The organism is Clostridium sp. B9 (assembly GCF_050509515.1).
Classification (GTDB): domain Bacteria; phylum Bacillota; class Clostridia; order Clostridiales; family Clostridiaceae; genus Sarcina.
This window is the reverse complement of sequence record NZ_JBNWKA010000003.1, coordinates 2,529,701-2,645,043: the sequence shown is the minus strand read 5'-3', so window position 1 is coordinate 2,645,043 and position 115,343 is coordinate 2,529,701. Positions and strand designations below refer to the sequence as shown.

The following is a 115,343-nucleotide window of genomic DNA, read 5'->3' as shown; positions in this document are numbered from 1 at the left end:
TATAACCTTTGTCCTATATTAGGTATAGGTTTATTAAGTTTTTTACTTTTTATATTTAAGAAATAATCTATTAATATAGGAACATCTCCAATTCTATCCTTTAAAGGTGGAAGATGAAGTGGAATTACATTAAGTCTATAATATAAGTCTTCTCTGAATGTTCCTTTCTTTATTTCTTCTTTTAAGTTTTTATTAGTAGCAGCTATAACTCTAACATTTACAGGAATTTGAGTTTTTCCACCTATTCTTGTTATAACCCCTTCTTGTAAAACTCTAAGAAGAGTTACTTGCATTTCAATAGGCATTTCGCCTATTTCATCTAAAAAGATTGTACCGCCATCAGCTAATTCAAATTTACCAGGCTTTCCACCTTTCTTAGATCCTGTAAATGAGCCTTCTTCATATCCAAAAAGTTCACTTTCAATTAGATTTTTAGGTAATGCACCGCAGTTTAAGGCCACAAAAGGACCTTCTGATACATCACTAGCATTATGTATTGATTGCGCTAAAAGCTCTTTACCACAACCGCTTTCACCTGTTATTAAAACTGTGGATGGGCTTTTGGAGATAAGCTCAGCTTCTTTTAATACTTTTTTTAGTTGAGAACTTTCACCAATAATATCATTGAAGGTACATACTGCATCTGTGTTAGAATATTTATTTACCACATTTATTATTTCTCTTATATCTTTGATTAGTATAATCCATCCCTCAAATATACCATCTCTATCTAGTGGGTAAATGTCTATGTTAAATTTATTTTCATCTTTTGAAATAATTAATTTATCTTTCTGTTCTTTTTTTTCTGATGAATAATCATCAATATAATCTTCTAATTTGGGAAATAATGAAAATATATTAATTTCTTCATTATATAAATTTTTAGGTGAGATTAAATTTTTTGCTTTTTCATTTATAAAAGAAAGCTTTTTTTTAGAAGATATAAAAAGAATTCCAACGGGGATTCTATTAGTTATATCTTCAATTAACGATAATTGTTTGATATTTTTATCCATTTTCTCCTCCTCATCAAATTGTTATTAATAAGTATGCTCAAAATTAAATATATATAAAATAAAATTCGACAAAATCAAATTAAAATTTACAAAAACCTATTGAATTAATTTTAACATAATTAATTAGTAATATAAAATTAAATATTAATTGATAAAAATATGGCAATTAATATAGTAAATGGAATATGGATAGGTGTTAAAAAAAATTACAGTGCTCAAAAAGATTACACAAAAATGATAATAAAAGTGACTTATGTGTACAGTAAGTTGATTTTTAATAAATAAAAATTTAACAAACTCAATGTTTAGAAGAAAAATGTTGATTTTGGCATGAAAATTGCTATAATAAATACTGCGGTTAAAAATTTAAAAAGATTTTGAAAATTTAAAAAAATGAAATTTCTATCAGATAAGAAAGGAATGTAATTATGGAAGTAAACAAAGGAAAATTTCAAAAAGGTCTTATGTTTGGTATTTTAGTTGGTCTTGCTTGGGGACTTGACGGAGTATTAATGGGAAGAGTAGGAATGGATAAAATATTCACAGATAAAACTTTTGCTTTAGCACAAGGTGTTTCAGCTACAAGTTTTGAATTCTCACCATTAGTAACTGCATTCTTCCACGAAAGTTTCTGTTTCGTGTGGGTTGCATTAGTATTATTATTTAGTAAACAACTTAAGCATGTTTTCTATTTATTATTTAAAACTAAAAAAGGTAAAGCAGCAGCTATTGCAGCTTTAGTTGGTTCACCTATCGGTATGAGTGCTTACTTATTAGGAATTAAATATGCTACAGCACCATATGCATCAAGTATTTCAGTTATCTACCCTGGAGTAGGAGCAATATTATCATATTTCATACTTAAAGAAAAATTATCAATAAGAGCAGTAGTTGGTATAGCAATCAGTTTATTAGGTTCATTCATGTTAGGATTCAATCCATCAGGTAATGTTCCACCAACATTCTTTAAAGGTATATTATTTGCAGTAGTAGCTGTATTTGGATGGGCTTTAGAAGGTGTTATAATAGGATTCGCTATGAAGCATATAAAAGGTGAAGATCATATACAAGCATCACCTCAACAGTTCTTATGTTTAAGATACTTTATATCAATGGTTTCATATTCAGTAATAGTTTTACCATTAATCGGTGGATATCCACTAGCTGGTCAAATTGTTTCAAGAGGATTAGTATTCCAATATGCTGGAATCGCTATATTAGGAGCTATAACATACCTTTCATGGTATAAAGCTGTTGATTTAATAGGAGCAGCAATGGGTACTGCATTAAATAGTACAGCTGCATTATGGACAATAATCTTCAGTGCAGTATTATTTGGAGATAAAATAACTCCATCATTAGCAATATGGGGAATAGTAATAGTTTTAGGTGTATTCATATTCGCAATAGACCCAAAATCATTTAAGAAGAAAGCTTAATTTAAAAAGCGCAAATAAACACAATAATTAATTTGCAATCAAAAAGGTGTAGAAGTTTAGTTTATATTAAAATTCTACACCTTTGATTAATATAGAGAGATTGAAAAAAATTTAACAATGCATCATAGGATGAAAGTTAGTACGATATTAGGAGGAATGGCAATGTTAAAAAAAGAAATCGTAGCTAATATGGAAAAGATAGTTGAGAATTGTATGGGTGAAGAGACTGCAGCTTGTGTTGCAACTTGTCCTATGCATACTGACGTTAAAGAATACGTTAGATTGATAAAAGAAGAAAAAGGCGAAGATGCCATAAAAGTTATAAGAGAAAAATTATTTATACCAGGTACATTAGGAAGAATATGTGCACATCCATGTGAAAAACAATGTAAATGGAATGAAGGAAAAAGTCCAATGGCAATAGCTTCATTAAAAAGATATGCAGCTGATAATTTCGATAAAGAAGAAGATTGGGATCTTTCAGTAAAAGAAAGCAATGGTAAAAAAGTAGCTGTTATAGGTGCTGGTCCTTCAGGATTACAAGCAGCTCTAGATTTAAGAAGAGAAGGATGCGAAGTTACTGTGTTCGAAAAACTACCAGTTAGAGGTGGTATGATGGCAGTAGGTATCCCAGCTTACAGATTACCAAGAAAAGGCTTAGAAAAAGAAATAAGCTACTTAGATAAATTAGGTGTTAATTTTGAGTTAAACTGTGAAATTGGAAAAGATAAAGCATTCAATGATATAGTTAATGATTTTGATAGCGTAGTTGTTGCTGTAGGTAAGCATCAAGGAAGAGTAGATAGAAGTTTAGAAAATTCAGATGCTGAGGGAGTATTCAGTGCAGCTGGTTACTTAAAAGAAGCAGCTTTAACAGGAAATGTTGAGAAAGCTGGTAAAGTAGTATTGGTTGTAGGTGGCGGAGACGTTGCTATGGACTGTGCTAGAACTTCATTAAGAGTAGATGGTGTTGAGAAAGTTTACTCAATATGCTTAGAAGATAGCTTTGACAACATGGCATCATCAAATCATGAAATAGAGGGAGCTATAGCAGAGGGAATCAAATTCAATCATGCACAAGCTATAAAGAAAATACATGTAGATGAAAATGGTAGAGTTTCAGGAGTAACATTAAAGCAATGTCTTTCAATGTTTGATGAAAATGGAAGATTTGCTCCAAAATTTGATGATGAAGCTACAAGTGAAATAGAAGTAGATACAATAGTATTTGCTATAGGTCAAGGTGTTGAAGGAGAATTTGCTAAAGATATCTTAACTCAAAGACCAAATACTACTTTTGAGTGTGATAAAGAAACTTTACAGTCAGCTTCAAACGAAAAAGTATTCTTAGCAGGAGATGCTTCAGGAGAATCAGTTATAGTTATACAAGCTATGGCAACTGGTAGAAGAGCAGCTCAATCTGTTATAAGATTCCTAAATGGAGAAAGCTTAACAGAAGGAAGAGAGTTAAAGGATACTTGGACTTATGAAACTAAGTTACAAATGCCAACTGACTGGTCAACAATAACTGGTAAAAGAGAAGATATGGAAGAATTAGATCCAGCTGAAAGAATCAAGTCATTTGATGAGGTAGCTTTAGGATATACTAAAGAAGAAGCTGAAAGAGAAGCAGATAGATGTAGACAATGTCAATGTAAGCTTTGTATGAAAGAATGTATAATGCTTAATGACTATACTGACTGTCCAAAAGCTTTATTTAGAGAATACTTAGAAAAAGGATATGAAAATATGGATGATATGATAGCATATTCATGCAATGAATGTAATCAGTGTACATTAAAATGTCCTAAAGAATTAGATTTAAAAGTTAACTTTAGAGCTATGAAAGAAGCATTTGCTGAGGAGAATGGTGGAATAATTCCTTTAGAATCATTAAAAGCAAGTGATGCTACTCAAGAAAAAGAATGTTCAGAAGAATTCTGTACAACAGTTGAGGCAACTCCAGTTGAGGAAGTGAAAGAAGAGAAAAAAGCTAAGAAGAAGACTAAATATGTATTTGTACCAGGATGTACAGTACCAGCTTACACTCCAGGTGGAGTAGAAAGTGTATTAAGACACTTAAAAGATTCTCTAGGAGAAGAAAATGTTGGTGCATTACTTCAATGTTGTGGTAAGGTAACTTACTTAATCGGAGAAGAAGAAAGATATGAAGAAAGAAATAAAAAAGCTGTAGACATATTAGATGAAATGGGAGCAGAAGTTATAATAACTGTTTGTCCATCATGTTACAAAGTATTTAATGAAACAGCTAAAAACCAAAGAGTTATAGCTTATTGGGATTTAATGAAAGATTTAATAGGAATTCCGGCAGAAGCTAAGGGAATTGGAGAAGGATCAGATGTTATATTCAACATTCATGATTCATGTGTAACTAGAGATGTAACTTCACATCATGAAAGTGTAAGATGGATCTTAGATCAATTAGGATACAACTGGGAAGAAGTTGAAAGAAATGGTAAAAACACTAGATGTTGTGGTGTTGGTGGAATGGTATGTAGCTCAAATCCAGAGTTATACGAAAGAGTATACACTAGAAGAGCTAATGATTTTAACCAAGATAATATAGTAACTTACTGTGGTTCATGTAGAGGAACTATGCAAGCTGCTGGTAAAGATGCAGTTCACATATTAGATCTTATGTTTGGACCAAAATATACTAAGGATCAAGCAAAGCCAAGAGGATACAAATCAGAAGAAGAAATGTGGGCTAACAGATTAGAAACTAAAGAAAGATTAAACAAATTCAAAAAATAGTTTTTAATTAGTATTAAATATAAAAAATGACCTATGGATTTATCTGTAGGTCATTTTTTATTATAGAATATTAAATAGTTAACATTAGATAAAAATAAAATCTTGTTTATTAATAAATTATAAATAATATTAAAAGTCCTACTTACTTTATTCAAGGGAAGATATAAAGGTGTTATAGTATTATGTAAAAGAAAATTAAATAGTAGTATCTTATGAAAGAAGGGAAATATATAATATGGAGAAAATTGCTTTAATAACTGATACAGGTGGGGATTTAAGCATAAGGGAGCTTGAAGAAAATAATATATTTCTAACACCGTTTATAATTAGATATGGGGAAAAAGAGTTTAAGGATGTTTTAGAAATATCGCCTAAAGAGATATATGATAGGTTACATGAAGAAGTACCAACTAGTTCATTACCAGACTTAGGAGAAGTAACAGATCTATTTAATAGCTTAGTTAAGAAGGGATATACACATGCTATAATAGTTACTATTTCAAGTGGTCTTTCAGGAACTTTTAATTCTTTAAGATTATTATGTGAAGATTTTGAGGGGTTGGAATGTTTTGTATATGATAGTAGAGGGTTAACTGTTATAGAGGGACAACTTGTTCTTAAAATATCTGAGATGATTAGAATTGGACAATCATTCAGTGAAATAGTTAATGAAATACCTAAAATAAGAGAAAGTATGCACGGTTATTTTACAATTGATACATTAGAATATCTTCAAAGAGGTGGAAGAATAGGGAAAATAGCAGGATCATTAGGTAGCATATTACAGATAAAACCTATAGCATCTGTAAATGATGAAGGTGTTTTATATACTCATTCAAAGGTAAGAGGTAAGAAAAAGGCTATTAATAAAATGACTAAATATCTAGAAGAAGTTTTATCAGAATATAGATGTAATGTTTGGGTTTTAGAAGGTGGAGCAGAAAATGAGGCTTTAGAATACCTTGAAACTTTAAAGAGGAATAATTACGATAATGTTGAAAAATTTAGTTTTGGTCATTTGGGACCTATATTTGGAATGCATACTGGTCCAGGATTAGTAGCAGTTGTATATGAAAAAATAGAAAAAATAAAATAGAATTTGTTGATAGAGAGAATGTTTTAATAAATAGACATTCTCTTATTTTACGTTTACAAAGATTTTATATTATAATATTGATTAAAATATTAATAATTTTTGAATAAACCATTGAAATTGTTAATATTTATAGGTATAGTGATAAGGAGTACCTTTAGGAATATTCAAAATTAAGGAGAGCATAAATGTATGAATGTAAGAAAGAAGAAAATAAACTAAAAAAAGAGCTTTTTATAGAATTTATAAAATATAATTTTCTAAAAGATAGAAATATAGATTATAAAGAGTTTAAATATGGAGATGATAAACGAGCTTTTTATAGAGTTTATAAAGGGTATGATAAGAGAAAACCAACCATATTCTTCATACATAGTAGTGGATTTTGGAAAGGTAGCCCAAAAGGATGTGCAGCTATAGGTAAATTCTTTTATAAATATGGATTTAATATAGTTATTCCTTCTTATGAACTAGCACCAGAACATAAATATCCAGTACAAATTGAAAATATATTTTCAGCATTTAAGCACTATGTAGATAGTAATAAACCACAAAAGATAGTTGTTATGGCTTATTCTGCAGGAGCAGAGTTAGCAGCAAATTTAGTTTATAATGAAGAAATGAGAAGTAAGTTTAATATAGATAATAATATTATTTGTTCACTGATAACTTTAGCTGGAACCTTAGATTTTAGTCTTTGTGAGTCTAAAGAATATGATAGCTATATTAATAGGTATCTTTATGGAAAAGAACAAATATTTGATGTAAACCCTATAAACTTAGTAAAAGAGGATTCTCCTAAAATTCCTGTTTTATGTATACATGGAAATAAGGATTGTATTGTTAATATTGAAAATTCAAAAAGATTTATTGAAAAAATAAATAGATTAGAAGGTGAGGGAAAACTTTTAGAAATAGAAGGAGTTCATCATTCAGATATACAAAGGTTATTTATTGGATTAGGTACTGAAAAAACAGGTGAAGTAATGAGATTTATAAATGGATATTAATTAGATTAGAAATCACAGCAATTAATTGTTGTGATTTTTTTGTTTTAAAATAAAATTTAATGTTAAATGATAAAAATAATTTTAGGGAAAAAGGAATATTAAATAAGAAAAATAAGTATACATTACTGTATAGAAAATAAGTTTGAATTTAAGAGAAACACATGTATAATCATGTGTTTTGTTTATGAAGTCTAATAATATGAAAGCGCTTTCTCGTCGCAAAAAACAATAATGAACAAGTTAAAAATAAATAATGTATAAAAAATTAACTAAATTATATCGATAAAAGAAAATAACGATGAAAATATAATAAAAAGTATGAAATACATAAATTGTAATTAGAAAATGATTTTCTGTATTCTAAATATAGTCGAATTTTTAGAAAAAGTGAGAATAAAATATTAAAATGTTGAAAACATATAGAAGGGCATCGCTTTCACAGTTTAATATAATCATTGTAAAGTCGAACGACGAACGATGAGTTTAAAATAGCTTATGAATATTAGCTTATTTTACAATTTATTATTAACTTAAATAGAGAAGTTAATATGTAGGCTTTTAAATAAGAATTATTTTAAAGTATTAAGGAGGATTATTAAATGAAAAAGAAATTTCTTTCTGCTGTTTTAGCAGTACTTACAACAGCTACTTTACTTGCAGGTTGCGGTGGTTCAGGAGAGGGACAAACAACTGGTGGTGGATCAGATTCTAAACCAGGAATGAAGATTGGAATGGTTACTGATGCAGGAACTATAGATGACAAATCATTCAATCAAGGAACTTGGACAGGTATTGAAAAGGCTAAAGAAGATTTAGGAATTGAAAATAAGTATTTAAAACCAAATGGAACAACTGAGGCAGATTACTTAAAAGAAATAGGAAATCTTTACGATGCAGGATTTAAATTTATCGTAACTCCAGGATTTAAGTTTGAAACTGCTATATATAAAGGACAAACTAAATATGAAGATGCTAAATTTGTATTATTAGATGGTGCTCCACACTCAGGACAAGAAGGAGCTAAACCAGAGGTTGCAGATAATACTGTATCAATATTCTTCGCTGAAGAGCAAGCAGGATTTATGGCTGGTGTAGCTACTGCACTTGAATTAAAAGAAGGAGCTTTAGGATTTATCGGCGGTATGAAAATACCACCAGTTCAAAAGTTTAACTGGGGATTCCAACAGGGTGTTGCTTATGCTAATGAGAAATTAGGAACTAAGATGACATTAGAAGCTGATAATGTTATATATCAAGGAACATTCGATGATTCAGCAGCTGGTGGACAAATAGCAGCTCAAATGTATGACAATGGAGTAAAAGCTATATTCTGTGCAGCTGGTGGAGTTGGAGTTGGAGCTATTCAAGAAGCTAAAAACAGAACTTCTTCAGGAGAGCAAGCTTGGATAATTGGGGTTGACGTTGACCAATATGAAGATGGTATCTACGAAGGCGATAAGTCAGTAATACTTACTTCAGCTATAAAGAGAATTGACCATGCTTCATATGACATGATTAAGAAAGAGCTAGATGGTGAATTCCCAGGTGGACAAACATTAACTTACGATGCATCAAACAATGGTGTTGGTTTACCAGATGAAAATCCAAACTTAAGTGAAGAGACTATGACTGAAGTAAATAAAGTTTTCGAGCAATTAAAAAATGGAGAAATTAAGGTTTCTGCTGAGCAAGGTGAATTAATAGAGTAATTTAAAATTCAAGGAAGTTTTTATTAAGGAGATGGGGCTTCCCTCTCCTTTTAATTATATAAAAATTAGTTTGTAAGCAATAAAAAGTGGGTTGTTATATAGAAAAAAAGTATTTTGTTTTGCAAAAAGCAATGTGATAAAGTATAGAATTTTATAAAGTATTAAGGAGGTAACTTATGGAATATGTAGTAGAGATGCTTAATATTCGCAAAGAGTTTCCTGGGATAGTAGCAAATGATAATATAACTTTGCAACTAAGAAAAGGAGAAATACATGCTCTTCTAGGGGAAAATGGAGCAGGTAAATCAACTTTAATGGGAATTCTTTTTGGAATGAATCAGCCAGATAAAGGAAGCATAAGAGTTAAGGGGAAAGAGGTTAAGATAAATAATCCAAACGTAGCAAATGATTTAGGAATAGGTATGGTTCACCAACATTTTAAACTTGTAGAAAACTTTACAGTTACACAAAACATAGTATTAGGATGTGAGCCTAAAATTCTTTTTGGACTAGGGATGGACTTGAAAAAAGCGGCTAAGAAGATAGAAAATCTTTCTAAACAGTATGGATTAAATGTTGATCCTTATGCAAAGATTGAGGATATATCTGTAGGTATGCAGCAGAGAGTTGAGATATTAAAAATGCTTTATAGGGATGCAGATGTTTTAATATTAGATGAACCTACAGCTGTATTGACTCCTCAAGAGATTGAAGAGCTTATAAAAATAATGAAAAACCTTATAAATGAAGGAAAATCAATAATTATAATTACTCATAAATTAAAAGAAATAAAGGCTGCAGCTGATAGATGTACTGTTATAAGAAGAGGAAGATATATTGGTACAGTAGATGTTAAGAATACAAGCGAATCAGAAATGGCTAAAATGATGGTTGGTAGAGAAGTTTCATTTAAAGTTGATAAAAAGCCTGCGAATCCAGGAAATGTAGTTTTAGATGTAAAAAATTTATCAGTTAAAAATAATAAAAAGGTTCTAGGACTAAAGAATTTTTCAGTTCAAGTTAGAGCAGGAGAAATTCTAGGGATTGCTGGAGTAGAAGGTAATGGACAAAGTGAATTGATTGAAGCTATTACTGGATTAAGAAAAGCAGAAAGTGGAACAGTTTTATTTAAAAATAATGATATAACAGGAAATTCTATAAGAAGTAGAATTGATTCTGGTATTGCTCACATACCAGAGGACAGACACAAAAGGGGATTAGTTTTAGACTATTCTTTAGAGGATAACATGGTTTTAGAGGTTTATAATAAGAAACCATTCTCAAATAATGGATTACTAAATAGAAAAGCAATAAGAGAATATGCTGAAAAGATCATTGATGAGTTTGATGTTAGATCAGGGGAGGGAGCATCATCAATATCTAGATCACTATCTGGAGGTAACCAACAAAAAGCTATAATAGGCCGTGAAATAGAGCTTAATCCTGAACTTTTAATAGCTGCTCAGCCTACTAGAGGATTAGATGTTGGTTCAATAGAATATATTCACAAAAGACTTGTAGAACAAAGAGATAGTGGAAAAGGTGTACTTTTAATATCTTTGGAATTAGATGAAATATTAAATGTTTCAGATAGGATTGCAATTATAAATAATGGAGAGCTTATAGGTATTGTTAATGCAGATGAAACTAATGAAAATGAAGTAGGTCTTATGATGGCTGGTGTAAAAGGAGGAATAAAGCATGAAGTTTAAGCAGTGTATTATATCTCTAATGGCTATTATTTTGGGACTTATTGCAGGAGCAATTTTAATGGCTATTATGGGGCATAACCCGGTTGAAGGATATTCTTATCTATTCAGGGGTGGATTAATGAATATGGAGAGAATAGGTAATACCTTAGCTACTGCAACTCCTCTTATATTAACAGGTCTTTCATTAGCCTTTGCTTTTAAGACTGGATTATTCAACATAGGAGCACCAGGTCAATTATTAATGGGTGGATTTTGTGCTGTTGCAATTGGGTTAACTATAGAATTACCAACATTTATATTATTACCTTTAATGATTATTGCAGGTATATTAGGTGGAGCTTTATGGGCACTAATCCCTGGAGCATTAAAAGCTAAGTTTAACGTTCATGAAGTTGTTTCTACAATAATGATGAACTGGATAGCTTATTGGATGATTTATTATTTAGTTCCTATGTATTTCAAAGGAGAATTCTTAGAAACAGAATCAGCACAGTTACCAGCAGGAGCAACTTTAAGAGTACAAGCTCTTACTGATTTATTCCAAGGTTCATTTATAAATATGGGGATAATAATAGCTATAATTTCAGTAATAGCTGTTTGGTTTGTATTAAATAAGACTGTTTTAGGATATGAGCTAAAGGCGGTTGGATTCAATAGAGATGCAGCAGAATATGCTGGTATTTCTGTAAATAGAAATATTATTCTATCAATGATGATAGCTGGTGGATTAGCTGGACTTGCAGGAGTTGTTCAATATACTGGAAATGCTATTAGTATGCAGATAGGGGTTATGCCAACTCAAGGTTTTGATGGAATAGCTGTTGCTTTATTAGGAGCAAGTAATCCAATAGGAGTCTTATTCTCAGCTTTATTCTTTGGTTTATTATACACAGGAAAAGGATTTATGAATGCTATGACAAGTATTCCACCAGAAATAGCGGATACAATAATGGCTACAATAATATACTTTGCTGCTACAAGTGTAATTATGGAAAGAGTTTTCAACAAGATAAAGAAGAGAGAAAAGAAAGTTAAGAAAGATTATGAAGAAAATAAAAAAGATGAAAGGGTGGTGAGCAAATAATGTGGGATATCATTCAACAAATATTTCCGTATGCTATAGGCTTTACTATACCTCTTTTAATCACTGCATTAGGTGCTTTATTTTCTGAAAGAAGTGGAGTTGTAAATATTGGACTTGATGGTCTTATGATAGTAGGATCATTCTCAGGAGCCTTCACTATAGTAAAACTTCAAGAAGCAATGCCAGGAAGCTCACTTCCTTTGTGGATTGGATTAGCAGTTGCTATGTTAGTTGGAGTTTTATTTTCTCTACTACATGCCTTTGCAAGTATAAATTTAAATGCTGATCAGGTTATAAGTGGTACTGCTATCAATATGATAGCTGGAGCTTTAACAGTATTTTTAGCTAGAAACATGACTGGAAGTGGTAATATTAGAATAACTCAAGGGTTCATACCACAAGATATTCCTGTGTTATCATCAATACCTGTTATAGGAGACTTATTCTTTACAAAAACATATGCAACTACTTGGTTAGTAATAGGAATTCTTGTAGTCAGTACTTTCCTTTTATATAAAACAAGTTTTGGATTAAGACTAAGAGCATGTGGAGAACATCCACAAGCAGCCGATGCAGCTGGAATAAATGTTTATAAGATGAGATATATAGGTGTTATGATATCAGGAGCATTTTCATCATTAGGTGGAGCTGTAATTCTTGTAACTTATGGTGGAGAGTTTACAGGAGGCGTTGCTGGATTAGGATTCTTAGCCTTAGCTGCTTTAATTTTTGGACAGTGGAAGCCATGGGGAGTTTTAGGAGCTACATTATTCTTTGGATTTGCTACAACTATAGCAAATGTATCAGGAATAGTACCTTCATTAGCAACTATACCGCCAGTATTACTTAAGATATTCCCATATGTAGTAACTTTACTAGCCTTAATAGTGTTCTCTAAGACATCACAGGCACCGAAGGCTGCAGGTCAACCTTATCAAAAGGACAAGAGATAAGTTTATATATACAGACATTTTTAAAACCAATAGAGCAAATTATAATACTAATTTGCTCCATTGGTTTTTTATTTTAATTAAGATTAAGGAGAGGAATATATTAGCTAAAATTTTTTAGTTATAAACATAAATGTGTTAGCGGTTACTTGTAAAATGAATAAAATTAAAACGAAATTAGATGAATTTTATATAAGCAATTATATTGAAGTAAAAACAATGAGTAATAAATTTGAATAAAATGAAAAATAAGTAAAAAATAAAAAGTGTAAAATTATTGTGAATAACAAATGAAGTAAAAAAGTAAAAAATTATAAAAAATGTATTTAATTTTAAAATATGTATAGTAAGATAGCGATTACAGAGATTAATATAATATTAAACGAACAATTAGCTAAAAAAAGTTTTGGAATATTAGTTTGTAGAACTTTACTTAATTTTAACTAAGTAGTTCGCACGCTAATATTTAGAGACTTAATAAAATTTAAGGTGTTAGGGAGGAAGATCAAATGAAAAAGAAAGTTCTTTCTGCTATATTAGCAGTAATTACAACAGCAACTTTAATTGTTGGATGTGGAGGAAGTACTAGTGAGGGACAAGCATCGAGTGATTCAGGCACTAAGGAAAAATTAAAAGTTGGTATGGTTACTGATTCAGGTACTATCGATGATAAATCTTTTAACCAAGGAACTTGGGAAGGAATTAAAAAGGCTGAGAAAGAGTTGGGCGTAGAAGCTAAATATGTAAAACCAACTGGAGAAACAGAATCAGATTACTTAAAAGAAATTGGAAATCTTTATGATGCAGGATTTAAGTTTATTGTAACTCCAGGATTTAAATTTGAGACCGCTATATATAAAGCACAAACAAAATATCCAGAAGGAAAATTTGTATTATTAGATGGTTCGCCTCATTCAGGAGAAAAAGGTGCTAAAGCAGATGTTGCTAAGAATACGGTTTCAATACATTTCGCAGAGCAACAAGCAGGATTCATGGCGGGAGTTGCAACAGCACTTCAACTTAAAGAAGGAGCTTTAGGATTTATAGGTGGTATGCAAATTCCACCAGTTCAGAAATTTAACTGGGGATTCCAACAAGGAGTAGATTATGCAAACAAAAATTTAGGAACTAAGATGACTATAGATGCTAAAGATGTAGTATATCAAGGATCATTTAATGATTCAGCTGCTGGTGGACAAATAGCAGCTCATATGTTTGATAGCGGAGTAAAAGCTATATTCTGTGCAGCTGGTGGAGTTGGTGTTGGTGCTATTCAAGAGGCAAAAAATAGAACAGCTTCAGGAAAGCAAGCATGGATAATCGGAGTAGATGTTGACCAATATAATGATGGTATTTATGAAGGAGATAAATCTGTAATACTTACTTCAGCTGTTAAGAGAATTGGTAATGCTTCATATGATATGATAAAAGATGATTTAGATGGAAAATTCCCGGGTGGACAAACTCTAATGTATGATGCATCAAATAATGGTGTAGGATTACCTGAAAAAAATCCTAACTTAAGTGAAGAAACTATAAAAAAAGCAAATGAAGTTTATGAAAAATTAAAAAATGGTGATATAAAAGTTTCTGCTGAACAAGGAGATTTAATAAAGTAGTTAAAATAGATATTTTTTATTAAAGGAGGTGGGGCTACCCCCTCCTTTTATTTATCTAAGATAACATACTATTATTAGAAAAATATGGGTTTTTGAATTGTTAAACATAGAGAATTAAAAAGAATTTATATGTATTAAGGAGGGTAACATATGGAGTATGTAGTAGAAATGCTTAATATTCGTAAAGAGTTCCCGGGTATAGTGGCCAATGATAATATAACTTTGCAGCTAAGAAAAGGAGAGATACATGCTCTTCTTGGAGAAAATGGAGCTGGTAAATCAACTTTAATGGGAGTTCTTTTTGGTATGAACCAACCAGATAAGGGAGTTATAAAAGTAAAAGGAAAAGAAGTGAAAATAACTGATCCTAATGTAGCAAATGATTTAGGAATTGGAATGGTTCATCAGCACTTTAAATTAGTAGAAAATTTTACTGTAACTCAAAATATAGTTTTAGGGTGTGAGCCTAAAACTTTTGGTGGTTTAGGAATGGATTTAAAAGGAGCAGCAAAGAAGATTGAAAATTTATCTAAGCAATATGGCTTAAATGTTGACCCTTATGCCAAGATAGAGGATATTTCTGTTGGTATGCAACAAAGAGTAGAAATTTTAAAAATGTTATATAGAGATGCTGAAGTTTTGATATTTGATGAACCAACAGCTGTTTTAACGCCTAAAGAAATAGATGAATTAATAAGAATAATGAAGAACCTTGTAAATGAAGGAAAGTCAATAATAATTATTACTCATAAATTAAAAGAGATAAAAGCTGCAGCTGATAGATGTACTGTTATAAGAAGAGGAAGGTATATTGGTATTGTAGATGTTGATACTACTAGTGAAGCTGAAATGGCTAAAATGATGGTTGGTAGAGAGGTTTCATTTAAAGTTGATAAAAAGCCTGCGAATCCAGGAAATGTAGTTTTAGATGTACAAAACTTATCAGTTAAAAATAATAAAAAAGTTCTAGGATTAAAAGATTTTTCTCTTCAGGTTAGAAAGGGAGAGATTGTTGGAATAGCTGGAGTTGAAGGGAATGGACAAAGTGAATTGATTGAAGCTATTACAGGGCTTAGAAAGGTTGAGTCTGGAAAGATTATATTTAAAAATAATGATATAACAGGGGATTCTATTAGAAGTAGAATTAATTCAGGGATAGCACATATACCAGAAGATAGACATAAAAGAGGGCTAGTTTTAGATTATTCTATAGAAGATAATATGGTTTTAGAAGTTTATAATAAGGATCCATTTTCTAAAAATGGCTTATTAAATAGAAGTGAAATAAAAGCATATGCTGAGAAGATAATAGAAGAATTTGATGTGAGATCAGGAGAAGGTGCGAATTCTATTGCAAGAAGTTTATCAGGTGGAAATCAACAAAAAGCTATTATAGGTCGTGAGGTAGAATTAAATCCAGAGCTGCTTATAGCAGCACAACCAACAAGAGGATTAGATGTTGGATCTATAGAATATATTCATAAGAGATTGGTAGAACAAAGAGATAATGGGAAAGGTGTGCTTTTAATATCTTTAGAATTAGATGAAATATTAAATGTTTCAGATAGGATTGCAATTATAAACAATGGAGAACTTATAGGGATTGTCAATGCAGATGAAACTGATGAAAATGAAGTTGGTCTTATGATGGCTGGTATAAAAGGAGGGGTAAAGCATGAAGTTTAAACAATTTATCATATCTCTAATGGCTATTATTTTAGGACTAATTGCTGGGGCCGTATTAATGCTTATTATGGGACATAATCCTATAGAAGGATATAGTTTCTTATTTAGAGGTAGTTTTATGAGCATTGAGAGAGTAGGAAATATGCTAGCTACTGCAACTCCGCTTATATTAACAGGTCTTTCATTAGCCTTTGCTTTTAAGACTGGATTATTCAACATAGGAGCACCAGGACAATTATTAATGGGTGGTTTCTTTGCCACTGTAGTTGGATTATCTTTAAAATTACCTGCTCCCATATTGATACCATTAGTTATTTTAGCTGGATTAATTGGAGGAGCCATTTGGGCATGGATTCCAGGAGTTTTAAAAGCGAAATTTAATGTTCATGAAGTTGTTTCTACAATAATGATGAACTGGATAGCTTATTGGATAGTTTATTATATGATACCTATGTATTTTAAAGGAGAATTCTTAGAAACAGAATCAGCACAGTTACCAGCAGGAGCAACTTTAAGAGTACAAGCTCTTACTGATTTATTCCAAGGTTCATTTATAAATATGGGAATAATAATAGCTATAATTTCTGTAATAGCTGTTTGGTTTGTATTAAATAAGACTGTTTTAGGATATGAGCTAAAGGCGGTTGGATTTAATAAAGATGCGGCAGAATATGCTGGTATTTCTGTAAATAGAAACATTATTCTATCAATGATGATATCAGGAGCATTATCAGGTCTTGCAGGAGTTACTCAATATGCAGGAAATGCAATTAGTATGCAAATTGGTGTTATGCCATCTCAAGGTTTTGATGGAATAGCTGTTGCTTTATTAGGAGCAAGTAATCCAATAGGAGTCTTATTCTCAGCTTTATTCTTTGGTTTATTATACACAGGAAAAGGGTTTATGAATGCTATGACAAGTATTCCACCAGAAATAGCGGATACAATAATGGCTACAATAATATACTTTGCTGCTACAAGTGTAATTATGGAAAGAGTTTTCAATAAGATAAAGAAGAGAGAAAAGAAAATTAAGAAAGAACATGAAGAGAATAAAAAAGATGAAAGAGTGGTGAACAAATAATGTGGGGAACAATTCAACAAATATTTCCATATGCGATAGCGTTTACTATACCACTTTTAATAACTTCATTGGGAGCTTTATTTTCTGAGAGAAGTGGTATTGTAAATATTGGACTTGATGGTCTTATGATTGTTGGGTCATTTTCTGGGGCTTTTACAATAGTAAAACTTCAAGAAGCAATGCCAGGAAGTTCTCTTCCTTTATGGATTGGTTTAGGAGTAGCAATGCTAGTAGGAATATTATTTTCTTTGCTACATGCCTTTGCAAGTATAAATTTAAATGCTGATCAGGTTATAAGTGGTACTGCTATCAATATGATAGCTGGAGCTTTAACAGTATTTTTAGCTAGAAATATGACTGGAAGTGGTAATATTAGAATAACTCAAGGGTTCATACCACAAGATATTCCTGTGTTATCATCAATACCTATTATAGGGGATCTGTTCTTTAAAAAGACTTATATAACTACTTGGTTAGTAATTGCAATATTATTAATAAGCACATATTTATTATATAAGACAAGTTTTGGACTAAGACTAAGAGCATGTGGAGAACATCCACAGGCAGCCGATGCAGCTGGAATAAATGTTTATAAGATGAGATATATAGGTGTTATGCTATCAGGAGCATTTTCATCTTTAGGAGGAGCTATAATTCTTGTAACTTATGGTGGAGAATTTACAGGAAGTGTAGCTGGTCTTGGATTCCTAGCTTTAGCTGCTTTGATCTTTGGACAGTGGAAGCCATGGGGAATATTAGGAGCCACATTATTCTTTGGATTTGCAACAACAATTGCTAATGTATCTCAAATAATACCTTCTCTTGCTTCAATACCACCAGTTTTACTTAAGATATTCCCTTATGCAGTAACTTTACTTGCATTAATAGTATTCTCTAAGACATCACAAGCACCAAAGGCAGAGGGTCAACCTTATCAAAAGGATAAAAGATAATTTTTTAGGGTCATATACAAAATGTATATGACCCTTTTTATGTTATAAATATAAATTAATTTAGAGATAATATATTTATTATCATTTAAAGGAGGAAGCGATATGATTGCAAAGGAGTTATTAGAATTTAAGAATTGGTGTGTAGTTGGTGATGTTGGAAATAGCACAAAGTATGCAAATAGAATATTTAAAAAGCTAGAAAGTAAGGAATTTAATATATCTGGTGTTCATCCAAAAGGTGGTGAGCAGATTTATGAGACATTAAAAGAAGTACCGTACAAAATAGAGGTTATAGATTTGTGTATAAACTCTTTTTCTGGATTAAAGTATATAAAAGAGGCTAATGAGCTTGGAATAGATAAAGTCTTAATTCAGCCTGGAGCAGAAAGTGATGAAATAGTAGCTTTCTGTAAAGAAAATGGAATAACTGCTATTGAGGGATGTGCATTAGTTGAACTAGGAAGAATGTAAATAAATTTATTACTCTAAGTTAAAGTTCGTATTAAATGAAAGTATAAATTTATTAAGAAATATAAAAAAGGAATAATATGTTTAAATGCGTATTATTGATTGGTAAAATTGATTTAAAATACGTGAAATCTTAAAAAATAATACAAAAAAACTAATTAATTTCTCTTTTTCGACAAAAATATTCGTAAAACTCTTGAATAATAAAAAAAATCTGATAATATATTAAAGGTGCTTTAAAAAAACAATATTAAAGAAAGAGTGAGATTATGGAAAAATTCTTCAAGCTTAGGGAAAATAATACAGATGTAAAAACAGAATTTATTGCTGGATTAACTACATTCATGACAATGGCTTATATACTTATAGTAAATCCATCAATATTAGCAGCAGCTGGAATGGATCAGGGAGCAGTATTTACAGCTACAGCATTATCAGCAATAATTGCTACTTTAATAATGGGACTATATGCTAAGTTACCATTTGCACAAGCGCCTGGAATGGGATTAAACGCATTCTTTGCTTATACAATCGTTCTTCAAATGGGATATTCATTTGAATTTGCTTTAACAGCAGTTTTATTAGAGGGAATAATATTTATACTTTTAACTATATTTAACGTACGTGAAGCTATAGTTGACTCAATACCTGTAGGAATAAAAAATGCCATTTCAGTTGGTATAGGTTTATTCATTGCCTTAATAGGATTAGAGGGAGCTGGAATAGTAGTACATACAGATGGTGGAACAATAGTTTCTTTAGGAAACATAGTGTCAGGCCCAGGTCTTTTAGCGATAATTGGACTTTTAATAACAAGTGTTTTAATAGCTAGAAATGTTAAAGGAGCATTATTCATAGGGATGTTAGTTACAGCTATAATAGGAATTCCTATGGGAATAACACCTATACCAAGCAGTATAGTTAGTATGCCTCCTTCAATAGCTCCAACAATGTTTAAATTTGAATTCCACAATATATTCTCAATAGATATGTTAATTGCATTATTTACATTATTATTTATGGATATGTTTGATACTATAGGAACTTTAGTTGGTGTTGCGACTAAAGCTAAAATGTTAGATAAAGATGGAAAAGTTCCAAACATAAAGAAAGCTTTATTTGCAGATGCAGTAGGTACAACTATAGGAGCTTGTTTAGGTACAAGTACAGTTAGTACTTTCGTTGAAAGTGCATCAGGTGTTGCAGAAGGTGGTAGAACAGGTTTAACAGCTGTTTCAACAGCATTTATGTTCTTCTTAGCATTATTCTTTGCACCTATATTTACAGTAATTACACCAGCTGTTACAGCATCAGCTTTAATACTAGTTGGATTATTTATGATAGAGCCAATAAAAGAAATTAATTTACATGATTTTACAGAAGCTATACCAGCATTCTTAACAATTATAATGATGCCTTTTGCATATTCAATATCAGATGGTATCGTATTTGGTGTTATATCATACATCGTATTAAAAGTATTCACAGGAAAATGGAAAGATATAAGCATAACTACTGTAATATTAGGATTAATATTCCTACTTAAGTTTGCTATATAATTAAGAGATAGATTATTTGGGTCATATGAAATTTTTCATATGACCCATTTTTTGTAGAATGATTTTATTATCAATTTATTAAAAAATATAGTAAAATAATATAATAAATATCTTATCGCTACTAACTTATTAGATTAGTAATGAATGGGGGAAATATTATGAAACTTGGATTAGTACTGTCTGGTGGAGGCGGAAAGGGTGCATACGAACTAGGAGTTTGGAAGGCACTGGTCGAGATGAAACTAGATAAGCATATAGAAGTTATATCAGGAACATCTATAGGAGCCTTTAATGCAGCTTTATTTGCTCAAGGTGATATGGAAAATGCTCAAGCGTTATGGGATGAGGTTACTATGGAAAAATTGGTTCCTATGAGTAAAATGGATTTACTTAAGAAGGGAGTTGCTTTGGCATTAGGTGTTAAAAGCATTAACTTTGTAAAAAAGCATATGTCAGACAAACTGGAAGTAGGAGACTTTCCTAAGGATGGAGCTTATGATGTTGTAAATAAATTTATTGATGTGAGAAAAGTTAAAGAGTCAGGAAAGATATGTTATGCAGCTTGCACTGAACTTCCAGAATGTAAAGTTAAATATTTTAAAATTAATGATTATGATGATGAAGTTGGTAAGGAAATTATAATGGCTTCAGCATCACTACCACTAATATATGATAGTTCAGAGGTTGACGGTAAGAAATATTTAGATGGAGGGATGGTTGACAACACACCTATTCAGCCTGTATATGGTGAAGGCTGTGATTTAATAATAGTAGTACATCTTTCAAAGGAAGGAACTGTGGATAGAAGTCTTTATCCAAATGCTCAAATAATAGAAATAGTTCCTAAGAGTTTGGACGATGGAATGATAAATGGAACTTTGAATTTAGATGGTGGAGCTAAGAGATTAAGAGCTCAACAAGGATATGATGATACAATGAATCTTTTAGGGCCTATAATGACTTTAGCTAAGAACAGTTATGAAAGTGAAATGAATGAGAGGAATCCATTCCTATATAGAATATATAGTGGGTTTAGAGATTTTAAAGAGAAATTATCATCAAAAGATGTAGTAAACAAATAAGTTAAAAAAATAACAAGGGTTGTTTTGGGAAAGATCACTCTGTTGTTTTAAATTTAATCTAAATATAGAAAAAATATACATTTATTAAAAAAATACCTATATAAGTATCAGTTTTAAATTTTCTTTGTTGATAATGCTGTTAAAAACTTGACAATGATATAGCTCTAAAATAAAATTAAGTAAAATATATATGAAATGAGGGCTATTAATGAAAAATTCTTTAGTAAAATCATTAAATGGTATGGGGATTGGATTATTTGCGACTCTAGTTGTAGGAACGATAATAGTTCAACTCGGTACCTTAATGGATTTTCAATTGTTTATAACTCTAGGAAATTTTGCTAAGGTGTTTATGGGAGGGGCTATTGGTGCAGCTGTTGCTTATTTTTTAGGTGCATCGCCTTTGGTGATTTTTTCTTGTATAGTTACAGGAAGTATAGGTGCAGGAGCAATTAAATTAGTAGATGGAGTTATGGTGATTGGGGTAGGTGATCCAGCAGGAGCATATATAGCAGCATTTTTAACTGTATTATTAGGGAATTTAATTGCAGGTAAAACTAAGGTGGACATTCTATTAACCCCAATGGTATGTATATTATTTGGAGGACTAATAGGAATAATGATTTCTCCGACTATATCAGAATTTGTTGGATTTATAGGAGATATAATCAATAGAGCTACAGAGATGCAACCAATTTATATGGGAGCTATAGTATCTACCATTATGGGATTAGTTTTAGTATCACCAATAAGTTCTGCTGCTTTAGCAACTAGTTTGGGATTAGAAGGATTAGCAGCAGGGGCGGCAGTTGTGGGATGTTCATGTCAAATGATTGGATTTGCAGTAATATCTTATAAAGAGAATGGTGTAGAAGGTCTTATAGCTCAAGGGATAGGGACAGCAAAAATACAATTTGGAAACATAGTTAAAAATCCATACATAGTTATACCAACAGTAGTTTCTAGTTTTTCAATTGGAATATTATCTACAACTATATTTAAGATATCATCTAACAGCATAGGTGCAGGAATGGGAACAAGTGGGCTTGTTGGTCAAATACAAACAATAGCTGTAATGGGAAGTGAAGGCATTCCAGCAATACTTATAACACAGGTGATACTACCAGCTATAATATCTTTATTTGTTGTTAAATTTCTTAGAATTAGGAATCTAATAAAAAGTGGAGATATGTTAATAGAAAAGATTTAATATTTAAGCAGAGTAAAGAGATTTACTCTGCTTTTTTAGTATTGAATAAGAAATATTAACCTAAGATTATTAAGGTTAGAATTAGTTAGCCATTTAAACCTTAGCTAAAAATAAGTATTTATCTAAAGTTAACAATATTTATAAAAATATTTCCTTGGGACATTATAGTATAGGTAAGAAAAATATATTTTTATTAATTATTTACTAATAAAAATTATTGAGATATAAAGAATTTAGATATAAAATGAAGAAAATGTTAGTTTAATAGAGTATGTTAAAGAAAAAATATTTTGACTATATAAGGAAAATCTTATATAGTTAATGTTATGAAAAAAATAATACGGAACTCTAGTTCATAAATAATACACAAATGAATGTTTTATTATAATTAAAAAATGCATATTATGTTTAAGTAAAGTAGAAATAGACGCATGAGATTCTAGGAGGATAAGCATGGCAGATTTAGATAGAAATTTATTGAAGACTATAAAAGAAGAAAAGCTTGAAAATTATTTTGTTAAGGCTAATTTTGGACTTGAAAAAGAGAACGTAAGAGTAAATGCAAATGGAGAATTAGCACTTACACCACATCCAAAGGCTTTTGGTAAGAAGGAGAATAATCCATATATAAAAACTGATTTTTCTGAGAGTCAATTAGAAATGGTTACTCCAGTTTGTGATACTATTGATGAAGTTTATAGTTTCATATCAAATTTAAATAAGGTTGTATCTTTAGAACTTATAAAAGAAGGAGAATATCTATGGCCACAGAGCAATCCTCCTATATTACCAGATGAGAAAGATATACCCATAGCTAAGCTTGAAAATGAAGAGGATGAAATATATAGAGAAAATCTTAGTAGGAAATATGGTAAGAAAAAACAGGTTATAAGTGGAATACATTATAACTTTTCATTTAAAGAAGAATTTCTTAGATTATTATATAAAGAATTAAACGTAGAAGGTGATTTTAGAACATTTAAGGATAGAACATACCTTAGAATGACTAGAAACTTTTTAAAGTATCACTGGATATTAATATATTTAACAGGAGCTAGTCCAGTATTCCATGAAAGTTATATAGAAGAGTGTAGAGAAAAGGGAGAAAAAGTAGGAGATGATGCTTACTACTTTAAGGGAATAAACTCTCTAAGAAATAGTTGCTGTGGATACAAGAATAAAGAGGATTTATATGTATCATATAATAGTATAACTGATTATTATAAGGATTTAGGAAATTTAATAAAGGACGGTCAAATACAAAGTGCTAAGGAATATTATAATCCTATTAGATTAAAGTCTTTAGGTAAAGGTGATATTCTAGAGAATCTTTTGAATAATGGAATTGATTATTTAGAAGTAAGGCTTTTGGACTTGAATCCACTATGTAAGCAAGGAATATGTAAGAAAACATTATATCTTGTACATATTTTTATGCTATATACATTCTTAAAAGAAGATACTGGCTTTTCATATGAAGACCAAGAAGAATTCTTTAAAAATCATAATATAGTTACAATAAGAGGAAGATATGATGATGTAGAAATATATGAAAAGGGAGAGCGAATTCTTTTAAAAGATAAAGGAAGAGAAATACTTTCTGAGATGAGAGCTGTAGTTGAGGAGTTATTCCCTAACTGCAATGATTTTAAAGAGATAATAGATGATTCTTTAGAGAAGATAAATGATTCTAAAAAGACTATTTCTAAAAGACTTCTTGAAAGTATAAAAAAAGAAGGTTATATTCAATTTCATATGAGAATGGCTAAAGAATATTTAGAATATTATAAGAGCAAGGAATTTAATTTGATAGGATATGAAGATTTAGAATTATCAACTCAAATTCTAATTTTAGATGCTATAAAAAGAGGAATAGAATTTAAGGTTATGGACAGATTAGAGAACTTTATTTCTTTAAGTGATGGTAAAAAAGTTGAGTATGTTAAACAGGCAACTAAAACTTCTAAGGACTCATATATAACAGCATTAGTAATGGAAAATAAGTTGGTTACTAAAGATATATTAAAAGATAACCATATAAGAGTTCCAAAAGGAAAGAATTATGATGATATAGAAGAAGCTAAAAGAGATTTTAGACTGTTTAAGGATAATAAGATAGTTATAAAGCCTAAATCAACAAATTTTGGACTTGGAATAAGTATATTTACAGGAAGCTATTCTAAAGAAGATTATGATAGAGCCATAGAGATTGCATTCTCAGAAGATAAATCAATATTAATAGAAGAGTTTATGACTGGAAAAGAGTATAGATTTTTGGTTATTAATAATGAAGTTGTGGGAATATTACACAGAGAACCTGCCAATGTACTTGGAGATGGCGAAAGAAGTATAAGAGAGCTTGTTGAACAAAAAAATTTAGATCCATTAAGAGGTAAAGGGTATAAAACTCCATTAGAAAAGATAAAGCTTGGAGAAATTGAGGAGATGTTCTTGAAGAATCAAGGATTAAATTTTGATTATGTGCCTAATAAGGGAGAAAAAGTTTATTTAAGAGAAAACTCAAATATAAGCACAGGTGGAGATAGTTTGGATTTTACAGATGAAATAGATGTAAGTTATAAAGCGGTTGCTATAAAGTCAGCCAAAGCGGTTAGAGCAGTTATAACTGGTGTTGATATGGTTATTGATGACATAAAAGAAGAGGCTAATGAAAAGAATCATGGGATAATCGAGTTAAACTTTAATCCAGCTATACACATTCATTGCTTCCCTTATGAAGGAATAAATAGAAAAGCAGGCGAAAAAATACTTAATCTATTATTTGATTAAAATGGTTTATTAGTCTATTATACTTGTGATGAAGGAGTAAAATAGTTCTATGAAAAATAATAAAAAGATGGATATATTAAAAGCTTTAGCAAATCCAATTAGAATGAAGATAATAGAAAAATTATATGATGGTCCAGTTTGTGTATGCAAATTAAATGAAGTTGTAGATTTTTCTCAAGCTAATTTATCACAACATCTAAAGGTTCTAAAGGATTCTGGAATAGTTCTTTCGGAAAAAAGAGGACTATATCAATATTACAGTTTAAGAGACGGAAAAATTAAAGAAGTTTTAAAATTAGTAGAGAGTATGTGTGAAAATTAATAAAAATGGGTGTATGAAATCTTTGTTTCATACACCCATTGATTTATTTAAAGATAGGATTTAATTTTAGAATTTATTGTTTTCATATATTTCTATGATTTCATTGAATAAATCTACATCATCAATTGAATTATATAAATCACCATCTTTTATATCATAAGTATAATCTAAAACATATTGCTGACCACTTATTACTTCTTTTATTATTCTAAAACGCTTATCTATATCTAGCATTTCAACTTCGCAAAGTATTTCAAGTGGTTCATTTTCTTTAGTATCACTATTGTACTGTTGCTTTATGAAGTTTTTGAATACAATAATATTAGTATTCTTTTTATCACAATAATTAACTTTACCAGTTTTATTACAAGATACACATGGATTGAATTCACAAGCTCTTATGCATTTGACACAGACACATTCAGAACAGATAAAGGTTTTGGCTAAAGCATCTTTATATGTTTTTTTAAAGTCTTCGCATTCTTTTATTATTTCATTATCTTTAGATTTACTTAAAAATGAGAAAAAAGATTTTTTCTCGGGAAGTTTCCTACTTTCTTCATCTAATAAATCATTATACTTCTTTAAAATTTTAATATTTTTATAGTAAGCTCTTTCTCTTAAGGTTGAGTCTTCGCTTAAAGCTTCAATATCATCTAAAACGAAAACTAATTGACTATATAAATTACCGTAGGTAGTTTTTTCTTTATCTAAAAATTCATTGGCATTCATTATTTACAGACCTCCTCCATATTATAAATAAGATACATCTTTAAAGTATAATTTTATGATATCATAAATTTATCAAAGAATTATGAAATTATAGATTAAAAAATATACAAACAATATTAATTATTTTATAATATGATTAAGATTCAATAATTATAGGAGGATGAGAGGGTGAATAAGAAGAAAAAATATAATCAGTTGATGTTATTTTTTATATCATTTTTCTTTTTAGTTGGATGTTTTAATTTTATTCCTATGGAAAAAGTTGAAGCAAGAACTATACATATAGGAAGTTCTTTGGAACATTCAATGGAGGAATCAGAAGTCAAAACTATTGAGAACTCAGCAGATAGTATTTTTGAGCATGCTCTAGTAGCAAAAAGAAGTTCTGGTTCAAGTTCAAGAAGCAGTAGCTCATCAAGAAGTTCAAGTAAAAGTGGTTCTTATAATTCAACTAAGAAGTACTCTAAACCAAGTAGTGGTAATTCTTCTAGTAGTTTTTTTAATAATGAAAAGAAAAGCCAAGGGAATAGCAATTATTCAACTACTGACAAATTTAACAACAAATCATCAACAGATAGTAATTCTAATAAAATAGAAAGTGGAAGTGATAATAAAAATTCAAGTAGTGGAAGCACTCAGGGAAATAGTAATTATTCAACAACTGATAAGTTTAATAGTAAAGCGCCAGCTGGTTCTTCAAGTGGATCAAATAGTAATAACAAAGAAGAAAGTAATAGTGGGTCAGGTAGTTATAATGGCTCAGGAAGTTCAAGTGGAAGTTATAGAAATAATGGTTCGGGGAAATCAGATTTCTTTGAAATGTTTATGTTAAGTAATATGTTACGTTCAGTTAGTAATATGTTTAGCTTTATGTTTATAAGAAATCCTTTTATTGGAATAGGAGCAATTGTATTAATTGTTTTACTTATAATATTAATAACTAGAAAAAGAAGATAATTATTAAATTTAATAATTATGACATGAAATTGTAAAGAAGAGAGAGTATAATAAATTCTAATATAAGTCGGTAAAGGTGGTAAATAATATGGGAATATTTAATAGAATATCAAATATGATAAAGGCTAAAACAAATTCAGCTTTAGATGATATGGAGAATCCAGTAGAGTTATTAGATCAAAAGATAAGAGATATGGAGAAAGCTTTTAATGAAGCTAAAAGATCTTCAGCTCAAATATTTGGTAATTTAAAAGATACTGAAAAGAAAATGAATCAAGCTAAGGAAGATTCAGCTCAATATGATGAAAAAGTAAGATTAGCAATGAGTAAAGGAAATGAAGAGTTAGCTAAAAAAGCCTTAAAACTAAAGTTAGAGAGCGATAAGAAATATGATTCTTTAAAAGAAAGTTATGAAGGTCAAAAAGCTAAGGCAGAAGTTCTAAAAACTAAGCTAAGTGAGTTAGAAAAAGAATTAGAGAAAACTAGAAGTTATAGAGATGAAGCAGTTGCTAGACTAAATAATGCAGAAGCTTCAAAACAAATAAATGAAGTTGTAGCTAATGTACAAAGTAAGAGCAATTCAATAAATATTGATGACATAGAAAGAAGTATTTCAAGAAAAGAAAGTTATGCTGCTGGATTAGAAGAATTAAAAGGTGAAAGCTTAGATGACGAGTTTGCTAAGTTAGAAGAATTAAGCTTAGATGATGAGTTAAACAAATATAGATCACAAAGTGAAGAAACTCCAAAGAAGGAAGAAAAAGAATCTAAGGATGATTTAGATTTAGAACTAGAAAAGTATAAAAAATAGTATATTTAATATAAGGCTGTATCTTAAGATACAGTCTTTTTTTATAAGAACTTGTAAATGATTACTTAAATTGATATTATTATAGGGACTTTAATTATTATCTTTATTAAAAGATTAATAAGACTTAACTTAAGAGGGGAGAATTAAATATGAATTACAAATTAGTGTGCATAGATATGGATGGAACACTTTTAAATTCAAAGCATGAGGTTAGTGAGGAGAATAAGAAAGCCTTAAAGGCTGCTATTGATAAAGGCGTACATATTGCTATAGCAACAGGAAGAGTATTTCCATCAGCAAGAATATATGGGAATATAATAGGGGTTAATGCACCTCTTATATGCTCAAATGGTTCATATATAAAAGATAAAAATAGCGAGGAAATAATATTTAAGTCAATCTTAGATAAGGAAACTTATAATAAGGTTTGTGATATTATAAAAAAACATGGTTTTTTAGCTTATGTTGACTCAACAGATGGATTAATATCAGATATTGAGGTGCCAGCAGATGATAGTCATAGACTAATGAATAGCTGGGTAGATGAAAAAGAACAGATAAAGTTTTATAAATATGATGATTTAAAAGATGCATATGATGAGCATAGTGATAAGATTCTTAAATTTATAATAATAAGACAGGAAAATGGAGATAGTATAGAAGCAGCTAAAGAAGAATTTGAAGCTTTAGAAGGTGTTGATTTAGTTTATGCTTCTTGGGGTGGATGTATAGAAATTATGAAAAAAGGGACTTCTAAAGCAAGTGCTGTAAAGGCCTTAGCTGATAAATTAGGTATAAAAAAAGAGGAAGTAATTTGTATTGGAGATAGTGGAAATGATATCTCTATGTTAGAAGAAGCTGGATTAGCAGTTGTAATGGGAAATGCACCAGATTTTATAAAGGAATATGGTGATTATATAACGGACACAAATGAAAATAATGGAGTAGCTAAAGCTATAGAGAAGTTTATTTTAAAAAAGTAATGTAAATTTATTTAATATGGTATAATTAGATAAAATTGTATATAAGAAAGGGTGTTAATATGTTTAAGAAAATAGCATCAGATGCTTTAGGATTAAGTGATATAGGAAAGGTAATAAGTCCAAAGGATTATGACAAGGTAGATGCAGATGATTATATAATGCATGAAGATGGAGAAGAAATTTACTTTTTAATAAAATCAAAGTCAGATGAGTATTGCTTTACAAATAGAGCACTTATACACGTGGATGGAGCTAATGCTGTTAGCAAAAAAAGAAATTTATATAGATATGAATATTACTCAAATAATATAAATAATGTATCTTTAGAAACTGCTGGAACTGTAGATTTAGATGTTGAAATAAAATTTTCAATAGGAGATAAATATTTTTCAATAGATGTAGATAAAAATCAGTTAGAGCAACTAAAGGATCTATATAAAGCATTAATAAAAATATCTCAAATAAAAGCTGAGAATGCCATAAAATTAGAACATAGCGTACAAACTCTTCAAATGGCTACACAGGTTATGGGAAGCAATAGAGTTGAGAGCAATAACATAGGTTTAGGATTTAAAGAAGTTAATGAATATGCTTTTGATTGGTTAACAAAGGCTAGAGAAGCTTTTATAGTTAAGGATTTTGGAGAGGTATTCCAAAAGTATATAAACAATTAGTAACAATTAATATGTCTAAAGGAGTTAGAAATAAAATTAAAGTTTTATTTCCAGTTTCTTTGGGCATTTTTTAGTATGAAAAATAATTGGTTTGACATATTGTGATTTAAGTTATTAAATAGGATTAGAGGAAATATTAAATATATCTTAAGTTGAATTTAGTATTAAAATATAAAGCTTTGGATATATTTAAAAATACACTAATAACCTACTAGAAAGGGTGGAAATATGTTTAAGTTTACTTTTGATGAAAAAGAATATGATTTATCTCAAGATAAATTACTTTATTTTTTTAATGAGGATGTAGAAGGCTTTGATATGGATAAGCTTTATGAAATATTAAATAATAGTGATAAGGTTCAGTTTGGAAAAGCATACTATGATGGGCCTTGTGAAGAATGTAAGTTTGAATTGGGTGAAAAGAAGAAAAGTTTTCCTTTCTTAGAATTTAATATGTTTATATACACAAAAAAAGGGGAATTTGTCATAAGCAACATAGAGAAGGAGTATGAAGGACTTACATATAATAAACTTTTAAAAGCAAAAAAAGTTGATAAAAGCTATTTAGTTAACATAAATGTTTGTAAGAATTGTGGAAACTTTGGTGTTGAAGTAGAAGAGTTTGATATATAAATATCATAAAAGGTTAGTAAATTAGTTTAAAATAAATCTAGTTTACTAATCTTTTTTTATTTGAATTATTTATTGTTTTGAATAATATTATTTACTTGTTTTGGAAAAATTAATTATATAGAAACAATTTGAATTGAGAATTGACATAAAATAAATTGGTTTAGATGTTATAATTTATTACATATTACTTAAAAAGAGAGGGGAATAAACAAAGATGAGTTTATTAAAAAAGATTAGTAAGATAGCCATAGGAATTACAATGACATCTTTATTATTAGTTGGATGTGGAGGAAAAACTGAAGGTAAAGAAGGAAGTGTACCAGAAGGTGAAAATCCAATTGCAACTATAGAGGTTAAGGATTTTGGAACTATTGAAGCAGAATTATATCCAAATGTAGCACCTAATACAGTTAATAACTTTATAAGTTTATCTAATAGTGGATTTTATGATGGTCTAACTTTCCACAGAATTGTTAAAGGATTTGTTCTTCAGGGAGGAGATCCGGAAGGAACTGGAGTAGGTGGTCCTGGATATTCAATAAAAGGTGAATTTTCAGCTAATGGAGTTGAAAATAATATAGCTCATGAGGAGGGCGTACTTTCAATGGCTAGGTCACAAGCAAAAGATAGTGCTGGAAGCCAATTTTTTATAGTAACTAAAGCAGCACCACATTTAGATGGTCAATATGCTGGATTTGGTAAGGTAACTAAGGGACTAGATGTTGTTCATAAAATTGAAGAGACATCTGTTGGACCAAACGATAAACCTGTTAAGGACATAGTTATTGAATCAATAAAAGTTGATACAAAGGGAATAGAGTATGATGAGCCAACAAAGGTTAAATAGTATTTAAGTAATTAAAGAGGTATTAGAGTTTCTGATACCTTTTATTTTAATTTAAATTATCGCGTTAACTAAGTATTCCTTTATGGATTTATATAATGTTTTAGTATAAAATTGTATATGAACATATGTTTGCATGGAGGGATTATGATAGATAATAGAAAGATAATTCATATAGATATGGATGCTTTTTATGCATCAATAGAACAAAGGGATAATCCTAAATATAAAGGAAAACCACTTATAGTAGGAGGAGATCCAAATAGAAGAGGGGTTGTTGCTACTTGCTCTTATGAGGCTAGAAAGTATGGAATACATTCTGCTATGCCTTCTTTAACAGCATATAATTTATGTCCTAAAGCTATTTTTGTTAGGCCTAGAATGGATGTATATAAAAATGTTTCTAGAAAAGTAATGGACATATTACATGACTATTCAGATCTTGTGGAGCCATTATCTTTAGATGAGGCATTTATAGATGTTACTAATACTAAAATGTGTAATGGGTCTGCCACTCTAATAGCACTTGAAATAAAGGATAGGATATGGAATGAATTGGGATTGACAGCATCAGCAGGGGTATCTTTTAATAAATTTTTAGCCAAAATGGCATCAGACTATAAAAAACCTAATGGAATAACAATTATAACTAGAGATAAGTCAGAGGAGTTTATAAAAAAAATTTCAATAGGCAAGTTCTTTGGTGTAGGTAGAGTAACAAAGAATAAGCTAAATAATATTGGCGTTTTTACTGGGGAAGATTTGTTGAAATTATCAGAAGAGGAGCTTATTAATATTTTTAGTGATAGGGGAAAAAGTTTATATGAGTTTGCACGAGGAATAGATAATAGAGCTGTAAACCCATATAGAATCAGGAAATCTATTGGGAAAGAGAGAACACTTAGAGAAGATATTGAAGAATATGATGATATGCTAGAAATATTAGAGGGATTAGCAGAGATGGTTTTTAATACAATGTCATTATTAAATAAAAAAGGAAGAACAGTTACCTTAAAAGTAAAATTTAGTAATTTTAAACATATAACAAGAAGCAATACTTTGGAATCCTCTATAAAAAATAAAGATGAAATTATGGAAGCTATAAAGGAACTGCTTGGTTTGGTTGATTTTACTGGTAAAAAGGTTAGACTTTTAGGAATAACAATATCATCTTTAGAAGATGATTTAATAGTTGAGGAAAAAAGTCAACAGTTAAGCTTTGATGTTTAATTTATTAACTAGATGAAAACAAAAAATTATAATATAGAAATTTAAAAAATAAATAGTATAATTATATTTATAATTTGTGATTTAAATTTTATAAACTAATAGAATGGAGAGAAAATAATGAATTATATACTTTTGATAGTAGGATTTATATTGCTTATAAAAGGCGCAGACCTTTTTGTAGACGGGGCCTCTGGAATAGCTAAAAAGCTAGGTGTACCAGCTGTTATCATTGGTTTAACGATCGTGTCTTTAGGAACAAGTGCTCCTGAGTTAGCTGTAAGTATATCTGCATCTTTAACAGGTAGCAATGATATTACTATGGGAAATGTCTTAGGGTCAAACTTATTTAATCTTTTAGCGGCATTAGGTGCTACAGCTGTGGTAGCTCCCTTAGTAATAAAAAAAGCTACTATAAGAAATGATTTTATAGTAAACATAATTGCAACATTTGTTTTATATGTTTTCGCCTTTACTGGCATAATGGGAAGTAAGGAAGTACTAACAAGAACTGATGGTGCTATATTAGTATTAATGTGTGTGGCTTATGTAGGATATCTTATTTACACTGTTAAAAGAAACAACAATAAATCAAGTGAAGCAGCTATAACTGCTGAATTTGAAGAGTTTGAGGGAGAAGTTTTAAAAACTTCTAATAGTACAGCTAAGAATATTTTAATATCAATAATTGGTGTTGCTGGAATAGTATTTGGTGGAAAGATAGTTGTTGATTCGGCATCATCTATTGCTTTAGGTTTAGGATTAAGCCAAAAGCTTGTAGGATTAACTATTGTAGCAATTGGAACATCATTACCTGAATTAGTAACATCTTTAGTTGCAGCTAGAAAAGGTGAAAATGATATAGCATTAGGGAATATATTAGGTTCTAATACATTCAATATATTATTAATCCTTGGATTATCATCAGTAATAAGTCCGATAACTATTGCAGGAAGCCTAGTTGTAGATTTGTTATTCCTTATAGCTGTTACATTATTTATAGGTGTTATAATATTCTTTAATAAAAATAAAGAGAAGTTATTAACAAAGTATGAGGGATTATTACTTATTGCACTATATGTAGGATATACTATATATATAATAATGAGAAATTAGGTGTTTTAAATAGCTGTCTTAGTTTTAAGGCAGTTATTTTTATATTATTTAAGTGAGGTGTTAAGTGTGAAATTTATTTTTAAAGATATAGATAAGAATAATTGGAGAGCTGTAGTTGAACTTAAAGTAAAGAGTGAACAATTAAGTTTTATAGAAAGTAATGCTTTATCAATTGCTGAATCAAAATATATAAAAAATTGGGTTGTTAAAGCGATTTATTTAGGGGAAGAACTTATAGGATTTACTATGTACGGGCTTTTTGAGGATGAGGGAGGAAGAGTATGGCTTGATAGATTTATGATTGATGAAAAATTCCAAGGAAAAGGATATGCTAAAAAAATATTATTACAATTAATAAAGCATATAAGCAAGGAGTTTAATAATGATAAAATATATTTAAGTATATTTGAGGAGAATAAGCATGCATTAAGACTTTATGAAGATATTGGATTTAAGTTCAATGGTGAACTTGATTATGGTGGAGAAAAAGTAATGGAATTAAATCTTTTATAATTAGGAGGAGAGAATAATAGAGAATTTAGTAAATGTATTTAATAATTATCAGGAGTTTGCATTTTTAATAAGTCTATTTGTGAGTATTATAGTTGCCTTATTAGGACTTATACCTTCTGTATTTGTTACAGGAGCAAATATAATATTTTTTGGTCCTTTTTATGGGTTTTGCATATCTTTATTAGGTGAGGTAGTTGGAGGCTGGATAAGTTTTAAGGTATATAGAAAAGGAACTAAAAAATTAGTCAGCAGTATAGAGGGGAAATATAGATTAGTTGATAATATTTTGAATAGTGATGGAAAAAAACTAGGCTTTTTGATTTTTGAAGGAAGATTATTACCTTTTGTTCCATCTGGAATTATAACTTTAGCTGCATCTATGAGTTCTGTTAATGATTTAACGTTTATAGTAGCTACATTTTTAGGAAAAATACCTTCAATTTTGTTAGAAGTTTTGATTAGTTATGGTGTTATAGTAGCTTCTCAAGGAAATGTTAAGATAATTATAGGAATTATAGGGATATTATTAATATATTTTACATTTAAAAAGATAAAATAATAACAATGTAAGAAAAATGAAAAAATTAGTACAAAAAAAGAGAAAAATGGTAGTTTTTTTGTAAAATACTAGATTGTGATTATTGATTTAATATGAATAATATGATTTAATTTACATGAGAAGAGTTTTTAAGATTGAATTAAAAGCTTTACATTAGTGGCGAAGGGGTATAGTAATGATCGAAGCAGTAGTTATAGCGTTAATATTTGCGAAAATAAAAGGATATAATTTGAAACCGTTCTTTAAAAGTTGGACAATATATCCGATTCTTATATTCGAACTAATGTATATATTCTTCCAAATTAATATTTTTATGGGGAACTATGAATATATTAATTGTGCTATATGGTTTAAAGAGATATATATGTACTTATTCTTAATACCTATATTTAGATATAGAGAGTATATAAGTGCATTAATAGGTTCTGTATTTATATTTGCAGGAACTTTTTTGAATCATTTAGTAATAGCTGCTAATGGTGGGCAAATGCCAGTATTCCCATCATTATCATATTTAACTGGCTACGTTAAACCAGATACATTTTCAAAAATACAAGATATACATATGGTTGGAGATGGAAGCGTAAAGCTTAAATTTTTAAGTGACATAATAGATGTTGGGTATAGCGTATTGAGTATAGGAGATATTCTTATAAGAGTTTTTGTAGTAATTATAATTTATGTAACAGTTAAAAGGGTCAATGAAGAGTCTGAGAAAAAGACACGAATATTTAGTTAGCAGTATGGAGGAACAGATGTTGAAATTGAGCTTTTTAGAAATATTAGTTAGAGGCTTACCAGAGGCTTTTATAATGATATTAGCCACATATGCTTTTGCTAATAAAAAGTTGGACAAGAAAGAATATTTAACTTCAAGTTTGGTAATGGCATTAGTTGTTTATTTAGTTAGATTATTACCAATAAATTATGGAGTACATACAATACTAAATGTATTTGTATTAATATTTTTGACGTTTAATATTAATAAAATAGACTTAATAGTTGGTATAAAATCATCAATATTAGTATTAATGCTTTTATTTGTTTGTGAAGGCTTTAATATATGGTTTATACAGAATATATTGCACAGAGATTTGTCAGTATTATATACTTCTTCAGCAGATAGAATTATATTAGGAATACCTTCAACAATTTTATTTGCTGTAATAGTAATAGTATATTATCTAATCTTATCAAAAAAAAGGAAGTTGAGATAGTATGATAGTAGAAGTTTCTAAAAGAATAGCTGAAAAGGTTTCAGAGGAACTTAATTATGATAATGAGAAAAAAGAGGTTATACAATATGGAACATATGCATTGATACAAACATTACTATCAATCATTTCAGTTCTTATTTTGGGATTAATATTTGGAGTAGCTGTGGATGCATTAGTATTTTTATTTACAGCTAGTATATTAAGAAAGTATTCAGGTGGAGCACATTCAGAGTCACCTAATACATGTACTGCCTTAGGTATAATAATGTCTTTAGGAGTAGGGTTAATATTAAAGGCTAAATTTTTCTTGAATTTAGATTTTCTTATTATTGTTATTAGTACAATAATAGTATTTGTTTTTGCATATTTTGTGATTTACAAATATGCACCAGTAGATTCACCTAATAAACCTATAAAGACTGAAAAGAAAAAAAAGCGTATGAGAAAAGGATCTTTTAAGATTTTAACAATATATTTATCAATAATAATTATAGGGTCAATATTATTCTATAATTTCAATTTAATAACAGTTAAACCAGTAATAATAAGTATATTATTAGGAACATTATGGCAATGTATTACTCTTTTAAAAGTTGGACATGTATTGTTAAAAACAATAGATTCTTTTGCAAATAAATTATAAATTGAGGGGATGAATTTAATGAAAAGATTTAACAAAAATTTATTAACAGTATTCGCTGCTTTAACAACAGTAATCGCAACTACAGTTGCAACTTCAGCTTGTTTATGGTATACTCATCAACCTGAAGAACCAAAATCTTTAAGAGATGAATAGAATTTGTTAAAATAAGGTCGGGTTTTCCGACCTTATTTTATAATTACAGTGAGGACAGTATGATTAGAGATGCAAGTGACAACAAGAAGAAAAAAATAGATGAAATATTATCAATAGTAAAGATCTCATCATTATTATTTTCAGCTATAGCTTTCTTACAATATATTTTAAATGTTTTGAAATATAGAAATGGATTTTTAGCTTATTATGGAATTTTATCGATTTTAATAAGTATATTTATGTTATCAGGTATTTATATGCTTTGGAGTTTTGCAGCTTTAAATAAATATCAAAGTCATGCGAATAAAATACAATTGATAGAAATTGGTGTATTTATTTCAGTTTTTGTTCTTGCAATATTAGCTTCTGGGGCAAATACAAGTAATAATAAATTTTTATTTTTATTCATTATAATAACCTCTACAATACAGGGTGGAATAAGAAGAGGAATAATAGTTTCAATGATTTCATCTGTAATTATTTTACTTATTGACTTAGCTTTCTGTGGCAATAATACGGTTAATATATATTTTCAAAATGATTTAATACTAGCATGTGTGTTTCTTTTAACTGCTTGGACCTTAGGGTTTTATGTAAAAGCAGAAAATGAACATATAAATGAGCTTCAGAAATTAGTTAATGAAGATGGATTAACGGGGGTTTATAATCATAGGTATTTCTATGATAAACTGAGGGAGAAAATGCACATTAGTGAAGTTGAAAATAAGAAACTATCACTAATTTTTATGGATATAGATTATTTTAAACATTATAATGACTTATATGGGCATCAAAGAGGAGATGAGGCTTTAAGAAAAATAGGAAATATTCTTAAAGACTTAGCAAGAGAAGATGATATAGTGGCTAGATATGGAGGAGAAGAATTTGCAATAATACTATTAGATACTTCAGAAAAAGAAGCTACTATAATTGCTGAAAATATAAGACAAACTATAGAAAAGACATATTTTGAAGGACAAGAGAATCAACCTAATTCCAATTTAACAATATCAGTTGGAGTTTCAGTTTTTCCAGATAAAGCAGAAAATGAATTAGATCTTGTTAAGTATGCAGACGATGCTTTATATAGAGCTAAATTCTTTCATAAAAATAGAGTTGAGACTTATATATCAGTTTTAGATGAACTTAAAAGAGATTTGAAAGAAGAGGAAAATGGACTTGTAACTTCAATAAAAACATTAATAAGTGTTATAAATGCTAAAGATAAATATACATATAGTCATGTAGAAAGAGTTGTTGTGTATAGTAGACTAATGGCTAAGAAGTTAGGGTTAACAGAGAGCGAAAAGAAACAATTAATATATGGTGCATATATGCATGATATAGGTAAAATAAATATACCAAATGAAATACTTACTAAAAAAATGCGACTTACTAAGGATGAATGGGAAATTTTAAAGCAGCATCCTAAGGATGGAGTTGAAATTATAAAATCAGTTAACTCATTAAAAGACGTTGTTCCACTTATATTGCATCATCATGAGAGATATGATGGAAATGGATATCCTGATAATTTAAAAGGAGAAAATATTCCATACTTAGCTAGGGTTTTAACTGTGGTTGATAGTTTTGATGCAATGACATCTAGTAGACCTTATAATAAGAGGAAGACTTATGAAGAAGGTATAGAAGAGTTGAAAAGATGTAGTGGAACACAATTTGATCCGCAAATAGTAGAGATTTTTACTCAGGTAGTAAAAGAAAATATAAATGAAATACAAGACTTTTAAGAGGTACTTTTAGTACCTCTTTTTATTTTGGCCTGAGTTTAAAATGGTATTGATTCAGGGCTATATCTTTAGAAAAATTTTAATTAGTATAAGTAATGGAAGAGAAAGTTGTGATAAGTTTGTTAATAATTATGTGAGGATATATTAATTTAAACTAGGTGATTTTATAATTATTATTAAATGGAAAATAGTTAGTATGTATGAAATAAGTAATATAGGGAGGAAAAAAATTGAATAAGAAAAAGATAATCGCAGCATTGATATCAGTAGGTATAGTTGTAGGTTTTTCTCTTTTATATGTTAATAGGGTATCAGGAGATAGAGAAGATGCTATGTCTAAGGAATCTTTGGTAGCTGTTACTTCAGAAAAGATTAATAGGGGAAGTATAAGCAAGTATCAAAGCTTTTCTGGAAAAACTAGAGGGGGAGAAGAAGAAAATATATCTTTAAAAATTCCTAGTAAAGTAACTGAGGTTAGAGTGAAGAATGGAGACTATGTAAAAAAGGGAGATATATTGATAAGATTAGATACAACAGAAGTAGATAAGCAGGTGAATAGCGCTAAAAAAGCATATGATGAAGTTAATAAAATGATTAGTGAATCAAATAAATCATTAGAGGAGCTAAAGTATAAATTAAAGTCTACAGAAGAAGGTATAAAAAAACTAGAAGATGATATTAATACTCTTAATGATGAAAAAAAATCTTATGAAGATGAGGGTAAAAATCTATTAGAAAATCTTAAAAATGGAGAAATAACGAAAGAAGAGTATGAGGAAAAAAATAAAGAATTATTAAAAAAGTCTACAGAAAATGTAAAGATTCTTGGCGAAAAAGGAAGTGAACTGCTTAAGTTAAAACTTACAAAAGAAACTTTAGGTAAGACTTTAGAAAATATGCCAGAATCATCTAATAATTCTCAAGTAGATACATTGAAAAAGGCTTATGAGGCTGCATTAAAGAGTAGGGAAAACTATATAATTAAATCACCTATAAATGGATATATAGAAAATGTAACTATTAAAAAAGGGGATTCTGGAATAAGTCTTATGGAGCCTGCACTTAAGGTAATAAATAAAGAAACTATGGATTTAGTTCTACAAGTAGATAAGAATGACTTAGATAAGTTTGAAATTGGAAAAGATGTTCATTTAGAAATACACAATAAAAATGGTGTTAAAGAGTTAGACGGAGAGATAGAGTCTGTTAGTGAAGAGGCAGATAAGAGAACTAATCAATATTCAGTTGTTGTTAGTATGAGTAATAGTGAAGATGACATACCAAAAGATGCCTATGGAAAGGTAAAAATACCAGTAGAAGAGATATCTGATATTTTAGTTGTAAATAAAAATGCTATTTTAAGAGATCAAGACAAGAGTTACTTATTTAAAGTTGAGAAAGATAATAGTGTTAAAAAAGTAGAAGTTAAAACTGGTATTGAAAATGATAATTTCATTGAAGTAACTGAGGGGATATTAGATGGAGATGAGATTATAATTAAAGGAAAAGAATTCATAGAAGATGGACAAAAAGTTAATATCTTAAGGGGGGATAACTAATGAAGATAACATCATTTAGTATAAAGAAACCAATAACTATTTTTATGATGCTTATGATGGTAATGATGTTTGGAGTTGTATCCTACTTTAAGCTTAATGTGGACATGCTTCCAGCTTTTGATTTGCCTATGCTAATGCTTATGACTCAGCAACCAGGAGCAGGTCCAGAGGAAATAGAAGAAGGTGTTACTAAGCCATTAGAAGCTGTTCTATCTACTGTAACTAATATGGATAGTATAAAATCAGTAAGTTCAGAAGGATCATCTATGATAATGATTCAGTTTCAGGATGGAACAGACATGGATTTCGCAGCCTTAGATGTTAGAGAAAAAGTAGATATGGTTAAAGGGTTTTTACCAGAAGAGGTAATGAATCCAATGATAGTTAAGATGAATCCTTCAGCAATGCCAATTATGACCATAGGTATTGGCATCGAGGGATATAATTTATCAAGTCTTTCAGAATGGGCTGATGATGTTTTAAAGCCATCATTAGAAAGAGTGCAAGGAGTAGCCTCAGTTGATATCACAGGAGATTTATCGGATGAGGTTAAGATAATAATAGATCAAGACAAACTTAATGCTTATGGATTAAGAGTTATGAATATAACTTCTGCAATAAAAGCAAGTAATATGAATATGCCAATAGGAAATGTTGGTGAAGGAGAGTATGAACTTTTAGTTAGAACTACAAGTAAATTAAACTCAATAGAGGAAATTAAAGATATACCTATAAATACTCCTGATGGAAAAATACTTAAGCTTTCAGAAATAGCTGATGTAAAAGTTGAAAATGGAGCACTTGAAAATTATGCGAAAATTGATGGGAAAGATGCGCTTAAGGTATCTATTCAGAAAGAAAGTACAGCTAATACTGTAAAAGTATCAGATGGTGTGAATAAAGCTTTTGAAGAGGTAAAGGCAAGCAATAAAAATTTAAGTGCAATAAATATTATGGATCAAGCAGAATTCATAAATTTTGCTATTGATTCTGTTAAAATGAATGCAGTTATAGGAGCTTTTTTAGCTATTATAATACTATTACTTTTCTTAAAAGATATTAGAGCAACAGTAATAATGGCAATAAGTATTCCTATTTCAATAATATCGACATTTATAATGGTTTATTTTGGTGGACTAACATTAAATATGATTTCCCTTGGGGGAATTGCCTTAGGGGTTGGAATGCTTGTTGATAATTCCATAGTTGTTATTGAGAATATATATAGATTTAAAAAAGAAGGATATTCTAATACAGAATCTGCAATTAAAGGGACGAGTGAGGTAGCCATGGCTATTACAGCTTCAACATTAACATCTATATGTGTGTTTTTACCTATAGTATTTGTCCAAGGTATGGCTGCTGATATATTTAAGGAGATGGCACTTACTGTAACATTCTCTTTAGTATCTTCATTAGTTGTTTCATTTACAATAGTTCCATTACTAGCTTCTAGGCTTTTAAAAGAAAATTCTTTAAGTAAGAAAAATAAATCTGTTGAAAAATTGAGAGATATTTATTCAGAAATTTTAGCATGGAGTATTTCACATAGAAAAAGTGTTATGGGAATTCTTTTAGCTTCAATATTATTAGGTGGAGTAGCATTTAGTGCTATTGGTTTAGAGTTCTTTCCAAGTGCGGATCAAGGTATTGTTATGGCAACAATACAAGGACCTAAAGGAATTAAACTAGAAAATTTAGAAGAAATATCGAATGATTTTGTTAGTAGGCTAGAAGGGATAGAGGAGATAGAAACTAAAGCTGTTATGTCTAGTGGAGAAAGTTCAACAGTTTATTTAGTGCTTAAGGATGAAAGGAAGTCATCTGATAAAGAGATAGCAAGAGAAGTTAGAGAATTAACAAATAATATTCCAGGAGCTAAGATAGAAATAAATACTCAAGGGTCTATGATGTCAGTTGGAGGAGATCCAATATCATTAAGAGTAAATGGAGATGATTTTAAGGTATTAGATGAAATCTCAGAAGAATTAAAAGAAATAATGGAAGGTGTAGCTGGAATTAATAACATAAAGTCAACTAGTGATAAGAATGCTGAAGAAATAAGATTAGTTATTGATAAGGAAGCGGCTGCAAAGTATGGATTAAGTCCAGCTTTAATTGTTCAAAGTGTACAAGGATATTTTAAAGGTGTTAATGCCACTACAATAAGTTTAGATGGCAAGAGACATGGTGTTCTTGTTTATCCAACAACAAGCTTAAATCCTAGCATTAGTGATATTGAGGATATTACTTTAATAAATCAAAGAGGGGCTAAAATTCCTTTAGAAGATGTAGCAACTATTGAAAGAGGCCAAGGATATTCAGAGATTTATAGAACAGATCAAGTAAGAGAAATATCTTTAAGTGCAGGGGTAGAAGGAAGAGTTTTAGGTGATGTAGTTAAAGATATAGAAAGTAAGATTGCAGAATATGATATTCCATTAGGTTATAATATATCTTTTGGAGGAGAAGTTGAGCAGATGAAAGATGCGTTTTCTCAATTATTCCTAGCTTTAGTTCTAGCTATAGCACTTGTTTATATGATAATGGCAGCTCAGTTTGAATCACTTATAAATCCACTTATAATAATGTTTACAGTTCCGTTAGCCTTTGTTGGAGCCTTATTAGCTTTATTTATAGGAAATGTAGCTATAGGAATAACTGCTATGATTGGATTTGTTATGCTAACAGGTATAATAGTAAATAATGGTATAGTTTTGGTTGATTATATAAATAGGTTAAAGAAAGAAGGACATAGTACTAGAGAAGCTATTATGATAGCAGGACCTACAAGGTTACAGCCTATTTTAATGACTGCCTTGACTACTATAATGGGACTATTTCCAATGGCTTTAGGCATTGGGGATGGTTCAGAGTTACAAATGCCTCTAGCACTAACAGTAATAGGAGGACTATCATTTGCAACAATACTTACACTTATAGTAATACCTATAGTTTATTTGATTTTTGATAATATAAAAGTTAAATTAAATAGAAAAAAGAGTAAGAGTAGTTAAGTGGTAAAGTAAATAATTCAAGGTGTGATTAAATTAAAATAGAACGAATTAGACAAATTAAGAACAAAATTTGTTAGAAGTTAAGGGTGATAGAGCTATATCAAGATAATTTTGAATTGAAACTTTGACTATTAAGTTTCAGTGAAAGTCAGATATAGCTCTATATTTTTTAGTTAACTCAATCTAATTTATTTGGGAATAACTTTATGTGAAATCTCAAAGTATTATTTAAAATCTTTTATAATTTTATTTGCACATAGCCTGCTAGATATTAAAACCATTGATATTCCAGCACCGGGATGTATTGAATCACCTACAAAATAAAGAGATTTTAGGTTCTTTTGAGTAATTTGTGGTCTAAAAGCAGTTGTTTGTAAAAGATTATGATTAAGACCAAATGAAGAACCAAAGAAACAGTTATAATCATTTTTAAAGTCTAGAGGAGTAGTATATTTTTCATGGATTATATGCTCTTTTATATCCTCCAAGCCTTTAATTCTACTTATGTTATATAGAGTTTTATCTCTTAATCCTTTTATTTGAATATGATTCCATTTATATTTGCACTTATTGAGATTTGGAACTCTTAAAATTATATTCATACATTCACAACCATTAGGAACAAGGCTTCTGTCTATGGTGCTAGGACAATAAATATAGTATATAAATTCTTTTGGTAGAGAATGTGAAATAAATGGTGCTAGTAAGCTTTCTTCTTTATTTTTATTTAAAATTATGTTATGAACATCTAAATTAGAATATCTTTTATTCAAGAATAGATGAAGTATGAATGTTGAGCATGAGTAGTTTAGTTTAGCTATGTTTTTCTTCGTATATCTTTTAGGTGATAATTTTCTTGGTATTAAACTTTTTATTGCATAGCTAAAGTCGCAATTACAAATTACTAAGTCAGAATAACTATATTTATGATTACAAGAAATACCTATAGCTTTTTTTTCTTTCATGAGTATGCTTGTTACTTCCGAGGATAAATGCATTTTACCACCTAGTTCAAAAAATAACTTTTCTAATGTCTTTATATATGAATACATTCCACCTTTTATATAGTAAAGTCCGTAAACTTGAGAAGCTGATGGAATTAAGTTAAATACATTAGAACTTTTTAAAGGTGATTCGCCTATATACATACATTGAAATCCAAGGAAGATTCTTAAATATTCATTCTTTATGTATTTTTCTATAGTTTTATAGCAATTTTTAAAAGGATGAATTTTAAATAAGCTAGTTATGGTATTTGGATTTAGTACATCATTTAACTTTAAAAAATTTCTATTTAGAAAGTACTTATCGATTAATAAATAACGTCTATAACTTTCTGAAATATATTTATAATAGTTAGAACTATCTTCATTAAAGAGTTTTTCTATAGAGTTAGTAGTTCTTAGAAAATCAGAGTAAATATCAAAATAAACATTGTTTTCAGAAAAGACCCTATACAATGTTTTTAATTCTATTAATTTAAAATAGTCTTTAGGATTTTTATTTATATCTTTAAATAAATCTAAATATGGTTTTGGCATCATAAATATAGATGCAGAAGAGTCAATTTTAAAATCTTTATATGAAATAATATTTACTTTACCGCCAACAAACTTGTTTTTTTCAAATATTTCAACTTGAAAGCCTTTAGAAAGAAGGCGAATAGCAGTAGCTAATCCGCCTATACCAGCCCCTATTATTATGGCTTTTTTCTTCATAAGTAATCACTCCTAATTTTTAGCCACCTAAGGTAACATCTTGTTGATCATACCAGTTAATAGCATTAAGGAAATGTTTCTCTGTGAAATTAGGCCATAAATCATCTATTATATACATATCAGAATAAACTGATTGAACTGGAAGGAAGCCACTTAATCTGCTTCTGCCACCCCATCTTATTAGTAAATCAATTCTAGAAATATCTTTAGATTGTATATTATCATATATATTTTTAAACTTTAAGTCACTACCTTTTAATAAATTTAAATCCCATTCCCAGCCATAGTTAACTAGAAAGTTTACTTTAATACCACCATTACCTAGTTTAGTACGTTTTGTATATTTTTTTAGTTCTTCTGGAAATACTGGAGAATCAGAATTTCCGATTACTAATAACTCACAATCTTCATTTGCAATAAGCTCTACTGATTTTATACAAGCTTCTATAAAGGCTTCTTTTTGATAAGAAGGTCTTTTAGCATTATCTGTTGTGAATCCATAGTATGTTACTTCTTCAATACCTAACTTTTGACAAAGTTTAAAAAGTTCAAGTCCAGGGTCAATTCCATGGAAATAACCTTTATCTTTTTCTAGGCCATTTATTACGGCCCATCTTCTATTGCCATCAGGTATAACCCCTATATGTTTTGGAATTCTCATAATATTTTCAACCCTTTCTATAATTTAAGTTCAAATAGAAGTATTCCCAATTTAAGAAATAAAATGCATAGATTTGATTAATTTAAAAAATGATTATATGATTATATATATATATAATCATATAATCATAGTTAATTAGCGGAGATGGAAAATGAGATTTATAGGTGTTAGAACATGGAAAACTGGAATTGGAGCCGTAATAGCTATGATAATATCCAAGGAATTTGGACTAAGCTATTGGCCAGCAGCAGGTATAATAACTATTCTTAGTATTCAAAGTACAAAAAGAGAATCTTTAGAAATTGCTATAAGGAGAATAGAATCTGTTTTAGTTGCGTTATTTATTTCATCTATACTATTTTTAACTTTAGGATTTAATTCTGTTGTCTTTGGTATTTATGTTTTATTATTTATACCTTTAACTGTAAGACTTAGAGTTACAGATGGAATAGTAGTAAGTTCAGTATTAGTAACACATCTTTTAGTTGAAAAGACAGTTACAGTTCATTGGATTATGAATGAAATTGGACTTATGTTAGTTGGTGTTGGAGTTGCTTTAGTGTTAAATAGTTATATGCCAAAGAATGAAGAAAAAATAAAAGCGGATATAGAATATATATCAGATAAGATAAAAGAAATATTTATGGATATGGCATATTCCTTAAGAACTCATAGTGTTTCAATAAATCAACAACGCCTTTTTGATGAATTAGAAAAAAGGATAGAAATAGCAAAAAAAAGAGCAGATGATAATTTTAATAATTACTTGTTCTCAGATGTAAGATATTATGTTCACTATATTGAAATGCGAGGGGTTCAACTTCAAGTATTAAAATATATGAGAGAACACTTTGCGAGAATATCTATGGCTGTTAAGCAAACAGAACTTGTGGCAAACTTTACTGAAGAATTAGCTTCTGTAATAGGGAAAGAAGTTAATGTAAATATATTAATGAATAGGTTAAACAGATTAAGACGAGAGTTAAGTGAACAAGCCTTACCTGTTACAAGAGAAGAATTTGAGAATAGAGCAATGTTATACCAGTTCCTAAATGATTTAGAATTTTTTATAGAAACTAAGAGAGAAAGCAACTTAAAGTAAAAAATTAAGAAGAGAATGTATTAAAATAGTTTTTAGTACATTCTCTTCTTTTTATTATGGGGTATTAATAAAATTTAACTTAGATTTAACTGTGATTAATAAAATGTTAAAAACAGATTAATAAACAAAAAAAAGCTAATAACTATGCTAAAATAGTACCAAAATTTAAAATTATGTATGTATATAGTAGTGGAGGAAAGAGATTCCTATGAATAAGAAAGAGGGAGAGTATGTTAAGTGTAGCAACTTTAAAGGAAAAATTGAATCTTACACAAAGAGAGATAAATGATTTAATAGAGGATCACATACCACTTATAATCAAAACAGTATCAGACACTACTGGGAAATATGTTTCAATGGATAATAGTGAAGAATTTAGTATTGGATTAATGGCGTTTACAGAGGCATTATACAGATTTGAAGAAGGGAAGGGGAACTTTCATGCTTTTGCCAAACTTGTTATTTCAAGTAGAATAAAAAGCTTCTTAAAAGGAGGAAATAAGGATAATAATGATCTTTCAATGGAGGCTTTACTAGATGAGGGGTATGAAATTCCAGAGAATTATAAAAATCCAGTTGAAGATAAGGACTTACTAGTAAAAGAAATAGGTCTTTTAAAAGCTGATATAAGCCTATTTGGCTTTACTTTTGAAGAATTAGTTGATGAATCTCCAAAGCATGAAGATACTAGAAATAATGCAATTAATCTTTCTGAAGATGTAAGTAAAGAAAAGGAATTCACTTCTTTTATGTATGAAAAAAGGAGACTTCCTATAAAGAAAATATCAGTGAAATTCTCTGTTACAGAAAAAATAATCAAAAGAAGTAAGAAGTTTATAATATCTGTAGTTATTATATTTTATAAAAACTTAAGAAATTTAAAACTATGGATAAGAAAGTAAGGGGGAATGGGGCTTTGAATACAATTCTTAAAGGAATAATTGTTGAAATAAAAGATGATTATATAATTGCTTTAAAGAATACTGGAGATATGGTAAGGCTTAAAAACAAGGGAAGTTGCGAAATTGGAGATTCAATAATGTTTTTTTCAGAAGATATTATTGAACTTGATAGTAAGAATAAAGCAAGTGGGAAAGTTATACCTTTTAAAAGATTTGTAATGCCCATAGCAGCAATAGCAGCAATATTTGTAATATTCTTTAGCAATATTGTAAATATACTACTTCCTACTAAGGGGTATGCAGTTGTAAGTATGGATATAAATCCAAGTTTACAGTTAGAGTTAAGTCATGATGAAAAAATATTGAAGGTTAAGTCTTTAAATAAAGATGCAGAAAAATTATTTGATAGTGTAAAAGGTATGGAATTAAAAGCAGGTATGGAAGAAATAAGGGATATATTGCTTACTAATAACTATAATTTAGATAATTCAGATATGCTTGTTGGGTTTACATTTATTAATGGAAATGACAATAAAGAATATGAAGATAGAGTTCAAAGAACAATCAAAGAAGTATTTAAAACATCTAATGTAGCATACATGAAAGGAACTGAAAAAGAGCTTAAAGAAGCAGAGAAGAAGGGTATAAGCTTAGGTAGATATGAAGCGGAAATTGATTTAGATGATTTAGATTTAGATGATGATGATGTTAGTTTTATAATAGAACAATTAAAAAAAGGAAAAAAAATAAAGTTTTTGAATGATGATGACTTAGATGAACTTGAGGATTTATTAGAAGAAGATTCAGAAGATGATTTGGATAATGATGATGATTTAGAAGACGACTCAAAGCTGGAAAGTAATGATAGTGATGACTATGATGACCCTGAGGAGAATAAAATGGATGAAAAAAATGATGATTATGAAGATGATTTTGACGATATAACTCCTCAGCATGAAGAAGAGGAACCAATAGAATACGAAGAAGCTGAAGATTCTATTGAGGTAGAAGAAAGCTATGAATCTGATGATAGTGATGACAGTAAAGAAGATGATAGTGGTTCAGATGATTTAGAAGAAAGTGATGATTAGTAAAAAAAGCGTGTTATGGAGTATAACACGCTTTTTATATTATAGTTATATGTAAAAGCATTAATATAATAAAAGATATACCTAAAAGCATATGTAATTTCTTACCTTTATTAGCAGTACGAAAAATACCTGAGATTATTAATGCTATTAAATCTATTAAAGCTATAATTCCTATATAGTATCCAAAAATAAATGAAATTTTATCTTTACTTATTCCAAAATGTAAGCTTATATAGGCATGAATCAATATTATTGAAAATGCTAATATAGATATAGGTATATGCCATTGTCTAAGGAAAATAGCAATAAATTGTAATAATTTTTTAAAACCTGATATATTAACAGTTTCAAATTTTTCAACGGCTGGTTTTAAAGTTTTCGATTTAGCAAGAAATTCTTCTTCTTTTGCTAATTTAGCGGGTTGAATATATTTAAGAAATCTTCTTACTAAAAACATAGCTATTGAAATTCCAAAGGCATATGCTGAAAATACTGCTATATTATCTCTAATATCTTTTAATGTTTTATATGAAAATTTTTGAAGTGAGTTTGTATAAAGCATATATATTATAGATATTAAAATTACTAGAAAGATAGCAAATGAGAAAAATGATGACTTTTTTTCAAATTTTTTATTTAATGGTTTGATTTTCAAAGATAAAAAATCTTTCATATGTACTCTCCAATCTAAAAATAGTTTCTTTATAAATATATCATTAATTAAAAAAAGAATAATTAAAATGAATTAGCTATTTGTATGTTAATTACTTCTTTTATTAGTATATTACTTGCATATATCAGCAAAAAAATAATATATTGGCAATTTAGAATCCCATTTCATGATAAAAGAATAATATTAATAAAGTGTTAACGAAAAATGCTATAATTAAATTAAAATAATAAAATTACTAGAAAAAACTATACTAAATATAATTAAAAGTAATATATTGAATAATATATTCTAAAAAGAAAAATATTCATTTATTAAATGTTAACAAATTTAAAATGGAATAAGTCTATCAAATACGTTAGAATATTCAGTATAAAGTTTAATGGATAATGGGGATGAATTATTTAATTATATGAAAATTATTTTAGTGTATTTATGCTTTAATAGGATTAACAAAGGGAGGCATTAAATGAATAAGAAATACTTTAAGGAACTTTTAGGAAATAAAAAAACTTTAACAAATTTAGGGATAAACTTAATTTTATGGATAGGATTATCATTCCTTTTAGTTTTTTTAGGTGAATCATTTCAGAGAGGTTCAATAGAAAATGGTAAAGCTTTTTGGGAAAATAGCAGAAATTTATTTGTTTTAAATTATTTGATATTTTTATTATTTACCTCAATTTCGTTTTTATTCAAGAAAACAAGAATGGTATATGGAATAATAGGAACAATTATTATGGGATTTTATATAGCAAGTGGAGTAATACTAGGTTTTAGAGGAACGCCACTTATATGGGCAGATATGTTTTCTATTAAAGATGGAATAGCTATTGCAGGTAATTATCTAAATGCAGGGATTATAAAATATGTTTTAATAGCTTTAGTTTTAGTTATAGCTATAATAGTTGCTTTATGGTTTAGTGAAAGATATAAGAGTAAAAATAAGGTTTTAAATCCATATGGATTTATTGTTGTGCCTTTAATTGGTATAATAACAGCTTCTTTTTATGGAAGTATAAAAGGGAGTATAGAAGTTTATAGATGGGATTTACCAGCTTCGTATCATCAAAATGGATTTGTATATTCATTTTTAGATACTGCTGCAGGGTTTAGTGTTAAAGAACCTGAAAACTATAGTAAAAGTTCTATTGATGATATCAAAAATGGTTTAGTTGAAAAGAATGAGATTGCGAGCTCAGAGGATGTGGCTGAGGTATCTAATGATGTTAAAAAATATCCTAATATAATAATTGTTCAATTAGAATCATTCATGGACCCAAGTAGAATAGAAGGGTTAACTTTTACTGAGGATCCAATACCTAATTATAGAAAGTTTGCACGTGAGTCAACAAATGGATTTTTAAAGGTTCCAACTTATGGTGGAGGAACTGTTAGGAGTGAATTTGAGGTTTTAACTGGTTTAAGTACAGATTATTTACCAGTTGGAGAAATACCTAATAATAATATTCTAAAGAAACAGCCAGTTGAAAGTTTAGCATATGTGCTACATGACTTAGGTTATGAAACTAGTGTTGTTCATAATTATGAAGGAAATTTCTATAATAGAGATACTGTATTTCCTAACTTAGGTTTTGATAACTATGTTCCAATGGAATATATGGATAAACCAACTAATGAATCATGGGAATATCCAGAAGATGTATTAAACATAAAGCCTATTGAAAAATTAATGGGTGAAAATGATAAACCACAGTTTATTTATAATATAACAGTAGAGAGTCATGGAGGATATTCAGGTTCAGATTATGAGAATTATACGGTTAACGGTAATATATCTAAAGCAGAGAAAGATGAACTTCAATGTTTAATAAATAAGCTAAATGGAGTTGACAAGTACATTGGAGAACTTATAGACTATGCAGAACAATCAGGTGAACCAACAGTTATAGCGATGTTTGGAGATCATTTACCATCATTAAAAGTTATAAATGAAGATGAAACTGTTTTGAAAGAAGATGATAAATACCTATCAGATTTCTTTATATGGGATAATATTGGTCTCAAAAAAGAAGAGGATGTTACAATGGAAGCTAATGAATTAACTACTTATATTTTAGAACAGTTAGATATGGTTTCAGGGGTTATGCCAACATTCCATGAGGCTTATAAAAATGATGCTAATTACGATAAAGATTTTGAGCTTCTTCAGTACGATATGCTTTTTGGTGATAAATACATACTTGGAGATGAAAAAAATAAATATAAGAGAACTAATATGAAGCTTGGCTTAGAGCCTATTACTGTAGATAGTTACAGTATAAATAATGGTGTATTAACGGTAAAAGGTAATAACTTTACTTATAAAAGTTCAATAATGATAAATGGTAAGAAGGTAGAAACAACTTTTGTTGATAAAAATACTATTACAACTACTGAGATTGCTTCAAAGATGAAGGAAATTTCTGTGGGACAAATAGGAAAATATGATAAGGTATTAAGCTCAAGCAATACTTTAGAGATTAAGTAACAGTTTGATCATATTCATTTTTATGAATATGATCAATTTTTTTGTTTAATTTTTAAAAATTATTATTGAAATAATAGATAGGGTAGATTTAAATGTAAACGAGTATAAAAAAGAACTTTTAAGAAGAAAATGTAAATGTTATACTTAGTGTAAGTATTAAAATAAAAAAAGCAAATGGGAGGTTTTACCTATGAATATAATAAAAAAAGATGGAAGAAGAGAAGCTTTTAAAGTTGAGAAGTTAGCAACTAGTTTAATGAATGCAGCCAATGATTTAGATTTAACTCTTAATGATTCAGATGTTAATGTTATAGCTAAAGATGTTGAAAAAATCATAAGAGACCTTAGAGGAGAAGATACACCTACTTCTAGTTATGAAGTTATAGGTGTGATAATAGGTACATTAAAAAATGAAAAATTTGAAGAAGTAGTTAAAGCTTATACTGATTATAAAAAATAAAACTGTAGTTTAAATTAGGGTTGATTTTCAAATAGTTATATATTATCAATGATACTTGATTTTTAAAGGTTAATAAAATTAATATAGAATAATCTTTTAGTACTATTTGAAAATCAACAATTATTTTTAAATAGATAAAATATATTTATTATAGGGAGAGAATTTAGGGGATGAAAAAGAAATTAGTAATTGGTATTATAGTAACTTTTATGATCGGTGTTTTAAGTGGATGTGGAGGAAATAATAAGTTAATTACCCAAGGTAAAACTGCTATGGAAAAGGGAGATTTTGAAGAAGCAGCAGCTTTATTTAATACTGCAAGTGAAGAAAATCCTGAGGATGAAGAGGCTCAGAATCTTTATAATTTAGCTTATGATTATGTTATTGCACATAAGGCTTATGAGGAATTTAAATTAGACGTAGCAATGGAGAGTATAGATAAATTAGAAGACAACAAAGAGGTTTCATTAATTGAAGATAATGTTAATGAATTAAAAGACAAAGTTAGTAAGGATAAGGAAATAATAAACAATTTAAATGCAAGTATAGAAAAAGTAAACAAGTTAGAGAAAGAGGGCAATTATAAAGAGGCTAAAGATATATTAAGTGAAGCAGTTGCAGAAGCTGAACCATTAAAAGATGAATTAAAAGAAACTTTAGATTCAGCAAATAATAAGATTGAAGAGCTTAATAAAAATTTAGGAATTCAAACTGAAAATCAAGAAATAGAAGATGAAAAAAATAAGAAGATATCAGCAGAAAATGCAAAAAGAGAAAAGGCTTTAGATCTTGTAAAAGGCTTAGGAGTAATAAAAAAGGATCAATTTATAAAATTGAAATCAGATGAAGTTTATGATTTAGGGGATGGAAGTACTGGTTTTATAATAGACAAGTATTATCAACCAAGCGGAAAACCAGAACCAGCATTCATATGTCAGTATACAGTTGATCAAAACACTTGGAAAGTTAAAGAGATAAAAGATGATATAACTAAAGAACTTAACTAAGTACTTAAATTAAAGGCTATGTTTTAAGTTGTTGTTGATTTCTAGATGCTTATTCAGACCTAACTTAATTTTGCAAAGAGGTTCTATTATTTATATCTAAAAATCAACATTGGCTTAAAATCTCCTTTAATTAAATAAACTGAATTTATGGTTTTTACAACAATATTTAATCATTACTTTACCTTGAATATCGTCAAGTGATATAAGACCAAAATATCTAGAATCTAAGCTTACATTTCTATTATCTCCCATTACAAAATATTTGTCTTTTGGTACTTTTAATTTTAGGTAGTATTGGAGAGTCATAGTTTCCTTTATATAATTTTCATGGATTTCTTCACCGTTAATATATAGAGAGGAATTGTCTATTTCTATTATATCCCCAGGTAGAGCAATAATTCTTTTAACCAAAAAATTGTCATATTTATATGGTGCATAAACGTTTATAATATCATATCTCTGAGGAGATGAAATAGAGTATGCTTTTTTATTAACTAGTAATATATCATTATTATGAATTGTATTTTCCATTGAGGAACCATCTACAATAGCTATAAATATATTATTTAGAAAGAAGGCTAGGACTAAAATAAGAATTCCTAGAATTGATATTAATATTTTAAAAAAACTATCAGGTGGATTTAAAAAGTAAGAAGAATACTTCATTTGCTTAAACACCTCTAAACATTTTAAATATACTATTAGAATATTTAAAATATGGAAAAATAAGAACTAATATTTAAGTTTTAGTTGAAAATTAATCTTGGCTTTAATATAATTAGATTAATGAACTGTAATTAATATACATTTTATTGGAAACGTTACCGAAAAAGAGGGAGAGTGTTTTATGAGAAAGAAATTATATTCTAAAGAGTTTGATAATAAATTTTATTATGATGGTGAGTTAGGGGCTATTTATAGTAAAGATGAAACTATATTTAGAGTTTGGTCACCAGAAGCTAAGGTAATGGAATTAATGCTTTATAGAGATGGAAATACTGAATCTTTAATTGAAAAAATTCCTATGAATAAGAATGAAGTTGGAGTATGGGAAGCAATTAAAAGGGGAAATCTAAATGGAATATACTATAAATATCATATAAAAGGAGAAAATTTTGAACATGACTTTGTAGATCCTTATTGTAAAGCTTTAGGAGTCAATGGATATAGAGCTATGGTTGTTGATTTAGAGGAAACAAATCCAGAAAAGTGGACAAGCGATAAAAAACCGAAATTAATGGAAGTTGTTGATTCAATTTTATATGAAATGCATGTTAGAGATTTTTCTATAGATGATAGCTCTGGAGTAGATGAAAAGTTAAAAGGTAAATTTCTTGGAGTAGTTGAGAGTAATACAGTAATACCTGGAACAAGAACTAAAACCACATTAGATCATTTGAAGGAGTTAGGAGTAACACATGTTCACATTCTTCCATCTTTTGATTTTGGTTCTATAGATGAAGAACATTTAGAAATACCTCAATACAATTGGGGATATGATCCTACTAACTATAATGTTCCAGAAGGATCATACTCAACAGATCCATATCATGGAGATGTAAGAATAAGAGAATTTAAAGAAATGGTTTTAAAGCTTCATGAGGCAGGAATAAGAGTTGTTATGGATGTTGTGTACAATCATACCTATTCAGGAGAAGACTCAAACTTAAACCTTTCATGCCCAGGATACTACCATAGACAGGATGAAAATGGAGAGTTTTCTAATGGGTCAGGATGTGGTAATGAATTAGCTTCTGAAAGGCTTATGGTTAGAAAGTATATGATAGAATCTTTGAAGTATTGGGCTAAAGAATATCATATAGATGGATTTAGATTCGATTTAATGGCATTACATGATATAGAAACATTAAAAGAAATAAGAAAAGAAATGGATTTAATAGATAAGTCAATAATAATATATGGAGAAGGATGGATTGGTGGTAATTCACCTTTATCAGAGGATGAAGCTTGTTTTAAAAAGAATATAAATAAATTTGGGGAATTACAGATAGCTGCATTTAGTGATGATATGAGAGATGGCATAAAAGGACATGTTGCTAACTTAATGGAATCAGGATTTATAAATGGAGGATCAAATTTTGAGGAGAGTATAAAGTTTGGTGTAGTGGCATCTACTTATCATGGTGAAATAGATTATGATAAAGTTAATTATTCTGATGAAGCTTGGGCTAATGAACCTTATCAAACAATAAATTATTGTTCAGCTCATGATAATAATACATTGCATGATAAATTAAAAATTGTAGATGAAGATATTTCAGAAGAAGAACTTTTAGAGATGAATAAGCTTGCAGCAGCTATAGTTTTAACATCTCAAGGAATACCATTTATACATGCCGGCGAAGAATTATTTAGAACAAAAATAGATAAAGAAGGTAATTTCGTTGAAAATAGCTATAAATCAAGTGACTTTGTAAATAAAATTGACTGGAATAGAAAAATAAAATATAGAAATTTATTTGATTACTATAAAGGATTAATTGAGTTAAGAAAAGAATTTAAGTCTTTTAGATTAAGTTCAAGTAAGGAAATAAGAGAAAAATTATCATTTATAAATGAAGAGCTTGGTTTAAATGACAAGGATGTAGTGACCTATAGAGTTAAAGATGGAAAAAAAGAAATAATAGTAGTGTTTAATGGACAGGACAAAAAAACTGAAATAAAATTACCGAAAGGTCAATGGGGAATTTTAGTTAATAAAAATGTTGCAGGAAAAAATATTATATCAAAAGCACAGGGCGTTTATAGAGTAGATAAGAAAGAGGCTCTTGTTTTAATAAAATTTGATTAACATCAAAACAGAAAAGTTGTACTAAAATTAATGTTTTAGTACAACTTTTTCTATAATAATTTATAATATGAACAAATATTAAACAAATTGTAACAAATTATCGTTGTTAAAGTTTTAATATAGATAAAGTAGATTAGATTATTTTTGATTATATAGATGGAGATGAACTTAACAATGAGTAGCAACGCAAGAGAAGAAAGACGTAAAAAGTATATGAAAAGAAGGATAGCAGCAGTAGCTTTAGCTGTTGTTGTGCTTGGAGGAGTTGGATTTGGTATTAAAGCATTAGGAAATGAAGGGAATAAAACAAAGACTAAAGCTATTGCCGAAGGAACTAATAAAGAAGCTGAGAAACCAGAGAAACCAAAAGCAACAGATATTATGCCAAATCAAAATATTATATATGCTGCAGATTCATATGCAGTTAGTGCAGATCAAGTAGAGTTAATGCTTGAAGGAAAATCTAAAAATACTGAAAAAGAAGTGTTTTTAACATTTGATGATGGTCCAAGTGAGAATACAAAACAAATATTAAAAATATTACAAGATGAAGGGGTACATGCTACATTTTTTGATATAGGATCAGCATTAAAGGATAACAAGGAAAATCAACAATTATTAAAAGAAGAAGTTGAACAAGGAAATGCAGTAGCTGATCATAGTTTTTCACATGATTATAAGACACTATATCCAGGAAATTCTGTTGATGTAGAGAGATTTATGAATGAATTAAATGAAACTAATAAAATAATGCAAAGTGTTTTAGGTGAGAATTTTAATGCTAGAGTAGTCAGAATGCCAGGTGGATATATGTCAAGAAGATATTATAGAGATCCGCATTTAAAAGCTTTAGATGAAGCCTTTGCTAAGGATAATATAGTGAGCATAGACTGGGATGCTGAAACAGGTGATGCTACAGGAAGACATTACACAATAGATCAGTATGTACAAAATGCAGGGAAAAATTTAAAATCTTTAAATCATGTAATATTATTAATGCATGATGCAGCTTCTAAAAAAGAAACAGTACAAGCGTTACCAGCAATAATAAAATTCTTTAAGGAGCAAGGGTATGCTTTTAAAGTAATAAAGAATTCACCAGTAAATAGTACTACTCAAACTGATAATACTATTGATAAGGATATTTCAAATACTTCAGATAGTAAATCCGTTTAATATTATAGGTTAAAAGTTGTTTTGTAATATACAAGGCAACTTTTTTATTATGTAGTAACTTATTTATAAAATGAAAAATATAATAAGTTAAGAGTAATATTTACTATTAAGGAGAAAAAATGAAAAAGATAGTCTATTATTATGGAGCTGGAAATACATCAAAGGGATTTAAACCATTATATAATTCGATTTTTCAAGGGTTAGATAAGATATACTCCTTAAATGGGGGAAGCAATATATTTAAAACCGCTATATTAAAAGAAATAATTGATGAATATGGAGATAAATTTAATTTAGAGGTTTTAGTTAGTGCTATAGATAATAATGAGTGTGAGGGAGTTATAATAAAAGAAAAAAATATAGCCATAATAAATGGTACTCCATTACATGGAACTATGAATTTAATTAAAGATAATATTGAAGAAATAGATTTAGACTTATTTTTAGATATGAAAAAAATTGAGGAAAATAAAAATAATATAATTACATTAAAAAGTGAATTTGATAAATGTATGATAGATGCTCACAATGAGTTTAGTAAAGCTTTAAAAATTCACGATTACTGGGAAGATATTTATTTTGCTTATTTAAATTTTAATAAAGCTAATAAGCTTACTGATCATATAGTATCGCTTTTAACTGAGGGATTTAATAAAAAAGAGGTAGTAGGTAAAATCGTTGATAGATATTTAGGTGCAGCAACACCAACAGGATCTAAAGATTTTGTTCCAAATATAACAGATGGTGTTAAAAGATATTTCATAAAAGGAAGACCAGGAACCGGAAAATCAACTATGTTAAAGAAAATAGCTAAGGCAATTACTGAGTATGGATATGATATTGAGATTTACTCATGTGGTTTTGATCCAGATAGTAAAGATATGGTTATAAGTAGAGATTTGAATTTTGCTATTTTTGATAGTACAGCACCGCATGAATACTTCCCAAGTAAAGAAGATGATGAAATAATTGATGTATATGATATATACGTTGACGGAGATGTAGATAAGATTCATAAAGAGGAGCTTGATAGTATTTCACAAAACTATAAAAAGCAAGTAGGTAAGGGAACAGAGTTTTTATTAAAAGGTGAAGAAGTTAAAAATAAATTAGATGAAATTTATAATGAAGCTTTCGATCATAAAAGTGGAAAGAGTGAATTGGATTTTTTGTTTAATGAAAATAATATTTAAGTAAATTTATAGCATATTTATAAACTTGATAAAATAAAGGCTCTGCAAAAGCAGAGCCTTTAAGGTTAAAGAATTATTTATCTTCTAATAATCTTTTGATTATGTGAGTAGCATCCATGTATGAAGCTACTGATTTATCGTAGTTTAATCTATTGATTATTCTAGCTATGAAATCAGATAAATCAACTGGTTTAAACCAAGGAGCATTCTTTAACTCTTCTGGAATATAAGTTAAGTTTGTTGAGTAAACGCTCTTAATTATTCCATCATTGTAATATTGATTGAATTTTTCTAAACCTTCAGTAAAGAATGAGAAAGTAGTAGCTACATATACGTTTCTAGCATTTCTTCCTTTTAACTCATGAGCGATATCAAGAACTGATTCACCAGAAGCTATCATATCATCAACTATTAAAACGTCTTTTCCAGCAACATCTCTTCCCATGTATTCGTGTTTAACTATTGGGTTTTTACCATTAACTACACGAGAATGGTCTCTTCTCTTGTAGAATAATCCAACGTCAACTCCTAAAACACTTGAGTAGTATATAGCTCTATCCATAGCTCCAGTATCAGGGCTGATTACTAGAAGTTTCTCCATGTTAAGTTCTAAATCTTTTTCGTTATGAATTAAAGATTTAACTATATCATAAGTTGGGTAGAAGTTTTCAAATGACATTAGTGGGATAGCATTTTGAACGTTAGGGTCGTGAACATCAAAAGTTAGAACTTCATCAACACCTAATCTTTCAAGTTCTTGAAGTGCTAAAGCACAATCTAAAGATTCTCTTCCTTTACGTCTATGTTGTCTTGACTCATATAAAAGAGGCATTATTACAGTAATTCTTCTAGCTTTTCCTCTTATAGCAGAAACTGTTCTTTTTATATCTTGGAAATGCTCGTCTGGTCCTTTATGGTTTTCAAATCCAAACATTTTATATGTACAACTATAGTTACCGATATCGCAAAGAATATATATATCTCTTCCTCTTACAGATTGAGGTATTTTAACCTTTCCTTCACCGTTTGAGAATCTAATCTCATCAGTTTTTATTAAAAAAGATTCCTTGCAGTTTCTTTTCTTTTGTATAAGCTTGTCTATAGCATTACCCAGTTCAGTACAACTTTCTAATGCTATAATTCCTAATCCGTGATTTGTTTCGTTCATTCGTCTATCTCCTTCTCAATGCATATTTAAAATATTTTACAATTGTAAATACTAAAGGTATCGTCATTTATATTATATACGAATAATTTACTTTTAAAAATAGAAAATTGTCATAAATTTTGACTAAATTGCAGAAAAAACGTCAAAATTCTTTGTCAGATAATTTAGATTGTTTAGAAAATATGAATATTATTTAAATAAATAGATTTATTATCAAATGCAATTTATGTTAAATTAGGTTAAATCTAATTTAATAATATGTAAAATTTAAGCTTAACAGATTCTAATGTGAATATATATCATGATAATATTGTAATGGGTGATATATATGGGCAAGTTAGGAAATATTTTAAAGGAATGGGCCAAATATAATATGAGGAAAATTTATATGGGCTCAATAACAGCTATTATTTTAGGGTTAATAACATTAGGTTTTTATATTCTTAATGAAGGAACTAGAGATAAGGTTAACAATCAGATAAATAACAAAATAAATAGTACTATAAATAAAAATAATGGTAAAACAAAAGAAGAAAAGAGTAATGAATTAGTTAATCCAGAGAAGAATGGTTCAATTAAAGAAAGTGAGGAATATGAAAATTTAGAGTCTTCAGAAGATATGGAAGAAAATGAAGATGATAATGATGAATAGTATTTAAATTTAGAAGTCATGAGTTGTAATTTTAGGATTATAATTCATGGCTTTTTGTTGTTGTAAAATAATTTTTAATATAGAATAAAAGGAACAAAAAGCTTAATAGGAGGGGAAGTATGGATATATTAAGCCATGGATGTACATTAGATTGTTTTGATTGTTGTAAATTTAATGTTTATAGAGAAGGTAATGAGGTTATGAAGATTGAGGGTGATAAAAATCATCCTTTTACAAAAGGATTTATATGTAATAAAGGGAGAGCACATTTAAATAGATTAAATCATAAGGAGAGAATTTTAAAACCACTTCTAAAAATAAATGGGGAATGGAAGGAAATAAGTTTTGAAGACTCTTTAGAGTTAATGAAAGAAAATCTTGAAAGATTCAAAAAAGAATATTCATCAAGAGCTATTCTATACTATAGCCAATATGGAAGTGGTGGAGTCTTAAAAGGAATAGAGGATGTATTCTTTAATTTTTATGGTGGTGTTAGCAAAGCTGAGGGTGAACCTTGTTGGAGTGCAGGTATGAGAGCTCAAAAATATGATTTTGGGAATGCACTTTCTCATAACTTAGAGGACATGCTAAATAGTAAGAGTATATTTTTGTGGGGAAAGAATCCAGCACATACTACTATACATACGTTAAATATGCTAAATAAAGCTAAGAAGAATGGAAGTAGAATAATAGTTATAGATCCAATAAAAACTCAAAGTGCAAAATTAAGTGATATACATATAAGCATTAAGCCAGGAACAGATGGTGCTTTAGCTCTTGCTATGGCTAAGGTAATAATTGACAATAAACTTTATGATAAGGAATATATAAATAACAATGTATTGGGATTCAATGAATTTAAAGAATATATAGATGGTTTAGGATTAAATTATTTAAGCGAAGAGTGTGGAGTAGATATAGAAGATATAGTAATGCTTACTAAATATTATTGTGAAAAGAATTCAAGTATATACTTAGGATATGGAATTCAGAAATATAAAAATGGAGGCAATGCTATTAGAGCTATTGATGCCTTAGGAGCAATAACCGGACAAATTGGAGTCTTAGGTGGCGGAGTTAATTACGCTAATAAGATTTTTCCTAAGGTATTAAATGGAGATCCATTTAATAGTAGTGATTTAGCTGAAAATAGAGAGTTTTATGTTTCTTATATAAATGAGTTTATAGATAATCCAAGTGAGTATAACCTAAGTTCAGATAATGATAACACTCCTATAAAAATGCTTGTAATAGCTAATAGTAATCTTGTAAATCAATTGCCGGATTTAAATAGATTAACGGATAGTTTTAGTAAGATAGAATTTAAAGTATGTTTTGATATGTTTATGACAGATACAGCAAAGCTTTGTGATTTAATAATCCCATGTTCTAATACTTTAGAAAGTGAAGATTTAATATATAGTTCAATGACTAATCCATATATAATATACAATGAAAAAGTTGTGGAACCTCAAAACTTTTTAATGGATGAGTATTTCTTCTTTATGGAACTAGCAAAAATAATGAAGATAGAAGGGTATCCTAAAATTTCTAAAAAAGAATATTTAGAGAAGGTAATTGAGCCTTTAAAAGAGTTTGATAAAAATATTAGCTTAGAAAGCTTGAAAAATGATCCTTTTACTATTCAAAATGAGATTCCCTGGAGAAATGGAAATTTTGAAACTACTTCTAAGAAGTTTGAACTAACTTCAGAGAGGGCATTTAAAGAGTGTGGTAGTTTATTGCCTATATATATTCCAAATGATTTAGGGGAAGATGTTGAAAGGAATATGTTTAGACTTCTTACAAATCATTCAAAGAATTCATTATCAAGCCAACATTATCTTGATAAGTGTGGAATAAGTGAGGCATACATAAACAAGCATATGATGGATAAATTAAATTTAGAGGAAGGTGAGATTATATCTTTAAGGTCTATTAATGGAGAAATAGATGTAATAATAAAATCAGATGATGGAGTTAGGGATAGAGTAATTCTTATGTATGTAGGATGGTGGAAAAAGCATGGTAATCCTAATTATTTAACTAATTCGGGAATATCTGATATAGGTGGACAAATAACGTATAATGAAACATTTGTTGAAATAAAAAAGAAGTAAATTATTAATTGATAATTGATATTAGTTAATAATTTGTGTATAATTTTACGTAAGAATTAATAATTTGTAGCGGAATGATTTAGTAAATAAAAGATTATTTAAGAATATATAAATTTTAATGAGATACTTTTATGCAGAGGGAGTAAAAACTTATGATAAATATAGATAATATAAGAGAGAATTTCAAAAAGATTGAAAAAAAGCTTAATGATGAGCTTATAGGACAGAAGGATTTTACAAGGGAGTTATGCGATTATTTTCAAGAAAAGTTGGAGAAGGAACTAAAGGGCATACTTCTTATAATAGAAGAAAGAGATATCTTTAAAAATAGTGGGTTAAGATTATTATTTAATGAGCTTAATAAGTATGAAATGATAGAAAATAACAAGGTTGATGAAATAGACTTAGCTTCATATCAATTTAATTTAGGATATAATGCCTTCTTAACAGATTTATATGAAAAATTGAATGATGAATCTCAAGCTATTGTATTTAAAAATACAGAAAAAGCTAGTGAAGAGATAATAAATGTTTTATCAAAAATAAGTCCTAATTCATGTGTTATGCTAAAGGATAACTATGTAATAAAAAATGAGTTTTTAGTTAAAGCAGAAGAGGTTGATAAGGAAGTTATAAATAAGTTTATATGCAATAATAAATTTTTTATATTCCTTTATAATAAAGGAGAAAATGAGAGAGTATTAGACATTGCTGACGAAACTTTGGTTAATAAGGATAGAGCTTTATATAGAGAGGCTTTAAGTGATAAGGATAAGAATAGGGTAATAAAGAAGAAGCTTTTAAAAGAGATTAGAAAAGTAGAGAAAGTTTTTGATGTAGATATAATAGTTGGAGTAGATGAAGATCAGGATGAAGAGAGGGTTGGGCTTTGCACTTATTTAGAAGATAACTTTAGAGATAAGGGAAGCTTAAGTGTAGAGCAATATGTTTCTTATAGAATCTGCAAGCCAATTACAAATATAATAAGAAAAGAAGGCATAGAGCCAAGCAGTAAACTTTTAGTTTATGTGAAAGATGATGTGCTTTATTGTAAGTCAAATGATGAAGTTTATGATTTAAGTAAATACACAACACCAACTTTAGAAGAGGTTAAATATAAGTTAGAATCTATAATTGGAATGAAGGACTTAAAGGACTTTATAGACAAAATAGAAAATAACTTTAAGGTTCAAAGAATAAGAGAGAAGTTTGGAATGAAGCCAACACAAATATCTCTTAATATGATATTTGCTGGTAATGCAGGTACAGGGAAGACAAATGCAGCTAGAATAACATTTGAATATTTACATGCTTTAGGTATGATTAAGAAAAATGTTTTTAAAGAAGTAAGTAAAGCAGACTTTATAGGTGAAGAAGGAACAGATACTGCAAAGAGAACTAATGATATCATAGAGTCAGCTTTAGGAGGAGTGCTATTCATAGATGAAGCATATTCACTTTGTAAGGATGAAGGTGATAAGGTTGGACAGGAAATAGTTGATGCCTTATTAAAAGGGGTAGAAGACAATAGAGATAATATAACGGTTATATTAGCAGGCTATGAGAAGGATATGGAATATTTCTTAGGATTTAATCAAGGGTTAAAATCAAGATTCCCTAATGTAATTAAGTTTGAAGATTATAATCCTTCAGAAATGTATGAAATAGCTGTTAATATAGCTAAGTCAAAAGGGTATAGAATAGCAAATAATGCAAAACAAGGATTAATTGAACTTTTCACAAGGAATCAGCTTGTAGGAAAGAGTGATTTAGGAAATGCAAGATTTGTTAGAAATATAGTTGAAAATGCTATAATGGATGCTTCTAAAAAATACTTAGTAAATAAAGAGAGAGCAATAGACTTATTAGAAAAAGATAACTTTAACTTTAAAGTAAGTGCTAAATTTGATTTAGAAGAAAAACTTCAAGAAATTATAGGACTTGATGAAGTAAAAGAATTTTTAAGAAGTCAATATAAGCTTATAGTTGCTCAAGAAAAGAGAAAATCAGTAGGAGTAACAACTAAAATAGAGCAAAATCTTAATATGATATTTGCAGGAAATCCTGGTACAGGTAAAACAAGCATTGCTAGATTAGTAGCGGAAATGCTAAATAGTATGGGACTTTTAAAGGTTGGTCAATTAGTAGAAACTGATAGATCAAGCTTTGTATCTGATATTCCCGGAGAAACAGCTAAGAAAACAGAAGAGAAATTTAAAGAAGCTTTAGGGGGAGTATTATTTATAGATGAGGCTTATACTTTAGCAAATGATACTTTAGGAAGAGAAGCTATAGAAACTCTTTTAAAGCTTATAGAGGACTATTCAAGAGAAGTAATAGTAATATTAGCAGGATATGAAAAGGAAATGGAGAATTTCTTTGATGTTAATATTGGTTTAAGATCAAGGTTCCCATTATGGACTAAGTTTGAAGATTATAATCCAAATGAACTTTTAGAGATGGCAATAAAGCTTGTAGAAGCTAAAGGATTTAAGCTTTCTAAGAATGGCTATTCAGAGCTTAAGAAAAATTTCGTTGATATATATGAAAATTCAGATGCCCAATCTGGAAATGGAAGAATGGTAAGAAACTATGTAGAACAACTTATCAGAAATCAAAGCATAAGAATAGCGGAAAGTGATATAAGTGTCTATGAGATGAACCTTATAAATACAAAAGATATTAAAGCCATGAATGCTATAAAATATGATAATCACTTTAATTTAGAAGAGAAGCTTAGTGCATTAATAGGAAATGAAGGTTTAAAGGACTTCTTAAGAAACCAATATAAGCTAATGAAGGTTAAGGAAAAGAGAAAGAAACTTGGCTTTGAAGTTGATTTAAATAAATATATGAATATGGTATTTACAGGTGAAAGTGGAACTGGTAAGAAAACTGTGTTAAGCATATACTCTGAAATGATGTATAGTATGGGAATAGTTAAGGCTAAGACGATGGTTGAAATTGATAAATATGAATTTATGGCAATGATAAATTCAGGTATGAAGGTTGGAGATATATTAAACAAACATATAGGTAAGGTTTTATATATAGATAAGTGGAATACCTTCTATGGAGAAGAAAGATATAATGAAATAGTCTCAGAGTTAATTAAGTTTATAGATAATAACAATAATAGAATAGTTATAGTGCTTGGTGGAGTAAGAGGGAAGATGAAGGATCTTATTTTAGCAAATGAGGGATTAAACTATAGATTCCCTATATGGGTTGATTTTGGAAACTATAATGAAAGAGAATTATATGATATAGCAATAACTACGCTAGAGAAAAAAGGATTCATTTTAGATGAAGAGTGTAAGAATTCTTTAGAAAATGCTATTGGAGATATTCAAAAGAGAACTGGTGAATTAGCTCTTAAAAATGGATTAATGATAAAACAGTTCTTAGATAATTTAGTAAGAATTCAAAGTGTTAGAGTTTGTGATGAAAAATTCAATATAGAAACTTTAAACAAGATAAATTCAAGTGATATAGAAGAAAGCAAAGAAAGTTTTTTAAAGAAAAACATAACTCAACATGGCAGTTTTTAATTTATAATCCTTACGTTTTTATTAAGAAATATTACTGTAAGGAAAATTTAATTTTTATATAATTTTACCATGATATAATTTGAAAACAGATGAATTAACTGAAATTAAGTTTAAAGTTATTCATTAATTTTTAGGAGGTGTTGTTGTAATAAGAAATTTATAGAATTTCTTGCAACGAATATATTATGATAAAAAAGAAGAGTTTAATGAAAGTTTTATGTGGGGCAGTTGTTTCAACTTTTATGTTAGGAATATCTACTCCAGTTTTTGCACAAACAGAAAAAAAGAATGCAATTGTTACATTAGGAGCAAATTTAACAGAGGGTGAAAGGCTTCAAATGTTAGATGCCTTTGGAGTAAAAGCAAATGAAGTTAAGATAATAGATGTTACTAATCAAGATATAAGGGAACAATTAGGAATGGATACTAGTAAACCTATACCGGCTAGTAGTCAATCAATTTCAAGCTCTTATGTAGTTGTAAAAAATGATGGTGGAATAAATGTTACTACTAACAACTTAACTGAAGTAACAGGAAGTATGTTAGCAAATGCATTACTTACATCAGGGGTTAATAATGCTGAGGTAAAGGCAGATGCCCCATTTAAGGTTACAGGAACAGCTGCTTTAGCAGGTATATTAAAAGGATTTGAGGATGCATCAGGACAAGAACTAGCATTACCTAAGAAAGAAGCTGCTAGAGAAGAGATTTCTTTAACTAATAATCTTAGTGAAGCAAAAACTAAAGATGGAGAAGCTTTAGGAAAGAATGAAGCAGCAGTGGTAGTTAATGATATAAAAACTGATGTTATAAAAGAAAAGCCAAAGAATGATGAAGAAATTGGTGATATAGTCAATAATGTAGTAAATAACTATAATATAAATCTTACTCAAGGACAACAGGAGCAAACAATTCAATTTATGTCTAAGATAAATAAATTAGATTATAACTACAATACAATGAAAGACTCTCTAAACGAAATGAGTGATAAACTTAATCAAGTTTTAGATGAAACTGGAGAACAATTAAAAGAGAGCGGTTTATTGCAAAAAGCTTTGGATGGATTAAAAAATATACTAGTTGATATAAAAGAGTTTGTGGTAAATATGTTTAGTTCAGCTAGTGAAAAAGTTAAAGATGGAATAACCTATGATGAAAATGGTAATATAGTTATAAAAACAGGCAATAATTATAATAATCAAGACCCTGAGATTAATGATAAGCCTACAGAATAAAAATAAGGTAGATATTATATATCTACCTTATTTTTATTTTTTTATTGTCAACCTTATAAAAAAGTTGGTTGACAATAAAAAGGGAGAGTAGTAAAATTTGAATATATTTTGATAATCAAATTAAATTAAGGAGAAAAAAATGAATTTTAAAACAAGAGATCTAATATTAATATCGCTTTTCGCAGCACTTACAGCTATAGGAGCATTTATAAAAATTCCTATTCCTATAGTACCATTTACATTACAATATTTTTTCTGTGCATTAGGAGCTATTTTACTAGGAGCCAAGAAAGGTGCCTTAGCTCAAATATTATATATTTTAGTTGGACTTATTGGAGTACCTGTTTTTACGGAGGGAGGAGGTCCTACTTATATTTTTAGACCAACCTTTGGATATTTAATTGGTTTTATTATAGGAGCGTATATAATAGGAAAAATAACTGAAAATTTGAAAGAAGTTAGTATAATTAAACTTTTTGCAACTTGTTTTTTAGGCCTTATGGCTATTTATGTTTTGGGTGTGTCATATATGTATTTAATTTATAATTTTTACTTAGGAAGTTCAATGAGTTTAGTTATGGCAATAAGTGTAGGAGCAATAGCATGTTTACCTAGTGACTTGTTATTAACTTTAATAATATCAATAGTTGGATGCAAGATAGTAAGTAGATTAAAAAGTTTGGGATATGTTTAAAGAGGTGGAATTATGAGTTTTATTTATAGAATAAAAGAAAAAGCACTTAACAATGAAATAATCAATTTAGATGAAGGTATAAAATTATATAATCATGATGATATTAATTTATTAATAAAATTTGCTGATGAGATAAGAAAAAAATTTCATGGAGAGGAAGTAGAATTGTGTTCAATAATTAATGGGAAGAGTGGAAAATGTGGTGAAAACTGTGCATATTGTGCTCAATCAAAACAATTTAAAACTAATATAAAGGAATATGATTTACTATCTTATGAAGAGATTAAAAAAGCAGCATTAGAAAATGAAAGAGAAGGAGTAAATAGATTTTCAATAGTTACATCTGGAAGAGGGTTATATGGAAATGATTTTAAAAAGGTTTGTATTTATTATAAGCGTTTAAAGGAAGATTCTAATATAAAATTATGTGCATCTCATGGAATTTTAAATAAGGAATCATTAATAGATTTAAAAACTTCAGGAGTAACTAGGTATCATCATAATTTAGAAAGCTCTAGAGAATTTTATTCAGATATTTGTACAACTCATTCATATGAAGAAAGAATCAAAACAATAAAATTTGCAAAAGAAATTGGATTAGAGGTTTGTTCAGGAGGAATAATAGGGCTTGGAGAATCAATAAAAGATAGAATTAATTTAGCTATTACTTTAAGAGAATTAGAAATAAAATCAATACCTATAAACGTATTAAATCCAATTAAAGGAACAGCTCTTGAAAAGATAGAGCCTTTAAAAGAAGAGGAAATTTTAAGAACAATAGCTATATTTAGATTTATAAATCCTAAGGCAAAAATTAGGCTTGCAGCAGGAAGAGGATATCTTGAGAATTTTGGAGAAAAAGCCTTTAAAGGAGGAGCAAATGCAACTATAACTGGCAATCTGTTAACAACTTGTGGAAATAAAATTAAAGATGATATGAACTTAATAAAAAAAGTTGGAATGAGAGTGGTTGAGAATGAATAAAGGTGTATATATTTTAGGGACTGATACAGATATCGGAAAAACATTTATAAGTGGATTACTTTTAAGAAAATTAAGAAGTGATGGTATAAATGCAGGTTATTACAAGGCTGCTTTAAGTGGAGCTGAAGTAATAGATGGAAGATTAGTTCCAACAGATTGTAAAGAGGTTTGTGCAATTGGGAATTTAAATGAGGATTATGAAAATATGGTCTCTTATGTTTTAAAAAATCCATATTCACCACATTTAGCTTGTGAATTTGAAAATGTTGATATAAGTTTAGAAAAAATAAAAAGTGATTATTTAAGAAGTAGGGAAAGGTATGATTTTTTAATATGTGAAGGAAGTGGGGGAAGTATATGTCCTATAAGTTTGGGAAAAGAAAAGATAATGCTAATTGATATAGTTAAACTTACAAAACTTCCAATTGTATTGGTTTCTAGAAGTGGCCTTGGCGCAATAAATCATACTGTTTTAACACTTAAATATTTAAGCGGTAAAGGGATAAAAATAGCTGGAATTATATTAAATGAATTTGAAGAAAACAATATTATACATAGGAATAATAAGGAAACAATAAAATTAATCACTGGAATAAATAACATAGTAACTGTTCCTAGAATAAATAATATAGATAATTTTGATCTTAATAATCTTCAGGAGGTCTTTAATGAGCTATAAAGAAGAATTAATATCTAAGGATTTAAAATATATATGGCATCCTTGTTCACAAATGAAGGATTATGAAGAATTAAAACCAATAATAATAAAAAGAGGAGAAGGTCCATATATTTTTGATTTAGATGATAAAAAATATTTAGATTGTGTAAGTTCCTGGTGGTGTAATTTGTTTGGACATTCTAATAAAAGAATTAATGAAGCATTAAAAAAGCAAGTTGATCAAATAGAACATGTGATTTTTGCTAATTTTTCTAATTTACCAGCAATAGAATTAAGTGAAAGACTTATAAATATTACTGGTGATAGGCTTAATAAGGTGTTTTTTTGTGATAATGGTTCTTCAGCAGTTGAGGCCGCAATAAAAATGAGTTTTCATTACAATAAACAAATGGGTAGAGTAAAAAAAAGAAGGTTTGTGGCTTTAGAAGATGCTTACCATGGGGAAACTATAGGAGCTTTATCTATGGGAGGGCTTGATATATATAGTGAAATATATAAACCCTTAATGATAGATGTTATAAGAGCAGAGGCACCTGATTGTTTTAGATGTAAGTATGGAAAAAATAGAGAAACATGTAGATGTGAATGTTTTGAAAATATGGATAAGTTACTAAAAGAAAATAAAGATGATATATCAGGTATTATAATAGAACCTTTAATACAAGCAGCTGCTGGAATGAAAATATATCCAGCATTATATTTGAAAAAGCTTAGAAAAGCCTGTGATAATTATGATATTCATTTTATAGCAGATGAGATAGCCGTTGGTTTTGGAAGAACTGGAAAGATGTTCGCTGTTGAACATGGGAATGTATGTCCAGATTTTATGTGTTTATCTAAGGGAATTACAGGTGGATACATGCCTATGGCTGTAGTACTTACAGGAGATAATATATATAAATGCTTTTATGATGATTATAATAAGCATAAAGCTTTTATGCATTCACACACTTATTCTGGAAATGCTTTAGGGTGTGCAGTTGCTCTTGAAGTTTTAAATATATTCGAAGATGAAAATGTCTTAACTACTATTAATGAAAAAGGAAAAATTTTAAATAGAAAGTTAAGAGATGCATTATTACATAACAAAAATGTTGGAGAAATAAGATGTTTAGGAATGATAAATGCTATAGAGCTTGTAAAAGATAAAAAAACAAAAGAAGCATTTAATAGTTTGGAGAGAGTGGGGTATAAAATTTATAAAGAGGCCTTAAAAGAAGGACTGTTACTTAGACCTTTAGGAGATGTATTATATTTTAATCCACCGTATATAATAAATAAAGAAGATATGGACTTCATGGTTAATGTTACTAAAAAGTGTATTGAAAAAATTTTATGTAATATCTATTTAGAGTAAATATTGATTTTAGATAAACCTAAGACATAACTAATTTTGAAAAGAAGTTTTAGCTGAATTTAATACTAGTTTAAAGAATAAACTAATCTAAAAAAGATAGATTTAAATATGCTATCTTTTTTAATTTTTAATAATACTTACACATTGATTAGTGAATTTAAGAAACATTTAAGAAACATTTAAGAAATTGTTTGTTAAAAAAATATACACAAATTTAAAAGATATGGTATTATTAGGATAAAAGATTTGTGAGGGAGGATTTACATGAAGAAGAAATACATAATAGCCATAGTTACAGTAGTTATATTAGCAGGTGTGGGAGTTGGAAGCTATTATTTAAAGAAAAACATGAGTAAAGAGACTACAGCTTCAATAGAACTATATACAGTTCCAGCAACGGATAAGGTCTTTGTTAATGGAGAAATTAAACCTGAAGATGTAGAAACTATATATTTAGAACCAACTAAAGGACAGGTAGATAAAGTAGATGTGAAAAATGGAGATACAGTAGAAAAAGGAGCGCCATTATTCACTTATAAAAACGATCAAGCTGAAGCTCAAATAGAACAGTTACAATTACAGTTAACTTCTGCTAAAAATCAAAGAGAAGATTTATTAAAGCAAAAAGAAGAAATGAAGAAGCAAGCAGAAGAGGCTAAGAAAAAAGCTGAGGAAGCACAAAAGCAATTAGAAATTATGCAGAAAGCAGGAGATAATTCACAACAACAACCTATGGTGCAAACACAAATACCTAACTTAGGAGCAAACATAGGTGGAGGAGAAATATCAACTGATAGTATTGATGAGCAAATAAGTCTTTTAGAAAAACAAATAAAATCTTTAAAAGATAAAGAGTATTATACAGTTAACGCACCTATAAGTGGAAAAGTTATCATGAGTGATTCAAAAGGTAATCCAACAGCTCCATACATGACAATAGAGTCAACCGATTATTACGTTAACGGAAGTGTTAATGAAAAGGATCAACCTAGAATTAAAGATGGTCAAGAAGTGGAAATAACAATATTATCAACTAATAAAAATATAAAAGGTAAAATTACTTCTGTCGGAAATACACCAGTAGATTCTGGAGCAAGTTTGGCAGCAGCACAAGCTGGAGGGCAAGGTGGAGGAAGTAGTATGTCTTATTATAATGTTACAATAACTCCAGATACACAAGAGGATTTAACTAATGGATTCCATGTTCAAGCTTCTGTAAACTTAGAACAAAAGCCTTTAGTAATTCCTAAGAGTGCTATTTTAAAAGCTGACAACGAGGAATATGTGTTTAAAGATATAGATGGTAAGCTTACTAAGCAAGTTATAACATATGCGCCTAAAGAGGGGAGCAATGATGAGGTCATAGTTAAAAGTGGATTAAAAGAAAGTGATGAAATAGTTACAAATCCTACTTATGACATGAAAGAAGGTATGCCTGTTGAGTAAAATAGTAGAGGTTAAGAATTTAAATAAGTACTATAACTTAGGTAAAGAAAAATTCCATGTTCTAAAAGATGTGAATTTATCTATAGAGCAAGGTGACTTTGTAATGATTATGGGGAAGTCAGGAAGTGGTAAGACTACTCTTATGAATTTGCTAGGATTATTAGATAGATTTGAAGGTGGCGAATATTTATTCAATGGTGTAGATGTTGGTGAAATGAAAGAAACTCAAAAGGCTGATATAAGAAATAAAAATATGGGATTTATATTTCAGCAATTTCATTTGATAAATTCTATGACAATAGGTAAAAATGTTGAGCTTCCGCTTTTATATAATGAGAAAAATGTTCCTAAAAAAGAACGTGAAGAACTTATAGATAGATATTTAAATATGGTTGGATTATCAGAAAAGAAAAATCAATTTCCATTAGAATTATCAGGTGGCCAACAACAAAGGGTAGCTATTGCTAGGGCGCTAATAAACAATCCATATGTAATATTTGCTGATGAGCCAACTGGGGCTTTAGACAGTAATACAGGAACGGAAATCATGGAAATATTAAAAAGTTTAAATAAAGATAACAAGACAATAATCATGGTAACTCATGATGAAGACTTAACAAAGTATGCCAATAAAGTTATAAGAGTTAAGGATGGTGTCATAACAAAGGGGGAAGAGCATGTCAGCAATTAATTTAATCAAAACTGCCATTGCTAGCTTAAGATTTCATAAACTAAGAACTTTCCTAACTATGATAGGAATAATAATAGGAATAAGCTCAGTTGTTACAATATTATCTGTTGGAGATGGACTAAAAGCATATGTTCTTCAATCATCAGAAGAGACTAACGCAAATAAAATAAGTGTAACATTTACTCCAGATAATAATGAGGCAAATATGAGTCTTTTAGAACCTTTTACTAAGTCAGATATAAATGGAATAGAAGCTTTGAAAGGTGTAGAAAAGGTTAAAGCATCTCAAGGATTTATGGGTATGAACTTTTCAAGTAGTCAGGTTCAATATTTTGATAAAAGTCAATTTGCTATTTTAAGTCCATATACAGATAAAAAAGAAAATGTTGAATATGGTAGATGGTTTAGAAAAGGCGAAGAGGATGATAACTTAATAGTTCTAGAGCATAATACAGCAAAAGAGTTATTTAATCCTATTGAAAGTGGAATAGGAAAAGCAGTAACAATGAACGGTACTAATTACGAAGTTATAGGTATACTACCAGAAACAGAGATTATGGGCTTTGGAACTAGTGCAACAAGCTATGTTTCTCAAAAAGGAATTGATAACATGTCTAATGGTGAAGCTATAATGGGTTTGGATATATCTGTAAAAGGGAATGCTGATAAAAAGGCTATCTTTAAAGATGTTAATAAATATTTAATGGCTAATCACCCAAATATAGCTGGAAAGTATGAAATGCAAGATCCAGAAGAAATAACAAAAGCATTTGAAAAGGTAATAGGAGGATTAACTAAGTTTATAGCATTTATAACTGGTATTTCTCTTTTAGTTGGTGGAATAGGTGTTATGAATATAATGTATGTTTCAGTATCAGAAAGAAAGAGAGAGATTGGTATAAGAAGAGCAATAGGTGCAAAGCCAAATAGTATTCTTCTACAATTTTTATTTGAGGCAGTATTAGTTACTTTAATTGGAGGATTAATAGGAATACTTTTAGGATATCTTGTTGCAAAGGGAGCAGGAGCATTCATGCCATTTAAACCAATACTAACTCTAAGTACATTTATTGGAGCAACTGTTGTTTCTATAATAGAAGGTGTTATATTTGGTATAATACCAGCTTACAATGCATGCAAATTAGATCCTATAAAAGCTATTTATAGATAGAATAAGAAATAAATTATATAATCTATATTAAAAATAAACAATGTTTTAAAATATAGCCAATAAAAAAAGTTTGTATGAAAATAGTTATCATACAAACTTTTCTGTTTTTTAATATTTAAATTTATGAGTAATATTAAACGTCTATATTAGGATTTATTAAAATAAGAGTTTAATTTCCTCTTTATCATAAAAAAATTATTTAGCTAGTCCGAAAATAGCTCTCTTCTTGTATACAAATATAGCCATTAATATTGGAAGGATTAATGCTCCTATTAGACTTGAAATCATAACTCCATTCATTACTATAGAGTATATAATATTTGCAACTGTTATAAGGAAATAAAGATAAACTCCAATAGCCTTCTTCATTAAAATTAATATAACGCTTAATATTATTAGAATTACTGAAATTAGTCCTATTATAATAGCAGTTTTGGAAATTCCCATTTGTTCAGGAGACATTCCTGCATAGGTACTCATAGCTTCTTGGAAAGATGGCATTAGCATAATAATACTTCCTATTAATCCAAACCCTGAAAATACTAATTGAATGATAGAAATAGTTATTATTCCAGCACCCAGTTTATTTTGTTTATTATTTTCCATATAAAAAACCTCCTAAAATCTTTTAACTTTAATATATCAAATAATGAATAAAATGTAAAATAAACCAAAAATATTTAAGGAAGTTTTAAGATAAGAAAATATTTGTTTTTATATTGTTAATAAAGTAACGATGTGTTAAAATAATTTTAAAAAAATAAATGGTAAATTAAATATAATTTACTAGCAAATACAACAAAAGGATAAGTAAACGATTAAACTGAGGATGGTGTAAACAGTGAAGAAAAAAAGAATAATAGCAACAATTTTAGCAGCACAGTTAATGACAGGTGGAGTATTATGGGGCTGTGATTCTAAAGCGGAAGATGAACAAGCATCAAATGGAGGAACTGTTAATTTAAGAATTCTAGCAACAACGGACATGCATTCAAATTTAATGAATTATGATTATTATACTGATTCAGAATTAGATAATATGGGGATGGTAAAGGTTTCTACTGTTATAAAAGATGCAAAAAAGGAAGTGGATCCCAATTCAAATTTAAATGATAACATTGATAATGTAGTTATTGTGGATAATGGAGATGATATACAAGGAACTCCTTTAGGAGATTACTATGGAAAGGTAAATCAACCTAAAGATGGAGAAAAATCACCAGTATATGAAACATTAGAAAAAATGGGATATGATGTTGGAGGATTAGGAAACCATGAATTTAATTATGGTTTAGAATATTTACAGGACGTTGTTAGTAGTAGTGATATGCCATTTGTAAATGCTAATGTATATAAAGAAGATGGAGAGACAAATGTATTTAATCCATACAAAATAATAGATGAAAAAGTAGTAGATTCTAATGGAAAAGAACAAAATTTAAAGGTGGGGGTTATAGGAGTTGTTCCTCCTCAAATATTAAATTGGGACAAGATTAATTTAGATGGAAAAGTAAAGGTTGCGGATATAAAGGAGACAGCTGAAAAATTTGTTCCTCAAATGAAAAAAGAGGGAGCAGATGTAATAATAGCATTATCACATAGTGGATATGGAGATGGAAATTACAAAGAAGGAAATGAGAATGAAGCTTATGAATTAACTAATATAGATGGTATAGATGCAGTTGTTACTGGCCATTCTCATGATAAATTTCCAAATGAAAAATATAAATCTTTAGGAAATGTTGATGTAGAAAAGGGAACTATGAATGGAACACCTACTGTCCAACCTCTTAATTTTGCTAAGCAATTAGGTGTTATAGACTTAACTCTTAGTCAGAGTGAGGATGGAAATTGGAAAGTAGTTGATGGAAAATCAGAAAATAGAGATGTAAAAGGGGCTAAAAATGATGAGGAGCTGGTTGAATTTTTAAAACCATATCATGAGGCTACTTTACAATATGTAAATGGTTCAGTAGGACAAATAACAAAAGACTTAAATAGTTATTTTTCATTAGTTGCAGATACTGCTCCAATTCAATTAATAAATGATGCACAAAAAGAATATGTACAAGGTCTAATATCAAATGGGAATGATGAGTTAGCAAAATATAAAGATTTACCTATACTATGTGCAACAGCACCACTTAAAGCTGGTCTTACAGAGGGTGGAGTTAATGCAGAGGATTATTTTAATTTAAAAAGCGGAGATTTAAGAATAAAAGATATATCTAATATATATAAATTTCCTAATCTTTTAGCTATAGTAAAGGTTAAAGGTTCAGATGTTAAGGAATGGCTTGAAATGAGTGCAGGTCAATTTACTCAAATTGATAAAAATTCTAAAGAACCTCAAGAATTTATAAATTTAGAGTATCCAGGCTTTAACTTTGATATAATAGATGGAATAAATTATGATATAGATATAAGTGAGGCACCTAAATACGATAAGGATGGAAATGTTATAAATAAAGATTCAAATAGAATTAAGAACCTAACATTTAATGGACAACCTTTAAATATGGATCAAGAGTTTTTAGTTGTAACTAACAATTACAGAGCTGGCGGTGGAGGACATTTTCCAGGATTAAAATCAGGAGATAAGCTTGTTTATCTTTCACAGGATGAAACAAGACAGATTTTATCAGATTATATTAAGGCTAAATCACCATTAACTCCATCTAAGGATAATAACTGGAAAATCATTGGAAAGGGTGCTCAAGGAAAGTTTTTATCTAATACAAATGGAAAAGACTATGTAGGAGATTTTCAAGGTATAGAATATGTGGGAGATGCAGAAAATGGGCTAAGTAATTATAATTATACATTTTCTAATCAGTAAAACCCCTCTAATATGTGAATAAAGTTCCAGTATAGATTAATAAAAATTCAGAGATAATACTTTATAAATAAGTAATTGCAATTATAAATTTAATAATCTATATTAAGGAGCGATAAAAATGGCTAAAAATAATAATAATAAGAAACCTAAAAAAGCTAAGACTAAAATAGTTGAAAGCACAGAAGAATAATATAAATTTGATTGAGCTGTATTAAAAAGTTATTTTGATACAGCTCCATTTTTATATGATAATATATTTTTTATAAATAGAGAAAAGTAGGGAGAATACTTAAAAACTACATAATATTTTGTTTAAATTAATTAGAATATTTTATGGGGAGATTGGTGATATGGTAAATATATTAGTTGCTGAAGATGATTTAAGGATTCTTAGGTTAATAACAGATTTTTTGAAAAAGGAAGGATTTAATGTTTATTCAGCAAAAGACGGACAAGAAGCTTTGGAGTATTTTGAAAAAGAGAATATATCATTAATTATATTAGATGTAATGATGCCTAAATATAATGGATGGCAAGTATGTAAGATGGTTAGAGAAAAATCAACTTTACCAGTAATGATATTGACAGCAAAGGATAGGGATATAGATGAATTAATGGGCTTTGATATTGGAGCAGATGAATATATGACTAAGCCATTTAATCCTAAATTACTTATAGCTAGAGTTAATAACTTATTAAAAAGAGTTAAGATAGAGGAAGAAAAAAAGAAGTTTATATATAAGAACATAACATTAGAAGAAGATAATCATAAAATAAATGTGCGTGGAAATGAAGTAGAACTAACACATAAGGAATATGAACTCTTATATATTTTCATGAGAAATGTTGAGAGAATATTCAGTAGAGAAAATCTTATAGATTTAATATGGGGTTATGATTATGATGGAGATTTAAGAACTGTTGATACTCATATTACTAGATTAAGAAAAAAGTTAGGGGAGGATGCTTCTTTAATAAAGAATATAAGAGGCTTTGGATATAGATTTGGTGAATAGGAAAAAATCAATAAGAGGAAAATTATTAAAAGGAATATTGATGATAAATTCATTGATAATCATAGGAATAATAATTTTTTCCTTAAATTTTGAGAATTTTTATATAAGAAATATTGGAGAAGAGTTAAATTCTTTTGGAGTTTTAGTGAAAAATAAAGTGGCATATGGACTCGATGAATCTTTAGAAGATGAAATCTTAAAGAGCAGTAGGGACAAGGGAGTTATAGTAGAAATATTTAATGAAAATGATGAGTTGAGTTTTACTACTAAGCCTATGGGAAATGGTATGAGTAAACATAAGAATTCCATTGGAATGTGTAGCATAGATAAAGAGTATAGTTTAAATAATGGTGAGAAAGCGTATTTAACATATGAAAGATCAGAAAATATAGAATTTTTAACAGCAATAGTAGATGGTGATAATGATAAATATACTGTTATGGTTAAAATACCTATAAATGCAATAAAAAACAGCGTTAATATAGCCTTAAAGTTTTTAATTATAATATTTGTGCCTATAATGATTTTTTCAGTTTTAGTTGCTATTTATTTTTCAAAGAAATTTACAAATCCTATATTAAAACTTAATAGAATAACAGATAAAATAGCAAAGCTTAACTTTGAAGAAAAGGTAAATATTAATACTGGAGATGAAATAGAAGACTTAGGTGAGAGTATTAATGAATTGTCAGTTAAGATAAATGAAGCCTTTGAAGAATTAAAAGAAAAAAATATTAATTTAAAAGAACTTATAGAGAAACAAAGGAAAGAAGAAAAATTAAAGAGAGAGTTTGTTTCAAGTGTATCACATGAACTTAAAACTCCAATAACAGTTATAAATGGGTATGCAGAAGGATTAAGAAGTGGCATTGTAGAAGAGAAAGAAGATACTGATTTTTATGTGGATGTTATTTGTGAGGAAAGTGAGAAAATGGGAGTTTTAGTGAAGGATTTATTGGAGTTATATAAATTAGAATCTAAGAGTTTTTCACTTAAAAAAGAAAAGGTTTCTATAAGAGAAGTAATACAGTCAACTTTAAATTCTTTTGAATTAAGATTTAAAAGTGAGGATGTAGAAGTAGAGACTAATGTGGAAGATATACTTATAATGGGAGATAAAATAAGGATAGGACAAGTTTTAAATAATTTTATAGATAATGCATTATGCCATGTAAATGATGAGAAAAAAATAAAAATAGAGAGCTTAGTAAATGAAAGCAATGTAAGAATTGCTATATTTAATAGTGGTGAACACATAAGAGAGGCTGAACTTGAGAATATATGGTACTCATTCGCTAGAGGAAGTAAGGTTAGAAGTTCAAATGAAAATAGGGTTGGATTAGGATTAGCAATAGTTAGAGAAATCATGAATTTACATAATGGAAGGTATGGTGTAGCAAACAAAGAATATGGCGTTGAATTTTGGGTAGAGTTTAATTTAGAAAAATAAATTTTATGTAACAGTGGCGTAACAGTAGATTTTTATAATTTAATCATAGAAAAGATTTAGGAGGAATGAATTATGAAAATTAAAAAGATTGCATTAACTTTTTCTTTAGCTACTGTTTTAGGAGTTGGAATATTTGGAGCTGTAACAGCAAAAGCAAGTGATGAATTCCAAGAAACAACTAATAACACTCAAATAGAGAGCAATAGTGGATATTGGTGTGAAAACAATCCAAATATGAATCTTTCAGAAGAACAACAACAATTATTAGATAAGGGATACAATGAACTAACTGAAGATGAAAAAGCATTTTTTGATCAATATCATGGAAAATCAAAGAGAGATTTAAGTGAAGAGGATTTAAATAAATACTATGAAATTCATGATAAAGCATTTAAGTATTTAGGAGAAGAAACATCAGAATTTTGCAATGAGAGAAGAGCAATGAGAGGTAATGGCTGTGGAAATGGTCAAGGTATGAGAAGAGGAAATGGCCAAGGAAGAAATAGCATAAATAAATAATACTTATAAAAAGCTATGCTAAATCTAGTGAGTATCACTAGTTTAAAGCATAGCTTTTTGATTTTAGATAAGACGCTGTTTTAGATAATCATATTTTAGTTTAGAACGTAAATTTAATATTTTGAAAACTATCTTTTCTTTTGGCAAATAAGATTAAAAAAGATGATATAATTTACGCATATTTTGCAAAAAGGGGAGATTAGAAATTGGAAATAATGGAGATTTTTAAGGCCATATTACTTGGTATAGTTCAAGGGATAACAGAGTGGTTACCAGTAAGTAGTACAGGTCATATGATTTTAGTGGAGGAATTTATAAGCTTTAACCTTTCACCACTATTTGTAAGTACATTTTTTGTAGTTATTCAATTTGGTTCAATACTAGCTGTTATAGTATTGTTCTTTAAGAAGTTAAATCCTTTTGACTCATCTAAAAGTAGTATAGAAAAAAAGGATACAATTAATTTATGGACAAAGGTTATTATAGCCATAATACCATCTGGAATAATTGGAGTATTGTTTGATGAAAAGATAGAAGCTGTATTTTTCAATCCAGAGACAGTTTCACTTATGCTTATTGTATATGGAATAGCCTTTATAGTAGTTGAAAATAGAAATAAAGCTCCAAAGTTCAAATCTTTAGAAAGCCTTACATATAAAACAGCTTTATTAATTGGATTATTTCAAGTATTAGCACTAATACCTGGTACATCAAGATCAGGTGCTACAATAATAGGTGCAGTTTTATTAGGGACATCACGTTTTATTGCTACAGAGTTTTCATTCTTCTTAGCAGTACCTACAATGTTAGGAGCGAGTGCCTTAAAACTTATGAAGGCTGGTTTTGCATTTTCAGGATTTGAATGGTTAGTATTACTAACTGGTTCAGTAGTAGCGTTTATTGTTTCAATATTTGCTATTAAATTCTTACTTGGATATATTAAGAAACATGACTTCAAGATATTTGGATATTATAGAATAATATTAGGAATAATTTTGATTGCATATTTTTATTTTATAAAATAAAAATGGATACCTCCTCTAAGTTAATGCTTAGAGGGGGTTTTATTAATGACTGTTTAAAGTGTGGTTCAATTATTTTTATTGAAATAAATGCAATTAAATACAAAATATTGAATGGATATTATATATACATATATTATTACTATAATTTAAAGGAAAGGAGTTTTTTATGAAAAAGAAAATTACAATTGAACTTAACAACAGATATACAAGTCCTAGTGAGGCAATGGCTGAAATTGTTGATTATTTAACTAAACAAGGAAATGAATGTAACATAAAATCAATGGGAGGAACACCTATTATTGAAGTAGATAAACTTGAATATACTGTAAGACTTTCTCAAAGAATCCTAGGCCCATTACCACCACAAATTATCGTTTTAGAAGAAAACACAGCTTCTTAATTATGGAGCAATTTTAGTTTTTTAATAAATATAAGTAAATTTGCCTCCCTTTAGGTATTTGAATGATATCTAAAGAGAGGTGATTTTTGAAATAAAGTTAAAAATTAAAGGAAAATTAATTAATTTGAGAAATTTTTCTAGAAATAGTAGGAAAACTATTGAAAACAATATCATGAAAATGTTATCATTGGAGTGTATTGTTAACAAAATATTAAAATGAAAGGGGACTTTTAAGAGTGAGTACAAGGAAAAAAATTAAGTCGATTACTATTTTAACCTTATTTACATTCTTATTTAGTTTTTTCCCTCATATGTCTGTAATGGCTGCGGGAGAAAAAAACAATACTGATGAAGTTAAAACTTTAGTGCAAACTAAAAGTGAAGCTTTTGCAGTAGTTGTTGGAGATTTTATGGAGCAAAATGGTAACGGTTCCGACTGGGATCCAACCAATATGAAGGGGTTACTTAAAAAGTACAAGAATGGCATATATGAAGGTACTTTAAAGCTTAAAGCTGGAAATTACAATTATAAAATTGCTATGAATGGAACTTGGGATGAAAGTTATGGTAATAATGGACAAAACATATCTTTAAATGTTCAAAAGGATTCAGATGTAATATTTAGATTAAATCAAAATAATAAAAAAGTCTATGATTCAATAAACAATCCAGAACAGTTTAAAAACAAAGGAATATTAGTAGGTAATATAAAAGATTTAATAGAGGGAGCTTCTGATTGGAATCCCGGTAACGATACCGAAAAGCTTGATTATATAGGTGGAGGAATGTATAAAAAGACTTTTCCTATAAAAGAAAGTGCACAAGGGAAAGATTTTAATTTAGAGTATAAAGTTGCTTATAATGGTGCTTGGAATAATGGGGAAGTTAAAGATAATATTAAAACTACTATTCCAAAAGGAACAAAAAGCATAACTATTTTAAGTGATTACTTGGGAAATTATGTTATAGATTCAATAAATGATCCAGGTCTAGCTAATGCTATTTCTTTAATAGGAACAGTAAGAGAAGGAAATGGAGATTGGGATATAGCAAATAAAGAATTTGACATGCATAATATTGATGGAAATCAAGTTTTATTTTCAAAGGTTATGAAAAAAGGAACTTATGAATATAAAGGTCTTATAAATCATGCTTGGGATAATGGTGGAATACCAGCTCAAGGAAATGTTACTTTAAATGTGCTAGCTGACAGAAATGTTATTTTTGTAGCAGATTTAAAAGCAAATAAAATATACGATTCAATAAATAATCCTAAAGAGATAAATGTAGCATTAGGTTTAGAGGATGAAGGTAATAATGGAGGCGATAGTGGTACAACTGAGCCAGAAATATTAAAAAGTCCAGTAATAAATGATGATGGAACAGCAACTTTTAGTGCTAAGTTTGATGGGGATAGCTTATATCTTATAGGATCAATGATGGCATGGGATACAAGTAAGCAAGTACATATGGAAAAAGGGGAAGATGGTATATTTAAAGTAACAGTACCTTTAGCAGGTGGAGTTTATGAATATAAATTTAAGCCTAATAAAGATAACTGGGATAATTCATTTACAGATCCATCAAATAAGGATTTAGCTAATGGAAATTCCGTTGTGAAGATGCCAGGATTAGAGATCGGTGGAGAGTCAAGTATAGAAGTAGGTAAAGATATGAATTTACTTGCATATATGTATGATACTGAAGGAAATAAAAAAGAGGCAAAGGTAATTTGGAATTTAGAAGAACCGGTTACAGGAGTTTCAATAGAAGGAAATACATTAAAGGTTTCTAAAGATGCTGATAAAAGCAAGAAGATAAAAATCAAAGCTTCTTCAGATAAATACTCAGCAACTAAAGAAATTTCAATACTCTCTCAAATGTACACATATACAATAAACTATTTCAGATATGATGGTAACTATGATAATTGGAATTTATGGTTATGGGAGCCTAGTGGAAATGGACAAGGTTATGATTTTAATAAAAAGTCAGAAGCTGAAAATGGATTCACAAGAGCTGTATATAAATTCCCATCAGATAAATTAAACTTTATATTAAGAAAAGGTAATTGGGAAGATAAAGATATTGGTCATGACAGAACTATAGAAGTTAAAGATGGAACAAACGTTGAGGTTTGGATAGTTCAAGGAGAAGAGAATATTTATTACGATAGAAAAGATGTAGATACTTCACCTAAACTAGTATCAGCCTTAATGGATAGTAAAACTGACCTATTAGTTACTGCAGCAGGAAAAATAAATGATTCAGATTTAGATTCATTTAAATTAATAGATAAAACTGAGAATAAGGATTTAAAAGTAAATGCATTAAAAATTTCTAATAACCAAGTTAAATTAACATTAGAGGGCGGATTATTTGGCACTCCAGATATTGATCCAAGTCATTTATATGAAGTAAGTAGTGAACATTTTAGAGCTACTAATGTTACTATGAGAAAGATCTTAGATTATCCAGAGTATTTCTACAAAGGTGATGATTTAGGGTTAACTTATACTAAAGAGGGTTCAACATTTAAGGTTTGGGCACCAACTGCTAAAGAAGTAAGTTTAGCTTTATATGATAATGCAGGGGCTTACAATGAAAGTGGTAAAGTAACTGACAATGCTGGGGGAAGAGAACTTCCTATGACTAAAGAGAACAATGGAGTATGGAGCTTAAAGGTTAATGAAAACTTATCAGGTAAGTACTACATGTTTAAAGTAAGTTTTGCAAATGGAAAGACTAACTATGCTATAGACCCATATGCAAAGACTGTTTCAGCTAATGGTCAAAGAGGAGCTATAATAGATTTTTCACAAACTAATCCGGAAGGATGGGGTTCAGTTAAAAGACCTCAAATGCTAAATCCAACAGACTCTATTTTATATGAGATGCATGTAAGAGACTTTTCAATATCACCTAATTCAGGAATAAAAGATAAAGGGAAGTTTGAAGGAATAGCAGAGGAAGGAACAAAGCTTCCAGGAACAGATGTAAAAACAGGAATAGATCATTTAAAAGAGTTAGGAATAACAACAGTTCATTTATTACCATCATTTGATTATGCTTCAGTAAATGAAATGAGTAATAAACCACAATATAACTGGGGATATGATCCTCAAAACTATAATACTTTAGAAGGTTCATATTCAACTAATGCACAAGATCCAACATCAAGAGTTAAAGAATTTAAGGATATGGTGCAAGAACTTCACAAAAACGGTATAAGAGTAGTAATGGATGTAGTTTATAACCATACTTATGGAATAGGTCAAAATTCTCCATTCGACCCAATAGTACCAGGTTATTTCTATAGAAGTAATAATGAAGGGAAATATACTAATGGTTCAGGATGTGGTAATGAAGTTGCAACTGAAAGACCAATGGTTAGAAAATATATAAAAGATTCAGTAAAAAATTTAGCTAAAGAGTATAATGTTGATGGATTTAGATTTGATTTAATGGGATTAATTGATACTAAAACAATGAATGAGCTTACAGCTGAGTTAAGAAATGAAATTGATCCAAGTTTAATAATCTATGGAGAACCATGGCAAGCTGGTGGAAGTGCTCTTCCAGAAAGTCAACAAACTTTAAAAGGAACTCAAAGAGGAAAAGGTTTCGCTGTATTTAATGATAACTTCAGAGGAGCTATAAAAGGTGATAGTGATGGTATGGGACAAGGCTTTGCCACTGGAGCAACTGGTAAAGAAGGTGCTATAGTTGCTGGGGTAAAAGGTTCAGTAGATGATTTTGCAGATAGCCCTAGTGAAACAATAAACTATGTAACTGCTCACGATAACTTAAATCTTTGGGATAAAGTAATAAAATCAGGTGGAAAAGAAAAAGAAGCTGGCTTCTTAGAGATGAGAGATGGCGCTTTAACTGGAGAGGATGCCCAAAATTATTCATCAGTTCAAGAAGCTGTTGAAAAGAAAGCTAAACCTTATAGTGTAATAACTGAAAGCAATCCTTTAGATAATGAATATGTAAGAAGAAGTATTTTAACAACTGCAATAACTATGACTTCACAAGGAATTCCATTCTTCCAAGCAGGAGATGAGTTCTTAAGAAGTAAATATGGTGACCATAATAGTTATAAGAGTCCAGATGCTATTAACCAAATAAATTGGCAAAACAAAGAAAGATTCAGTGGAGTATTTGATTATTATCAAGGTTTAATTGCCTTAAGAAAATCACATCCAGCTTTCAGAATGAATACAAAGGCTGCAGTTGAAAGTAACTTAGTAGTTACTAAGGCTAATGACAATGTAGTTGTATTCCAATTAAAGAATTTTGCTAATGGTGATTCATGGAAGAATATAGTTGTAGCTTATAATGGTAACAATGCAGAGAAAGAAATAGCTCTTCCTCATCAAGGCGATTGGAATGTAGTTGTAAATGAGCACAATGCAGGTACAAAAGTATTAGAAACCCTTAAAGGAACAAATACTGTTAAGGTAGCTCCTTTATCAACAAAAGTACTTTATGATGAGAGCATAGAAGGAGAAGCTCAAACTCCAACATCAATAGATGTAACTTCTTCAAAATTAAACTTAGACTTAGGAACATCAAGTTTCTTAAAGGCTGTAGTAAAAGATCAAAATGGAAGAATAATTCAAAATGCAAAACTTGATTGGACTGTATCAGACAATTCAGTTGTAAAAGTTGATTCAAGTAATGGAAAAGTAACTGCCCTAAAAGAAGGAAAAGCTACTATTACATTAGCTTCAGGAAAAATAACTAAAGAAGTAGTGGTAGACGTAACTCATTTAGTTCCTACTACCGTTACTTTAGAGGGACCAAATCAAGTTTATACATCTAAGGACATTCAACTTAGTGGAAATGTTAAAGATCAATTTGGTCAAGTTATGGCAGGAGAAAATATAGCGTGGTCTTCTTCAGATGAGGATATAGCTAAAGTATCAACTCTTGGAGTGGTTCAAGGAATTAATCCAGGTAAGGTTACTATTACAGCTAAAGCTGGAGGTGCAAAAGCTACTAAGGAAATAGAAGTTAAAAAATATACTAAAAAATATATAGAGTTTACTTATGCAAGAGATGATAAAAATTACGATGGATGGAATATCTGGACTTGGCAAACAGGTGTTAAAGATGGACAACAAAACTTTACTGAAGTTAAGGATGGCAAGGCAGTAACTAAGTTTGAAATAGCGCCGGATACAACTCAAGTAGGATTTGTTTTAAGAAAAGGAACTGGTTGGGATGAAAAAGATCCCTATGATTCAGATAGATATATAAAAATAGATCCTTCAATGAATGTAACAAAAGTAACTGTTAAGAGTGGAGTGGGAGAACTTTTCCAAGTACCTTCTATAAAAAATGCAGAGGTAAATCAAGGAAATCTTGACTTCAAATATAGAGATGAAGCTTTATATGAAGCAAATAACCAATCTTCAATAGATAAAGTACAAGTTAAGGTTATTTTCCCAGGATTATTATTTAAAGATACAAAAACTTATGATATGACTTATGATTTAAAAAATGAGTTCTTTGGATATTTATTAAAAGATATAAAACCTGGAAAATATGAGTATAGTTTCTTAATTACTAAGGATGGTAAAACAACAGAAACTGAAAAGGAAACTATAAATTATGATCCGTTAAAGATTAATGGAGAGGTTAATTTCTCAAGTAACGAAGTTAACTATGATGAAAATACTCTTGTAAACCTTAAACTAAGTGGTAGTGATGCCAATAAAGATAATATAAGAGAAATATATATGGATCTTACAAATGTAGGTGGACCGAATAAAGAGTTAATGGATTTAAATTTATTAAAAGATAACTCAATAAGTCAAACTATCGGAGTAAGAGATGATATAACTGCTGGTGAAAAAGAAATACCAGTTACTGTAGTTGATAAGAATGGAGATGTTCATAAAGCTTCAGGAAAATTAACTGTTAAGGCTAAGACTGGAGTTGGACCTTTAGACTTTGGTTTTGATGAATCAAGAATTTACTTTACAGTAACAGATAGATTCTTTAATGGTGATAATAGCAATGATGATCCTCATGGAAATAACTATGATAAGAAGAATCCATATACTTATCATGGAGGAGATTTAAAAGGAATAACAGATAAAATTCCATACTTAAAAGAGCTTGGCATAAACACTGTTTGGATAACTCCGATTGTTGAAAATACTGACTTTAACCAAATGTTCTCTCAAGGAAAACAACAATATTCATATCATGGCTACTGGGCTAAGAATTTTGAAACTTTAGATCCTCATTTAGGAACTATGGATGATTTAAAAACTCTAATAGACACAGCTCATGATAATGGAATCAAAATAATGGTAGATGTTGTTTTAAATCATTCTGGATATGGAATGAAAGGTGTGGATGCAAATAAGGATGCAAATAACTATCCAACAGATACAGAAAGAACTAAGTTCAAAGATATGTTTAGAGAACATCCAGGAAGTGATTTTATAACTCAAGAATCAGCAGGGCTTCCAGATTTCAAGACAGAAGATCCAGCAGTAAGACAAAAACTTATAGATTGGCAAACAGGATGGGTTAAAAGAAGTAAAACTGACAAAGGAAATACTATTGATTACTTCAGAATAGATACAGTTAAACATGTTGATAATACTACATGGAAAGCATTTAGAAATAAATTAACTGAAATAGATCCAAGCTTTAAGATAATTGGAGAGTACTTTGGGGCAGATATAAATAATGATGGTGGACAACTTCAGAATGGACAAATGGATGCTTTATTAGATTTTGGATACAAGCATAAAGCAAGAGATTTTGTTAATGGAAATATTGAAGGCGCATCAGCTTATTTAGATGATAGAGCAAGTAAGGTTAATAATAATAAATTAATGGGACAATTCTTAAGTAGTCATGATGAAGATGGATTCTTAAAAACAGTAGGTGATGATTTAGGAAAACAAATGCTTGCAGCTTCAGTTCAAATAACTGACAAAGGAATACCAGTTATATATTATGGCGAAGAACTTGGAATGTCAGGTTGGAATGGCTTTGAAAAAGGCGATGCTAACAGATATGACATGGACTTCTCAAGATTAAATGACCCTAGATATAAAAAGGTTCATGATCACTATGAAAAACTTTTAAATATTAGAAAAGAATATTCTAAAGTATTCTCAAAAGGTGAAAGAAAAACTATTGCAGGAAACAATGAGAAAGGATATTCAGTAGTATTAAGAAGTTACAATGGAGAAAGTGTAAGTATTGTATTAAATACTAGAAAAGAAGGAAGAAATGTAAGCTTTAAAACAAATTTCAAAGAAGGAGAGAAGCTTAAAGACTTATATGGAGGAAATGAATATACAGTAGGCAAGGATGGTAATGTATCTGTAGATGTGCCTTCTATGGAAGATGGAGGAACTACTATTTTAGTATTAAAAGAAGAGGAAGTGCCGCCAACAGTAATAAATGAAGCTCCACAAATTACTGCTAAAGATGTTACTTTAAAAGTTGGGGATAAATTTGATCCTATGAATGGAGTAATAGCAGAGGATAAAGAAGATGGAGATATCACAAAAGACATCAAAGTTTTAGAAAATAAAGTGAATGTAGAAAAACCAGGAACTTATAAGGTGGTGTATAAAGTAACTGACTCACAAGGCGCATCATTTACAAAAGAGATTAAAGTTAAAGTGAAGAAGAAAGCACAACCATCAGTAGTTCATGTAAAAAGAGTAAGTTTAAATAAGCATAATGTTAGAATAAAAGAAAATCACAACTTAAAATTAGAGGCAAAAATATTCCCTAGAAAAGCTACTAATAAGGACGTTATATGGGTTTCAAGCAACCCAAAAGTAGCTACTGTTGACCAAAATGGAAAGGTCACAGCATTAAGAAGAGGAGAAACTTATATAACAGCTATTAGTAAAGATGGGTATAAATTTATGGATAGTTGTAAAGTGAAAGTTATTAGAGATAATTTCTTTAGTGATTTAGAAATATTTGGTCATATAACAATAAAAATAACTATGCAAAATCCTTGCTATTGGAATGGATATTTATTTGATATGGAATATGATTATATATTTAATTCTATATTTGAATCTCAATTTGATTATATGCTTAATCCTAGATTAGATTGGTGGTTTTAATTAAAAATTATAATTTTAAAACATAAACTTTATTATAAATACTTAGTTAAAATAGCAGTGAAAATTAAAAATGAAATAATTAAGAATAATTAAAAGGAGTACTTCTGAATTTGAAGTACTCCTTTTAGTGTAAAATTAATTTATTAATAAAACTAATGAATTTTGTTTACAAAAAATGTAATAAGATATAAAGTATTTTATGTAGAACAACAAAGGGAGGGGATTTATTATAAAACATAAAGATTTAATGAAAAAGATTTCTTTAACTATGACAACTTTAATGAGTATTTCTCTAAGTATAGGTGGGGAAGTAGCTTTAGCAACGGAGGAGAAAAATTTGGAAGAAAAAATAATTATAGATGTTACGGATTTTGGAGCAGACCCAAGTGGTAAAAAAGATAGTACAGTAGCTATACAAAGAGCTCTTGAAGAAGCAAAAGAATATGAGATACCTGTTGAAATTGACTTTCCAAAAGGAGAGTACCAGATTTACAAAGATAAGGCTGCAAAGAGAGAATATCATACATCAAATACCAATAGTATAGAAAATCCAATTAAAACTATTGGTATATTAGTAGAGGATCAGAAAGACTTAACTATAGATGGTAATGGTTCGCTATTTAACATGCATGGTAATATGATGGCATTAGCTGTTGTTAATAGTGAAAACGTTATATTAGAAAACTTTTCTTGGGATTTTGAAGTTCCCACAACCTCTGAAATGACTGTAGTAAATATAGGGGAGGAAAATGGGAAAAATTATGTTGATTACTATATTCCATCTAACTTTAGATATGAAATAGTAGATAATAATACGAATATATTATGGACAAGTGAAGAGAGTCCATATACAGGTGAGCATTATTGGAGTCAAAAGGGACACCATAATGCATGGTCTGTTGTTATATATAATCCAAAAGAAGAGGTTGTTAGAAGACATCCTTTAGGTGAAGGACCTTTCAATGGAGTAAATAATATTAAAGAGATTGAGGAGAATAAGGTTAGAATAACTTATAATGGTCAAGTTCCATCAGGCCAAAAAATAGGTGTAGTAAATGAATTATGTGCATCTAGTATGAGAGAGACTGCAGGTGCATTTATATGGCAGAGTAAAGACACAGTAGTTAGAAATGTTGACGTTCATTACATGCATGGTTTTGGATGGCTAACTCAGATGAGTGAAAATGTAACTTATGACACTGTTGATTTTATGCCAAGAGAAGGTACTGGAAAATATACAACTAGCTTTGCAGACTTAATTCACGTTTCAGGTGCTAGTGGAAAAATAAGAATAGAAAATAGTAATTTCTCACATGCTCATGATGATCCCATTAATATTCATGGTACATTTACTAGAGTAGAGGAGAAAATAGATAATAGAACTTTAAAGCTTAAATATATACATCATCAACAAGGAGGGTTTCCACAATATTATGTTGGAGATGAGGTTACGTTTTTTACTAGAGATACATTAATGTCTCCTAATGATGAAGAGACAATATATAGAGTTGAAGAGGTTTCACATCCAGGTGAAGATGGTAATGATTTAAGAACTATGATTGTCAAATTTGACAAAGATTTGCCAGAAGATATAGATGAGAGTATAAGTGGACAACCTAAATATGTAGCAGAAAACGTTACTTATACTCCAGAATTAGAGATTATAAATAATAAATTCCATACAATACCTACTAGAGGAATACTTTCTACAACTAGAAAGCCAGTTTTAATAGAAGGTAATGAGTTTAAAAATATGGGGATGGCAACAATATTCCTTTCAAATGATTCAGGTGATTGGTATGAGTCAGGTCCTATAAGAGACTTAACAATAAGAAATAATAAGTTCTATATAAAAGATGGCGGACAAACTGAATGGAGATTTAAGTCTGCAGTTTATATTCATCCTGTAACAATGGGAGGAGGACTACCTTCAGCAGAAACACCAATTCACAAGAATATAACAATAGAAGATAATGAGTTCTATATGGATCATGATTCAGTTGTTAAAGCTGAAAGTGTAGAAAACTTAACTATCAGAAATAATAAAATATTTAGAATGGATCCAGAGATTGAATTAAACTTATCTTTAGATAAAACAAATTTGAATGTAAATGAAGAAGTAAGTTTGAATTTAGACAAAAGCGGTAGCCTTAATGAAGGTAGTGAAGAAAATGCTTTCTACTTTGATGCTTGTAAAAATGTTGTAGTTGAAGGCAATACTTACGATGATGGTTTAATGAAGAATGCAGTAGTTACAAATATGCCCTTAGAATATGTAAAGAATAGTGATGATATAACTATAAATGGAGAAGAAATAGCTAGTGAAGCAGTTGGGAAAGTTAGCTATGTTAGTTTAAATCCGGAAATAGCTAGGGTATCAGAAGAGGGAAAGGTGATTGGAGTTTCAGCTGGTGAAGCAGAAATAGTTGCTTACTATAATTGGAATGATTCAGCTATAGAGTCTAACAAAATTAAAGTAATAGTTTCTGGAGAGGAAACTTTAAAGCCAGAGAATATAGAAATAGTTAATGAAGAAAATTTAGTTATACGTACCTTAGAGGAAAATGTTCAATTTGAAGCAAATATACTTCCAGAAAGTTTAAATAATGAGGTTAAATGGAGTGTAAGAAATTTTGATGGAAGTGAAACTGACAAAGCTATTATAAGTGATGAAGGGGTTTTAACTTCAAAGAAAAATGGGGTTGTAATTGTTAAAGCAGAAGTAAATGGAGTTTCAAATAGCAAAACAGTTATAATATCTTCAGAAGAAGGAACTTTTAAGCCTTCATATATAAATATAGTTAATGAAAATAAGGAAAGATGGAATGTTTTAGATGATGGAGAAACACTGAATCTAACTATGGATAGAGGAGATCTTTATCAAAATCAAAATGATGTTAAAAACTTAGTTTTATATGATATTCCAGAGGAATTAAATAAAGAGGATTTAAGATTTACTGTAAAAGTTAATAATCTTCCTCAAAAAGAAAATGGTAGATGGGATACAGCATCAGTTTTATTATACAAAGACTCTAATAATTATATATCAGTAGGTAAGAAATCGCATTTTGGTGGAGTTGTTACTGTGAGAGAAGAGAATGGAAATGCTACTGAAAATGATAAGGGAGTTCAAGTAAGTGGAAGTGAACTTATATTTGATATTCATAAAGAAGGAAATACTTTAAATATAAGATATAAAACACCTGATGGAGATTATTCAGAATGGGGAACATTAGATGGTGCTTTTTTAGGAAGTGACTATAAAATAGGATTTGCTGTTTGGAATCATGATGGAAGAGCGAAGGATGTTGATTTTTCAGATTTTAAAGTTGGTGATGGAAGTGAATATACAGAAGAGACAATAGGAAGTCTTACTCCAATTAAATTTATGAAAGTTGGAAATAAAAAGCCAGTTGCATCTTTAGTGACTTTAAATAAAGATGAGGTAAGCGTAGGTGAAAGTATAGAGGTTTCTTATGATTTTTTAGATGGAGAAAATCATTTAGAAGGAGAATCAGTTTATAAGTGGGAAGTTGCTCATGAAGGAACAATATATACTGATTATACAAATACCAATATTTATACTCCTAATAGACTTGGAGAATTAACTTGTACAGTATATCCAGTTGATGAGTATGGAGTAGTTGGAGATGCGGTAACAAGTGAGACTGTAGTTATCTCAGGAGAAGAGCGTTCAGGAGTATTAGATACCATTGAGGTTAATGGAATAAAGATAGAAGGATTCAAAAATGATGTCTTAAGCTATTCTTATAATTCCATAAAGGATCAAGACTTCTTAATATTATCTGGGAGCACTTTAAATAGAGATGATAAGATTAATGTTAAAGTAGCTAATGATAAAGTGATTTATGAAGGAGTGGGAAGTTTTGAAGAAAAGATTGATGTAACTGGAGAAGATGTAATAAGTATAGAGGTCAAGAATTCTTTAACTGATGAAGTTAAAACTTACACTATAAATATTTCTAAGTTCCATGATAGTTATGATAAATTGGACTCAATATCAATTGAGGAATTAAGATTTAATATTTCAGAGGACATAAATTCATTCTATAATTTTGAGGTTTCTAGAGAAGTTGATAAGATAACTTTAGAGTTAAATGGAGATGAAAGACTTGGAGATATCAAGGTTTATAAAGGTGAGTGGAGAGAAGAAGTTAAAGATAATAATACATCCAATAATGTATTTAGTGGTGAAATAAAATTAACTGCAGGTAATAATACTATATTTGTAGAAAGTATAGCTAAAGATGGAGTTAACAAAAAAAGATATATAATAAATATTTCACATCTATCTTATATTGATGCATCTTTAAGTGATTTAAAAGTTAATAGAGAGTCACTTGAAGGTTTTGATGAAAATATTTTTGATTATACTTTAAGAGTTGGAAAAGATGAATCTAAAGTTATTAATGTTGAGGCTATGAAGAATGATGAGAGAGCAGAAGTTAAAGTAGCGTTAAATAATGAAATTATTGAAGAGTATTCTAATGGAATAGAGTTAAATTCTGGATATAATGAGATTGTAGTTTCATGTAAAGCTGGAGATTTATGGACAACTAATTATTATACAATAAGAGCTTTAGTTGAAGCTGATGATAATGCAGAGCTTTTAAATATTGAATCAGAAGGAAATAGAATAAATCCTGTGTTTCAACCTAATGTTACAGACTATGAAATTAAAACAACCAAACAAGAGCTTAATTTAGTAGTAGAGGCTCAAGAACTTAAGGCGAATGTTGAAGTTGATGTTAATGGAAGAAAGACTAAGGGGGAGAATAAGGTAACTGTAAATGAAATGTTACCTGCAGGAGAAAATAGTGCTTCAATAAAGGTTACTTCACCTGATGGGAATGTAGAAAAGGTATATAATATAAAAGTTATTGCTGAGAATTTTGCTTATCTTTCAGATTTGTCTTGGGAAAGTAGTTCCTATGTTGGTTATGGAGACTTTAGTAGAGATAAATCACCAAATGGAGGAGTTATAAGGCTGTTAAGAGATGGTGTTGCAACTAGCTTTGAGAAAGGGATAGGAGCTCATGCGCAATCAGAACTTGTTTTTGATATTGAAGGAAAGGGATATGAAAGATTACAAACCTTTGCTGGAGTTGATTATAGTCAATTCAATAGCTAATATGGACAAGTAACATTTCAAATTTTCTTAGATGGGGAAGAGGCGTTTAATAGTGGGGAGATAGGACCTAAATCAGAGGCTGCATTCATAGATTTAGATTTAACTGGAGTTAAGGAAGTAAGGCTAAAAGCTTTATCAGGGATAAATGACTTTAATGATCATGCTGTTTGGGCAGATGCTAAGTTTATAACTGAGTTCGAAGAAGTGTTGCCACCTGTAACTAGTAACGGAGATTTAAATGAAGATGGAGTTATAGATGTAGGTGATTTAGCTTTAGCTTCTAAATACTATGGAGAAAACAAACCAGAGTATGATATGGATGGAGATGGAATAGTTGGAGACTATGAAATTGAAACTATATCAGAAAAAATATTAGAGTAATCATATTATATAAGAATTGAATATTTAATCCTTGGTTAATAGTTTAATTGATTTAAAAACTCTATTATCCAAGGATTTTTTTGTTTTTAAGACTTGTTTTTATCTAGAACTGATTTTAGATATGGCAGTGAGATGAAGTGTGTGGTTAAAATTAATATTAATTTTAAATTAAAGCATATGTTGTTTAAAAACAATAATAGGTAAAAACTTATTACACATATAATAAATTCCGATTTAACTTATTACAGTAAAGGGAGTATTATATAAGTGTAAATAGTTTGTTAAAAAATAAACTAAATGGGAGTTTGTTTATTTTTGGAGGTGTTTGAATGGGATACAAATTAAAACTAAGTGAAGTAAACGATTTATTCAAAGAATTAAGTAAAGAGTATATAATCTATGCTCCAAAGAGATTTGAGAAACAAGGAAGGTACTCAGATACAGACATAATAAAGTACGATAAAGTAAATAGTGTGGAGGAAATAGTCTATAAAGAGAAATCTACTTATCCAGTTAAAGAGGTTATAACTCCGATCTCTCAAACATTATATTATTTTGTTGAAGATAAGTTTATGGAAAGTTCAATGGATAGCCAAAAGAAAATACTTATCTTTGCAAGACCTTGTGATATAAATGCACAAAGAAGACAAGATACAATATATCTTAAAAATGGGAAATTTGAAGATCCATTTTATAAGAGAATGAGAGATAGAGTGAAATTTATATGTATGGAATGCACAGAAGGATGGGATACCTGTTTCTGTACAACAATGAATAGTAATAAAACAGATGATTATAGCTTAGCTGTAAGATTCTCTGATGATGAGTTATTATTCAATGTTAAAGAGGATGAATTTGATAAATACTTCGAAGGTAAGAATGAAGAAGAATTCGAATTAAAGTTTATAGAAGAAAATTTAACTAAAGTAGAATTACCAGAAATTAAAGATATTGAAGTTTTAAATAAATTAAAAGAACATCCAATGTGGCAAGAATACAATAAAAGATGTATTCAATGTGGAAGTTGTACTGTAGCTTGTAGTACATGTACATGCTTTACAACAAAAGATATAGTCCATGATTCAAATAAAAATATTGGTGAGAGAAAAAGAATACAAGCTTCTTGTCATATTGATGGATTTGATGAAATGGCTGGTGGACATGTCTTTAGAAAAACAGCTGGAGATAAGATGAGATATAAGGTAATGCATAAAATACATGATTACAAAGCTCAATTTGGAGAGGAACATATGTGTGTTGGATGTGGAAGATGTACAGATAGATGCCCTGAGAATATATCTATAACAGCTACTATAAATAAAGTTTCAAAGGCAGTAAAAGAGATAATGGAGGAGATGTAAATGGAAAATATTTTAACACCTAAATCATGTGAAATAATTGATATAGTTAAGGAAACAGATAAAGAATGGACTTTTAGAATAGCTTCTGATGTGGTTCCAGAACATGGTCAATTCCTTCAATTATCTCTTCCAAAGGTTGGAGAGGCTCCTATATCAGTAAGTGGATTTGGACCAGGATATTTAGATTTTACAATAAGAGCAGTTGGTAAGGTTACTGATGAAATATTTAAATTACAACCTGGCGATAAGATAGCTTTAAGAGGAGCTTATGGAAAAGGCTGGCCAGTGGAACAGTTTAAAGGTAAAAATGTAGTAATAGTAGCTGGAGGAACAGGAGTTGCTCCTGTAAGAAGTTTAATCAATAAATTTTATGATGAACCAGATTATGTTGAAAGTTTAAGTCTTATATTTGGATTTAAAAATTCTGATGGAATACTTTTTAAAAATGATTTAGATAGATGGAATGAAAAATTTAATACTATATATACTTTAGATAATGATACAAAAGAAGGATGGGAAACTGGACTTGTAACAGTTCATTTAAACAAGTTACCTCTAGAAAGTTTTGGGGATAACTATGAAGTGATAATAGTTGGTCCTCCAGTAATGATGCATTTTACAGCTTTAGAATTCTTAAAATTAGGGGTTCCAGAAGATAAAATATGGGTTTCATTTGAAAGAAAAATGTCCTGTGCAGTAGGTAAATGTGGACACTGTAGAATAAATGAAACTTATGTATGTCTTGAAGGGCCTGTATTTAACTATACAAAAGCTAAGACATTATTAGATTAGGAGGAATTAAGTATGAATCATGATATAGATATTAAAAAAGTTAGAATAAATTGTTTTCGTCAATCAAAGGTTCCTGGTGAATTTATGCTTCAAATGCGTATACCAGGAGGAATTGTAAATGCTAAATATTTATCACAAGTACAAGAAATAGCAGAGACTTGGGGAAATGGAACATTTCATGTTGGTATGAGACAAACTTTTAATATTCCAGGAATTAAATATGAAAGCATACCAGAAGTGAATAAATTTATAGAAAATTATCTAAAAGAAGTTGAAGTAGATAGATGTAATTGTGAAATGGAGATAAATGAGAATGGTTACCCAACTATAGGGGCTAGAAATGTAATGGCTTGCATTGGTAATTCTCATTGTATAAAAGGTAATATTGATACTAAGGATATGGCTAATAAGATAGAGAAATTAGTTTTTCCATCACATTATCACATAAAGGTTTCTGTAGCTGGTTGTCCTAATGACTGTGCTAAAGGTCATTTTCAAGATTTTGGTGTAATAGGACAAGCAAGGATGGAATATCATCCAGAAAGATGTATAGGATGTGGAGCTTGCGTTAGGGCTTGTGAACACCATGCTACAAGAGTATTAAGCTTAAATGAAAAAGGATTAGTTGACAAAGATATATGCTGCTGTGTTGGTTGCGGAGAATGTGTATTAGCATGTCCTGCAAGTGCTTGGACAAGAAAACCACAAAAATTTTATAGAATAGTTATAGGTGGAAGAACTGGTAAGCAAACACCTAGAATGGGTAAGACCTTTATAAATTTTGCAACTGAAGAAGTTGTGCTAGGTATATTTGGTAATTGGCAAAAATTCTCTGCTTGGGCTTTAGATTATAAACCTGAGTATCTACATGGAGGCCATTTAATAGATAGAGCTGGATACCATAAATTTAAAGAAATAATTTTAGATGGAGTTGAATTAAATCCAGAGGCTTTAGTAGCAGATAATATATTCTGGGCAGAAACAGAGTATAGATCAAATTTCAATGTTAAGCCTATTAAAATGCATAAAACAATTGAATCAAATAGACCTTTAAGATAGGTTATTCTTAAAATAAAATATTAAAATAAAGCCATTTTCAAATTTAGTTTAGTTATAAATATAAAATTACATAGATTTAGGTTTCTAAGTCTATGTAATTTATTTTAAAGTGAAAAAATAAGTAAGAAAAAAATAATAAGTATTACTCAAAATTTATTTGCTTATTATTACATTGTCAATAATTGAAGGTATAATATTAAATATTAATTATTGATTATTTTGATTGATTAAACAAATATATTTTATAATTATTATAAAGTTTTTATAAATAATTTAAATGCATAAACTTAATTGATTTTTATTTGTCCTAAGCAGTGAGATTTTATAATTAATATCACTTTTTAGGACAGATTTAAAGGTTATAAGTGATGTAAAGGAGGTTTTTTATTATGGATAAAAAAATAATAAAATCATATTGGGGTGTTGAATTAAATCCTAGGTTTACAGATTTAGGGTCAAATAAGTTGTGTATAGTACTACCTGGAATAGGATATTATTTAGATAGATCATACTTAGATTATTCAAAACAATTGGCTGAAGAATTAGGATATGATGTTTTAGAAATAGAGTATGGTTATCAAATAAATAGAAGTAAGTTTGATGTTGAAAAAGAGTTTAGCATTATGGTTTCTGAGACATTAGAAGTTATAGATAATGCTTTAAATAAAGAGTATGATGAACTTTTAATAATAGGAAAAAGTATAGGAACAAGTGTACAACATTTTGTTAATAAAGATTTGGAAAATAGATTTAAAAAGGTTAGTAATATATATATAAGTCCAATAGATAAGACATTAAATGAATTTGGATTAGAAAGCAACTCTTTAGTTGTTACTGGAGATGAAGATCCATTATTATCTATTGGAAATAGAAATAAAATAGAAGAAAGAAATGATTTAGAAAGCTTTATAATAAGTGGAGCTAATCATGCTCTTGATATTAAAAACAATATCATGGGGACAGTAAGTGCTTTAAAAGAGACTTTAGAGGTTGAGTATAATTATATAGTTAAATAATTGAGAGAAAATAAAGAGTGTGTAGTGTTAATGAGTTTAATACTACGCTCTTTTTTTTATTTGTTTTTAGTAAATATTGAATTTTTAAAATACTTCTGTTTTAAAAATTGCATAAAAATATATGAAACCAATATTATAAAACTCTTTGTAAAGGGTTTTAATAAATGGTAATAAATTTATTATTTTAGGTTATTTTTTAAAAAAATATCAGTAATATCATGGTTTTAATGAATAATTATTAAAATAAAATCTCTATTAGTAAGAAAATAAATATTGACACCTTGTGCGTGGAACTGATACCATATAATCAAAAGAAAAGGATATCATTTGAGATTAGGAGGAAATACAATGAGTAAAGAGCAAGTAGTTGCAAAAGAGATATTAAAACATATTGGTGGAAGAGAAAATATAAAATCTATGGAACATTGTGCAACTAGATTAAGACTTATAGTAAAAGATAAAAGTTTAATTGATGAAAAAGCAATTGAAAATATTGAGGGCGTGAGAGGACAATTCTTTGCAGCAGCACAATACCAAATCATTTTAGGGACAGGCTTTGTTAATAAGGTTTATGCTGCTATGAATGGCGAAGGTGTAGAGTCTGGAAATGTAAAAGAAGATGCATATAGTGATATGACACTTCCTCAGAAAATTTCACGTACTTTAGGAGATATATTTGTGCCTATAATACCTGTATTAGTTGCAACAGGATTATTTATGGGACTAAGAGGATTACTAAGTAATTTAGGAGTTCAATTCAGTCCAACTTTTGATACATTATCACAGGTTTTAACTGATACGGCATTTATATTTTTACCAGCTTTAGTTGCTTGGTCAACAATGAAAAAATTTGGTGGAACACCGGTAGTTGGTATAGTATTAGGACTTATGTTAGTAGCACCACAACTTCCAAATGCTTGGCAAGTAGCTGGTGGAGCAGATCCAATGTATATTTCTTTATTAGGATTAAGCATTCCTATAGTTGGATATCAAGGTTCAGTACTTCCTGCTTTAGTTTTAGGTATAATAGCTGCTAAACTTGAAAAATTAATAAGAAAGTTTATGCCAGATGTATTAGATTTAATATTTACACCATTTTTAACTTTATTAGTATCAATGATTCTTGGATTACTTGTAGTTGGTCCAATAATGCATACAAGTGAAGTCTATATATTAGAGTTATTTAAAATGTTCTTAGGGTTACCATTAGGAATAGGTGGAGCAATTATAGGTGGAGTTCACCAAGTTATAGTTGTGACTGGAGTGCATCATATATTTAATGCGCTAGAAGTTGAATTAATTTCAAGCACAGGATTAAATCCTTTCAATGCAGTAATAACAGGAGCTATAGTGGCTCAAGGAGCAGCAGCTTTAGCAGTAGGATTTAAGACAAGAGATAAGAAAAAACGTTCATTATATATTTCATCAGCAATACCAGCATTTTTAGGTATTACAGAAGCTGCAATATTTGGAGTTAACTTAAGATTTATAAAACCATTTATATTTGCTTGTATAGGTGGAGCAGCATCAGGGATGTTTGCATCTATAATGCACTTAGCTGGAACTGGTATGGGAATCACAGCTATTCCAGGTACTTTACTTTATGTAACTACTGGATTAGGAACATACTTTATAACTATTGCTATAGGCTTTGGAGTTGCTTTTGCACTAACTTACTTATTCTTTAAGCCTGAAGAGTAAAATATGGTTAATATCTCATAAGTAATGATATAATTTAAGTATATAAAAGATTTATATCTTTATTTAGGAGGACAAGGATGAAGGTAACAATACAAGACATAGCCAATATGGTAGGAGTATCTAAAAGTACTGTTTCAAGATATCTAAATGGTGGCTATGTAAGTAGTGAAAATACAGAAAAGATAAAAGAAGCTATAGAAAAAACAGGTTTTGAAACAAACTTCTTTGCAAAGAGGTTGAAGTCTAAAAAAAGTAAATTAATAGGTATTATAGTTCCAAGAATAGATTCCTTTACAGCTGGGAAAACATTAAATGGTATAAACAGAAAGCTAGAGGAACATGGCTATCAAGGAATTATATTAACGAGTGAGTTAAATAGAGAAAAAGAATTAGAACAAATAAATAAGCTATACAATCAAGGAGTAGATGGAATTATAATCATGTCTTTTGAAGTTGCAAAGGAACATGTTAAGCTAGCAAATAAATTGCCTATTCCAGTTCTATTTTCAGGTCAAAGAAATGAATATGTAAATCATATAGCATTAGATGATAAGAAAATAGGAAAGACTCTTGGAGAATACATAAAAGCTCAGGGACATAAAGATATAGTTTATTTAGGAGTAAGTGAAAGAGATAAAGCTGTTGGTTTAGATAGAAAATTAGGATTTTTAGAAGTGTTTAAAGGAGAAGAGTATAACATTAATTTTGTTGAAACTGATTTCTCATTTAATAAAGCTTATGAGTTAGGAGCTGATGTTTTAAAATATAATCCTTCAGTTGTTATATGTTCAACTGATAATATTGCTTTAGGGCTTATGAGAGCTTTATTTGAAAGTGGAAAAAGAATACCTGAAGATATTTCAATAGGATCCTTTGGAGGGTATGATGTTGGAGCAATAACATACCCTTCATTAACCACAGTTAAGATTGATTACAATTTATTTGGTGAAGAAATGGCACATGAGATTCTGAGCTTAATAAATGGAGAAGAAGTAACAAACACTTGTGAAATTCCATTAGAACTTATAATCAGAGAAAGTGTTAAGAAAGTATAAGATTTTAAGGAGTCATTTATTTCACTAATTTAAGAGAGGAAGGTTGGAATAAATGAAGTTTTTAAATAAAGAGGATATAAATAAAAAATCTAAAGAATTTTATAATCATGAAAAATTAAGGTGGAGAAATAATTTTCATTTTGAAGCTCCATTTGGACTTATAAATGATCCAAATGGTTTGTGCCAGTATAATGGAGAATACTATATATTCTTTCAATGGAATCCTTATAGCTGTGAACATAAGTATAAACATTGGGGCTATGTAAAGACTAAAGACTTTAAGAATTTCTCTATTCCTAAAATGGCAATAGCTCCAGAAGAATATTACGATAAGAATGGATGTTATTCTGGAGGAGCTTTTATTAAAGATGGGGAGATAAATCTATTTTATACAGGAAATGTTAAGGGCGATTTAGGTGAAAGAATTTCTTACCAATGCATGGCAAAAGTAGAAGATGGAGAAGTGAGAAAGTTTGGAACAGTTATAGATAAGCTACCTAAGGGTTATACAGCTCATTTTAGGGATCCATATATTTTTGAAGAAGATAATAAGTATTATATGATTCTTGGAATTCAAAGAGAAGATTTAAAAGGAAGAGCTATAATTTATAAGTCAGATAACTTAGAAAAATGGGAGCTTAAAGGAGAGTTAAAAACTAATTATGATGATTTTGGATTTATGTGGGAGTGTCCTTCATTATTTAATTTAAATGGAACTGATGTTTTAATATTTTCACCTCAAGGTCTTAAATCAGAAGAGTTTAAATATCAAAATCTGTATCAATCAGGTTATATATTTGGAAATTTAAATTATGAAACTTTAGAACTAGAAAATCATAGTGAATTTAAAGAGTTAGATAAGGGATTTGATTTCTATGCTCCTCAAGTATTTAAGGATGAAAAAGATAGAACCTTAATGATTGGTTGGATGGGTGTTCCAGAGGGAGAAGAGTATCATAAGAGTAAAGATGATGGATGGATTCATTCTCTAACTATGCCTAGAGAACTAACTTTTAAAGAAGGAGTTATTTATCAGAATCCTATAAAAGAAATAGAGTCTCTTAGGGGAGAAAAGTTAGTTAATAAAAAAGATTTAATTACTAAATCCATGGAGTTAGATGAGATAAAAGAAAATTCTTATGAGTTAAAATTAGAGTTTAATCCTTTAGAATATTCAAAGTTTCAGTTGAAATTTATGCAAAGTGAAGAAGAGAACATATCTTTAACTTATGATTCTAAAGAAGAAGTGTGTGTTATAGATAGAAGTTTAATGAAATATGGAGCAAAAGATAAAAGAAAGTTTAAAATAGGATGTAAAAATGGAAGCTTAAAAATAAATATGTTTGTTGATAAATCAGCAATAGAAATTTATTTTAATGATGGAGAAGAGGTAGCTTCTATAAGAGCTTATCCAGAAAAGAATAGTTTTGGAGTAAGTTTAAGTTCAGAGAGAGAAATAATAATAAAGTCATTAGAAGTTTGGAATATGAATGAGGTGAGTTATTGTGAATAATGTATTTTGTATAGGTGAATTATTAATAGATTTTATTGGAAAAGATATTGGTGATGGATTAAAGAAAGGAACTAACTTTGAGAAAAAGGCAGGAGGAGCACCAGCTAATGTAGGTGCTGCTGTTTGCAAACTTGGAGGAGAATCTTATTTTTTAGGACAAGTAGGCAATGATTCCTTTGGGAAATTTTTAGTAGATATGTTAAAAGAATTGGGCATAAATACTGAAATGACAAAAATGGAAGGATACACAACTTTAGCCTTTGTTGCAATAGATAAAGATGGAGAAAGAGATTTTGAATTCCATAGAGGTAGCGATGGAGACTATGCTTTTTCTAATATAGATTTAGATAAAATAAGCAAAAGTGATATTATTCATTTTGGTTCAGCAACAGGATTCTTAGATGGTGAATTAAAAAATACTTACTTTAAACTTTTAGAGTATGGAAAAGAAAATGGAAACTTTATTTCATTTGATCCTAACTATAGAGATATGCTTATAAAAGATGAAAAGCTAGGACAATTTATAGAAGATTGTAAAAAGTTTATAAGACTAAGTGACTTTTTAAAGTTAAGTGATGAAGAGATAAAGATAATTACTGGGGAAGAGCACTTAAGAGAAGGGATTAATAGACTTCATGAATTAGGAGCAAAAATAGTTTCTGTTACTTTAGGTGGAGAAGGAACTTTATTAAGTAATGGAGATAAAATGGAGGTTGTACCTTCAATAAAAATAACTCAAGTAGATTCAACAGGAGCAGGAGATGCCTTTGTTGGGGCTGTATTAAAAAAGGTAAGTGAGTTAGAAAATAAGGATGAGATAACTTTTGATACTTGGAAAGAGATTATTTCATATGGAAATAAAGTTGGGGCAATAACTTGTACAAATTATGGTGCTATTGATGCTATTCCAACTGAAAAAGAACTAAATAATATTTAATATATATTAAGACAAGCATATTTAAAATCATATGCTTGTTTTTTAGATATATATTGAGAATAGTTAAAATATATTAAGTGAATATATGGTGAAAATATTGTTTTAGCAAGAAATTTTATTTTATATAGAATTAATAAAGTTTTACAGGAATATAGTTAAGTAAAAATATATTATTAGGAGGAAAATCTTGAAAAAGTTTAAGAATTTATCATATGATGATAAGACTTTTTTAGCTATAATAATTGCTTTTATGGCTAATCTGATTTTTTTACATACAACAGAGTTAAGATGTGAATTTATTTTGGGAATAGAAAAAGATTCTATAAAGGTAATAGCTTTAATAATTCTCATGATAATAGGGTTACTTTGGCTTTTACTTTCCATATTTATTAGTGTAAATATAATTATTAATTCTAAAAGTATATTCAATCAATCGGTATCAATATTAATTATATTAGTGTGTTTGATAATAGGATTCCATGGATTAAGAGGAGGATTTTATTTGTTTAAAATAATGTTTTTAATTCTTTTCTTTGTAGGAATGTTTTTTAGAGTGTGGGATTATTCAAAGTAATAATCTTAATAATAAAGGCTATGTTTAAAGTAATTTAATACTAAAACATAGCCAGTTTTTATTTGGAAATTTATTTTAAATTAATTCTGAGAAACATTTTCTATTGGTATTAGAGTTATGTTTCTTTTTTCAAAAGCATCAATTATTTGATGAAGAGAAGAATTCTTTTTATATTTAGTTTCAGGGTAACCATCTTCATCTTCTGTAAAGTCTATTAAATTCATCTCTAAGAATGGATGGTAGAACATACCTCCAAAAGTAGAGTCAGACATATTAAGTATTTTATTTACCATTTCATTAGTTTTTCCGCCTTCAACATAATAAAGGGGAGTAGGAATATAATAACTTCCACTACCTGTTGGTGATTTCATTGGGTGAGAAGGTGGATTATGTTGATCATAGTCATTGAAAATATATTTAAAGGTTTTTTCTAAGGCTTCATTTTGCTCTTTATATATAGTATAGTGAGGAGCTTCAAAGAAGCTTATAGGAATATTTAAGTCATTAGCTACTTTAATTGCACTATCAACTCTAGTGTTTAAATCTTCAACAGTAGGATTATATTTACCAAATTCAAATCCACTACCACTTCTTTCATCACCAGTTTGATGAGTATAGCCATGAAGACCAATTTTTCCATTATGAGTAGATGCAAAGTCTAAAGTATAAACAAGTTCAGCATTAGCAAAACTATTGACTTTAGAAGGATCATTATCTATATTTTTTGGGGGATCAATGTATCTTGGAATCCAAGCTATATGGTAAGGAACATTCTTCTTGCCTAAATATCTTCCCATAACTCTTATTGTTTCAAGATATTGTGAGTCATATTCAGAACCAGTACCGGTTGCTTTTACATCTTCGAATCTTAGGATTCCTTTTTGCTTTCCTTTACCAGTATAAGCTTTGATATCATTCATATCTCTATTAGTATATAGTTTGATAAGCTTGTCCTCATTTATCCATCTAGTTTTTAAATCAAACATATTTACCATATCAATAATAGACATATAAACAACGCCATCTTGAACTATTGGATTTACTTTGAATTTATTTGGTTCTTTGTTATTAGAATTTGAAGTGTCTATCCAAGTATTATCATTTAAATTAACTTCTATTTTTTTATTAAGAAAATTAATAGTTAACTTATCTTTTTCAAGCTCAAATTTACCATCATTATTTTTTATAATTTCACTAATTGGAAGAAGATATCTATTATTATCTAAGTATATAGGTAATTCTAAATTTTGAACCTTTCCGTTTAAGTTTATAGTTATTTTATCCTCAGGCTTGTCTAAACCATTAAATTTTTCTAGTCCTAAAACAGATAAAATTCCATTAGATTCAGAACTTGTTCCACAGCCAACTAAAAATATCATTGATAAAAGTAGTGCTAGTGAGGTAATTAATTTTTTCATATTAGTCCTCTCTTTCAATTTATAAAATATGGTTTTATATACTTAAGAAAAAAGTATACAGTTATAATAATATTTGACACAAAAAGTGATTTATTAACAAAAAGGTTAAAATAATGTAAATAAACTGAGGTTTTTGTAATATTTTTATTTTATTAAGCTAATTATGATTGCTTATGATTTAGAAACCTTAAAAGAATAGTTGAGTATTATATAATTAAGATAATTTATTTTATAAGAAAGGAGGTTATTATGGCTTTAATAGAAAGATATATAGATATACTGAAAGGAAGTACAATATTAACTGGAAACACACTAATGTTATATAGACCACCAGGTAATACTTTGCAGGGTGAACCATTTATAAGCACAGATACATCACTTCAGGCTGGCACCAGTCCTCCAGGTACAACCTTAGATTGGACTTTAAATTCATCAATGGCTAATTTAAGATTGCCAGTGGGAAGTACAGTTGAAAGAGCAGAGCTTACTTGGACATCTGTGTTAAATCCAGCAACGGATCCATTTAAAGATGATCCAATAACTTTTATAACTCCAGTAGCGCCAACAGTTGTTTATCCTGATATTACAGAATCAGATTCAGGAACAATATATGTTAGGAGTGCAGATGTTACTTCTTTAGTGCAAGCTGGTGGAAGTGGAGATTATATAGTTGGAAGAGTAGCAGGAGCAACAGGATATGAGATTGCAGCCAATGCTATGGGATGGTGGTTAAGCGTTGTAGTTAGAGATTCTAATGAACCATATAGATTATTCCAAATAAACACTGGTGATGAAAATATACCTATTTTAAATATTTTAGATTTTACTATATCAGGGTTTTCAACGCCATCTACAGGTTCTGTGACAGGAAAGTTATTTATGGGTACTCAAAGAGGAGATGGATTTAGAGTTGATAATGTAGATGTATTTGTTGGTCCTGATACATCAAATTTAAATCTTCAGTTAACAAGACCACCTCTTCCACCTAATGGTCTCATGTTTGGAATTATATCAGACACTCAAACAGGTGCTATTATAGACACAACAGGGACATTTGGAAATAATAACAATGATCCTGTAACATCTACAGCTTTTCCAGATGCAAGATTTCATATCGACATAGCGACTTTTGATATATCTTCAAGCCTTAGTAATTCTCAAACTTCTTTTGTTACAAGGTCTATAAGCAATGGAGCTAATGCTACCTATGGTTATAATGTTTATAATTTACAAATAGATGTTCAATCTGCAGATATAATACCACTAAAACTAGTTGACAAGGATTATGCTAATTTGGTAGATACTATTAGTTATACAATTCAGTTTACTAATACAGGATTAGTTGATGCAAATAATGTGGTAATAACTGATATAATTCCAACAGGAAGTACCTTTGTACAAGACTCTGTTTTTATTAATGGAGTACAAAGAGTAGGAGAAAATCCTCAGAGTGGTATATCTATAGGAGATGTGGCTGTTGGAGAAAATATAATAATGACATTCCAAGTAGTAGCAGGTCAAACTGGAATAATAAGTAATTCAGCATCTGTTGACTTCTCATTTATATCTACTCCAGGAACAGCACCAATAACTGATACTCAAAATACAAATACAGTAGATACCATAGTGAATGATGCAAGATTGAGTCCAGTAAAATCAGTAAATACAGATTTTGCAGATATAGGGGATGAAATAACATATACGATTAGTTTTACAAACACTGGGAATGTAGATGCAGAAAATGTAGTAATAATAGATGCAGTACCAAATGGAACTAGTTATGTGCCAGGCTCTTTAAATGTTAGTGTACCATCAAGTGGTGATCCGACTAGTAGTATAAATTTAACTAATCCAGTAAATCCGGGAGAAACTGTAACTTTAACATTTAATATATATATTGATTCAATACCGAATCCAAATCCAATATCAAACATAGCAACTATAGATTATGAATATATTCTAAATCCAGCGGAAACACCAGAAGTTAGAAGTGAAGATACCAATGAAGTAACAACTCAGGTAAATAGTGCTGTGATAAATCCACAAAAAAGCAACAATAAATTTTACGCAGATATAGGAGATGAAATAGCAAATACAATAACTTTTACAAATACAGGGAATGTAGATGCAGAAAATGTAGTAATAACAGATCCGATATCAAATGGAACAAGTTTGGTTTCTGGTTCATTGAATGTAAATGTTCCTTATACAGGAGATTTAGATACTGGAATAAATTTAGCTAACTCATTAGCACCAGGAGAAGCAGTAATAATAACTTATAGTTTACTTGTGGAAGAAATCCCTAATCCAAATCCAATACCAAATACAGCAACTATAGATTATGAGTATAGTGTTAATCCCAATGAACCACCGACTACTAATAGTATAGATACAAACACTACAACTACAGAGGTTAATAATGCCAATATATTGCTGCAAAAAAACAATGATAAATCATATGCATTAGTTGGAGATGAAATAAACAATATAATAACTTTTACAAATACAGGGAATGTAGATGCAGAGAATGTGGTAATAATAGATCCAATACCAAATGGAACAAGTTTAGTTTCTGGTTCATTAAGTGTAGATGTTCCCTATACAGGAAATTTAGTAAGTGGAATAAGTTTAACTAATCCATTAGCGCCAGGAGAAACAGTAATAATAACTTATAGTTTACTTGTGGAAGAAATCCCTAATCCAAATCCAATACCCAATACAGCAACTATAAATTACGAATATAGTGTTGATCCAAATGAAGAGCCTATAGATAAAAGTATTGATAGTAATACAACTACTACAGAAATTATAAATGGAGATATATCTACTCCTTTTAAAGAAAGTAATGCTGGTGATATTCTTCAAGTTGGTGATGAAGTTGAATATAGCATAACATTTACTAACATAGGAAATGTAGAGATAGAAAATGTAGTGATAACAGACCAAACTCCCAATGGGGCAAGTTTTGTAGAAGATTCATTGGAAGTGAATGTTCCTTATACAGGTAATTTAAATACAGGAATAAAATTAACTAATCCATTAAGTGTTGGAGAAACAGTAGTAATAACATATAAATTGTTAATAGAAGAAGTACCGAATCCAAATCCTATACCTAATACTGCAAATGTGACTTTTCAATATTTGTCAGATCCTAATGAAAATCCAGTTGATGAAAGTAAAGATTCAAATACTGTTGAGGTTTTAGTTAATCCGGTGTCCATAGTTAAAATGTGTGAGCCAAAAGAAGTTACTTTAGGTGATACAATAACTTATAGATTTGAAATAGCAAATACTTTTTCTATAGATATAACAAATGTAAGGTTTTTTGATGATTTACCTTTAGGATTAGAATTTATAGAGAACTCTTTTAATGGGGCAGTAATTCAAAATGTTAAGGCAAGTCATTTAGTAAGTGGTGTTAATATTGGAACAATAAGTGCTGGAGAGGTTAAAATAATATCTTTTCAGGTAAGAGTAGTTGGAATACCATGTCCTTTAGATTTTGAAAATCAAGGAATAGTAACATTTAATGGAGAATTCATAATAGGCACAACAGTGAATTCTACATCTATAAGCAATGAATGTACTGTTGATTTTGAAAGGATGAGTTTTAAGCAAGATTTCATAAATGGATTATTAGAGATACCAGAAGGAAAGCCTAATATAGAAAGAGTTTTAGATGCTGAAGTTGATATTTTAGAATATAAATATGAGATGTTTGATTCACCAGAGGGTATATCAGTTGGAAATCAATTTTTAACAGGAAAAAAAGTTGATATAAATTTAAAAGTATGCATTAAGGTTATATATGTTGCCTTAGAAGAACAATCAGTTCATAGTGTCCATTATGAAATTGTAATATGTACTAATATAGTTATTCCTAAATTAGAGAGGTTGTTAGGAGAACTTAATCCGAATATAAGAATAGAAGATATTTATTTTAAAAACTTAGATGAAAGAAAAGTATTTTTTAATATAGCTTATTTGTTAGAAAGTGGAATATAAATAGTTATTAGATATATGGGAGCTTGAAATTTTATTAGAGGGTTTTAAGCTCTTTTTATTTGCAAATAAATATTAATAAATATCAAAGCAATTGGTTAGAGAATAGTATATTTATATGGAATAGCATACTGAATTTAAAAGGGGGGGAATTAATGCCAAATGTATCAGGAAGAGTAGTTTTTGATGCCAATAGATCAGCTTCAATTGATTTTGGAGATACTGGCCTTGAAAATATACCAGTAGTTTTACAGGATGTTAATACAGGTAATAGGTTAGTAGTTTTAACTGATTTTAGTGGAAACTATACTTTTACAAATGTACCAAATGGAATTTATAGAATAGTTGAAGCTTATGGAACTTTAGGTGGGATACCAACACCAGGAGATTTTTCAGGTGCCATTGTAGGAGTAGTACCAATAGGAGAAGATCCACCAATTACATCAGCAATTAATCCTCCTCCAGGAGCAACAGATATAGATTCATTAAGTCCTAATACTTTGTTTATAACAGTTGCTGGAGCTGATATAAGTAATCAAAATTTTTTAGATGGACCAGTTATTTATACAGATATAGGAGAAATTCTAGATCCATGCACAACAATTAACCCTACCAATTTAATTACAGCAGCTGACAATGGGACATATGGGACTGAACCTGCTGGTAGCACTATAAACACAGCACCAGCGGTTGATCCATATCCAGGGATAGCTTCAGGATTTTCATATATAACACCATTACCACCTGCTACAAGACCTATAGATGGAACCTATACTATTCAAAATATTTCAGGCCTGATGGCTATAAATGCAAGTAATACATGGTGGAGAATTGCAGACCATACTGCTGGAGATGAAACTGGAAGATTTCAAGCTATAGGAGGTTCTAATCCAGGAGCAGTATTTTTTCAAGAAACAATAAATGTAATGCCAAACACAAATTATCTTTTTTCAGCATGGATTTTAAACTTAATAAGAAGAAATGGTTTTGCTGAGCCAAAATTAGGTGTAGAAATATTAGATCAAGGTGGAGGAGTTCTTTATCAGCAAACTTTAGGTAGTGCTATACCAGCATCGATTTTAGCGCCTGAGTGGAAAGAGATAGGGACAGCTTTAAATTCTCAGGGAAATAGCCAATTAACTGTAAGATTTACAAGTGAAGGACCAGCGGCTACAGGTAATGATTATGCTATAGATGATATTGCATTTAGGGAAGTAGATATTCCGACATTTACTCCTATTAAAAGCATAAATAAAAATATTGCAGATATAGGAGAAATAGTAACTTACACAGTAACATTAGAAAATGATTGTGAGAATGATTTAACTAATGTAACCTTTCAAGATATCGTACCAAATGGATTAACTTTTGAGGCTGGAACGGTGACAGTAAATGGAGTAATAAATCCTGCATTAGATCCTAATGTTGGTTTTTCAGTTCCAGATATACAAGGATTAAATACTACCATAATAACTTTTGATGCTAGGGTGGATTCAATACCAGTACCTAATCCAACAGATAATACAGCTAATATGACTTATGAATATACACCAATTACTGGTGGAATACCTAATCAATTTAATCAAAATACGAATATAGTATCATTGTTAGTAAATCATGCAGAATTAAATCCAACAAAAAATGTAGATTTATTCATTGCAGATATTGGTGATGAGTTAACCTATACAATAAGTTTTGCTAATACAGGAAATGTGGATGCAGAAAACGTAGTATTAACAGATTCAGTACCGAGTGGTACAAGTTACGTAGCTGGAAGTTTAACTTCTAATGTAATAGTTACTGGAGATCCAACAAGTACAGTGAATCTAGTGAATCCAGTAGCACCAGGAGAAACGGTTAATATAAGCTTTAGAGTGAGAATAGATACTTTGCCTAATCCAAATCCAATACCAAATACAGGAAACTTAAACTATGAATATACAGTAGATCCATTAAATCCTCAAGTTGAAGTAAATGTTGATACTAATACAGTATTAACACAAGTGAATAATGCGACTTTAATTCCAGTAAAGGGAGTTAATAAAGATTATGCTGATGTAGGAGAAGAGGTAACTTATACAATAAGCTTTACTAATACGGGAAATGTAGATGCTGAGAATATTGAAATTATAGATCCTATTCCAAGTGAAACAGTATATGTTTCAGGTTCATTAATTAGTAATGTTTCCTTTACAGGAGGATCCTGTAAGTAGTATAAGTTTGACCAATCCAGTAGCACCAGGAGAAACAGTAAATTTAAGTTTTAGAGTACTAGTAACGCAGATTCCTACTCCAAATCCAATACCAAATACAGCAAACTTGAATTATGAATATATAGTTGACCTAGCCAATCCACCGGAAGTATCAAATATAGATACAAATACAGTTTTTACACAAGTTAATACTGTAATTATTTTTCCAAATAAATCAGTAGACTTAAATTTTGCTGCAATAGGAGACGAGATAACTTATACAATAAGTTTCAGGAACAGAGGAAATGTAAATGCAAATAATGTGGTTATTACAGATCCAATACCAAATGGCACAAGTTATGTGATTGGTTCATTAAGTGTAAATGTTCCATCAACAGGAGATCCTACAAGTACTATAAATTTAATAAATTCAGTATTACCAGGACAACTTATAACTTTAAGCTTCAGAGTAATAGTGAACACAATTCCAAATCCAAATCCAATACCAAATACAGCTACAATAGATTATGATTACACAGTAGATCCGGATGGAGGTTCTATTAGTGGAAGTATAGATACTAATACAGTAACAACATTAGTAAATAGTGTTTCGATTAATCCAACAAAATCAACAAGTGCCATATACGCAGATATAGGTGATACTGTGACTCATACAATTAGTTTTACTAACACTGGAAATCAAGACGCCATAAATGTTGAAATTACAGATTCTATCCCAAATGGAACCAGTCTTGTATCAGGATCTCTAAATGTAAGTGTTCCTTATACAGGAAATTTAGTAAGTGGAGTAGTTTTAACAAATCCAGTAGCACCAGGAGAAAGTATACTAATAAGTTATGACTTATTAGTAGAGTCAATTCCAAACCCCAATCCTTTTGAAAATACAGCTACAGTTAACTATGATTATATCGTTGATCCAAATGCTCCACCAGTAAGTACTAGTATAGATACAAATACAACAACTACAGAGGTAAGTAGTGCAATTATAGATCCGCCAGTAAAGGGAGCAAATCCAGATGATATAGTTGAAGTAGGAGAGGAAATAGAGTATACAATAAGCTTTACAAATACAGGCAGTGTAGATGCAGAAAATATTGTTATAATCGACCCAGTAAGAAATGGAACTAGTTTGGTAGATGGATCATTAAATGTAAATGTACCTTATACTGGGGATTTAAATAGTGGAATAGTTTTGACAAATTCAGTAGCACCAGGTGAAACAATAATAATATCATATAGACTTTTAGTTGAAGAAATTCCAAGCCCAAATCCCATAACTAATAAAGCAATAGTAACTTATAACTATACAGTTGATCCAGTTAAACCACCAGTAGACAAGGAATCTGAATCTAATGAAGTACAAGTTCTGGTGAATCCAGTTTCTATAGAAAAAATATGTACACCTGAAGAGGTAACATTAGGATATGTTATAAGCTATAATTTTACAATCAGAAATATGTCTGATATAGAGATAAATAATCTTATATTTTTTGATATTCTTCCAGAGGGAGTAGAATTTGTTGAGGGGTCATTTAGAGGAGCTGTTTCTAATAATGTTACTGCTAATGATTTGGTAAATGGAGTTAAAATTGGTAGTATTGGAGCAAGAAAAAATAAAAGCTTGTCTTTTAAAGGAAAGATAATTTCCTTACCATGCTCATTAGAATTTAATAATTCTGCATCTCTAACATATGATATAACCTTGTCTAGTAGTGAGGTTGTTAATAGAGCTGTAGATAGCAATGAATGTCTTGTTGAAGTAAAAATGACAAGTTTTAAGCAATCATTTGCAGATGGTAAATTAAGTATTCCATCTGGTTCAGATGATATGGAATCTTTAATCTCGGTAGAAGTTACAGTCAAAGATGAAGAATATACGGTTATAGATTCTCCAATAGGAATTTCTAATGAAAATCAAAGCTTAACAGGAAAGAAACTAATGATAACTACAACATTTTTAATAAAAATATCTTATGTTGGAACTGATGAGGAGCAAACGGTTTATAGTTTGGAATATGAGGTTAGCTCATGTGAGTTTATTGTGGTTCCAGAGGTAGATAATTATGATTGTCTTATAAATTTAGTTATCAAAATAGAAGATGTATTTTATAGTAAGTTAGATAATAGAAGCTTTTTTTATAATATAACTTATCTCATTGAAAGTGGGATTTAATTAAACTATATTAAGCTTTCTTTGAGATAACGAAAAAATTATATATCTAATAAACATTTAATTGTGTAATAAGGTTTTAAAGAATAATCTATATGAGAAATGAATTTAGGATTTAGTCAAAAAGGAGGGTTAGAATGACATTTATAAATAGATATACAACAACTAAAAATGGGTCAATGATATTTACTGGAAATACAATAGGACTTACAAGGGTGGGAGGACAAGCAAATGTTTTTATAACTCTGGATTTAGGACAACAGGTTCCTGGGTATCCAGCGGGAACTACACTGTCATGGCCTGAAAATGGGTCTTCAGCTCAATTAAATATACCTGCTGGAAGTACAATTTTATATGCGGAACTTCAGTGGGGAGGTACGGCTATTGATACCAATGGGGAAAATGTTACTGCTTTTATAGATGACCCAATAACATTTATAACTCCATTAGGAAGTAATTCAGTATCACCAGATCCGGTTACTGCACAAGAAGGAAATACTGGTTCAATTCAATTCTATTCAAGAAGTCAGGACGTAACTAATTTAGTGAGTGCTGCTAGTAGTGGAACCTATAGTGTTTTGGGAGTTCCAGCAACTATAACTGGTTCTAATGGTTCTGTAGGATGGACATTAGGAGTAATATATGAAAA

85 protein-coding genes and 1 pseudogene (2 of these 86 running past the window's edge) are annotated in these 115,343 nt (G+C 29.3%); 77 read left to right on the top strand and 9 right to left on the bottom strand.

The features are described from left to right. On the bottom strand, positions 1-1,016 hold the 5' portion of the coding sequence (locus ACQZHJ_RS11550; protein ID WP_430485707.1) for a sigma-54 interaction domain-containing protein. The gene continues 355 nt to the left of window position 1, outside the view; 1,016 of the gene's 1,371 nt are visible here — the first part of the coding sequence; its start codon is at positions 1,014-1,016; the stop codon falls past the left edge of the window. Positions 1,017-1,444: 428 nt separating this feature from the next. On the opposite strand from ACQZHJ_RS11550, the gene ACQZHJ_RS11545 reads away from it, so the two are divergent. From ACQZHJ_RS11545 to ACQZHJ_RS11460, 18 genes are all read left to right on the top strand, one after another. Then, on the top strand, positions 1,445-2,455 hold the full coding sequence (locus tag ACQZHJ_RS11545) for a DMT family transporter (protein WP_430485706.1): 1,011 nt from the start codon (positions 1,445-1,447) through the stop codon (positions 2,453-2,455). 162 nt (positions 2,456-2,617) lie between these two features. Beyond that, positions 2,618-5,230, top strand: a complete 2,613-nt coding sequence (locus tag ACQZHJ_RS11540; RefSeq protein ID WP_430485705.1) for an FAD-dependent oxidoreductase — start codon at positions 2,618-2,620, stop codon at positions 5,228-5,230. Positions 5,231-5,465: 235 nt separating this feature from the next. After that, positions 5,466-6,326, top strand: coding sequence for a DegV family protein (locus ACQZHJ_RS11535; RefSeq protein WP_430485704.1), 861 nt, complete (start codon positions 5,466-5,468; stop codon positions 6,324-6,326). A 185-nt stretch (positions 6,327-6,511) separates the two neighbouring features. Further along, positions 6,512-7,333 carry an alpha/beta hydrolase gene (locus ACQZHJ_RS11530; RefSeq protein ID WP_430485703.1) on the top strand — a complete coding sequence of 274 codons (822 nt, stop codon included), beginning with the start codon at positions 6,512-6,514 and terminating at the stop codon, positions 7,331-7,333. Positions 7,334-7,932: 599 nt separating this feature from the next. Next, entirely contained in the window at positions 7,933-9,042 is a 1,110-nt protein-coding gene (locus ACQZHJ_RS11525; protein ID WP_430485702.1) for a BMP family ABC transporter substrate-binding protein, read from the top strand. Between the two features lie 176 nt (positions 9,043-9,218). After that, positions 9,219-10,754 carry an ABC transporter ATP-binding protein gene (locus tag ACQZHJ_RS11520; protein WP_430485701.1) on the top strand — a complete coding sequence of 512 codons (1,536 nt, stop codon included), beginning with the start codon at positions 9,219-9,221 and terminating at the stop codon, positions 10,752-10,754. Next, positions 10,744-11,838, top strand: a complete 1,095-nt coding sequence (locus ACQZHJ_RS11515; protein WP_430485700.1) for an ABC transporter permease — start codon at positions 10,744-10,746, stop codon at positions 11,836-11,838. Before ACQZHJ_RS11520 ends, ACQZHJ_RS11515 begins: the two co-directional genes overlap by 11 nt. Continuing rightward, positions 11,838-12,791, top strand: coding sequence for an ABC transporter permease (locus tag ACQZHJ_RS11510; protein ID WP_430485699.1), 954 nt, complete (start codon positions 11,838-11,840; stop codon positions 12,789-12,791). Before ACQZHJ_RS11515 ends, ACQZHJ_RS11510 begins: the two co-directional genes overlap by 1 nt. Positions 12,792-13,297: 506 nt before the next feature. Further along, positions 13,298-14,407 carry a BMP family ABC transporter substrate-binding protein gene (locus ACQZHJ_RS11505; RefSeq protein WP_430485698.1) on the top strand — a complete coding sequence of 370 codons (1,110 nt, stop codon included), beginning with the start codon at positions 13,298-13,300 and terminating at the stop codon, positions 14,405-14,407. A 150-nt stretch (positions 14,408-14,557) separates the two neighbouring features. After that, positions 14,558-16,093, top strand: coding sequence for an ABC transporter ATP-binding protein (locus tag ACQZHJ_RS11500; protein WP_430485697.1), 1,536 nt, complete (start codon positions 14,558-14,560; stop codon positions 16,091-16,093). Then, positions 16,083-17,177: an ABC transporter permease gene (locus ACQZHJ_RS11495; protein ID WP_430485696.1), complete on the top strand. Its 1,095-nt coding sequence runs from the start codon at positions 16,083-16,085 to the stop codon at positions 17,175-17,177. Before ACQZHJ_RS11500 ends, ACQZHJ_RS11495 begins: the two co-directional genes overlap by 11 nt. Beyond that, on the top strand, positions 17,177-18,130 hold the full coding sequence (locus tag ACQZHJ_RS11490) for an ABC transporter permease (RefSeq protein ID WP_430485695.1): 954 nt from the start codon (positions 17,177-17,179) through the stop codon (positions 18,128-18,130). The genes ACQZHJ_RS11495 and ACQZHJ_RS11490 overlap by 1 nt, the downstream gene beginning before the upstream one ends. A gap of 102 nt (positions 18,131-18,232) precedes the next feature. After that, the gene (locus tag ACQZHJ_RS11485) at positions 18,233-18,601 is read left to right on the top strand and encodes a CoA-binding protein (protein ID WP_430485694.1); all 369 of its coding nucleotides are present in this window, start codon (positions 18,233-18,235) and stop codon (positions 18,599-18,601) included. 266 nt (positions 18,602-18,867) lie between these two features. Next, positions 18,868-20,157 (top strand): NCS2 family permease, encoded by a 1,290-nt coding sequence (locus ACQZHJ_RS11480; protein WP_430485693.1) that lies wholly within the window; start codon positions 18,868-18,870, stop codon positions 20,155-20,157. A 158-nt stretch (positions 20,158-20,315) separates the two neighbouring features. Continuing rightward, a complete protein-coding gene (locus ACQZHJ_RS11475) occupies positions 20,316-21,239 on the top strand; it encodes a patatin-like phospholipase family protein (protein WP_430485692.1) in 924 nt (307 codons plus the stop codon). A gap of 208 nt (positions 21,240-21,447) precedes the next feature. Beyond that, positions 21,448-22,449 carry a PTS transporter subunit IIC gene (locus ACQZHJ_RS11470; RefSeq protein WP_430485691.1) on the top strand — a complete coding sequence of 334 codons (1,002 nt, stop codon included), beginning with the start codon at positions 21,448-21,450 and terminating at the stop codon, positions 22,447-22,449. 453 nt (positions 22,450-22,902) lie between these two features. Further along, entirely contained in the window at positions 22,903-25,239 is a 2,337-nt protein-coding gene (gene gshAB, locus ACQZHJ_RS11465) for a bifunctional glutamate--cysteine ligase GshA/glutathione synthetase GshB (RefSeq protein WP_430485690.1), read from the top strand. 49 nt (positions 25,240-25,288) lie between these two features. Continuing rightward, positions 25,289-25,561, top strand: coding sequence for an ArsR/SmtB family transcription factor (locus ACQZHJ_RS11460; protein ID WP_430485689.1), 273 nt, complete (start codon positions 25,289-25,291; stop codon positions 25,559-25,561). Between the two features lie 66 nt (positions 25,562-25,627). Here ACQZHJ_RS11460 and ACQZHJ_RS11455 read toward each other — a convergent pair whose 3' ends face one another. Further along, positions 25,628-26,293: a hypothetical protein gene (locus ACQZHJ_RS11455; protein ID WP_430485688.1), complete on the bottom strand. Its 666-nt coding sequence runs from the start codon at positions 26,291-26,293 to the stop codon at positions 25,628-25,630. A 168-nt stretch (positions 26,294-26,461) separates the two neighbouring features. Between ACQZHJ_RS11455 and ACQZHJ_RS11450 the strand changes: the two genes are divergently transcribed. From ACQZHJ_RS11450 to ACQZHJ_RS11370, 17 genes are all read left to right on the top strand, one after another. Next, positions 26,462-27,250: a hypothetical protein gene (locus ACQZHJ_RS11450; RefSeq protein WP_430485687.1), complete on the top strand. Its 789-nt coding sequence runs from the start codon at positions 26,462-26,464 to the stop codon at positions 27,248-27,250. An 88-nt stretch (positions 27,251-27,338) separates the two neighbouring features. After that, positions 27,339-28,061, top strand: coding sequence for a PspA/IM30 family protein (locus tag ACQZHJ_RS11445; protein WP_430485686.1), 723 nt, complete (start codon positions 27,339-27,341; stop codon positions 28,059-28,061). Between the two features lie 149 nt (positions 28,062-28,210). Next, positions 28,211-29,044: a Cof-type HAD-IIB family hydrolase gene (locus tag ACQZHJ_RS11440; RefSeq protein WP_430485685.1), complete on the top strand. Its 834-nt coding sequence runs from the start codon at positions 28,211-28,213 to the stop codon at positions 29,042-29,044. A gap of 59 nt (positions 29,045-29,103) precedes the next feature. Beyond that, complete coding sequence (locus ACQZHJ_RS11435) at positions 29,104-29,718, top strand: PH domain-containing protein (protein ID WP_430485684.1); 615 nt, start codon at positions 29,104-29,106, stop codon at positions 29,716-29,718. A gap of 228 nt (positions 29,719-29,946) precedes the next feature. Continuing rightward, positions 29,947-30,351: a DUF3785 family protein gene (locus ACQZHJ_RS11430; RefSeq protein ID WP_430485683.1), complete on the top strand. Its 405-nt coding sequence runs from the start codon at positions 29,947-29,949 to the stop codon at positions 30,349-30,351. A gap of 214 nt (positions 30,352-30,565) precedes the next feature. Beyond that, a complete protein-coding gene (locus ACQZHJ_RS11425) occupies positions 30,566-31,198 on the top strand; it encodes a peptidylprolyl isomerase (protein ID WP_430485682.1) in 633 nt (210 codons plus the stop codon). A gap of 144 nt (positions 31,199-31,342) precedes the next feature. Beyond that, positions 31,343-32,425 carry a DNA polymerase IV gene (gene dinB / locus ACQZHJ_RS11420; RefSeq protein ID WP_430485681.1) on the top strand — a complete coding sequence of 361 codons (1,083 nt, stop codon included), beginning with the start codon at positions 31,343-31,345 and terminating at the stop codon, positions 32,423-32,425. A gap of 117 nt (positions 32,426-32,542) precedes the next feature. Then, complete coding sequence (locus ACQZHJ_RS11415) at positions 32,543-33,538, top strand: calcium/sodium antiporter (RefSeq protein ID WP_430485680.1); 996 nt, start codon at positions 32,543-32,545, stop codon at positions 33,536-33,538. 66 nt (positions 33,539-33,604) lie between these two features. Further along, complete coding sequence (locus ACQZHJ_RS11410) at positions 33,605-34,051, top strand: GNAT family N-acetyltransferase (RefSeq protein WP_430485679.1); 447 nt, start codon at positions 33,605-33,607, stop codon at positions 34,049-34,051. Between the two features lie 16 nt (positions 34,052-34,067). Further along, entirely contained in the window at positions 34,068-34,610 is a 543-nt protein-coding gene (locus ACQZHJ_RS11405; protein WP_430486894.1) for a TVP38/TMEM64 family protein, read from the top strand. 175 nt (positions 34,611-34,785) lie between these two features. Continuing rightward, on the top strand, positions 34,786-35,349 hold the full coding sequence (locus ACQZHJ_RS11400) for a DUF5317 domain-containing protein (protein WP_430485678.1): 564 nt from the start codon (positions 34,786-34,788) through the stop codon (positions 35,347-35,349). Positions 35,350-35,365: 16 nt separating this feature from the next. Next, complete coding sequence (locus ACQZHJ_RS11395; protein WP_430485677.1) at positions 35,366-35,827, top strand: hypothetical protein; 462 nt, start codon at positions 35,366-35,368, stop codon at positions 35,825-35,827. 1 nt (position 35,828) lies between these two features. Further along, positions 35,829-36,470 carry an accessory gene regulator ArgB-like protein gene (locus ACQZHJ_RS11390; RefSeq protein ID WP_430485676.1) on the top strand — a complete coding sequence of 214 codons (642 nt, stop codon included), beginning with the start codon at positions 35,829-35,831 and terminating at the stop codon, positions 36,468-36,470. Positions 36,471-36,488: 18 nt separating this feature from the next. Beyond that, positions 36,489-36,623 carry a cyclic lactone autoinducer peptide gene (locus ACQZHJ_RS11385; protein WP_430485675.1) on the top strand — a complete coding sequence of 45 codons (135 nt, stop codon included), beginning with the start codon at positions 36,489-36,491 and terminating at the stop codon, positions 36,621-36,623. Positions 36,624-36,682: 59 nt separating this feature from the next. Beyond that, positions 36,683-38,374: a diguanylate cyclase gene (locus ACQZHJ_RS11380; RefSeq protein ID WP_430485674.1), complete on the top strand. Its 1,692-nt coding sequence runs from the start codon at positions 36,683-36,685 to the stop codon at positions 38,372-38,374. Between the two features lie 230 nt (positions 38,375-38,604). Beyond that, positions 38,605-39,933: an efflux RND transporter periplasmic adaptor subunit gene (locus tag ACQZHJ_RS11375; RefSeq protein ID WP_430485673.1), complete on the top strand. Its 1,329-nt coding sequence runs from the start codon at positions 38,605-38,607 to the stop codon at positions 39,931-39,933. Then, positions 39,933-42,950, top strand: coding sequence for an efflux RND transporter permease subunit (locus tag ACQZHJ_RS11370; RefSeq protein WP_430485672.1), 3,018 nt, complete (start codon positions 39,933-39,935; stop codon positions 42,948-42,950). The genes ACQZHJ_RS11375 and ACQZHJ_RS11370 overlap by 1 nt, the downstream gene beginning before the upstream one ends. 224 nt (positions 42,951-43,174) lie before the next feature. Here the strand turns inward: ACQZHJ_RS11370 and ACQZHJ_RS11365 are convergent, their stop codons facing one another. Beyond that, positions 43,175-44,668 carry a phytoene desaturase family protein gene (locus ACQZHJ_RS11365; RefSeq protein ID WP_430485671.1) on the bottom strand — a complete coding sequence of 498 codons (1,494 nt, stop codon included), beginning with the start codon at positions 44,666-44,668 and terminating at the stop codon, positions 43,175-43,177. A gap of 19 nt (positions 44,669-44,687) precedes the next feature. Continuing rightward, the gene (locus ACQZHJ_RS11360) at positions 44,688-45,329 is read right to left on the bottom strand and encodes an undecaprenyl diphosphate synthase family protein (protein ID WP_430485670.1); all 642 of its coding nucleotides are present in this window, start codon (positions 45,327-45,329) and stop codon (positions 44,688-44,690) included. A 151-nt stretch (positions 45,330-45,480) separates the two neighbouring features. On the opposite strand from ACQZHJ_RS11360, the gene ACQZHJ_RS11355 reads away from it, so the two are divergent. The 3 genes from ACQZHJ_RS11355 (at position 45,481) to ACQZHJ_RS11345 (ending at position 48,424) form a co-directional block, all read left to right on the top strand. Next, positions 45,481-46,431 (top strand): aromatic acid exporter family protein, encoded by a 951-nt coding sequence (locus ACQZHJ_RS11355; RefSeq protein WP_430485669.1) that lies wholly within the window; start codon positions 45,481-45,483, stop codon positions 46,429-46,431. 230 nt (positions 46,432-46,661) lie between these two features. Next, the gene (locus tag ACQZHJ_RS11350; RefSeq protein WP_430485668.1) at positions 46,662-47,333 is read left to right on the top strand and encodes an RNA polymerase subunit sigma; all 672 of its coding nucleotides are present in this window, start codon (positions 46,662-46,664) and stop codon (positions 47,331-47,333) included. Between the two features lie 14 nt (positions 47,334-47,347). After that, the gene (locus tag ACQZHJ_RS11345) at positions 47,348-48,424 is read left to right on the top strand and encodes an anti-sigma factor domain-containing protein (RefSeq protein WP_430485667.1); all 1,077 of its coding nucleotides are present in this window, start codon (positions 47,348-47,350) and stop codon (positions 48,422-48,424) included. Positions 48,425-48,458: 34 nt separating this feature from the next. Here the strand turns inward: ACQZHJ_RS11345 and ACQZHJ_RS11340 are convergent, their stop codons facing one another. Beyond that, on the bottom strand, positions 48,459-49,097 hold the full coding sequence (locus tag ACQZHJ_RS11340) for a hypothetical protein (protein WP_430485666.1): 639 nt from the start codon (positions 49,095-49,097) through the stop codon (positions 48,459-48,461). Positions 49,098-49,563: 466 nt separating this feature from the next. Between ACQZHJ_RS11340 and ACQZHJ_RS11335 the strand changes: the two genes are divergently transcribed. From ACQZHJ_RS11335 to ACQZHJ_RS11325, 3 genes are all read left to right on the top strand, one after another. After that, positions 49,564-51,585 carry an LTA synthase family protein gene (locus ACQZHJ_RS11335; RefSeq protein WP_430485665.1) on the top strand — a complete coding sequence of 674 codons (2,022 nt, stop codon included), beginning with the start codon at positions 49,564-49,566 and terminating at the stop codon, positions 51,583-51,585. Positions 51,586-51,775: 190 nt separating this feature from the next. Then, positions 51,776-52,045, top strand: a complete 270-nt coding sequence (locus ACQZHJ_RS11330) for an ATP cone domain-containing protein (protein WP_430485664.1) — start codon at positions 51,776-51,778, stop codon at positions 52,043-52,045. Between the two features lie 170 nt (positions 52,046-52,215). Beyond that, positions 52,216-53,052, top strand: coding sequence for a hypothetical protein (locus ACQZHJ_RS11325; protein ID WP_430485663.1), 837 nt, complete (start codon positions 52,216-52,218; stop codon positions 53,050-53,052). A gap of 126 nt (positions 53,053-53,178) precedes the next feature. Here ACQZHJ_RS11325 and lepB read toward each other — a convergent pair whose 3' ends face one another. Continuing rightward, positions 53,179-53,718, bottom strand: a complete 540-nt coding sequence (gene lepB / locus ACQZHJ_RS11320; protein WP_430485662.1) for a signal peptidase I — start codon at positions 53,716-53,718, stop codon at positions 53,179-53,181. 181 nt (positions 53,719-53,899) lie between these two features. Here lepB and pulA (ACQZHJ_RS11315) point away from each other — a divergent pair, with 181 nt between their 5' ends. The 3 genes from pulA (ACQZHJ_RS11315) to ACQZHJ_RS11305 all read left to right on the top strand — a co-directional run bounded on the left by pulA (ACQZHJ_RS11315) (position 53,900) and on the right by ACQZHJ_RS11305 (position 58,233). Beyond that, positions 53,900-55,864 carry a type I pullulanase gene (gene pulA / locus ACQZHJ_RS11315; protein ID WP_430485661.1) on the top strand — a complete coding sequence of 655 codons (1,965 nt, stop codon included), beginning with the start codon at positions 53,900-53,902 and terminating at the stop codon, positions 55,862-55,864. A 174-nt stretch (positions 55,865-56,038) separates the two neighbouring features. Further along, positions 56,039-57,040 (top strand): polysaccharide deacetylase family protein, encoded by a 1,002-nt coding sequence (locus ACQZHJ_RS11310; protein ID WP_430485659.1) that lies wholly within the window; start codon positions 56,039-56,041, stop codon positions 57,038-57,040. Between the two features lie 119 nt (positions 57,041-57,159). Further along, a complete protein-coding gene (locus ACQZHJ_RS11305; protein WP_430485658.1) occupies positions 57,160-58,233 on the top strand; it encodes a PRK06851 family protein in 1,074 nt (357 codons plus the stop codon). Positions 58,234-58,306: 73 nt separating this feature from the next. On the opposite strand, the gene ACQZHJ_RS11300 is transcribed toward ACQZHJ_RS11305, so the two are convergent. Next, positions 58,307-59,401 carry a ribose-phosphate pyrophosphokinase gene (locus ACQZHJ_RS11300; RefSeq protein WP_430485657.1) on the bottom strand — a complete coding sequence of 365 codons (1,095 nt, stop codon included), beginning with the start codon at positions 59,399-59,401 and terminating at the stop codon, positions 58,307-58,309. A gap of 373 nt (positions 59,402-59,774) precedes the next feature. On the opposite strand from ACQZHJ_RS11300, the gene ACQZHJ_RS11295 reads away from it, so the two are divergent. The 11 genes from ACQZHJ_RS11295 to ACQZHJ_RS11245 all read left to right on the top strand — a co-directional run bounded on the left by ACQZHJ_RS11295 (position 59,775) and on the right by ACQZHJ_RS11245 (position 73,981). Beyond that, complete coding sequence (locus ACQZHJ_RS11295; RefSeq protein WP_430485656.1) at positions 59,775-60,053, top strand: hypothetical protein; 279 nt, start codon at positions 59,775-59,777, stop codon at positions 60,051-60,053. Positions 60,054-60,172: 119 nt separating this feature from the next. Then, positions 60,173-62,173 carry a molybdopterin-dependent oxidoreductase gene (locus ACQZHJ_RS11290; protein WP_430485655.1) on the top strand — a complete coding sequence of 667 codons (2,001 nt, stop codon included), beginning with the start codon at positions 60,173-60,175 and terminating at the stop codon, positions 62,171-62,173. A 152-nt stretch (positions 62,174-62,325) separates the two neighbouring features. Then, complete coding sequence (locus ACQZHJ_RS11285; RefSeq protein ID WP_430485654.1) at positions 62,326-65,724, top strand: AAA family ATPase; 3,399 nt, start codon at positions 62,326-62,328, stop codon at positions 65,722-65,724. Between the two features lie 185 nt (positions 65,725-65,909). Beyond that, positions 65,910-66,959 (top strand): DUF1002 domain-containing protein, encoded by a 1,050-nt coding sequence (locus tag ACQZHJ_RS11280; RefSeq protein ID WP_430485653.1) that lies wholly within the window; start codon positions 65,910-65,912, stop codon positions 66,957-66,959. Positions 66,960-67,098: 139 nt separating this feature from the next. Beyond that, a complete protein-coding gene (locus ACQZHJ_RS11275; RefSeq protein ID WP_430485652.1) occupies positions 67,099-67,653 on the top strand; it encodes a biotin transporter BioY in 555 nt (184 codons plus the stop codon). A 9-nt stretch (positions 67,654-67,662) separates the two neighbouring features. Further along, positions 67,663-68,637 carry a biotin synthase BioB gene (gene bioB, locus ACQZHJ_RS11270; protein ID WP_430486893.1) on the top strand — a complete coding sequence of 325 codons (975 nt, stop codon included), beginning with the start codon at positions 67,663-67,665 and terminating at the stop codon, positions 68,635-68,637. Beyond that, positions 68,630-69,316 (top strand): dethiobiotin synthase, encoded by a 687-nt coding sequence (gene bioD, locus ACQZHJ_RS11265; protein ID WP_430485651.1) that lies wholly within the window; start codon positions 68,630-68,632, stop codon positions 69,314-69,316. The genes bioB and bioD overlap by 8 nt, the downstream gene beginning before the upstream one ends. After that, the gene (bioA, locus tag ACQZHJ_RS11260; protein ID WP_430485650.1) at positions 69,306-70,673 is read left to right on the top strand and encodes an adenosylmethionine--8-amino-7-oxononanoate transaminase; all 1,368 of its coding nucleotides are present in this window, start codon (positions 69,306-69,308) and stop codon (positions 70,671-70,673) included. The genes bioD and bioA overlap by 11 nt, the downstream gene beginning before the upstream one ends. A gap of 264 nt (positions 70,674-70,937) precedes the next feature. Continuing rightward, positions 70,938-72,119: an efflux RND transporter periplasmic adaptor subunit gene (locus tag ACQZHJ_RS11255; protein ID WP_430485648.1), complete on the top strand. Its 1,182-nt coding sequence runs from the start codon at positions 70,938-70,940 to the stop codon at positions 72,117-72,119. Beyond that, entirely contained in the window at positions 72,109-72,810 is a 702-nt protein-coding gene (locus tag ACQZHJ_RS11250) for an ABC transporter ATP-binding protein (RefSeq protein WP_430486892.1), read from the top strand. Before ACQZHJ_RS11255 ends, ACQZHJ_RS11250 begins: the two co-directional genes overlap by 11 nt. Then, positions 72,797-73,981, top strand: coding sequence for an ABC transporter permease (locus tag ACQZHJ_RS11245; protein WP_430485647.1), 1,185 nt, complete (start codon positions 72,797-72,799; stop codon positions 73,979-73,981). Before ACQZHJ_RS11250 ends, ACQZHJ_RS11245 begins: the two co-directional genes overlap by 14 nt. Positions 73,982-74,176: 195 nt before the next feature. Here ACQZHJ_RS11245 and ACQZHJ_RS11240 read toward each other — a convergent pair whose 3' ends face one another. After that, entirely contained in the window at positions 74,177-74,587 is a 411-nt protein-coding gene (locus ACQZHJ_RS11240) for a hypothetical protein (RefSeq protein ID WP_430485646.1), read from the bottom strand. 235 nt (positions 74,588-74,822) lie between these two features. Between ACQZHJ_RS11240 and ACQZHJ_RS11235 the strand changes: the two genes are divergently transcribed. The 18 genes and pseudogenes from ACQZHJ_RS11235 to ACQZHJ_RS11150 all read left to right on the top strand — a co-directional run bounded on the left by ACQZHJ_RS11235 (position 74,823) and on the right by ACQZHJ_RS11150 (position 104,891). Then, a complete protein-coding gene (locus ACQZHJ_RS11235) occupies positions 74,823-76,820 on the top strand; it encodes a bifunctional 2',3'-cyclic-nucleotide 2'-phosphodiesterase/3'-nucleotidase (RefSeq protein WP_430485645.1) in 1,998 nt (665 codons plus the stop codon). A 350-nt stretch (positions 76,821-77,170) separates the two neighbouring features. Further along, positions 77,171-77,836: a response regulator transcription factor gene (locus ACQZHJ_RS11230; RefSeq protein WP_430485644.1), complete on the top strand. Its 666-nt coding sequence runs from the start codon at positions 77,171-77,173 to the stop codon at positions 77,834-77,836. Next, positions 77,814-79,286: a histidine kinase dimerization/phospho-acceptor domain-containing protein gene (locus tag ACQZHJ_RS11225; RefSeq protein WP_430485643.1), complete on the top strand. Its 1,473-nt coding sequence runs from the start codon at positions 77,814-77,816 to the stop codon at positions 79,284-79,286. The genes ACQZHJ_RS11230 and ACQZHJ_RS11225 overlap by 23 nt, the downstream gene beginning before the upstream one ends. Positions 79,287-79,358: 72 nt before the next feature. Further along, the gene (locus tag ACQZHJ_RS11220; protein ID WP_430485642.1) at positions 79,359-79,805 is read left to right on the top strand and encodes a hypothetical protein; all 447 of its coding nucleotides are present in this window, start codon (positions 79,359-79,361) and stop codon (positions 79,803-79,805) included. A 206-nt stretch (positions 79,806-80,011) separates the two neighbouring features. Then, positions 80,012-80,830: an undecaprenyl-diphosphate phosphatase gene (locus ACQZHJ_RS11215; RefSeq protein ID WP_430485641.1), complete on the top strand. Its 819-nt coding sequence runs from the start codon at positions 80,012-80,014 to the stop codon at positions 80,828-80,830. A gap of 166 nt (positions 80,831-80,996) precedes the next feature. Further along, positions 80,997-81,230: a hypothetical protein gene (locus ACQZHJ_RS11210; RefSeq protein WP_430485640.1), complete on the top strand. Its 234-nt coding sequence runs from the start codon at positions 80,997-80,999 to the stop codon at positions 81,228-81,230. A 236-nt stretch (positions 81,231-81,466) separates the two neighbouring features. Next, positions 81,467-89,350, top strand: a complete 7,884-nt coding sequence (gene pulA / locus ACQZHJ_RS11205; protein ID WP_430485639.1) for a type I pullulanase — start codon at positions 81,467-81,469, stop codon at positions 89,348-89,350. A gap of 247 nt (positions 89,351-89,597) precedes the next feature. Then, positions 89,598-94,676: pseudogene (locus tag ACQZHJ_RS11200) on the top strand (NPCBM/NEW2 domain-containing protein); the annotation flags it as partial. Positions 94,677-94,706: 30 nt separating this feature from the next. Further along, positions 94,707-94,883, top strand: a complete 177-nt coding sequence (locus tag ACQZHJ_RS11195; protein WP_430486891.1) for a dockerin type I domain-containing protein — start codon at positions 94,707-94,709, stop codon at positions 94,881-94,883. A gap of 329 nt (positions 94,884-95,212) precedes the next feature. Continuing rightward, entirely contained in the window at positions 95,213-96,244 is a 1,032-nt protein-coding gene (gene asrA, locus ACQZHJ_RS11190; RefSeq protein ID WP_430485638.1) for an anaerobic sulfite reductase subunit AsrA, read from the top strand. Then, complete coding sequence (gene asrB, locus ACQZHJ_RS11185) at positions 96,245-97,036, top strand: anaerobic sulfite reductase subunit AsrB (RefSeq protein WP_430485637.1); 792 nt, start codon at positions 96,245-96,247, stop codon at positions 97,034-97,036. It abuts the gene before it with no gap. 12 nt (positions 97,037-97,048) lie between these two features. Continuing rightward, on the top strand, positions 97,049-98,095 hold the full coding sequence (gene asrC, locus ACQZHJ_RS11180) for a sulfite reductase subunit C (protein WP_430485636.1): 1,047 nt from the start codon (positions 97,049-97,051) through the stop codon (positions 98,093-98,095). A gap of 389 nt (positions 98,096-98,484) precedes the next feature. Continuing rightward, positions 98,485-99,111 carry an alpha/beta hydrolase gene (locus tag ACQZHJ_RS11175; RefSeq protein WP_430485635.1) on the top strand — a complete coding sequence of 209 codons (627 nt, stop codon included), beginning with the start codon at positions 98,485-98,487 and terminating at the stop codon, positions 99,109-99,111. 348 nt (positions 99,112-99,459) lie between these two features. Next, positions 99,460-100,812 carry a sucrose-specific PTS transporter subunit IIBC gene (locus ACQZHJ_RS11170; RefSeq protein ID WP_430485634.1) on the top strand — a complete coding sequence of 451 codons (1,353 nt, stop codon included), beginning with the start codon at positions 99,460-99,462 and terminating at the stop codon, positions 100,810-100,812. A 53-nt stretch (positions 100,813-100,865) separates the two neighbouring features. Beyond that, positions 100,866-101,867, top strand: a complete 1,002-nt coding sequence (locus tag ACQZHJ_RS11165; protein ID WP_430486890.1) for a LacI family DNA-binding transcriptional regulator — start codon at positions 100,866-100,868, stop codon at positions 101,865-101,867. A gap of 52 nt (positions 101,868-101,919) precedes the next feature. Continuing rightward, entirely contained in the window at positions 101,920-103,380 is a 1,461-nt protein-coding gene (locus tag ACQZHJ_RS11160) for a glycoside hydrolase family 32 protein (RefSeq protein ID WP_430485633.1), read from the top strand. Continuing rightward, complete coding sequence (locus ACQZHJ_RS11155; protein WP_430485632.1) at positions 103,373-104,317, top strand: carbohydrate kinase family protein; 945 nt, start codon at positions 103,373-103,375, stop codon at positions 104,315-104,317. Before ACQZHJ_RS11160 ends, ACQZHJ_RS11155 begins: the two co-directional genes overlap by 8 nt. A 187-nt stretch (positions 104,318-104,504) precedes the next feature. Beyond that, on the top strand, positions 104,505-104,891 hold the full coding sequence (locus tag ACQZHJ_RS11150) for a zinc ABC transporter ATPase (RefSeq protein ID WP_430485631.1): 387 nt from the start codon (positions 104,505-104,507) through the stop codon (positions 104,889-104,891). 80 nt (positions 104,892-104,971) lie between these two features. Here ACQZHJ_RS11150 and ACQZHJ_RS11145 read toward each other — a convergent pair whose 3' ends face one another. After that, a complete protein-coding gene (locus ACQZHJ_RS11145) occupies positions 104,972-106,309 on the bottom strand; it encodes a DUF2334 domain-containing protein (RefSeq protein ID WP_430485630.1) in 1,338 nt (445 codons plus the stop codon). Between the two features lie 249 nt (positions 106,310-106,558). Here ACQZHJ_RS11145 and ACQZHJ_RS11140 point away from each other — a divergent pair, with 249 nt between their 5' ends. From ACQZHJ_RS11140 to ACQZHJ_RS11125, 4 genes are all read left to right on the top strand, one after another. Next, positions 106,559-110,314 (top strand): DUF7507 domain-containing protein, encoded by a 3,756-nt coding sequence (locus ACQZHJ_RS11140; RefSeq protein ID WP_430485629.1) that lies wholly within the window; start codon positions 106,559-106,561, stop codon positions 110,312-110,314. 152 nt (positions 110,315-110,466) lie between these two features. Beyond that, entirely contained in the window at positions 110,467-112,524 is a 2,058-nt protein-coding gene (locus tag ACQZHJ_RS11135; protein WP_430485628.1) for a cell surface protein, read from the top strand. Then, positions 112,493-114,697 (top strand): hypothetical protein, encoded by a 2,205-nt coding sequence (locus ACQZHJ_RS11130; protein ID WP_430485627.1) that lies wholly within the window; start codon positions 112,493-112,495, stop codon positions 114,695-114,697. The genes ACQZHJ_RS11135 and ACQZHJ_RS11130 overlap by 32 nt, the downstream gene beginning before the upstream one ends. Before the next feature lie 134 nt (positions 114,698-114,831). After that, positions 114,832-115,343, top strand: partial view of a DUF7507 domain-containing protein gene (locus ACQZHJ_RS11125; RefSeq protein ID WP_430485626.1) — the start only. 2,752 nt of this gene lie beyond the right edge of the window; 512 of the gene's 3,264 nt are visible here — the first part of the coding sequence; its start codon is at positions 114,832-114,834; its stop codon lies off the right edge, out of view.

What these genes read in the sequence shown, in the direction of transcription:
- asrA (WP_430485638.1), top strand. Translation starts at nt 95,213, where the DNA reads ATGGGATACAAATTAAAACTAAGTGAAGTAAACGATTTATTCAAAGAA.
- ACQZHJ_RS11145 (WP_430485630.1), bottom strand. Translation starts at nt 106,309, where the DNA reads ATGAAAAAATTAATTACCTCACTAGCACTACTTTTATCAATGATATTT.
- ACQZHJ_RS11290 (WP_430485655.1), top strand. Translation starts at nt 60,173, where the DNA reads ATGGATATATTAAGCCATGGATGTACATTAGATTGTTTTGATTGTTGT.
- ACQZHJ_RS11220 (WP_430485642.1), top strand. Translation starts at nt 79,359, where the DNA reads ATGAAAATTAAAAAGATTGCATTAACTTTTTCTTTAGCTACTGTTTTA.
- ACQZHJ_RS11470 (WP_430485691.1), top strand. Translation starts at nt 21,448, where the DNA reads ATGAAAAATTCTTTAGTAAAATCATTAAATGGTATGGGGATTGGATTA.
- ACQZHJ_RS11130 (WP_430485627.1), top strand. Translation starts at nt 112,493, where the DNA reads ATGTTTCCTTTACAGGAGGATCCTGTAAGTAGTATAAGTTTGACCAAT.
- ACQZHJ_RS11390 (WP_430485676.1), top strand. Translation starts at nt 35,829, where the DNA reads ATGATAGTAGAAGTTTCTAAAAGAATAGCTGAAAAGGTTTCAGAGGAA.
- ACQZHJ_RS11395 (WP_430485677.1), top strand. Translation starts at nt 35,366, where the DNA reads ATGTTGAAATTGAGCTTTTTAGAAATATTAGTTAGAGGCTTACCAGAG.
- ACQZHJ_RS11210 (WP_430485640.1), top strand. Translation starts at nt 80,997, where the DNA reads ATGAAAAAGAAAATTACAATTGAACTTAACAACAGATATACAAGTCCT.
- ACQZHJ_RS11350 (WP_430485668.1), top strand. Translation starts at nt 46,662, where the DNA reads ATGTTAAGTGTAGCAACTTTAAAGGAAAAATTGAATCTTACACAAAGA.
- ACQZHJ_RS11280 (WP_430485653.1), top strand. Translation starts at nt 65,910, where the DNA reads ATGATAAAAAAGAAGAGTTTAATGAAAGTTTTATGTGGGGCAGTTGTT.
- ACQZHJ_RS11485 (WP_430485694.1), top strand. Translation starts at nt 18,233, where the DNA reads ATGATTGCAAAGGAGTTATTAGAATTTAAGAATTGGTGTGTAGTTGGT.
- ACQZHJ_RS11430 (WP_430485683.1), top strand. Translation starts at nt 29,947, where the DNA reads ATGTTTAAGTTTACTTTTGATGAAAAAGAATATGATTTATCTCAAGAT.
- ACQZHJ_RS11310 (WP_430485659.1), top strand. Translation starts at nt 56,039, where the DNA reads ATGAGTAGCAACGCAAGAGAAGAAAGACGTAAAAAGTATATGAAAAGA.
- ACQZHJ_RS11445 (WP_430485686.1), top strand. Translation starts at nt 27,339, where the DNA reads ATGGGAATATTTAATAGAATATCAAATATGATAAAGGCTAAAACAAAT.
- ACQZHJ_RS11515 (WP_430485700.1), top strand. Translation starts at nt 10,744, where the DNA reads ATGAAGTTTAAGCAGTGTATTATATCTCTAATGGCTATTATTTTGGGA.
- ACQZHJ_RS11535 (WP_430485704.1), top strand. Translation starts at nt 5,466, where the DNA reads ATGGAGAAAATTGCTTTAATAACTGATACAGGTGGGGATTTAAGCATA.
- ACQZHJ_RS11285 (WP_430485654.1), top strand. Translation starts at nt 62,326, where the DNA reads ATGATAAATATAGATAATATAAGAGAGAATTTCAAAAAGATTGAAAAA.
- ACQZHJ_RS11275 (WP_430485652.1), top strand. Translation starts at nt 67,099, where the DNA reads ATGAATTTTAAAACAAGAGATCTAATATTAATATCGCTTTTCGCAGCA.
- ACQZHJ_RS11255 (WP_430485648.1), top strand. Translation starts at nt 70,938, where the DNA reads ATGAAGAAGAAATACATAATAGCCATAGTTACAGTAGTTATATTAGCA.
- ACQZHJ_RS11135 (WP_430485628.1), top strand. Translation starts at nt 110,467, where the DNA reads ATGCCAAATGTATCAGGAAGAGTAGTTTTTGATGCCAATAGATCAGCT.
- ACQZHJ_RS11140 (WP_430485629.1), top strand. Translation starts at nt 106,559, where the DNA reads ATGGCTTTAATAGAAAGATATATAGATATACTGAAAGGAAGTACAATA.
- gshAB (WP_430485690.1), top strand. Translation starts at nt 22,903, where the DNA reads ATGGCAGATTTAGATAGAAATTTATTGAAGACTATAAAAGAAGAAAAG.
- ACQZHJ_RS11400 (WP_430485678.1), top strand. Translation starts at nt 34,786, where the DNA reads ATGATCGAAGCAGTAGTTATAGCGTTAATATTTGCGAAAATAAAAGGA.
- ACQZHJ_RS11325 (WP_430485663.1), top strand. Translation starts at nt 52,216, where the DNA reads ATGAAAAAGAAATTAGTAATTGGTATTATAGTAACTTTTATGATCGGT.
- ACQZHJ_RS11475 (WP_430485692.1), top strand. Translation starts at nt 20,316, where the DNA reads ATGAAACTTGGATTAGTACTGTCTGGTGGAGGCGGAAAGGGTGCATAC.
- ACQZHJ_RS11455 (WP_430485688.1), bottom strand. Translation starts at nt 26,293, where the DNA reads ATGAATGCCAATGAATTTTTAGATAAAGAAAAAACTACCTACGGTAAT.
- ACQZHJ_RS11160 (WP_430485633.1), top strand. Translation starts at nt 101,920, where the DNA reads ATGAAGTTTTTAAATAAAGAGGATATAAATAAAAAATCTAAAGAATTT.
- lepB (WP_430485662.1), bottom strand. Translation starts at nt 53,718, where the DNA reads ATGAAGTATTCTTCTTACTTTTTAAATCCACCTGATAGTTTTTTTAAA.
- asrC (WP_430485636.1), top strand. Translation starts at nt 97,049, where the DNA reads ATGAATCATGATATAGATATTAAAAAAGTTAGAATAAATTGTTTTCGT.
- ACQZHJ_RS11500 (WP_430485697.1), top strand. Translation starts at nt 14,558, where the DNA reads ATGGAGTATGTAGTAGAAATGCTTAATATTCGTAAAGAGTTCCCGGGT.
- ACQZHJ_RS11545 (WP_430485706.1), top strand. Translation starts at nt 1,445, where the DNA reads ATGGAAGTAAACAAAGGAAAATTTCAAAAAGGTCTTATGTTTGGTATT.
- ACQZHJ_RS11505 (WP_430485698.1), top strand. Translation starts at nt 13,298, where the DNA reads ATGAAAAAGAAAGTTCTTTCTGCTATATTAGCAGTAATTACAACAGCA.
- bioD (WP_430485651.1), top strand. Translation starts at nt 68,630, where the DNA reads ATGAATAAAGGTGTATATATTTTAGGGACTGATACAGATATCGGAAAA.
- ACQZHJ_RS11460 (WP_430485689.1), top strand. Translation starts at nt 25,289, where the DNA reads ATGAAAAATAATAAAAAGATGGATATATTAAAAGCTTTAGCAAATCCA.
- ACQZHJ_RS11415 (WP_430485680.1), top strand. Translation starts at nt 32,543, where the DNA reads ATGAATTATATACTTTTGATAGTAGGATTTATATTGCTTATAAAAGGC.
- dinB (WP_430485681.1), top strand. Translation starts at nt 31,343, where the DNA reads ATGATAGATAATAGAAAGATAATTCATATAGATATGGATGCTTTTTAT.
- ACQZHJ_RS11335 (WP_430485665.1), top strand. Translation starts at nt 49,564, where the DNA reads ATGAATAAGAAATACTTTAAGGAACTTTTAGGAAATAAAAAAACTTTA.
- ACQZHJ_RS11355 (WP_430485669.1), top strand. Translation starts at nt 45,481, where the DNA reads ATGAGATTTATAGGTGTTAGAACATGGAAAACTGGAATTGGAGCCGTA.
- ACQZHJ_RS11340 (WP_430485666.1), bottom strand. Translation starts at nt 49,097, where the DNA reads ATGAAAGATTTTTTATCTTTGAAAATCAAACCATTAAATAAAAAATTT.
- ACQZHJ_RS11525 (WP_430485702.1), top strand. Translation starts at nt 7,933, where the DNA reads ATGAAAAAGAAATTTCTTTCTGCTGTTTTAGCAGTACTTACAACAGCT.
- ACQZHJ_RS11495 (WP_430485696.1), top strand. Translation starts at nt 16,083, where the DNA reads ATGAAGTTTAAACAATTTATCATATCTCTAATGGCTATTATTTTAGGA.
- ACQZHJ_RS11385 (WP_430485675.1), top strand. Translation starts at nt 36,489, where the DNA reads ATGAAAAGATTTAACAAAAATTTATTAACAGTATTCGCTGCTTTAACA.
- ACQZHJ_RS11440 (WP_430485685.1), top strand. Translation starts at nt 28,211, where the DNA reads ATGAATTACAAATTAGTGTGCATAGATATGGATGGAACACTTTTAAAT.
- ACQZHJ_RS11365 (WP_430485671.1), bottom strand. Translation starts at nt 44,668, where the DNA reads ATGAAGAAAAAAGCCATAATAATAGGGGCTGGTATAGGCGGATTAGCT.
- ACQZHJ_RS11360 (WP_430485670.1), bottom strand. Translation starts at nt 45,329, where the DNA reads ATGAGAATTCCAAAACATATAGGGGTTATACCTGATGGCAATAGAAGA.
- ACQZHJ_RS11480 (WP_430485693.1), top strand. Translation starts at nt 18,868, where the DNA reads ATGGAAAAATTCTTCAAGCTTAGGGAAAATAATACAGATGTAAAAACA.
- ACQZHJ_RS11245 (WP_430485647.1), top strand. Translation starts at nt 72,797, where the DNA reads ATGTCAGCAATTAATTTAATCAAAACTGCCATTGCTAGCTTAAGATTT.
- ACQZHJ_RS11435 (WP_430485684.1), top strand. Translation starts at nt 29,104, where the DNA reads ATGTTTAAGAAAATAGCATCAGATGCTTTAGGATTAAGTGATATAGGA.
- ACQZHJ_RS11425 (WP_430485682.1), top strand. Translation starts at nt 30,566, where the DNA reads ATGAGTTTATTAAAAAAGATTAGTAAGATAGCCATAGGAATTACAATG.
- ACQZHJ_RS11510 (WP_430485699.1), top strand. Translation starts at nt 11,838, where the DNA reads ATGTGGGATATCATTCAACAAATATTTCCGTATGCTATAGGCTTTACT.
- pulA (WP_430485661.1), top strand. Translation starts at nt 53,900, where the DNA reads ATGAGAAAGAAATTATATTCTAAAGAGTTTGATAATAAATTTTATTAT.
- ACQZHJ_RS11370 (WP_430485672.1), top strand. Translation starts at nt 39,933, where the DNA reads ATGAAGATAACATCATTTAGTATAAAGAAACCAATAACTATTTTTATG.
- ACQZHJ_RS11520 (WP_430485701.1), top strand. Translation starts at nt 9,219, where the DNA reads ATGGAATATGTAGTAGAGATGCTTAATATTCGCAAAGAGTTTCCTGGG.
- asrB (WP_430485637.1), top strand. Translation starts at nt 96,245, where the DNA reads ATGGAAAATATTTTAACACCTAAATCATGTGAAATAATTGATATAGTT.
- ACQZHJ_RS11300 (WP_430485657.1), bottom strand. Translation starts at nt 59,401, where the DNA reads ATGAACGAAACAAATCACGGATTAGGAATTATAGCATTAGAAAGTTGT.
- ACQZHJ_RS11240 (WP_430485646.1), bottom strand. Translation starts at nt 74,587, where the DNA reads ATGGAAAATAATAAACAAAATAAACTGGGTGCTGGAATAATAACTATT.
- ACQZHJ_RS11330 (WP_430485664.1), top strand. Translation starts at nt 51,776, where the DNA reads ATGAATATAATAAAAAAAGATGGAAGAAGAGAAGCTTTTAAAGTTGAG.
- ACQZHJ_RS11305 (WP_430485658.1), top strand. Translation starts at nt 57,160, where the DNA reads ATGAAAAAGATAGTCTATTATTATGGAGCTGGAAATACATCAAAGGGA.
- ACQZHJ_RS11230 (WP_430485644.1), top strand. Translation starts at nt 77,171, where the DNA reads ATGGTAAATATATTAGTTGCTGAAGATGATTTAAGGATTCTTAGGTTA.
- ACQZHJ_RS11540 (WP_430485705.1), top strand. Translation starts at nt 2,618, where the DNA reads ATGTTAAAAAAAGAAATCGTAGCTAATATGGAAAAGATAGTTGAGAAT.
- ACQZHJ_RS11170 (WP_430485634.1), top strand. Translation starts at nt 99,460, where the DNA reads ATGAGTAAAGAGCAAGTAGTTGCAAAAGAGATATTAAAACATATTGGT.
- ACQZHJ_RS11295 (WP_430485656.1), top strand. Translation starts at nt 59,775, where the DNA reads ATGAGGAAAATTTATATGGGCTCAATAACAGCTATTATTTTAGGGTTA.
- ACQZHJ_RS11380 (WP_430485674.1), top strand. Translation starts at nt 36,683, where the DNA reads ATGATTAGAGATGCAAGTGACAACAAGAAGAAAAAAATAGATGAAATA.
- ACQZHJ_RS11175 (WP_430485635.1), top strand. Translation starts at nt 98,485, where the DNA reads ATGGATAAAAAAATAATAAAATCATATTGGGGTGTTGAATTAAATCCT.
- ACQZHJ_RS11490 (WP_430485695.1), top strand. Translation starts at nt 17,177, where the DNA reads ATGTGGGGAACAATTCAACAAATATTTCCATATGCGATAGCGTTTACT.
- bioA (WP_430485650.1), top strand. Translation starts at nt 69,306, where the DNA reads ATGAGCTATAAAGAAGAATTAATATCTAAGGATTTAAAATATATATGG.
- ACQZHJ_RS11530 (WP_430485703.1), top strand. Translation starts at nt 6,512, where the DNA reads ATGTATGAATGTAAGAAAGAAGAAAATAAACTAAAAAAAGAGCTTTTT.